Genomic DNA, 113,482 nt, shown 5'->3' with positions numbered 1-113,482 from the left:
ACTGCTGCTGGTTCACGGGCTGGGTTCGAGTACGCTGGACTGGGAAAAACAGGTCCCCGAGCTCTCGACCCGCTACCGGGTGATCATCCCGGATATACGCGGCCACGGTCGCTCCGACAAACCCCGCGAGCGCTACAGCATTGCTGGTTTCAGCGCTGACCTGGTCGCGCTGATCGAGCACCTGAACCTCGGACCGGCACACCTGGTCGGGTTGTCCATGGGCGGGATGATCGGTTTTCAACTGGCGGTGGATCAGCCATCGCTGCTTAAAAGCTTGTGCATCGTCAATAGCGCCCCCGAGGTCAAAGTCCGTACGGCGGATGAGTACTGGCAATGGTTCAAACGCTGGAGCCTGATGCACCTGCTCAGCCCCGGCACCTTCGGCACGGCCCTTGGCAGCAAACTGTTCCCCAAACCTGAACAGGCGCAATTGCGGCAAAAGATGGCCGAGCGCTGGGCAAAAAACGACAAACGTGCTTTTCTCGCCAGCTTCAACGCCATCGTTGGCTGGGGGGTTCAGGAACGACTGTCGAAAGTCACTTGTCCAACCCTGATCGTCAGCGCCGACCGCGACTACACGCCGGTAGCACTGAAAGAAACCTATGTAAAACTGCTGCCCGATGCGCGGCTGGTGGTGATCGATGATTCACGCCACGCCACGCCATTGGACCAGCCGCAACGTTTCAACCAAACCCTGCTTGAATTTCTAACCGCAGTCGACACCACTACCCAGGATCACTGACCCATGCTGAAAAAAATCGCCCTCGTCACAGGCTCCGTTCTGTTCGCCGCCAACCTGATGGCCGCGCAAGCGGACAAGGCTCCGCACGTCTTGCTCGACACCACCAACGGCCAGATCGAAATCGAACTGGACCCGGTCAAGGCACCGATCAGCACCAAGAACTTTCTTGCCTATGTCGACAGCGGCTTTTACAACAACACGATTTTTCACCGTGTCATTCCTGGGTTCATGATCCAGGGCGGTGGTTTTACTCAACAAATGCAGCAAAAAGAAACCAAAGAGCCGATCAAGAACGAATCCAAAAACGGTTTGCATAACGTTCGCGGAACGCTGTCCATGGCCCGTACTTCGGTCCCGGACTCGGCTACCAGCCAGTTCTTCGTCAACGTCAAGGACAACGACTTCCTCGACCAGGGTGACGGCTATGCAGTATTCGGTAAAGTCGTGAAAGGCATGGACGTGGTCGACATCATCGTCAACTCGCGAACCACCACCAAACAAGGCATGTCGGATGTGCCAGTCGACCCGGTGTTCATCAAGTCGGCCAAGCGCATCGACTAAGCTGTACAGGGAGTCTTGAGCTGCGCTTCTTTGCAGAGGCGCGGCTCACATCGCTTAAAGGAGAGCCCGTGCGCGGGCGGAGAACCAATGCTTTATCGTCGTTTCGAAAAACTGATCGATATTTTCCGTGACGCCCCGACGGCGGCTCCGCCGAACCGTGTTCTCCCCTTCTATACCTACTACCTGCGCCAGGTGTGGCCGAGTTTTGTCGCACTGTTGATCGTCGGCCTGTTCGGCGCGTTGATCGAAGTGGCGCTGTTCAGTTACCTGAGCCGCATCATCGACCTGGCCCAGGGCACGCCGAATGCAGACTTCTTCAACGTCCACGGCGTCGAGCTGGCCTGGATGGCGGTGGTCGCGCTGATTCTGCGGCCAGTATTCGTCGGCCTGCATGACCTGCTGGTGCATCAAACCCTGAGCCCCGGCATGACCAGCATGATTCGCTGGCAAAACCACAGTTACGTGCTCAAACAGAGCCTGAATTTTTTCCAGAACGACTTCGCCGGACGCATCGCCCAACGGATCATGCAGACCGGCAACTCCCTGCGCGACTCCGCGGTGCAGGCCGTTGACGCGTTGTGGCATGTGCTGATCTACGCGATCAGCTCGCTGGTGCTGTTCGCCGAAGCCGACTGGCGTCTGATGATTCCGCTATTGACCTGGATCGCCTGCTACATCGGCGCACTGTGCTACTTCGTGCCACGGGTCAAGGAGCGCTCGGTGGTGTCTTCCGATGCACGCTCCAAACTCATGGGCCGGATCGTCGACGGCTACACCAACATCACCACGCTGAAACTCTTCGCCCACACCAACTACGAACAGCAATACGCCCGTGAGGCGATTGAAGAGCAGACCGAAAAATCCCAACTGGCCGGCCGTGTGGTCACCAGCATGGACGTGGTCATCACCAGCATGAACGGCCTACTGATCGTCGGCACCACGGGCCTGGCGCTGTGGCTGTGGACCCAGTCGCTGATCTCGGTAGGCGCCATCGCCCTGGCCACCGGTCTGGTGATCCGAATCGTCAACATGTCGGGCTGGATCATGTGGGTGGTCAACGGCATCTTCGAAAACATCGGCATGGTCCAGGACGGTCTGCAAACCATCGCCCAGCCGATCAGCGTCACCGACCGCGAGCCTGCGCCGCGCCTGCAAGTGGCCCGTGGCGAAGTGTGTTTCGAGCACGTGGCGTTTCACTATGGCAAGAAAAGCGGAATCATCGGCGACCTCAACCTGACCATCAAACCCGGCGAAAAAATCGGCTTGATCGGCCCTTCAGGCGCTGGCAAATCGACTCTGGTCAACCTGTTGCTACGCCTCTACGACCTGCAGGACGGGCAGATTCTGGTGGACGGGCAGAATATCGCCAACGTGGCCCAGGAAAGTCTGCGCGAGCGGATCGGCATGATCACCCAGGACACTTCACTGCTGCACCGTTCGATTCGTGACAATCTGCTTTACGGCAAACCCGACGCCACCGACGAAGAACTCTGGGAGGCGGTCTGCAAGGCCCGCGCCGACGAATTCATCCCGTTGCTCTCGGACGCCGAAGGCCGCACCGGTTTCGATGCGCACGTCGGTGAGCGTGGGGTGAAACTCTCCGGTGGCCAGCGCCAACGGATCGCCATCGCCCGGGTGTTGCTCAAGGACGCGCCAATCCTGATCATGGACGAAGCCACCTCGGCCCTGGACTCGGAAGTCGAAGCGGCGATTCAGGAAAGCCTGGAAACCTTGATGCAGGGCAAGACCGTGATCGCTATCGCTCACCGGCTTTCGACCATCGCGCGGATGGATCGTCTGGTAGTCCTGGAAAAAGGCCGGATCGCCGAGAGCGGCAGCCATGCCGAACTCCTGGCCCATGGCGGGTTGTATGCGCGGTTGTGGCAGCACCAGACCGGTGGGTTTGTCGGGATCGATTGAGGAGTCTTTCTGTGGCGAGGGAGCTTGCTCCCGCTCGGGCGCGAAGCGGCCGCAGATTCCGGCCTGCCACAACGCCGCCGCCTGCATTGGGACAGCTTCGCTGTCCAGCGGGAGCAAGCTCCCTCGCCACGAGTGCCTCCATCAGCTCAAAAAAACCACCAGAGCGCTCTAACCTCAGCCTTGCCGGTAGGGCAAGGCGGTCTTCGCCTCTTCTGCATACCCCATGACACCCACACGTTCGCGCTCAAGAAAATCCTTCACGGCCGCTTTCAATCCTGGATGACGCAAGTAGTGCCAGGAATGGGTGATCACCGGTTCAAAACCGCGAATCAGTTTGTGCTCGCCCTGAGCACCGGCATCAAAGCGCTGCACGCCATGGGCGATGGCGTAATCGATGCCCTGATAGAAACAGGTCTCGAAATGCAGACGATCAAACTCCGCCAGACATCCCCAATAGCGACCATAAAAACTGTCGCCCCCCAGCAGGCTGAACGCCATCGCCACCGGACGTGAGCCTTGCCTGGCCAGCACCACCCGAATCGTTTCGGGCATGCGTTCGGCCAACAGACTGAAAAACTCCCGTGTCAGGTAGGGCGACTGGCGACGCACCGCGTAGGTATTGGCATAGCAGGCGTAGACGAAATCCCACTGGGCCTGATCGAGTTGATGGCCCTCAAGCCACTCGAACTCAATCCCCAGTCCCGCCACTTGCTCACGTTCCTTGCGCATCTGCTTGCGCTTGCGAGAACTGAGTGCGTCGAGGAAGTCCTGAAAATCCCGATAACCACGATTCTGCCAGTGGTACTGGCAGCCGATCCGTTGCAACCAGCCGGGTTGCTCTGCCAATGCGGCATCGGTGAAGGCGTCGGTAAAGTTGATATGGGCGCTGGAGAGCCCTTCAATTTCCAGATAACCCGGCACGCTGTTCAGCAGTTCGAAACCGTCCTGCACGGTGGCTGCCAACAAACGTGGCCCGCTGACCGGGCTGAAGGGCACCGCTGTCAGCAGCTTGGGGTAGTAATCGATCCCGGCACGCTCACAGGCATCGGCCCAGGCATGGTCGAACACGTATTCGCCGTAGGAGTGCCATTTGCGATAGCTCGGCAATGCCGCGAGCAGCCGACCGTCTTCGATGTGCAGCAGATGCTCCGGCTGCCAGCCAGACTGCGACCCCAGGCTGCCACTGTCTTCCAGCGTGCCCAGAAAAGCGTGACGCAGAAACGGCTGAGTCTCGGGCACCAGCGCATCCCACTCTTGAGGTGCAATGGCAGACAGACTGTCCAATACGTGTAACGGCATCCTGTTCCCCGACGGTTGTTGCGCAGCGATTGTTGCCCTGCGACCCGCCGAGTATCCCCCATCCCTCGGCGAGCCGGAATAGCCCCCTGCCGCACGTTACGATCCCAGGTGCAACAGCAGAAAATCGATGAACGCCCGCGACTTGTGCGGCAGGTGCGGGCTGTTGGGGAATACCACATTGACCGACTGCGACGGCAGGGTGTAATCGGGCAGCAGCTGGACCAGCCTGCCGTTGGCAATATCGTCGTCCACTACCCAGACGGGAAGCACCGAGACACCGAGGGACGACAAGGTCATGGCGCGAATGGCGGTGGATGAGTTGGACTCGAAGTGATTCGGTCCCGTGACCTCGACCTCACCCTTGAACCGATGACGCAGGATCCAGTTGGTCGGCCCTTGCAAATTGCTGTTGGCGATCCAGGGCACTGCGTTCAGGTCCTGGGGTTCGAGCACCGGCCAACGCTTGAGAAACGCCTCGGTCGCCACCAGCACGATTTCATAGTCCGCCAGCTTGCGGCTCTTGAACGCCGAGTCCGCCAGATTGCCCAGACGAATAACCAGATCGAGTTTTTCTGCAACCAGATCATTGAGCGAAGAGTTAAAGCTGTAACTCAAGCGTATTTCGGGATAGCGCTCGGTAAACCTGGATATTATCGGAAGAATGTACTTTTCGCCGTACTCGCTAGTTGAGCTGAATCGCAACTTCCCGGAAATACGATTATGCCCCTGCACTACATTTTCAAAGGCGTTATCGATAGTCGCGACAATGCCCTTGAACTCATCGTAAAAGTTCTGCCCTACTTCTGTCAGGGCAATGTTTCGGGTATTACGGATCAGCAGGGTTACTGAAAGAACTTCCTCCAGCGCCTTGACATGAAGGCTGGCCATGGCTTTGCTGATGCACAGGTAGTTGGCAGCCTTGGTGTAGGAGCCGAAGTCGACAACCGCAAGAAATGTCTGGACGCGGTTAAGATGGGTGTGCATGTTATAACTCATTGTTAAATTCCATCAAACAATGTTTCAAGTATAGGCGTATCGACACTTTCGGTCTATCGCTCCTATGATCCCCGCCAAAAGGGAGATCATATGACTTATCGCTACAAAGTGGCTCTTATATTCCTCATCGGGTTCTTTATCGACTGCGTCAATATATTCATGTCGGCGGTGGCATTGCCGAGTATTGCTGATGACATGCACGTCTCGACGTCCTCCGTGGCCTGGGTGGCCAATGCCTATATTCTCGGCCTGACCCTGATCATTCCGATCAGCACCTGGCTGGCCGAACGATTTGGCAGCCGGGAAATTCTCACCGCCTCGATGCTGGTGTTCAGTGTCGCCGTCGGGTTGTGCGGCATGGCAAGCAGCTTCCATGAACTGGTGGGTTGGCGTTTCGTCCAGGGCATCGGAGGCGGCTTGCTGATTCCCGTGGGCCAGGCCTTGACCTTCAACCTGTTCAAGGGAGACCAGCGGGCGAAAATTTCCACGCTGGTGATGGCTGTGGCCCTGATCGCACCGGCCATCTCCCCCACCATCGGCGGTGTCATCGTCGACACCAGTTCCTGGCGCTGGGTGTTCTACTGCAACATCCCGTTCTCGTTGATCGCCGCCGGTCTGTCCTGGCTGTGGATCAAGGAAGAACGCCCTGTCGACCTCGCTAGGCCCGACATCAAGGGGCTGCTGCTGGTGAGCGCGGCGCTGGGCTGCGTGTTGATGGGCATGTCACTGTACGGCGGCGATTACCCGGCCATGGCGGCGCTAATCTGCCTCACGGCGGGCGTCACCTTTATCCTGCTGTACCTGCTGCACTATCGCCGCAGCAAGAACGCCATCGTTGAACTGAGTCTGCTCAAGAGCAAGAAGCTCAGCACCTCGATCTTTATCTATTACGCCATTCCCGGGGTATTCACCGGGGTCAACCTGCTCAATATTTTCTACCTGCAAAACAGCCTGAAGTTCAGCGCGCAACTGACCGGCATGTTCATGATTCTCTACGCCCTCGGCGCCTTCATCGCCATGCTGATTTGCGGCCGGGTCTACAACCGGTTGGGCGCAAGGTATCTGTTCACCCTGGGCATGTTGCTGCACAGCGCCGGCATCGCCACGCTGTACCTGGTGAACAGCCCGTCGGACCTGCCGGTCATCATCATTGCTTACTGCCTGATGGGTATCGGCGGCGGCATTGGCGCCAACACGGCGCAGACCACCTCGCTCCTGGACTTCGAAGGCGACGCCACCCACAAGGGCAGCGTGATCTGGAACATCAACCGGCAGATGTCCTTCAGCATCGGTGCCGCGCTGTTTCTGATGATCTACAACCTGCTGCTCAAGCACCTTGAATCGACCCAGGCCTACCACCTGACCTTCGCCATTGCCGCCTTGATCGGATTGTTTCCCCTGTTGCAGATGAGCAACCTCAACACTCAAAAGGAACGTCATGCACAACAAAATAGTTGAACAGGCACAGCACAGCATCCACGCGATCCACGACCTGATCCACGCCATTTTCACCAATCACCAGGGTGACGGTGCCGCCAGGATCGACGAACTGATGCCCGCCTTCGCCGAGAATTTCAGCATGGTCACGACCTCTGGCGCCATCGTCAATCGCGCTCAGGTCGAGCAGATGTTCCGTGGCGCCGTCGGTGCGCGGGCAGGCCTGGAGATTGGTATCAGCGACATGCTGACCATCTGGCAGGAAGGCCACAGCGCGGCGATCCGCTACAAGGAAACCCACCGGCTGAACCAGCAGGAAACATCGCGTCTCTCGGTGGTGGTGATTCGCATCGACGAGCACTCGGCCCAGTGGCTTTACCTGCACGAAACACCGTTAAGCTAAAGGCGAGCTGCACATGAATTACCAGATTACCCAGTGCCGGATGCTCTCGCAGAACATCAAGGAAATCACTGTCACCGCACACACCGCAGGCCAGGGTACCCCGGCCGCCGGCGCCCATTTCAAGTGGTGGATTCCTGGACTCGATCAATGGCGGCACTACTCCACCGTCCAGTTGAACGAACACAACCTGTCGGCAGACAGCCATGTATTTGCCATTCGCCTCGGCGATGACTCCGCCAGCAGCGGTTACATCCGCGGCCTGGCGGCGGGTGACAGCGTCAGGCTCGACGGGCCGTTCAACGCGTTCACCTATGCCCCAGGCAAGGACGACGGCACTGATATCGCCATTGCCGGCGGCATCGGTATTACACCGCTGACGGGCATTCTCGGGCACCTGAACACCCTGGGGCGCCCCGTTCACTTGCACTACTTTGCCAAGTGCGAAGCGCAAGCCGCCTATGCCGGGGAAATGCGCAACCTGCTCCAGGACCGCGTGACGTTTCACTATTCCGCCCAACCCGAAGGACGCCCCAGCGTGTCTGCGGTGCTTGATCGGTTGCAGCCCCATGACCGGCTCTACGTCTGCGGCCCTCAAGGGATGCTCAACGAGGTCTTCAGCCACGCCGAGACCCTGGGACTGGCGCGTGAACGTATTCACTTCGAAGTGTTTAACACCGAGCGAGACGCCCACGATTCAGGGTTTGACGTCGAGGCGGTCGAGTCCGGCGTGGTGCTGCGGGTGAATGCCGACCAGTCATTGCTCGACGCGCTCGAAGCCGCCGGCCTGGAACCGCTCTACGACTGCCGTCGGGGCGAGTGCGGCGTCTGCGCGCTGGATGTGCTGGAAGGTGAAGTCGAGCACCGCGACTTCATCATGAGTGCGAAGGAAGCCGCTTGCAGCGCCAGGATGTATCCCTGCGTCTCGCGGGCCAAGAGCCCGAGCCTGAAACTCGCCCTCTAAAGAGAGAACCGTGTTGGACAACTACTTCAACGGCAAGGAAGTGCACAAGGCACTCTTCCTCGATCCGTCTATTTTCGAACAAGAACAACTCAAGATATTTGCCGCCAGCTGGTGCTACCTGGGTCACGAAAGCCTGATACCCCAGACCGGCGACTTCTTCACCGGCACCCTCGCCGGACAACCCCTGGCCATGGTGCGGCAGAAAAACGGCGAGATCATCGTCCTGCACAATCGCTGCCCGCACAAGGGCGTGAAAGTCCTGGCCGAACCGCGCGGCAACGTCGGCCGTTTCATCCGCTGCCCGTACCACGCCTGGACCTTCAAGACCGATGGACAGTTGCTCAGCATTCCGGTGAAAAAGGAATACGACGACTGCGACCTCGACAGTTGCACCGCCCACAAGGGCATGCGGCCGGTCGCGGCAACCGAGAACTATCGCGGCTTCGTGTTTGTTCGCCTGACGGAAATCGGTGTCGACTTTACCGAGTTCTTCGGTGAATCCTTGTCGACCCTGGACAACATGGTCATGCGTTCGCCCCAGGGGCAGTTGCGCGCCATCGGTCAACCGCTGCTGCATCGTCATCGCTGCAACTGGAAGATGGTGGTCGACAACCAGACCGACACCTGCCACCCCATGGTCGCCCATGAGTCATCCGCCGGCGAAGCGATCCGTCTCTGGAAAGAAACCGGCAACACCGGAACGCCACCGATGGCGGTCGAGCTGTTCTCGCCGTTCATGGCCTCCTACGACTTCTTCAGTGCCATGGGCATCCGTACCTGGCCCAACGGGCACGGCCACACCGGTGTCAGCAACTCGATCCACAAGGCCTATTCCAGCATCCCCGGCTACTGGGAGCTGATGGTGCAAAGCTACGGTGAGACCCAGGCCGCGGCGATTCTCGATGACACCCGGCACAACACGGTCTATTTCCCCAACCTGATGGTCAAGGGGCCGATCCAGACCTTGCGGGTCATTCGCCCGGTGTCCGCCACCGAGACGGTGGTCGAATCGTGGATTTTCGAGCTGGTGGGTGCGCCTGAACAGTTGCTGGAAAGAACCGTGCAGTACAACAACCTGATCAACTCGCCGTGTTCGATGGTCGCCCACGATGATGTGGAAATGTACGAGCGCGCCACCGAAGGACTGCGCAGCCAGGCCAACGACTGGGTCAACGTTGCCCGCCTCTATGAACCCGGCGAATCCCATGAGCAGACCCGGGTGGTGTCCGGCACCAGCGAGCGGGCCATGCGCAACTTCTACAACACCTGGCAGCACCTGATGCAGGACCACGATGGAATTTCAGCACATGAGTAACCTGGCCATCGAAAACCTGATCTATGAAGAAATCAGACTGCTGGATCGCCAGGACTTCGACGCCTGGCAGCAATTGTTGTGCGAGGACTACACCTACTGGATTCCCCTGACGCGAGAACAGACCTGCCCGCTGCGGGAGTCGTCGCTGCTGTACGAAGACCGTTTCCTGACCACGCTGCGCATCAATCGCCTGGCCAATGCGCGCAATTTTTCACAGCAACCCAAAAGCCGCTGCCAGCACATTGCCCAGCGGCCCTGGGTCGAACTGGACCCGGAACAACTGACAGCGGTCAGCCACACCTCGATGTTGTACTGCGAAGCCCGTGGCGACAGTGAGTGGCACTACCCGGTCACCGTGGAGCATCAACTGCAATGCATCGACGGGCGCTGGAAAATCAAAAGTAAAAAAGTCCTTCTGCTCAATCCGTCCCGCGCGCTTGAAAGCCTGCAGCTCATTATCTGATTTCCGGAACACTCAATTGAACCTCACCCATTCAGGCTTCGATGAAGCCCAAGGCACCCGCTCGTTCCCAAACGTCGACCTGCTCTACGACTACGGACAATTCCTGCGGCGTGCCACCCACGCCATAGGCCATCTGCCACCTGACATCGCCCATAAACGGATCGGTATAGTCGGTGCGGGCCTGAGCGGCCTGGTGGCGGCTTATGAACTGCTGCGGGCCGGTGCCACTCACGTCACCCTGTTCGAAGCCAACAAAGAACGCCTGGGGGGACGCTTCCTGACCCAGTGTTTCAACGAGCAACACCCAGCGTTCATCGCCGAGATGGGCGCCATGCGTTTTCCTCCCAGTGAGGTCGGGCTGTTTCACTACCTCGACCGGTTCGGCATCAAGACCACCGAAGCCTTCCCCGACCCCGGGGTGGTGGACACGGAAATCCATTACCGCGGCGAGACCTACCACTGGGCGGCCGGCGAGCATCCACCCGAGATCTTCAACACGGTACACCGCGGCTGGAATGCCTTTCTCAAGGAAGGCGTGACCCTCGACAACGGGACCTACCTGGCGCCGCCGCTGCTGCTGACCGAGCTGCTGGAAAAGCACAGTTTCGAAGAAGTGCAGCCCGAGTGGCAGCGCTATCTGGATTGCTTCGGCGACCACTCTTTCTACTCGGCCATGGTGGAAATCTTTACCTGCAAGTCACCACCGGGCGGCAAGCCGTGGCGCAAACCCGAAGACTTCCATCTGTTCGGCTCGCTGGGTATCGGTTCGGGCGGTTTTCAGTCGGTGTATCGCGCATCGTTCACGGAAATCCTGCGTCTGGTGATCAACGCCCTTGAGGTCAACCAGCGTCTGGTGCCCCGAGGCATTTCAACGCTGTCAGACCTGATCGCCGAAACGGTATTCGGCGGCATATCGCTGAGCGAGCGCATTTGCCGGACCCGCATCGAATCCATCAACAAAGGCGCCAATGGCGAGATTCTGCTGGAGGGTTGCAACGGTGAAACCTATGCCTGTGACCGGGTCATCACCACCGCGACGACCCGTGCCCTGCAAGTAAACATGCGCCTGACCCAGAATCAGGCGTTCGTGAGTCGCGACGTGGCGCGGGCCATCAACGAAACCCACATGGTGGGTTCGTCCAAGCTGTTCATCCTGACCCGGGACAAATTCTGGCTCAAGCACGGCCTGGCGCAGAACATCCAGACCGATACGCTGGTCAAGGGGGTCTACTGCCTGGACTACGCCCCGCAGGACCCGGAATCCTGGGGTGTGGTGCTGATCAGTTACACCTGGGAAGACGACTCGCACAAGATGGTTTCCATGACCGACAAGGTCCAGCGCTGCAAGCGTCTGGTGGATGAACTGGCGATGAGCGCCCCCGAATTCGCCCGCCATCTGGTGCCGCTGGAAGGTGACTACCAGCGTTACGTCATGGAGTACGACTGGCTGACCGACCCGCAGTCCCTGGGTGCGTTCAAGCTCAATTTCCCTGGCGATGACGTCTACTCGCAACGGTTGTTCTATCAGTTCCAGAGTGCCCTCGACCCGGAGCAGGACACAGGCCTATACCTGGCCGGCTGCGGCGCCTCGTTCACGGGCGGCTGGGCCGAAGGGGCGATCCAGACCGCCCTGAACTGCGCGTGCGCGGTGATCGCCAGCCTGGGCGGCGAATTGCTGGAAGGCAATCCGTTGGTCGACCTGCACTCGCACTACCGTTACTGCTGAAACGGTATATCCACCGATTTGCGATGAGATACCTGTATGCATAACCCGCTTTCAATCGAAGCACTCGTGAATGGATTCCGTCTGGGCACCCTGTGCCCGGACGCCTGGCACCAGACCTTGCTGGATCGCCAGCGCGATGCCCGACACCTGAACAGCTTCATCAGTTTCAATCCGAACACGTTCAGCACCCTCGGCGTCACGGACGCCGAGCGCCAGGCTGCGCTCTACGCGATCCCCGTCGCCTTCAAGGACAACATCAACGCCTACGGCCTGGCGACCACCGCCGGCACGCCCGGACTCGCCAACTACTACCCGGCGCAGGACGCCGGCATCGTCCGACGCTTCAAGGCACTGGGCGCGCATGTGGCCGGCAAGAACAACATGCACGAACTGTCATTCGGCGTGACCTCGGCCAATCAGACCTGGGGCGCGGTGGTCAACCCGGCCAATCTGCTGCACTGCGCCGGAGGCAGCAGCGGCGGATGCGCCGCTGCCGTCGCCGCCGGGCTGGTGCCCTGTGCCGTGGGCACAGACACCGGCGGCTCGGTCCGCATCCCGGCAGCCTTCTGCGGTGTGGTCGGTTTCAGGCCAAGTACCGGTTGCTACCCCACCGACGGCATCGTGCCCGTGTCGCAAACCAAGGACACGCCCGGACTGCTGACCCGCACCCTGGAAGATGCCCGGTTCATCCATCGGCACCTGACCGACAGCACGCCGGTGGCGTTACCGGATCGCCCGTTGCGCATCGGACTTCCGGAGTCGTTTCTGTGGTCCGAGCTCGATGCCCAGGTCCGTCGTGACTGCCTGGCCGCTGTCGATCACCTGGCCGCTCAGGGTGTGGAATTCGTTCCCGTCGACGACCGCGTGCTGGGTGAGATCAATGAGCGCATCCAGTTCCCGTTGCCCATCTATGAGTTCTTCATCGACTTCCCGCGGTTCCTGATGAAGGCCGGTCTGGGGGACAGGTTCCTCGGCATTCTGGCGGACATCAAAGACCCGAGTATCAGGAAGACACTGATGTCGCAGCTTGAGAGTCCGGCTATCTCCTACAAAGACTACATCGAGGCGTTGATGAGCAAACTGCAACTGGAACGCGAATACGCGGGGCTGTTCAGTGCCCAGCAACTGGATCTCATCGCTTACCCGACGGTCAGTTGCACTGCGCCGCTGCTCAGCGACAGCGATGCCGAAAGCCACTTCGAACGTTTCGTGCGCAACACCGATCCGGCCAGCAATCTGGCGACGCCCAGCGTGAGCCTGCCCGTGGCTGCGCCCGGTGCCCTGCCGGTCGGCCTGTCCCTGGACGCCCTGCCGGGGCAGGACAGTTTCCTGTTGGAAACGGCCCAAAAACTGTCGCGGCTGCTCGCCATGCGCTGACCCATCACACCACCGCCATCCCCCGCTTCACGGCGGGATGGCTTCGCTCGCCCTCCCCCAAAAAAACCGCCTCTTATAACAATTCAAGATTCAGGCCTGCCATGCGCGCTACTTCCATGATTTCAACCGCTTCAGCGGCCCACCCAGCCGCCCTCGAAAAATCGCCCTCGGTGCTGGGTGGCGCCATGATCATCGGTGGCACCATCGTCGGCGCCGGCATGTTCTCGCTACCGGTGATGATGTCCGGCCTGTGGTTCTACGGCTCCCTCGTCGTGCTGCTCCTGTCCTGGTTCTGCACCCTGCATTCGGGGCTGATGATCCTTGAGGCCAACCTCAATTACCGACTGGGCGCGAGCTTCTCCACCATCACCCGCGACCTGCTCGGTCAACGCTGGAACTGCGTCAATGGCCTAAGCATCGTGTTCGTGCTTTACATACTGACCTACGCCTACATTTCGGCCAGCGGATCGGTGATTTCACACACCACCCGCCAACTGGGCCTGGAGGTGTCCACACGCAGCGGCGGCCTGATCTTCGCCCTGATCGTGGCGTTTATCGTCTGGCTCAGCACCGCAGCGGTCAGCCGCATCACCACGCTGGTGTTCGGCGCCAAAGTGTTGGCTTTTTTCCTGACCTTCGGCGGGCTGCTGGGCCATGTGCAGCCAGCGGTCTTGAGTAACGCAGGTGCAACAGACAGCCACTATCTGCCGTACCTGTTGATGACCCTGCCGTTCTGCCTGACCTCCTTCGGCTTCCACGGCAACGTGCCAAGCCTGATGAAACACTACGGCAAGGCCCCGCAACGCATCCGCTCCTGCCTGCTGATCGGCACCCTGATTGCCCTGGGGCTGTATGTCATCTGGATGCTCTGCACCATGGGCACATTGCCCCGCGAACAGTTCAAGGACATCGCCCGACAAGGCGGCAGCATCGATGTGCTGATCAACGCCCTGAGCACCCTGCTCAACAGCGCCAGGGTCGACCTGCTGCTCACGCTGTTTTCCAACTTTGCCGTCGCCTGCTCCTTCCTCGGCGTGACGCTGGGCCTGTTCGACTACCTGGCCGATGTGCTGAAGTTCGACGACAGCCCGCTGGGTCGCTTGAAAACCGCTGCCGTCACCTTCGTCCCCCCCATGGCCTGCGGACTGCTCTGGCCGGAAGGTTTTATCCACGCCATCGGCTTTGCCGGCCTGGCCGCGACCCTATGGGCGGTCATCACCCCGGCCCTGCTTGCGCACGCCTCGCGCAAACGCTTCGGCAGCCCGCTGTACCGAGTCTGGGGCGGTACACCGATGATCGTCGTGATCCTGATGTTCGGCCTGCTGAACGCCGTTTCCCATGTGCTGTTCACCCTGGGCCTGCTGCCGGTCTGGCAATAGGTTCGTACCGTTGCTGGCGAAGCACATTTGTGCACAAAAAAAAACCCGCCGAAGCGGGGTCAAAGACGTGAGGAGCCTTAACGGATGAAGAAAAAGCTCTGTAGCGGTTTTGCTGTTGCTTAGAACACGTACTGCAGGCGCGCTACCAGAGCATCACCGCTGTCGTCGCCAACATTGTTGGTGACACGGTCAGTGTTGACCTTGATGTAGTTGGCGGAGATCTTCACCGCTTCGTTGGCATACCAGTTAACACCGATGGTGTTCATGGTGGCCTTGGCGTCGCCGGCTTCACGGGTGGCCGTGTTAACCACGACGTTCTTGTCATCGACCTTGATGTTGTCGTAGCGGTAGAACACTTCCCACGCGCCGTACTGCTTGTTCTCAGGCTTGATGGTGTCGAACTTGGCACCGTCGAGCTTGTAGATGCGGGATTCGCCGGTCAGGGTGTACGCCAGTTGCCCGTAGTAACCGCTGGCTCTGATGTCCTGATAGGCGTTGCTGTCCGCTTTCATTTTGCGGTTCAGGTATTCCGCCTGAGCCGAGAACGGGCCGGTTGCGAAGGCAAATTCACCACCGAACACGGTGTCGGTGTCGTAGGCGCCAACCGCCGTGAGGTTGGCCGAGTTAAGGCCGACACCACCACCAAAGGTCGCACGGTTGCCGTTGGTGCCGGCGTCGTTACCGCCGCTGGTGGAGACGCCACGAACACCCAGACGTGGGCGAATGCGTGAGTCGAACGCGGTGTCGGTCAGGTCGCGGCTGGCGAAGTCCAGACCAAAGTGCAGGACGTTACCGGTTTCGTGCATCGGCGCAAACACGGCACGGGCGTTGAACTGCTTGACGCTGTCGCCGTGGCTGTCATTGATGTTTTTGGCCGCGACGCTGGCGGACAGGTAAGCCATGTCAGCGACAACGGAACTGGCCTGCAGACCCATGCCATTTTCGTGGGAGTTGACCCAATCAGCGAGTTCGTAAGCCGCGTTACGCTCCATCGCGGTAACCCACTTGGAACTGGTGGCTTTTTCCAGACCGAAGTCTTCGTCAAAACGACCGGCGCGAAGGGTCACCGGCTTGAAGCCAACGTAGGAAACCGATGCTTCGTCGAAGTACCCGTCGTTCGAAGTCCCCGAGTTATGGGAGAAGTCGTAGTTGACCTGGTATTTCCAATCCTTGTAGGCGGTACCGCCCAGTTCAAGGTAGGCACGGCGGAAATAGGCGGCGTCGGCGGTATCGCCATCCTTGGTGTAATACCCGTCGAAACGACCGTAATCGGCTTGCAGACGACCGCCCAGCTTGAAGCTGAAGGCCGAGTCGGTGGTGGCAACCTCAAGGCCGCCTTTGGTTTTGACTACGATATCGGCGCCGTCAGTGGTGACGGTGCCAGCGAAAGCCTGGACGGTCACTGCTATTGCCAGTGTGCTGGCAACAAAACCGGCGAAGTGCTTGCGGATCATCGAAGAGCTCCCCTTATTGGTGGTTTGTAGCGTTGGAAACACGCGGGAGTGGCCCGCTTGTGTTGGGGGGGATCTTGGGGAGGGGGTATTTCAGAGGGGTTACGATTTAATAAATTACGCTTACAAGATGTAACTTGTTATTTCGAAAAGGTATAAGCAAAAAAAAAGCAGCCGCGAGCTTCACGCTGAAAGCCTCAAGCTAGAGCGGTTAAAACATTAAGAGGGAGGAAGCAGGAATGTTTGCGGCGCAGCTAGTTGCTGTTCTTCTGCCGTTCAGCGGCCAGGCGTTCGGCGAGCTCGTCGACATCGGGAACCGGCTTTTCGGGCATGACGCGCAAGGTCGCCTGCATCAACCGCATCTGCCGAATGAACCGCCGGCAATTGGGGCAAAACATCAGATGATGACGCACCATCAGCCGCTCACGAAAACTCAACTGACCATCGAGATAATCGCTGGACCGCGCCACTTGTTCCTTACAGGTCAACATTCGCCGGTTTCCTCAAAATGCTCCACGGTCGCAAAAACCTTCAACCGTGCCCGGTGCAGCAGCACCCGAACATTGGAGAGCGAGATCTCCAGAAGATTACAGATCTCTTCCAGCTCCAGGCCTTGACGCTCACGCAACAGCAGCACACTGCTTTGCAGTTCCGACAGGCTGAGCAAGGTATGTTCCAGGCATTCACGCAATTCGCTTTCGGTGAGCAATGCTTCCGGCGTGTCCTGGTGCCAGGCAAACGGCGCCACCAGCCAGTGGCCATCGCCCGCCGAAAAACGATCGTCGTCGATGGTGCCATGCGGGGACGGTAAGTCGTCCATCAGGACTTCCCGACGGTTTTGCTTGTATCGGTTTTTCGCCGCGTTGGCGGTAATGGTCAACAACCAGGTCTTGAGGCTCGAACGGCCTTGAAAACCGGCCAGATTACGCACCACTGACAGCCAGGCATCCTGCACCACTTCATCGGCATTGCGCGAACCGACGATGGCGTAGGCCACCGCCCGCATGGCGCTCTGGTAAGTACCAACCAGTTCCTTGTAAGCCCGCTGCTCGCCCGCCAGCAGGCGTTCGAGCAGTTGCGTATCGTCAGTCATCAACGCTGATTTCCTGTGGCGAGCGAGCTTGCTCGCGCTGGAGCGCGAAGCGGTCCCAAAATCGACAACCGCGTTTCATCAGGTAAAACACTGCGACCATCTTACGACTGCTACGCAGCCGAGCGGGAGCAAGCTCCCTCGCCACAGGGGATTCGCGCTGCAATCAGCGCTTGCGCAGAATCACGCTGCCAATCGAATAGCCGGCACCAAACGAGCTGAGCACCGCCAACGAACCCGCTGGCAAATCGTCCTGGTTCTTGTGAAAGGCAATCACTGAACCTGCGGAACTGGTGTTGGCATAGGTGTCGAGAATCACCGGTGCTTCTTCTTCGGTGGCTTCGCGGCCCAGCAGCTTCTTGACGATCAGGTGGTTCATGCTGAGGTTGGCCTGGTGCAGCCAGAAACGCTTCACGTCGCTGACGTTCAGCTTGTTCTCGTCCAGATGGGTGGCGATCAGTTCCGCGACCATCGGGCAGACATCGCGGAACACCTTGCGGCCTTCCTGGACGAAGAGTTTGTCACGGGCACCGATGCCCTCTTCCGCCGCGCGGTTGAGGAAGCCGAAGTTGTTGCGGATGTTGTTGGAGAACTTGGTCAGCAGTTTGGTGCTGACGATGTCGAACTGGTACTTGGACGTGGCCAGATCGGCACGTTCGATGATCACCGCAGTGGCGGCGTCGCCGAAGATGAAGTGGCTGTCACGGTCACGAAAGTTCAGGTGACCGGTGCAGACTTCCGGGTTGACCATCAGAATCGCCCGGGCCTGGCCCAGCTGTACGCTGTTGGTGGCTGCCTGAATACCAAACGTCGCCGAGGAACAGGCCACGTTCATGTCGAAACCGAAACCTTCGATACCCAGCGCTTCCTGGACTTCAATCGCAATGGCCGGGTAGGCGCGTTGCAGGTTGGAGCAGGCGACGATCACCCCGTCGATATCCGCTGCGGTCTTGCCGGCACGTTGCAGGGCTTGTTCGGCGGCACCAATGGCCATCTGGCACAGCACCGACCATTCATCGTTGGAGCGCTCAGGCAAACGAGGCGCCATGCGCTTTGGATCGAGAATGCCTTCCTTGTCCATGACAAAGCGGCTTTTGATCCCCGAGGCTTTTTCGATAAAGGCGGCGCTGGATTCGGTCAACGCTTCCACTTCGCCACGCTCGATGGCGTCGGCGTTGTCAGCATTGAACTGAGCGACGTAAGCATTGAAAGACTGCACCAGCTCTTCGTTGGAGATGCTGTTGGCCGGGGTGTACAGGCCGGTGCCGCTGATGACGACATTATGCATGGTCGTTTCTCTAATCTGTTCAGGCAGAAAGCGTTGGCACCGACGTACCAACGCATAAAGGGTCTTATCCCGTCAAAGGGCATCAACCTGGCATCGCTTTATTCCGATACGCTCTGGCTGCGAAGGCTCAAATCTGCGGGGCCGGCGTTTATAACGGCGAAGTTTGCCATAAACATTGGCGTTTGGCCCCTGTCGCAAGAACAATGGCAGACCTGTGGGAGCGAGCCTGCTCGCGAAAGCGGTGTGTCAGTCAACATTGATGTTGAATTTTCTGCCCCCTCGCGAGCAAGCTCGCTCCCACAGGGTTTAGGGTTCGACTTGACTCCATTGCTTGCTTAAGCGCTTGTCGGAGATTGGCACTTTGGTTCCCAATTGCTGGGCGAACAGCGAAACCCGGTATTCCTCCAGCCACCAGCGATAGAGTTCAAGCTGCGGATCGCGCTTGCCTTCCTGGGCGTGCTTGTTGGCGCGAGTCTGGTACTGAGTCCAGAGGCCGGACAATTCGCCGCTCCAGACCCGGTCCTTCTGCACCTGAGCGCCCAGTTTCTCGAAGCGCTGCTCGACGGTTTTCAAGTAGCGCGGTAGTTCCTTGAGCCACTGCATCGGGGTTTCACGGACAAAGCCCGGATACACCAGGTGACTCAATTGTTGCTTGATGTCGTTCAGGGCTACCGCTTGCGCCAGGTCGATCTTGCCTTTGAAGCGTTTCTGCAAACCGTGCCAGTGCTTGAGAATCTCCAGCGTCAGTTTCGCCAGACGCTCGGCATGTTCGGTCCACGCACCGCGCTTGCGCTCGGCCAGCGAGGCCAGTCCGGCACCGTCACGCGGCAAACTGGCTTCGCCATCGAGAATGCAGCTGTCCAGGCTTGCCAGCAGAATGTCTTCCACCAGACTGTCGATGCGCCCCAGCTCGCGGTACATCAGCCCCAGCTCGGTGAGCCCCGGCAGCTTGCCGCGCAGGAACTTCGCCGGCTCGGCCAGTTGCTGCATGAGCAAACGCTGCAACGCCCGACGATGCTGGAACTCGGCCTCGGCCGGGGTCGAAAAACGCCCCTCCTTGACCGTGCCGGCCTCTTCCACCAGCGCCGGGTAGACCGTCATCGACAGCCCGGCGATCTTCTGTTGGGTTTTCTCGGCCACCGCCGCGAAAACCTTGGCCTCCACCGGCTGCTGGCTTTTCGCGGTCTGCGGTACCGCCAGAGCAGCCTGACTGGCCTCGGCGAAACGTGCGGTCAGCTCAGCCAGATCACGGCCTTCGCCGAGGAACTCGCCCTGGCCATCGACGATTTCCAGGTTCATTCGCAGATGACTTTCGACCTGCTGCGCGGCTTCCGCCCACGCTTCGTCGCTGACCCGCGCACCGGTCATGCGCAACAGTTCACGACCCAGTGCCTGAGGCAGCGAACCTTCGGCGAAGGAGATGCGCTGCAAGGCGGCTTTGACGAAGTCCGGCACCGGCACGAAATTCTTGCGCAGGGCTTTGGGCAGGTTGCGCACCAGGGCGATGCACTTGGCTTCGATCACGCCGGGCACCAGCCATTCCAACCGCTCCGGCGGCAACGCCGGTAACAGCGGTGCCGGTACACGCAAGGTCACGCCATCGCGGGGATGGTTGGGCTCGAAGTGGTAACTCAGCGGCAGGGTCAAATCGCCCAGGCGCAGGGTATCGGGGTAATGCGCGGCGGTGACTTCGCTGGCTTCGCGGGCCAGCACGTCTTCTTCGCGCATGATCAGCAGTTGCGGGTCTTTCTGACTGTTGACCCGGTACCAGCTGTCGAAGGTCGCGGTCTGATGGATCTCTGCCGGCAGGCGCGCATCGTAGAAGGCAAACAGGGTCTCTTCGTCCGCCAGAATGTCACGACGACGGGCCTTGGCCTCCAGTTCGTCGAGCTGTTCCAACAATTGCGCATTGGCAGACAGACACTTGGCTTTGGACTGAATCTCGCCACGCACCAGCGCTTCGCGGATAAACAGTTCACGCGAGGTGACAGGATCGATCGGCCCGTAATGCACCGCCCGGCGCCCGACCACGATCAATCCGAACAAGGTGATCTGCTCGTAGGCCACGACCTGTCCGCGCTTCTTCTCCCAATGGGGTTCGAAGTGGTTTTTCTTGATCAGGTGCCCGGCCAGCGGCTCGATCCAGTCGGGTTCGATCTTCGCCACCATGCGCGCATAGAGCTTGGTGGTTTCCACCAGCTCGGCGGTCATCAGCCATTGCGGGCGTTTCTTGCCCAGCCCCGATGACGGGTGAATCCAGAAACGCCGCTGACGCGCGCCCAGGTAGTCGCCGTCTTCGGTTTTCTGGCCGATCTGGCTGAGCAAACCGGACAGCACGGCTTTGTGCAGTTTCGGGTAGTCCGCTGGCTCTTTGTTCAGGCTCAACTGCATGTCGCGGCAGATCAGGCTCAACTGACGATGAGAGTCGCGCCACTCGCGCAGGCGCAGGTAATTCAGGAAATTCTTGCGGCACCAGTTGCGCAGCGGGCTGGCGGTCAGGGCCTGGCGTTGTTCTTCAAAGCCACGCCACAGATTGACCAAACCGGCGAAGTCCGAGTCCACGTCCTTCCATTGCGCGTGGGCCTGGTCGGCCGCTTGCTGACGCTCCGGCGGACGCTCGCGTGGGTCCTGGATCGACATCGCACTGGCGACGATCAGCACTTCCTGCAAGCTGCCGAGTTTCGCCGCTTCGAGCAACATCCGGCCCATGCGCGGGTCCACCGGCAACCGCGCCAATTGCCGGCCCAGCGGCGTCAGTTGACTGTTGCGGTCGACCGCCGAGAGTTCTTGCAGCAGGTTGAAACCGTCGCTGATGGCTTTGCCATCCGGCGGCTCGATAAACGGGAAATCGGTGATTTCGCCAAGGCGCAGATGCAGCATCTGCAAAATAACCGCCGCGAGGTTGGTACGCAGGATTTCCGGATCGGTAAATTCCGGGCGCCCGATGAAGTCTTCTTCGCTGTACAGACGGATGCAAATACCCGGTTCGACCCGCCCGCAGCGACCTTTACGCTGGTTGGCACTGGCCTGGGAAATCGCCTCGATCGGCAGGCGCTGAACCTTGGCCCGGTAGCTGTAGCGGCTGATGCGCGCGGTACCGCTGTCGATCACGTAGCGAATGCCCGGCACGGTCAGCGAGGTTTCCGCGACGTTGGTCGCCAGCACCACGCGACGCCCTGGATGGGACTGGAAAATCCGTTGCTGCTCGGCCGGCGACAGCCGTGCGTACAGTGGCAGAATTTCGGTGTGCTTGAGCTGGGCCTTGCGCAGCATGTCCGCCGCGTCACGAATCTCGCGCTCGCCGGGCAGGAACACCAGCACGTCACCGGGACTGCGTCGTTCGCTGCGTTCGAAGGCAGCAATTTCATCAAGAGTGGCGAGGATCGCCTGGTCCACGGTCAAGTCGTCCTCGACCCGATTACCCTCTTCGTCCTGCTCCAGCGTCAACGGCCGGTACCAGGTGTCCACCGGGAAGGTGCGGCCCGAGACTTCGACAATCGGTGCATCGTCGAAATGCTTGGAGAAACGCTCCAGATCGATAGTTGCCGAGGTGATGATGACTTTCAGGTCCGGACGGCGTGGCAGTAGGGTTTTCAGGTAGCCGAGCAGAAAGTCGATATTCAGGCTGCGTTCGTGGGCTTCGTCGACGATGATCGTGTCGTAGCGTTCGAGGTAGCGGTCGTTCTGGGTTTCCGCCAGCAGGATGCCGTCGGTCATCAGTTTGATCAGGGTATTGGAATCGCTCTGATCCTCGAACCGCACCTGATAACCGACCAAGGCACCCAGCGGCGTTGCCAGTTCTTCGGCAACCCGGCTCGCGACGCTGCGCGCAGCAATTCGGCGCGGCTGGGTGTGGCCGATCAGACCGTGCTGGCCGCGACCGATTTCCAGGCAGATCTTCGGCAGCTGGGTGGTTTTACCCGAACCGGTTTCGCCGGCGATGATCAGCACCTGATGCTTGAGCAGCGCTTCCTTGATTTCGTCACGCTTGGCGGCAATCGGCAGGCTGTCGTCGTAACGAATCACCGGCAAGCTGGCGCGCCGCGCCAACACCTGATCGCAGGACGCTTGCATGCGCGTCACCCACAGGGCCAGCTTGGCTTCGTCAGGTTTCTTGCGCAGCTCGAGCAACTGCCGCCGCAGCCGGTGACGGTCAGCGAGCATGGCGTGGTCGAGGTTTTTCAGCAGTTTGTCGATGGAAGGCGATTCGTCAGTCATCAGGTACGCAAAGGTCGTCTAGTGGTGCAGGGGGCGGATTGTCGCAGATTTAGCGAGCAAACGAGATCCTTGTAGCAGCTGGCGTAGCCTGCGTTCGAGGACGCAGTCCTCGCAAAACCCAACGCTGCGGTACATCAGGATGATTCGGGAAGCCGGTTTTACGACTGCTTCGCAGCCGAACGCAGGCTTCGCCAGCTGCTACGAACGGCGCGTTGTCTGGTTATTCGTTGTCGAGTCCTTTACGCCGATACGGGAACACGTCGATCACCTTGCCGGCACGAATGGCCTCTTGCAGGCCTTTCCAGTAATCGGCGTTGTACAGCTCGCCGTGCAGTTGGTCGAACAACCGTCGCTGCGCGGAATCGGCGAACAGGAACGGCGGGAATTCCTCAGGAAACACGTCCAGCGGTCCAATCGAGTACCAGGGCTCGGAAGCCATCTCATCTTCCGGCGTACGCGGTTGCGGGATGTGACGGAAGTTGGCTTCGGTCAGAAAACAAATCTCGTCGTAGTCATAAAACACCACCCGCCCATGTCGGGTGACGCCAAAGTTTTTCAGCAGCATGTCGCCGGGAAAGATGTTCGCCGCCGCCAGTTGCTTGATCGCCAGACCATAGTCTTCAAGCGCTTCACGCACCTGAGCGTCGTTGGCGTTTTCCAGGTACAGGTTCAACGGCGTCATGCGCCGCTCGGTCCAGCAGTGGCGGATCAGCACCGTGTCGCCTTCCACCTGGACTGTCGACGCGGCGACTTCCAGCAACTCGGCCAGACACGCCGGATCAAACTTGCTCAGCGGAAAACGGAAGTCGGCGAACTCCTGGGTATCGGCCATGCGCCCGACCCGGTCGACGCTTTTTACCAAGCGGTACTTCTCGATCACCGTGGCACGGTCGACGTTTTTCGACGGCGAGAAACGGTCCTTGATGATTTTGAATACGGTGTTGAACCCCGGCAGGGTAAACACGCTCATGACCATGCCGCGCACGCCCGGGGCCATGATGAACTGGTCGTCGGTGCTGGCCAGATGGTTAATCAGCGACCGGTAGAACTCCGACTTACCGTGTTTGTAGAAACCGATCGAGGTGTACAGCTCGGCGATATTCTTGCCCGGCAGAATGCGCTTGAGGAAACCGATGAACTCCGCTGGCACCGGCACATCGACCATGAAGTACGAGCGGGTGAACGAGAAGATGATCGATACTTCGGACTCATCGGTGATCAACGCATCGATCTGAATCCCCCGACCTTCGCGGTGCAGAAACGGAATCACCAGCGGCCATTGCTCGTCCGTGGTGTAGATGCGTCCCACCAGGTAGGCGCCCTTGTTGCGGTAGAGCACCGAGGAAAACAACTCGACGCTCAACTCCGGATCCTTGCAGACCCAATCGGGCAAATTCTCGCGCAGTTGCGCTTCGAGTCGGCGCAGGTCGCGGGCGAGGTCAGCGTAGTCTTCGCTGAAACGGTAATCGGAAAAAATGCTCGCGAGCATGCCGGACAACTGGCCTTGAGGCTTATAGGACCGGGTCTGCGCGGCCCGGGCCCGGTGCAAGCTGGGCCGGGTGGTGTGGATGAACATGCAACCGTCGCTGATCAGATCGTGGCTGAACAGCCCGCAGAAGGTCGAGTTGTACCAGGTCTCGGACAGTTCATCGTCGAAACGCAGATCGATCAGACTGATGTAGGCGCTTTTGACCAGCGGCCAGCAGCTGACATCCATCAGCACATCCGCTTCGAAGGCAGCCTGCAGGCGCCCCACCACCTCACTGACCTTTGCTTCGTAAAGGTTGATCCGTGCCGCCGACGCAACCTGCGTTTCCTGCCACCGCGCCTGTTCGAAGCGCGCCCGGGCGCCGTCAGTGATCTGGCGGAAATGCTCGCGGTAATCGTCGAAGCCGTCGAGAATCATCTGGGCGATATCGGCGGCGGGCCATGGCTGCGGCATATGAAGACCTCTACGGGATGATTCTTATCGTTGGGGGCTGAGCTTAGAGGTCAATTGTTACGCAACGCAACCATTGCCATGGACGGCTCCGACAGTGACACTTGCGCCCTGTTTAAGGAAGGAACGAGCCGTGAACCCCGTCGATATTCTGCGTATGTTGTCACTCGCTGCCATTTGGGGGGCGAGCTTTCTGTTCATGCGCATCATCGCCCCAGTGATTGGCACAATCCCCACTGCTTTTTTCCGCGTTTCGATCGCCGCCACCGGGTTGCTGGTGATTTTGGCGCTGATGCGGGTCAGTTGGGACTTCCGTGGCAAGTTCAAAACCGTGCTGCTACTCGGGATGATCAACTCCGGTCTTCCAGCGACCCTGTACTCGGTGGCGGCTCAAGTGTTGCCGGCTGGTTACTCGGCGATTTTCAACGCCACCACGCCGCTGATGGGCGTGTTGATCGGCGGGCTGTTCTTCAGCGAAAGACTCACCCTCTCGAAGATTGCCGGGGTTGCCCTCGGCTTGTTTGGCGTCGCCGTCCTGACCCGCGCCGGTCCCGTGGCGTTTGACATGGAATTGCTGATCGGCGCGCTGGCCTGCCTGCTCGCAACCACTTGCTACGGCTTCGCCGGGTTCCTGGCGCGGCGCTGGCTCGACCATCAAGGTGGCCTCGACAGCCGTCTCTCGGCACTGGGCAGCATGCTCGGTGCAACGTTGTTTGTGTTACCGCTGTTCGGCTACAGCGTCATCACTCAGCCGCCCGTTAGCTGGGGTGGCTGGAGTGTCTGGTTGTCGTTGCTGGGGTTGGGCCTGGGCTGCACGGCGTTTGCCTACATCCTGTATTTTCGCTTGCTCAGCTCGATCGGCCCGGTCAAATCGATGACCGTGACCTTCATGATCCCGCCGTTCGGCGTGTTGTGGGGCGCGTTGTTTCTCGATGAACCGCTGTCGATGGCGCATCTGTATGGCGGGCTGTTGATTGCGGGGGCGTTGTGGCTGGTGTTGAAGCCTGCGGCGCTGCCGAAGGCTTCAACGGTCAGCGATTAAGCGCTTTTACGAAACACAAACACCAACCCGACAATGATCAACAGCATGCCGAGCATGCTCAACATCGCCAGTTTGTTTCCGAAAATCAGGTAGTCCATCACCGCCGTCACCGCCGGCACCAAGTAGAACAAACTGGTGACATTCACCAGATTGCCTCGGGCGATCAGGCGATACAGCAGCAAGGTCGCCAGCAGTGACACCACCAATCCCATCCACAACACCGGCACCACAAACCCGGCGCTGTGCTCGAAGTGGAACGGCTGGAACGGCACGAAAACCCCGCACAACAACAGCCCCGCCAGGTACTGCACCGGCAGCGTGCCAAGGGGATTTTCGGTGATGCGCTTCTGCATGATCGAGCCCACGGTCATGCTGACCAGCGCCAGCAAACCAAAAAGCATCCCGGCCAGCGACATCCCGGCCAGTCCGATGCCCTGATAGACCACCATGATCAACCCCGTCAGCCCCAGCATCAGGCCAAACATCCGGCTCCAGGAGCGCTGACGTTCAATCAGCACCACGGTCAGGATCGGTTGAACGCCCATGATCGTGGCCATGACCCCGGGCGTAACCTTCAGGTCCAGCGCCAGCAGATAGAAAATCTGGTAGGCCCCCAGCAACACCAGACCGGTAGACGCGGCATAGAGCATCGGCTTGCCGCGCCGGGGCAGTTTGAGTTTGAGGATAGGAATCAGGATCACCAGCCCCACCAGAGCAATGGCAAAGCGGATCAACAAAAAGGCGAAGGGTGAGGCGTGAGCCAATCCCCACTTGGAGAAAATCGCCCCGCTACTCCAGAGCAGAACGAACAGGCTCGTGGAAGCCGCCGCAAGCGCGGATTTTTTTGAAATGAGCAACATGAAAACCACCTGTCATCAGGCAAGAAGCCAACTCAGCCGAAGCTGAAATTCAGTCGTTGTGTTCAGGCGGGCGCAGGGAACAGCAGCAAACGCTGATCAGCCCGAGAAGCCAACACCTGGCGGTGAAACCACCGCGCACACCGGCGTGCGACTGACAGGAGGGGGATAGTGACTGATCTGCGCAGGCTGCAAACTCCCGCACGGCACGACGCCAGCGTTGACCGCTGAATCGACTACCGCGTTGATGAGGGATGCAGGCATGGGCTGATCTTTTTTGAGGGAGAAATCGCTGGGTTGGAAACGCAACGAGCGCTGACTATAACCAGCGCTCGACACAGATTGCAATGACTTGGTCAAAGCGCCAGCAGAGACACACCATAAAGCCCCGCCTAGTCTTGAGATCAATAGAAACGCCCGCGACCGGGGGACCTGGAATTCAAGAGATCACATGCCAAGGGAACGGACTCATCTTCGGTATCAACTGTACAGATCAAAAGCTAGAAAGCTCGCTAACACCATTACCACTCAATTGCACGCTCAGGGGCTGATTGACGGCACAGAAGCTGATTTGTCCCGTATACGTTTCGAAGCAGTCGATGTTAAAGCACTGACGGCTTATAGCTTTTGGGGGGATGACTCACACTTTTCATGGGACGAGGTTATCAATTGGAAAACAAGGGAACCCATGTCTTTCGACCTTTCCATCTGGTCCGACCTCGAGTTGTGCGGGCTATGCTTTGCCAATCCAAACCAGAGCCGGCTTCGAGTCAAAATTGTTCGGCCGGAGGGAAAACCTGGCAAAACCCACCCTCTGAAAAACCGTATTGCCCCGCTGGCGTTGATCGCTATCGAACATTACGCCCGGATCATTGGCAGTAGATTTATCGAGATTCAGGAACCGACCTGGGGAGCGATCCCCATCTATAAACAGCTCGGTTTCGAATTCGATGCTAAAGGCCGACTTGTGATGGCCGTAGAGAGCGACTAGCATCGTGGAATCTGTTCAATTACTGATCAACACAGGAGGTTCCATGAGAGCTCTCGTTGAAAAGAGAACCGCCGGGCACGGATCGTCCAAGGCAAAAAAAAAGCGCTCTACTGAACTTTCTGCCAATCAGTTGCGCTTTATCAAAGCAGCCTTGGCCGGAACCCAGACAGAAGAACCAAGCCTCCTCGCTGGGCGCCCATAACATTCGCCGGATTAAAAAAAACCGCTCACAAGGAGCGGTTTTTTGTTGAAAGAGACTTCAGCCAAACAACCAGTAACCCAGAGCCGTCAGCACCACAACCGCCAACACCGGACGCAAGGCGCGGTACAGCTTCGGATTACGGCGCTTCCACTGTTTGAAGGCAGCACTGAACTTGTCACTGGAGTTTTTGCTCCAGGCATAAGCCTTGTTGATCCCGCCGACGCGCTCGTCATCGAGGTTTTGCGGCGCCGTGGCACGGCCCAGCAAACCACTGACACAACGGTTGATACGCGTCATCAAGCGATTGCTCAGCGGACGTTCGATGTCACAGAACAGAATCACCCGGGTCGTTTCGGTTTCGTTCTTGACCCAGTGCACGTAGGTTTCATCGAACATCACGTCTTCGCCGTCGCGCCAGGCATAGACCTGACCGTCGACAAAAATGCGGCAGTCGTCGGAGTTCGGTGTCGACAAGCCCAAGTGATAACGCAGGGAACCGGCAAACGGGTCACGGTGCGGGTTGAGGTGACTACCGCCCGGCAGCAGGGCAAACATTGCGCCTTTTACGTTGGGGATGCGGCTGACCAGTTCGACGGTTTTGGGGCACAACAATTCGGCCGACGGCAGTGGTTTGTCGTACCACTTGAGGTAGAAACGCTTCCAACCCTTCTTGAAGAACGAACCAAAACCGGCGTCGTTGTTCTTCTCGGCGGCGCGAATATAGCCTTCGTCGAACAGATGCATGGCCTCGTCACGAATGACTTCCCAGTTTTCCTTGAGCACATCCAGTTCCGGGAACTTGCTGCGGTCCAGATACGGTTTGGACGGCACTCCCGAGAACAGGTACATCAAGGCGTTGTAAGGAGCGAACAGCGCCGAGTGGTTGACGAACTGACGCAAGACCGGCAAACGCGCTTTTCCGCGCAGATGCACGTAAAGGGTGCTGCCCACAAACAGCAGCAACAGCGAGGCCTTGGCGGCAAAGGAAAAGGTCATGCAACAACTCCTTGAGAATAAACAACGCTGCGCACCACCCTTTACCCGGCGCGGCAGTCGGCCATGATAAACACTACCGACCTTCGGAAAAACCCGCATAACTGAACAATCAGTATTAAGGATTGCGCAATAAAGCATTTATTAACATAAGAGACCTGAACCCTGGCTGATCTGGATCAAGCCAAGCCCCCGTGTGGCGAGGGAGCTTGCTCCCGCCGGCTGACGCGATCGGCCAGAGGAAACACCTTCGCAGGTTTAGGAGTGCTTCGCACTCCAACGGGAGCAAGCTCCCTCGCCACAAGGTCAAAACAGCGTTACTGCTGCAGTTCCTGCTCGGTGAACAAATCGCTGAACAACATGCTCGACAGATAACGCTCGCCGGAGTCCGGCAAGATCACCACGATGGTCTTGCCCTGCATTTCCGGGGTTTCGGCCAGACGCACGGCAACCGCCATGGCCGCACCACAGGAGATCCCGGAGAGAATCCCCTCTTCCTGCATCAGACGCAGGGCCATGGCCTTGGATTCTTCATCGCTGACCAATTCAACCCGATCAACCATCGACAGATCGAGGTTTTTCGGCACAAAACCAGCACCGATGCCCTGGATCTTGTGCGGGCTTGGTTTGATTTCCTCACCGGCCATGGCCTGGGTGATCACTGGCGAGACCACCGGCTCCACCGCCACCGACAGAATCGGCTTGCCCTTGGTGTTCTTGATGTAACGCGAAACGCCGGTGATGGTTCCCCCAGTGCCAACACCCGCGACCAGCACGTCGATCGCGCCGTCGGTGTCGTTCCAGATTTCCGGGCCGGTGGTTTTTTCGTGGATCGCCGGGTTGGACGGATTTTCAAACTGTTGCGGCATGTAGTACTGGGCCGGATCACTGGCCAGAATCTCGGCAGCCTTTTCGATGGCACCTTTCATGCCTTTGGCAGGCTCGGTCAGTACCAGTTCGGCGCCCAGGGCCTTGAGAACCTTGCGCCGCTCGATGCTCATGGACGCCGGCATGGTCAGCACCAGCCTGTACCCACGAGCAGCGGCGACGAACGCCAGACCGATGCCGGTGTTGCCCGAGGTCGGCTCGATAATGGTCATGCCCGGCTTGAGTTTGCCGCTGCTTTCAGCGTCCCAGATCATGCTCGCGCCGATCCGGCACTTGACTGAGTAGCCCGGATTACGCCCTTCGATCTTGGCCAGGATGGTCACACCACGCGGCGCAATGCGGTTGATCTGAACCAGCGGCGTGTTGCCGATGGAATGCGCGTTGTCAGCAAAAATGCGGCTCATAGCTGGGTCCTTATGCAGCGTTGGGGAAGCCTTCAAGCGTATGCCTCACACCCTTGGGCGTCCAGTCGCAACGAGCGGCGGCACACACCTTGTATCCATTTCCTGAGCTGACCGAGTCACCCCGTGACGCCCCATTCAGAGACTGAATACTCCGTCTGCGTTCACAGTCGACCGGGCGTCGCGTTATAGTCGGGCATACTTTTATTTCGCCCGCCCTGCCCGGCGCAGATCGGCGTTACCGTTCGAGGAATTACCGATGAAGTTCGAAGGCACCCGCGCATACGTCGCCACCGATGACCTGAAGCTGGCGGTCAACGCCGCCATCACCCTGGAGCGGCCATTGCTGGTCAAGGGCGAACCTGGCACCGGCAAGACCATGCTGGCCGAGCAACTGGCCGAATCCTTCGGTGCGCGCCTGATCACCTGGCACATCAAGTCCACCACCAAGGCGCATCAGGGCCTGTATGAGTACGACGCGGTCAGCCGCCTGCGTGACTCGCAGCTGGGCGTGGACAAGGTCCATGACATCCGCAACTACCTGAAAAAGGGCAAGCTGTGGGAAGCCTTCGAGTCCGAAGAGCGGGTGATCCTGCTGATCGACGAAATCGACAAGGCCGACATCGAGTTCCCGAACGACCTGTTGCAAGAACTCGACAAGATGGAGTTCTACGTTTACGAGATCGACGAGACCATCAAGGCCAAGCAGCGCCCGATCATCATCATTACCTCCAACAACGAAAAAGAGCTGCCGGACGCCTTCCTGCGCCGCTGCTTCTTCCACTACATCGCCTTCCCGGACCGCGTCACCCTGCAAAAGATCGTTGACGTGCACTACCCGGACATCAAGAAAGACCTGGTCAGCGAAGCGCTGGATGTATTCTTCGACGTGCGCAAAGTCCCGGGTCTGAAGAAAAAGCCCTCGACCTCCGAACTGGTGGACTGGCTCAAGCTGCTGATGGCCGACAACATCGGCGAAGCGGTGCTGCGCGAACGCGATCCGACCAAGGCCATCCCGCCGCTGGCCGGCGCCCTGGTGAAGAACGAGCAGGACGTGCAATTGCTTGAGCGTCTGGCCTTCATGAGCCGTCGCGGCACCCGCTGATACTCTTCTGACAAGATCAAGGGCGAAAGCCATGCTGCTCAACCTGTTCAATGAAATGCGTGCAGCCAAGGTGCCGGTCTCGGTGCGTGAGCTGCTGGACCTGATCAACGCGCTGAAACAGCGCGTGACCTTCGCCGACATGGACGAGTTTTATTACTTGTCGCGGGCGATTCTGGTGAAGGACGAACGGCATTTCGACAAGTTCGACCGGGCGTTCGGGGCCTACTTCAATGGCCTGGAAAAACTCGACGATCACCTTCAGGCGCTGATTCCCGAAGACTGGTTGCGCAAGGAGTTCGAGCGCTCGCTGACCGATGAGGAACGGGCGCAGATCCAGTCCCTGGGTGGTCTCGACAAGTTGATCGAAGAATTCAAGAAACGCCTGGAAGAACAGAAGGAACGCCATGCCGGCGGCAACAAGTGGATCGGCACCGGTGGCACCAGCCCGTTCGGCTCTGGCGGTTTCAACCCGGAAGGCATCCGCGTCGGTGATGCCGGCAAACGCCAGGGCAAAGCGGTCAAGGTCTGGGACCAGCGCGAGTACAAGAACCTCGACGATCAGGTCGAATTGGGCACGCGCAACATCAAGGTCGCCCTGCGGCGTCTGCGCAAGTTCGCCCGCCAAGGCGCGGCGGATGAGCTGGATATCGACGGCACCATCGACCACACCGCCCGTGACGCGGGGCTGCTGAACATTCAGATGCGCCCGGAGCGCCGTAACAACATCAAGTTGTTGCTGCTGTTCGACATCGGCGGCTCGATGGACGCCCACGTGAAGATCTGCGAAGAGCTGTTCTCGGCCTGCAAGACCGAGTTCAAGCACCTGGAGTACTTCTACTTTCACAACTTCATTTATGAATCGGTGTGGAAGAACAACATGCGCCGTGGCTCGGAACGCACGGCAACCATGGACCTGCTGAACAAGTACGGTGCCGACTACAAAGTGATCTTCGTTGGCGATGCCGCCATGGCACCTTACGAAATCACCCAGGCCGGCGGCAGCGTCGAGCACTGGAACGAAGAAGCCGGTTACGTGTGGATGCAGCGCTTCATGGAGAAGTACAAGAAGCTCATCTGGATCAACCCGTACCCGAAAGACACCTGGGGCTACACCTCCTCGACCAACATCGTGCGCGATCTGATCGAAGACCAGATGTTCCCGCTGACCTTGCGCGGGCTGGAGGAAGGGATGCGGTTTCTTTCCAAATAATCTGCGCAGCCTGTTAGGGCCCTATCGCGAGCAGGCTCGCTCCCACAGGGGTAAGTGTCGGTCACAAAACCTGTGAGCAACACCGATCCACTGTGGGAGCGAGCCTGCTCGCGATGCTTTTAGCGGCTAATGAACCGCTGCAAATACTCGATCTGTTGCCGATGCGCCGTCTCCTGCACCACCGGCGCCAAGCGTACCTGCTGCCCCGGCAAACACTGCGCCAGCCGCGCCAGCGCCAACGGCGTCAACGCCCCTAACCGTGGATAGCCGCCAATGGTCTGCCGATCATTGAGCAACACAATCGGCTGCCCGTCCGGCGGCACCTGAACCGCGCCCAGCGGGATGCCTTCGGAGATCATCGGCTTGCCTTGATACTGCAACGCCGGCCCGAGCAAGCGGATGCCCATGCGGTCGGCGCGGCTGTCGAGGGTCCAGACCCGGTTGAAGGCATCGAATAGGCTTTGCCCGCTGAACTCGCCGTGTTGCGCACCGAGCACCAGATCCAGCGGCGGGTTCTGCTTGAAGTCCGGTCGATGCTCACACGGTACCTCTCCAAGAGCCTGCGCCTGCCCCGAATAACTCAACTCGGTACCTCGCGCCAGGGCCCGGCCAAAGCCGTCCAGACCACCGAGCTCTTCGCGGACCACCGTCGCACAACTGCCCAATACCTTGGGCGCGTTGAAACCACCGGGTGCCGCCAGATAGGCGCGGGCGCCGAGCAAGGGTTGGGTGAATTGCAAACGCTGGCCTTTCTTGAGGTTAAAGCTGCGCCACGGCGCCAGCGGCTGGCCGTCCAGCAATGCCCCCAGGTCCGCCCCCGCCAACGCCAGACAGCAATCGTCCCGCGCTTCCAGGGTCAATCCGCCGAGGGTGACTTCAATCACCGCCGCCTCCAATGAGTTGCCCAGCAGCCAGTTGGCCCAGGACATCGACAGCCAGTCCGCCGCGCCGCCCTGGGTCACGCCCAGATGCCGTACGCCGAACCGGCCGGCATCCTGCAACAGGCACAGCGGCGTACTGGCTTCGATCGTCAAACGGCTCATGCCAGCACCTCCAGCGGTGTATCGTCGCCGCCCAGATTGACGAACTCGGCATGACTGACTGCCGCAAAACGCACTGTATCGCCCGGTTGCATCAGGCTGTAGCCCTCACGCTCGCGATCGAACAGTTTGGCGGGGGTGCGGCCGATCAGGTTCCAGCCACCCGGCGACACCACCGGATAAGCGGCTGTCTGCCGCTCGGCAATCCCCACGCTACCAGCCGCCACGCGCTTACGCGGGGTATTCAAACGGGGCGCGGCCAGCACTTCTTCGACCAGTCCCATAAAGGCGAACCCCGGTGCAAAACCCAGCGCGAATACCTGATATTCGCGCTCACTGTGGCGGCGAATCACCTCCTCTACCGCCAACCCGCTACGCTGCGAAAGCAGGCTCAGTTCAGGCCCGACACTCACGTCATACCAGACCGGCAACACATGGCATTGACCACGGGCCTGGGCGTTAGGGGTCAGATCGCTCAAGGCCTCGGCAATCAGTTCTCGCGCCTGAGCCGGGCTCAAGGCAAGCAGATCGTAATGCACCATCAAGGTCGTGTAGGACGGCACCAGATCGATCAAATGCCCGGCGAAACCTGCGCGCAGTCGCTCGCTGGCGGCGAGCATCCACGGCATGTTGGTTTCAGCAATCTCATCGAACAGCCGCACCATCAGGCAATCGATTGCCACCACTTCAACCCGTGGTTTCATGGCGCGCTCTGCTGATTCAAAGCCTCACGGATCCGCTGCACAGCTGCCACCGAACTGGCGTTGTCTCCGTGTACGCACAGAGTGTTGGCCGTTAAATGCAAGGCGCTGCCGTCACTGGCAACCAGGTTGTCGCCGCGAGCGATGGTCAGCGCCTGTTCAATTATTTTCTCTGGATCGTGATGCACCGCACCCGGCAATTGCCGCGAAACCAGATGCCCGGCACTGTCATAGGCACGATCGGCGAACGCTTCGAACCACAGCGTCACACCGTACTCATCGCCCATCAGTTGAGCCGCGCTGTTGTCGCGGGTTGCCATCAACATCAACGGCAGTTGCCGGTCATACGCCGAGACAGCCTCAATCACCGCCCGCAACTGCGCGGGGTTGGCCATCATGTCGTTGTACATCGCACCGTGGGGTTTGACGTAACTCACGCGAGTCCCCTGCGCCCGGCAAATGCCGTCCAGCGCGCCGATCTGGTAGTGCAGAAGATCTTGAAGTTCTTGCGCGGTGTAAGCCATGGAACGGCGGCCGAATCCCACCAGATCCTGATACGCTGGATGGGCGCCAATCTGCACGCCATGACTCAGCGCCAGGCTGACCGTCTTGCGCATGATGCTCGGGTCACCGGCATGGAAACCACAGGCAATGTTGGCGCAATCAATGTACGGCATCACTTCGGCATCCAGCCCCATGGTCCAGTGGCCAAAGCTTTCGCCGATATCGCAGTTCAATAGCAGGCGGCTCACGGTGAGTACTCCTGAAGGTTTTTATCGATATTGACACATCGGACACCCGCGACAAAAACCGATGATTCGGTCTGGCTCCAACACTTCAGCCTGAACCCGACGGCCGTAAAACAAGGAAGACTCCTACGACACAAGTAGGAATAACTATCATTTTCAATAGTGTAGTAAGCCGGTACGCTCTGCGCGCTTTCAGCTAAACACCTGTCCAGAAGGAATCGGACGTGATGCGCGCTCACACGCAAAGACAGCCGCTATTGCCTGCTGACAGTCGCGCCTTGCGACTGCTGATCGTCATCCAGTTGCTCTCCATGGGCGCGATGGAAATGAGCGGCCCGTTCTGGCCCTTGCAGATCCAGCAACTGCTCGGGCCAGAGGGTGCTGGCTACACCGCGTTGTTATCGGCGCTGGTCTATGCCGGCCCGATGCTCGCGGCCATGCTCCTGACTCCCGTGTGGGGCCGGCTGGGTGATCGCGCCGGACACAAGCCGATGATCGTTCGTGCATTGCTCGCGCTGGCGCTGTGCCAAGGGTTGGCGGCCATCACCCTCGACCCGTGGTTGCTGGTGGGCATTCGCGTGATGCAAGGCGCATTGGCCGGATTTCTTGCCGCCGCGCAAGCTTATGCCCTGGCCTGCTGCAACAGTTCCAGGCGTGGTCACACCCTGGCACGCCTGCAATCGGCAACCGCTGTCGGCTCGTTGATCGGCCCGGTACTGGGCGGCTGGCTGATGGACGTCTCGGGGTTTGCCCTGCTCTGTTATGGCGCGACGGCGATTTGCCTGCTGTGCGCACTGGGGAGTTTTTTCCTGCCGGCCGACAAAGCTCGGGTCGCGAAGAAAAAAGCCGTTGCGCCGGTGGCTCTGCCCAAACGCTGGGTCGGTGGAATCCTGCTGGTGATCGTGCTGATTCAAGCCGCGAAGATGATGCCGCAGCCGTTCTACGCCCTGTACGTCGCGAACATTCTGCATGCGCCGAGCTGGCTGATCGGCGCCACCTACGCAGCGAGCGCCGCGACCCTGGCCATTTCCGCACCGCTGTGGGGACGTCTGTTCGACCGCTGGCAGCCGGCTTACACCTTGCGCGTCATCGAAGGTGTGGCCTGGCTGTGTGCCCTGACACTAGCGGCCACGGCACTGGCCAACGAATGGCAAGGGTTTCTCGTCAGTCGACTCGTCTGGGGTATTTGGCAAGGCGCCCTGCTGCCCGTCGCGTACGCATTGATCGCCAACACCGTTTCTTCAAGCCAGCAGGGTTTCGCCCTCGGTCTCGGCAACAGCGCGGCCAAGGCCGGCGCTCTGCTCGGTGCAGTCCTCGGCGGAATCGGCATGGGGCTGGTGGGGCTGGCTCACAGTTTCTGGCTGGTGGCGCTGACCTACGCACTGGCCGCCATCGGGATCCGCTGGGTGCGGTCATTCACCTCCACCCCGGCGCCTCCTGGTGAGGACACGTTTTAACTGGTCAGCCACACCACATCGCTGCAATCACCGGCAATTTCGACGGTGTTACAAGCCGCGCAAATCGCGTTCTTCGATCGGCCGGCTCTGGCGCAGGCGCTTGCCGCCCAACACCACCCAGTCGATCAGACGGAACAGGCATTCCAGGCCGAACGACAGCAACATCGCCCCGCTCAGCCCCCAGCCCATGGCTTCAGGCGTCAGCAACAGCTGGTAGCTGTAGCCATTCCAGGTTTCCTTGCGAATATCCGGATCGGCGGCCAATGCCACCTGCAAGACGCGGATGTACCACGGTCCTTGCATGGCCTGGAATTGCTTATCCAGTGCCAACTGGCGAGTGAGCAACGTGCTCAGGCTATCGGCATCGCTGCGAAACACCGGGTCGTCGCTGGCGCGGTAATGGGCGACCAGCGCTTGCAGATCACCCTTGAAAAACTGCTCGGCAGTGCCCTGGAATCCCCGCAGGCCGGTCTGCGCTTCGATCAGATGCGCCTCGACCCGCTTGGCGTAGTCGTTGATGAAACCCGGCACCTGCACACCCACCAACAGGCCGATCGCAAACAACACCAGCCGCAAATAACTGAGCAACATAGAGAGGTGTTCCTTATTCGGTCTTGCCCTGGCTGACGCATTCACCGCGTCGCCACAGGCTCCATTGGCCCGGTTCGTAACGGGTCCAGGTTTCGTTTTCGGTCAGGGGTTCAGTGGCAATGATCGTCACCACATCGTCAGGCGTGGTTTCGGCCTGGAAGTCAACGATCACGTCCACGTCCTTCAAGCGTGCAGGACCAAACGGTGCGCGACGGGTGATCTGCGCCAGTTTGGTCGAGCAGTAGCAGAACAGCCAGTCACCGTCGCTCAACAGGCAGTTGAACACACCTTTGCTACGGTATTGCGCGCAAGCGGCCACCAAACCCGGTATCAATTGCTCGACTTCAACCGGCTCCGGGAAGGCTTCACGCACCCGGTTGAGCAAATCACAGAAGGCCGCTTCGCTGTCGGTGTCGCCAACCGGTCGGTAAAAGCTCGCTGTCGGCTGGAAGTCGGCGAGTTGTCCGTTATGGGCGAAACACCAGTTACGCCCCCACAACTCGCGCACGAACGGGTGAGTATTGGACAGACCGACCTTGCCGACGTTGGCCTGGCGGATGTGCCCAATCACCACTTCGCTTTTGATCGGATAGCGCTGCACCAGCAGTGCGACTTCGGAATCGCAACTCGCCGCCGGGTCCTGGAACAGACGCAAGCCACGACCTTCATAGAATGCGATGCCCCAGCCGTCCCGGTGCGGACCGGTTCGACCGCCACGCTGCATCAGCCCGGTAAAGCTGAACACGATATCGGTCGGTACATTGGCGCTCATGCCCAATAACTCACACATGCCGGGACTCTCGCTTCAATGCCGGGGCAACGTCAAAGACGGGGTTCGACTCGCGAACGCTGGGGGTTATTGGGAACCGGCGGGCGACCATATCGATCATCGCCAGCACCGCCAAAAGGTTGATCATCATCCGGATCGGCCGCCTTGGCAGCGGCTTTCGCAGCGGCCTCCCGCTCCTTGCGAGCATTGGAAGCGCGTTCGACAGGAAAGCGGATCAACACGAAGATCAGGTAAATGCCGAAGATGATCATGCCGTACATGAACAGGTCGGAGATCGCGCGCCAGGCGTTGTTACCCACCTTGAACAGCAGGTCCAGGGCAGTAATGGCGATGGCCGGGGCGAATTTTTCCTTCACCGGGTCGATGATGGTCGGGCTGAACAACAGCACGGCCACGAGCAGACGCAGTGGCTCGCGCAACCAGCGCCACATCCAGCGGGTCAGGCGCATCCACACCAACAGGCAGCCCAAAGCGGCAAAGGTGTATAGGCCCCAAGCGATCAGATAGTCGTTCTCGGTCATGGTGTCCATGGCAAGGCAGGCAAAGAGACGCTTATGATAACGGCTTTTCACCGATCAGGCTGCCCCGCTGTCTGTGAAGCCCTTTTTGTATAACGCCCGAGAGCCCTTCATGCCCCTATCCGCCCACGTTTGCAGCGCCCCGATTGCCCACAAGGCCGAGGGTGATGACCCGTACGCCTGGCTGCAGGAGCGCGACAGCGCACAGGTGCTCGACTACCTCAAGGCTGAAAACAGCTATCAGGAAGCGCAATTGGCCGACCAGGCCGAGCTGCGAGAAAACCTGTTCAACGAAATCAAAGGGCGGATTCTCGAAACCGACCTGTCGCTGCCCTCCCCGTGGGGGCCGTACCTTTATTACACCCGCACCACCGCCGGTGACGAATATGCCCGGCATTACCGCTGCCCACGCCCGGCCGACGACAGCCTGCTGGTCGACGAAAGTCAGGAGCATCTGCTGCTCGACCCCAACGTGCTGGCCAATGGCGGCTTTTTCTCGCTGGGCGCCTTCAGCATCAGCCCGGACCACCAGCGCCTGGCCTACAGCCTCGATACCAGCGGTGAAGAAATTTACACGCTGTTCGTCAAGGAACTGTCCAACGGCAAAGTCAGCGAACTTGCGTTCGAGAACTGCGACGGCAGCATGACCTGGGCCAACGACAGCCTGACGCTGTTCTTCGGCGAGCTGGACGACACCCATCGTCCGCACAAGCTGTTTCGTTATCGTCTCGACGGCACCGCCGCCGAAGAAGTCTTCCATGAGCCGGACGGACGGTTCTTCCTGCACTGCTACCGCTCAAGCTCCGAACGCCAGTTACTGCTGTCGTTGGGCAGCAAAACCACCAGCGAAGTCTGGGCGCTCGATGCGTCGCTGCCACAACAGGCATTCACCTGCCTGGCGCCACGGGTTGAAGATCACGAGTACGACGTCGACCACGGCAAGCTCGACGACCAATGGACCTGGCTGATTCGCAGTAACCGCGACGGCATCAACTTCGCGCTGTATCAGGCCGCCGACACTGGCGTCGTACCGACCGATACCGACTGGCAAAACCTGATCCCTCACAGCGACACGGTGATGCTGGACGGCATGAGCCTGAATGCCTCGGCCATGACTCTGAGCCTGCGTGAAGGTGGTTTGCCAATCATCGAAGTTCACCCGCAGGGCCTGCCCGCTTACCGCGTGCAACTTCCGGATGCGGCCTACAGCCTGCATGTGCAAAACAGCCTGGAATTTGCGAGCGACAAGATCCGTCTGCGCTACGAGGCGTTGAATCGCCCGGCGCAGATTCGTCAGCTCGACCTCGCCAGCGGCGAACAGAAAGTCCTCAAGGAAACCCCGGTGCTCGGCCCCTTCGACGCCGATGCCTACGTCAGTCAGCGCCTGTGGGCGACCGCGAACGACGGCACTCAGGTGCCGATCAGCCTGGTGGTCAAACGCGAGAGGCTTGGCCAACCGACACCGCTTTACCTATACGGCTACGGCGCCTACGGCGAAAGCCTCGACCCGTGGTTCTCCCACGCGCGCCTGAGCCTGCTCGATCGCGGCGTTGCCTTCGCCATCGCCCATGTACGCGGCGGCGGTGAACTGGGCGAAGCCTGGTATCGCGCCGGCAAGCAGGAGCACAAGCAGAACACCTTCAACGACTTCATCGCCTGCGCCGAACACCTGATCGCCAACGGCTTCACGACCTCAAAACAACTGGCCATCAGCGGCGGCAGTGCCGGCGGCTTGCTGATCGGTACGGTACTCAACCAACGGCCGGAACTGTTCGCAGCAGCGATTGCCGAGGTGCCGTTCGTCGACGTACTCAACACCATGCTCGACCCGGACCTGCCACTGACCGTCACCGAATACGACGAGTGGGGTAACCCTGAAGAGCCAGAGGTTTATGATCGGATCAAGGCTTACGCCCCATACGAGAACGTCAGTGCTCAAGCCTATCCGGCGACCCTGGTGATCGCCGGCTACAACGACAGCCGCGTGCAGTACTGGGAAGCGGCCAAGTGGGTGGCCAGGTTGCGGGCGACAAAAACCGACAACCATCTGCTGCTGCTCAAGACCGAACTGGGTGCCGGCCATGGCGGGATGAGCGGGCGTTATCAGGGATTACGTGACGTAGCCCTCGAATACGCATTTGTTTTCAAGGTATTGGGCATCGCCTGAGGAACTCCGTAAGGCGTACGGGTCTTAACTGTGGGAGCGAGCCTGCTCGCGATGGCGGCATTACATTTAACATCGGTGTTGGCTGATCCACCGCTATCGCGAGCAGGCTCGCTCCCACAGGAAATAAATGGTTATCCCCTCGCAACAGACACAAGCAAAAGACCGTGACGATATGCCTGAACCGACCCTGTTGAACAAAGAAATTCGCGACTGGCTGATGGACTGTGGCCTGTTCGATCAGCTGCAACTGGCCGATTTCACGGCGGCTGCCGGCTACTTCAGCCTCAGCACCATCGCCCAGGGCCAAGAGATCTTCCACGAAGGTGATGCCGGCAGCTTCATGTGCATCATTCACTCGGGCCAGGTGGCGGTGCAGAAAACCAACAGCGAAGGTCAGCGGGTGACAATCGCCACATTGCGCAGCGGCCGGGCGTTCGGCGAAATGGCCGTACTCGACGGCGAACGGCGCTCGGCCAGTTGTGTCGCGGCGAGCGATTGCCAATTGCTCAACCTGGGCAAGGACTCGCTGGAAAAGATGCTCAACGACGCACCGAAAATCGCCGCCAAGATCATCCGCGCCATCGCCGTGTCGTTGTCCAAACGCCTGCGCATGGCTGACGGCCAATTACTCTCGCAACAGATTTAACCGCCTGGGGATTTGGCCTTTTGCTGGTTCTGCTCAAGTGCCGGCAAGGTCTGGTCCTTGGGCGGATTGGGCATTTCGATCGGTGGCAACAGGGGGGCACCGCCGTTGCCGGCCTTGGGCACACTGATCGGGGTAATCTGCGGGTACGGCGTGGGGGTTGCGGTGCCAGGTGAGCCGGGTGCCGCTGAAGGTGTGGTGGGGACTGATTGCAACTCTTGCGCTTGCGCTGCACTTATCGAGAGCGCGGCCAACACAATGACCGTTAGAATGGTGCGCTTCATCAATGGCTCCGTTGCCCTTGTTCGTTGCCTTAAGGCTACTCCCAACCGCGCAAGATTGCCCTTCTCAATGCCGGTTACCCCTCCCTGATGCCAGTTTCCCTCCTTAAAGAGAGCCCCATGAAACGTTTCGTTCTGCTCGACACCACCCCGATCCCCGAAAACGGCGGTGCCCTGTGCCTGTTCGAGTACGGCGAAGATTTCGTCATCAAGATCCAGGGCGGTGACGGCGGACAACTGATGAACACCCGTATGCACGGCTCCGAAGACGCCCTGGCCGAGATCCCCTGCCGCAAGGTCGCCGGCCGGCCGAATTCGCGAGTGTTGATCGGCGGCCTGGGCATGGGTTTCACCCTCGCCTCGGCGCTCAAGCATCTGGGCAAGACCGCTGAAGTACTGGTCGCCGAACTGGTGCCGGGGGTGGTCGAGTGGAACCGCGGGCCACTGGGGGAAAAAGCCGGACGCCCATTGCTCGATCCGCGCACGGTCATCCGCATGGAAGACGTGGCCAAAGTCCTGCAAGCCGAGCCACAGGGTTTCGACGCGATCATGCTCGATGTCGACAACGGCCCCGAAGGCCTGACCCAGAAAGCCAACAGCTGGCTGTACTCGGCCGGCGGCCTGAGTGCCTGCGCCAAGGCGCTGCGCCCCAAAGGCGTGCTGGCAGTGTGGTCGGCCAGCGCTGATCGGCAGTTTTCCGACAAGTTGAAAAAGGCCGGCTTCAAGGCCGAAGAAGTGCAAGTCTTCGCCCACGGCAACAAAGGCACCCGACACACGATCTGGATTGCCGAGAAGCTCAAGGCCTGAGCTAAACTCACTGCATAACCGTCATTAGTCTTTCTACAAAGGTGAACCCATGAGTTCGTCAACGCCTCCCTCCAACACGGCCAAACTGGACCGCATCCTCGCCGACGCCCAGCGCGACCGTGAAATGGGTTACCGCGACAAGGCCCTGAAGATGTACCCGCACGTCTGCGGACGCTGTGCCCGTGAGTTCTCCGGCAAACGCCTGAGCGAGCTGACCGTGCACCACCGCGATCACAACCACGACAACAACCCGCAGGACGGCTCCAACTGGGAGCTGCTGTGCCTGTACTGCCACGACAACGAACACTCGCGCTACACCGACCAGCAATACTTCGGCGACGGCTCGCTGAGCACCCCGAAAATCGCCAAGGCAACGCATAACCCGTTTGCCGCGCTGGCGGGGTTGATGAAAAAGGAAGACTGAAGACCTTCAGCGCCTGAACTGGCCTCATCGCGAGCAGGCTCGCTCCCACATTGGTCTTGGGTGATCACAAATAGTGTGTTCACAGAAAATCCCTTGTGGGAGCGAGCCTGCTCGCGATAGCAATCGCCCTGGCACCATCAATCTACAAACTGACCGCCCTCTCGCAATCCTCGTATAATCGCGCTTTTTTCCCGAAGGCACCCCGCTCGTGGCAGACAAACGGTACAGCTGCATTGGTTTGTATAACCCCAAATCACCCGAGAACGTCGGTTCCGTGATGCGCGCCGCTGGCTGCTATGGCGTGGCGTCGGTGTTCTACACTGGCAAACGCTATGAGCGCGCCGCCGACTTCGTCACCGACACCAAAAGAGTTCACTACGACATTCCGCTGATCGGTATCGACGACCTGAAGAAAATCCTCCCGCTGGGCTGCGTCCCCGTGGCGGTGGAGCTGGTCGATGGCGCTCGTTCGCTGCCTGAATACACCCACCCGGACCGTGCGTTGTACATCTTCGGCCCGGAAGACGGCTCGCTGGATAAAGAAATTCGCGAGTGGTGCGAAGACGTGGTCTACATCCCGACCACCGGTTGCATGAACCTGGCCGCCACCGTCAACGTGGTGCTTTACGACCGCATGGCCAAGGGCAACAACACCCGCTCCGGTCCGAAATTTCGCTGATACGCTGAACGCTGGATGGAACGAGCCGGTGAAGAACTGAAGTCGCCCAAGACCGGGGTTTGAGCAACACCGCAAAACCCGTGGCGAGGGAGCTTGCTCCCGCTGGAGCGCGAAGCGGTCCTGAATGCGGCAGACACGGTTTACGACTGCTTCGCCCGAGCGCGGACCGGCCGGCGGGAGCAAGCTCCCTCGCCACAATTGCGCTTGACTCAAGTTATCTGAGTAACTCGGTATCCAGCACTTTCGACGGCTCGCCAATGATGCTCTCGGCCAGCGCCACAAACGCTTTGGTGCTCACCCGTTCCAGGTGCATGGCGCCGCGTAGCATGTCATCCAGCGACCGCTTGTTGCGGGTTTTCAAACGAATCTCACGGTCCAGCTCCTGCAACACCAACACCGCTTTGGCAATGGCCGCCGGGCTGAGCTGATCCCCGCGCAGGGTGCTTACGTTATGGCTGACCTTGGCCATTTTGTCTTCCAGCGTCTGATAACGCTCATCGCTCATGCCGCCGGCACGGCGCAGCAGTTCAATGGCGTAGTACTCGGCAAAGCCTTCGCTGATCCAGGCACTGCGCTCACTGCCTTTGACCCGTCCGAATACTTGAGCCAACTCACGAATCAACGGGCTGCTGCCGCTTTCGCTGACCAACGGTGAACGGCTGTGCAGATAGATCGACTCATGCCCGGCGAGACTGCCGCGCCACATCGGGTCAGCAGCACCCACAATCAACAGCTTGCCGGGATGACGGGGATACAGCGCCTGCACCTGCGGCCAGACGAAGGTCAGCAGCGTCAACACGTCCATCCGACGCATGCCCTGCCCTTGCGGCGAGGCGACCGTGACTTCGGTCTCGCCCAGGCGCGTGCGCCGGCTACCCAGATTACCGGCGAGCATCCAGCCTGTGGGACGGTCGAACCGCCGAGAAACGTTGTCGATGCGGAAGCGGTTCTTGCCAATCCGCGGCCAGGCGGTCTCGACGCTTTTCCAGTCCTCCGGTAATTCGAATTCCAGCCGTGACACCAGTTCGATGCCGTCCTGCTGATCGAGGCGCGCCGGCGGGACCAGATCGTCGCCCCGCATCAGCGCCCAATTCGGCGTCATACGCGTATCGAAACTGGCGTTTTTCAGGGAATGGCTGATGCGTACGCGGTAGGTCAGGCTGGCCTTGTCGGCAGCCGGGCGCCAGACGCCGCGCACCGCATTGCCCGGTGTGAGCTGCCACTGACCATCGGCCTTGAAGTCGCTGTACTGGCTGCCGTCGCCCAGATCAAAATCCAGGCTGCGCACCGCCGACCCCTGCGCCAGGGTCAAGCGCACTTCGGCCTGATCGCTTTGCGGCAACAATTGCACGTGGTAATCCAGATCGACTTTCTTTGCCGCCCACAACGGTGAGCTCAGCAAGAGCAGTGACAAAGCCAACGGCAGCCTCAATCCCACAGCCATACACACTCCTTCGTGATTTCTTTCTGGAACGCCGAGCGTCAGCCCGCGCGAAAAATCAGATGATCTTCCCAATCATCCTCAGCCACGCTGCCTTCGGCGAGCATGCGCCCGGACTGGGAAATCCGCTCATGGTGCACCGCGTCACGATCGCCACAGACCAAGTGATGCCAGAGCGGTAAATCCTTGCCCTCGCTGACCAACCGGTAACCGCAGGTTGGCGGCAGCCACTTGAACTGATCGGCCTTGCCCGGCGTGAGCTGGATACAGTCCGGCACCGAGTCGCGACGGTTCGGGTAGTCGGTGCACTGACAGGTTTTCAGGTCCAGCAGTTTGCAGGCGATGCGCGTGTAGTAGACGCTGTTGTCTTCTTCATCCTCAAGCTTTTGCAGGCAGCACAGGCCACACCCGTCGCACAACGACTCCCACTCTTCTTGATCGAGTTGTTCGAGGGTTTTGCGTATCCAGAAAGGTTCTACTTTGGCGGCCATGGCTCAAGCATCAACATCAGGTGGTGAAAAGGCCGCCAGTCTAGTGCGCAAGACTGCGCGGGCCAAGCGCTGGCGACTGTCGGTACACCAGGACTTGTCAGTTATCACGCCGCGCAGTAGCTTGGCGGGTCATAAACGTAGCCAGGAAACTTTTTCATGAGCGCTAATCCCCGCGTGGCCGAATATGCTATTCACCCACAGTTCACTGACCGCTGGTCGCCGCGCGCCTTCACCGGTGAAAGTATTCCTGAAGAAACCCTGCTGAGCTTCTTCGAGGCCGCTCGCTGGGCGCCGTCGGCCTACAACTCGCAGCCATGGCGCTTTCTCTACGCGCGCCGCGACACGCCGAACTGGGAGCGTTACCTGGGTCTGTTGAACGAGTTCAACCGCGGCTGGGCGCAACACGCCTCGGCACTGGTGATCGTCATCTCGAAAACCACCTTCACCGCGCCTGGCGCCACTGAAGAAACCCCAGCCCTGTGGCACACCTTCGACACCGGTTCCGCCTGGGGTCATCTGGCGCTGCAGGCCTCTATCAGCGGCTGGCACACCCACGGCATGGCCGGTTTTGATCCGGAGCTGACCCGCAAGGAGCTGAACATTCCTGAAGGCTACGCGCTGCACGCGGCCGTCGCGGTCGGCAAACTGGGTGACAAGGCGACCCTGGCGGATTACCTGCAAGCTCGCGAAGAACCAAGCCCGCGTCGCCCGTTGAGCGAGCTGGCGGCTGAGGGTGATTTCAGCCTGTAAGCCACAATGAAGATCTAATGTGGGAGCGGGCTTGCTCGCGAAGACGGTTTCACATTCAACCTTGATGTTGAATGTGCGGGCCTCATCGCGAGCGGGCTCGCTCCCACAGTTGATCGGGGTTGATCAGTAACCCCGCGTGAAATCCACTTCGCCGCGCAACGCTTCGCCCGCCTGATACGCCCGCAGATTCTCGAGAAACAACTGCACCATCATCGACGGTGAGGTCGGCGCCGAGCTGTGGCCGGTCAGCAGCAAGCCCCAGGCGGTCCAGAACGGATGACGCTGCGGCAACGGCTCCTGTCGGCAAACGTCGATCACCGCGCCTGCCAGATGCCCTTCCTTCAAGGCCTCCACCAGGTCCGCATCGACCACGGCCACGCCACGTCCGACGTTGATGAACAAACCGGTCGACTTGAACTGCTTGAACAGCGCGGTGTTGTACAGATCGTGAGTGTTCGGCGTGTTCGGCAACAGGTTGACCACGTAATCGACTTCACCGACCAAGCGGCCCAAGTCTTCCAGACCCGCGACTTCAATAAACGGCGCCTGCTCACGCGGTTCGCTGGCGATGCCGTACAGCTTGACGCCGAAAGGCACCAGGAACTGCGCCACACTCTGGCCGATGTCGCCGGCACCGACGATCAGCACCTTGCGCCCCGCCAGGCTCTGGCCCAGGCGGTTGTCCCACTTGCGCTCGACCTGGCTGACCAGCCGCGCCAGCACTTCGCGCTCATGGCCCAGCATGTAGGTCAGCACGTATTCAGCCATGGCCTGACCGAAAATCCCGACAGCACGGGTCAGCCGGTAGTCGCGTGGCAAACCGTCGGCGAGCAACGGCGTAATGCCGGCCCAGGTCGATTGCAGCCATTGAGGCTCATGACCTTGACGCAGCAGCGTCGCCAACAGGTCCGGTTGACCGAGCCAGACTGGACAGTCGGCGGCCAGGCTGGCCAGTTCAGCGGAGTCGCCGCTGGTCAGTACTTGCAGCTCAGGCGCGGCCTGACGCAACAATTGGGTATACACAGCGTGGTCGTGTTCAGCAATCAGAACGCGCATGGTTCAAACCTTCAAAAACAGTGCACAAGACCGCCGAAGGAGTGTTTCTCCCCCGCTCGCGGCCCTCGCCAAAATAATCAATTCCATTGTTTCCAGAGGCTCTGGACAGAACCCCTACAGATATCCGTCAAATCGGATCATTGCGTCGCAGCAGCTCTTCGGGCAAGTGCTCGATGTACTCGTCTTCGGCCGGCGGCATTTGCAGGTGGTAGCCCTGCTTTTCGAGGTTTTCCAGCACCAGCGTGATGTCTTCACGCGAGAGCTTGCGCTCGGGAGTCAACACCAGGTCGAAGGCGTGATGCGGTTTGCCAAAGGCCAGCAGCAGGTTTTCCGGAACACGCTCCAGTGCATCGCTTTTGAGCACGTAGAGGTACATCTCGTTTTTCTTCAGGCTTCGGTAGATAGAGCAAATACGTTTCAAGGCTGTTCTCCGGCAGTGGCCAGGCTGTCGAGCAGCGCCTGGCCCATCAACTCGCGGCGCCAGCCACGCAGCGAATCAGGCAATTGGTAAGGCCCCTGGGGGAAACCGCTCTTGAGCAAGGCTTCCAGGGTTTTCTTGCGCAGCATCAGTTCCGGGGCCATGTCCAAACGTTCGGCTTCGGCCTGACCGAGCGCCCGCAGACGCTTGACCAATGCTGCGGCTTCTATCGGTAATGGCTCCGGTACTGCTGGCGGCCACTGGTCCGGCGAAACACTGCCCGCCTGCTTGATCAATTCCAGCAGAAATTCACCGTCCTGACGCACGGTGCGCGGGTGCATGTCTTCGATTTTCGCCAATGCCGCGAGATTGTCCGGCTGGGTTCGTGCCAGCGGCCACAACGAATGCTCACGCACGATGCGGTTGCGCGGCAGATCGCGGGCGCGGGCTTCGCGCTCGCGCCAGGCGCAAAGTTCACGCAGCACAGCAAGTTGGGCGCGGGACAGTTTCCAGGCCAGCTTGGCCTCGCGATACACCTCGTAAGGGTCGACTTCGCGGCGCAGGTTGGCCACCAGTTCGGCGCCATCCTCCAGGACCCAGGCGTACTTGTCGTCGGACAGCTTTGGCCGCAGACGGACGAAGACCTCCGCCAGATGCAGGGCATCTTCGGCGGCGTAGCTGATCTGGGTGTCCGAAAGCGGACGCTGCAGCCAGTCGGAACGGGTCTCGCCCTTGGGCAGCTCGATGCCAAGCACCTCCGACACCAGACGCGAGTAACCCATGGAGAAACCCAGGTTCAGGTAGGCAGCGGCCAGTTGTGTATCGAACAACGGCGCTGGCAGGCTGCCGGTCAAGCGCATCAGGACTTCGAGGTCTTCGCTGCAGGCGTGCACCACTTTGACCACTGCCGGGTTTTCCAGCAATTGGGCCAGGGGCTGCCAGTTGTCGATCGTCAAAGGATCAATCAGGTAAGCGCGCACGCCATCGCCAATTTGCAACAGGCCGGCGATCGGATAAAAGGTGTCGACCCGCATGAATTCGGTGTCGAGGGCGACGAACGGCAACTGCTGCCATTGGGCGCAAAACTGACCGAGGCTATCGTTGTCGCGAATCCAGTGAATATCGATGGCCACACGGCTCTCCCTTGAAGAATGGCGCGCAGTATATATCGCCCTCGGCGATTTCCGCGCACTCACTGAGCAAGAGCTTGAGCGAAAACACCCGCCATTAGTCCGACGCCCTGCGGTTAGTCGGCTTTATGCAGCACATAGACCCGTGGCAGGTCGCTGCCGGGCAGGGTGTCCAGGTATTTGAGAATCTTGAAACCCGCCTGCCGGAACTCGGCCTCAAGCTCAGCCCTGGTGGCCAGTTGACGCGGCTGCGCACCCTCGCCAAACCGTGCTCGTAGCGCGAAAAAACCGTCGAGCTGTGCCGAGACGATCAGCGTGTCGCGACTGACACGATGGAACTCACGCAGTATCGCCAAACGGTGTTCACTGTTTTCGATGTGCTGAAACAACCGCATGCAAAATATGCAGTCCACGGCATTTTCCGGCAAACCGATGGTGAATGCCGAGCTCTGAAAGGTTTTGACGCGTTTGAGCAGCTCAGCCGGATGGTGAGTCTGGGCGTGGTTGAGCATTTCCTGGGACGGATCGGTGGCGAGAATCACCCGGTTGGTGTGCTCGGCCAGTACCGGCCAGTTGCCCCCTGCCCCGCAGGCCACATCGAGAATCAGCCCTGGCTCGCCAGCTACCTTGAGTGCGCGCCGCACCAATCGCTTGCCACGCCACTGCAAAAACCGCTGCACCAGCCCACGGGGATGCGGCTGGAGGCAGACTCGAGCGTGCTCCTGATCGTAGCGTCGAGCAAATTCGTGCTCGACTGAGGAGGGTGGTTGCGCAGACATGACCGGCGACTCTTGGTAAAGGGAACTACTGAGCACGAACTGTAAGCAGCTCACCATCAATTTTTCGTGAAAAAGTCGCCAGGAACAATTGCGCACCGTGTGCGGTAGGCTCTGGACCGCTCTTTCAGCATTACGCCTGGTGTAAATACCAGCGCCAGTCCTGCTCCCCGACCTCCCCCATGAACTGACGGTATTCGGCGCGTTTCACGGCCAGGTATACCCCAAGAAATTCCCCGCCGAACGCATCGCGCGCCCAGGCCGAGCCTTCCAGTGCGCGCAAGGTGGTCAGCCAGTCGGTCGGCAGCAACTCGCTGGCCTGGGCGTAACCATTGCCTTCAACCGGTGCGCCGGGGTCGCACTGCTCGCGAATGCCGCGATGAATACCGGCCAGCATCGCTGCAGCCGCCAGGTAAGGGTTGGCGTCAGCGCCACAAATGCGGTGTTCGATGTGCCGGGAAAACGCCGGTCCACCCGGAACTCGCAGGCTCACGGTGCGGTTGTCCACACCCCAGGTCGCCGCCAGCGGCGCGTAGCTGTTGGTCTGAAAACGCCGATAGGAGTTGGCATTGGGACAGAACATCAGCAATGAATCGAGCAAGGTGCCGAGCATGCCGCCGACCGCGTGTTTGAGCAGTGGCGTGCCATCCGGTGCTTCGCTGGCAAACAGGTTGTTGCCGTCCTTGTCCGCCAGGCTGACGTGCATGTGCATGCCGGTGCCCGCCAGGTCATCAAAGGGTTTGGCCATAAAACACGCGGTCATCCCGTGCTTGTGCGCCACGCCCTTGACCAACCGTTTGTAGCGCACCGCTTCGTCCATCGCCTGCAACGCGTCGCTGCGATGTTCGAGGGTGATCTCCACCTGCCCCGGGGCGTACTCGGAAATCGCTGTGCGTGCCGGGATGCCCTGCAGCTTGCACGCCGCGTAGAGGTCGGCGAGGAACGGTTCGATCTGTTCCAGCTCACGCAAGCCGTAGACCTGGGTCGTCCGTGGCCGCCCACCGTCGACATCCCGTGCCGGTTGCGGGCGACCATTGCTGTCGCGTTGCTGATCGAGCAGGTAAAACTCCAGCTCCGCCGCCATCACCGGGTAATAACCGTCAGCCTTCAGCCCGTCGATCACCTTGGCCAGCAAATGCCGCGGATCAGCCACGGTCGCCGGCAGGCCCTCCTGCGGGTGCATGCTGACTTGCACCGCTGCCGTCGGAATCTGCCGCCACGGCATGCGCTGCAAACTGCCTTTGAGCGGATAGGCGCGACAATCGATGTCGCCGACCTCCCAGACCAGCCCGGAGTTTTCCACATCCTCTCCATTAATCGTCAGCCCGAGAATGGTGCTCGGCAGTGGCCGACCGCTTTCATAGACCGCCAGCAACTCATCACGGTGCAGCAGTTTGCCCCGTGGCACGCCGTTGTTGTCGAGGATGAACAACTCAAACATCTCGATATCCGGGTTGAGCTCAAGAAAGGTCAGGGCTTCTTGCTTCGAGGCAAAAGGGATCGTGGCAAAACTCATGGGAACTCTCGTATTTCCGCGTCAGGTAAACGCGCAGGCGCTGCCGATTGAATCCAGCGCCAACGGCGTGGATTCGTATGAAAACTCAACGGGAAATGCAGGCATCCGGTGGGCGTGCGTGGCGACAATGCCACAGCGCCCAAAAGGCTAACTCGGATGGAAGTGCGGACAGGTTCAAAGCGCTGGCCGGTGTCAATCGACGCCGATGCTGACGACAGGACGCATAAGCGCCAGGCGAAGCCTCGGGGTGAGTGTCGACTGAGTAACCGTCCATAGAAAAAACCGCAGAACACAGAGGCTGAGCAGCGTCACACGCCGCGATAAGCCGTTAAATCCAGACTTGAAGAACCTTGGGTGCAGATCGGCTAAACATTTGCTGGGTGTTTGTTGATCGACGCAGCAGCGAGGTTGTTATTACCAGGAGCCATAAGGAATCCCGAATTTTTCTATGTAGGCTTTGGACTCAGGCGATAGAGGCATCGGCCTGGATGCCATGCCCCTTGAGTACCTGGGCGATGATTTGCGGCACCGTCAGGTGCTGGAAAATCCGTTGATCATGGCTGAACTGCAAGTAGTACAGCGCCGGCACCAACGTCAGGTGATAGTGGGTCAGACGCCTGCCGGGGTCACCGGCGACGACGCTTTCAATACGCCCATGAATGCCTTCGCCGTGATGACCGAACTGGAGAAAGGCCGGCTGGCTGAGCAGGCTCTCCAAATCGACATCCGGGTACTCGCTGACCAGTTCGACATGGATGCCATACAAGGTGCTGATGGCTTCAGTGCCGTCGAAGGCCAGCACCTTGAAATCGTTGCGAACACCGGGAATTTGCAGTGAAAAGTGTGCCGTATTGGACGGTTGGAACATCCGCTTATCCTTTAGCTGGATGGAAATAACGCGCGATATCCAAACCGTCCCTGGTCGTGATCGCGAGAACTTCCCGGCACGCTAACAAGGTGGCAAACGAAATAATGTCGGAAGAGTCCCTAACGTCAGTCAGAGCGCTCCCTGTTTCAAAGTATTGCGTCAGCACCCGACTCGATGGGCCCCACGCTTGCGCCATCACACTTGGCCACAAATACTGACGCCGCCCCTTCCATCTTTCGGCAACACTCAAGGACGTCCCGATGAAAGCTTCGTTACTGCTCTGCTCCTTGCTCACGTTCAGTGTCCAGGCCCATGCCCAGAACGCGGCCTCGCATCTGGACCAAGTGATTGCACGCGGTCACCTGAAAGTCTGTACCACTGGTGATTACAAGCCTTACACCTACCTGCGCGCAGACGGCGGATACGAAGGGATCGATATCGCCATGGCCCAATCCCTGGCGAAAAGTCTGAACATTGACGTGCACTGGGTCCCCACCACCTGGAAGAACCTGATGACGGACTTTCTGGCAGACCGTTGCGATATCGGCATGGGCGGCATTTCGGTTTCACTGGAGCGGCAGAAAAAGGCCTTTTTCAGCGACACGCTGGGCGTCGACGGAAAAATCCCACTGGTGCGTTGCGAAGATACACAACGCTATCAAACCGTCGAACAGATCAACCAGTCTTCCGTGCGGCTGATCGAGCCAGCAGGCGGCACCAACGAAGTGTTTGCCCGTACTCACCTGCCCAACGCCACGCTGACCCTCTTCCCGGACAACGTAACGATTTTCGAGCAACTACTGGAGAACAAGGCAGACGTGATGATCACCGACGCCTCTGAAGCGCGGTATCAGCAGAAGCTCAAACCCGGTTTGTGTGCGGTCAATCCTGAGCAGTACTTGCAGTACAGCGAGAAAGCCTATTTGCTCCCTCGCGACGATGTGGCCTGGAAGGGTTATGTGGATCAGTGGCTGCACCTGAGCAAAGCCACGGGCGCCTATGATGCGGTGCTCGCGCAGTGGCTGGCCGTCCCCGGTCACTGAGCACTGGCCAGCGCCCTGAATGCTTCACTCGCCGCACTGCGATAAGCGCCCTTGCGACTGAGCAATGCCACCGTACGTTGTGGCAACGCCGGTTGCAGTGCCAACGGTCGCAACCCCGGCAACTCGCGGGCGATGGCCTCGGGGAGAATCGTCGCCAATGACCCGCGACGAACAATCTCGACAATCGCACTGATGGAGTTGGCTTCGATGGCAATGCGCGGTGCCACGCCCTGCTGGCGGCAATACAGGTCAATGTGCTGACGGGTTGCGAAATCGCCGCTGAGCAACACCAGCGACTGCTGGCCCAACGCCTGGGCGTCGAGTGATTGCTGCCGGACAAACCCTGGATGCGCCTCGCTGACCACCAGGCTCAAGGTTTCGGCAAACAACGCCTGGCTGTCGATGTCCGCCAGGTGACTGCCGGTGAACGCGATGCCGATGTCCAGTCGGTCTTCGGCGAGCGCAGCCTCGATATGGTCCTGGGTCATTTCCTCGACGCTCAGATTGATTCCCGGATACAGACTGTTGAAGCGCGCCAATAGCGGGCCGATCAGGTAAGCGGTGAACGTGGGCGTCATGGCCAACCGTAACGAGCCGCGCGTCAGATCCTGAACGTCGTGCATCGCCCGTTTGGCCGCCTCCAGGTCCTGCAAGGCCAGCCGCGCATAACGCACATACACCTCACCGGCATCGGTCAATCGCACCGTGCGCCCGGAGCGATCGAACAGCGGCGCGCCGAGCGAGTCCTCCAGTTGCTTGATCTGCTGCGACAGCGTTGGCTGCGAGACATGCAACGCCTCGGCTGCCCGAGTGAAGTTGCGGTGTTCGGCGACCGCGAGCAGGTAGCGAATATGGCGTAACAGCATGGCATCTCAACTATAGGCATGACTTATTGAAACCATAATAATCCGGTCTTGGACGCTATAGCTGAAAACTTTCATCCTTGCCCCATCAACGACGCAAGGAGAACACGCCATGCAAGACATCATCGACGGCTTCCTGAAGTTTCAACGCGATGCATTCCCGGAACGCAGCGAACTGTTCAAGCAACTCGCCACCACCCAAAGCCCAGGCACATTGTTTGTCACCTGTTCCGACAGCCGCGTAGTCCCGGAACTGCTGACCCAGCAAGAACCCGGTGACATGTTCGTCATCCGCAACGCCGGCAATATCGTGCCGTCCTACGGCCCGGAGCCAGGCGGTGTGTCAGCCACGGTTGAATATGCGGTCGCCGTGCTCGGCGTCAGCGACATCGTGATCTGCGGTCACTCCGACTGCGGTGCGATGACCGCCATCTCGACCTGCAAATGTCTGGATCACCTGCCAGCCGTTGCCAACTGGTTGCGTCATGCCGAGTCGGCCAAGGTGGTCAATGCCGCCCGCATTCACGCCTCGGCGCAAGCGCGCCTGGATTCGCTGGTTCGGGAAAACGTGGTCGCCCAACTGGCCAACCTCAAGACCCACCCTTCAGTTGCACTGGCCCTGGAGCAGGGTCGCCTGAACCTGCACGGCTGGGTCTACGACATCGAAAGCGGTTCGATCGCCGCTCTGGATGAGGCGACCCAACGCTTCGTCTCGCTCGCCGAGCACCCGACTACCTGTGCACTGACCCGCAAACAGCCACACGCCGCCTGACCCACATTTCTTACGTAACGAAAGAGGAAATCACCATGCTGCACTCTCAATTCGCTCAAGCCCCACGCCTGGCCCTCGCCGACACCATCATCGACGCCAAGGCACGTAAAAACCTCTCATGGCAGGACCTCACCGACGGCACCGGCCTGAGCCTGGCGTTCGTCACCGCCGCCCTCCTCGGCCAGCACCCGCTGCCGGCTGAAGCAGCCGAAGTGGTCTGCGCCAAACTCGACCTGGACCAGGATGCCAGCCGCTTGCTGCAAAGCGTGCCCCTGCGCGGCAGCATTCAGGGCGGCATCCCGACCGACCCGACTGTCTACCGCTTCTATGAAATGCTGCAGGTGTACGGTTCGACCTTGAAGGCCTTGGTTCATGAGCAGTTTGGCGACGGCATCATCAGCGCCATCAACTTCAAGCTGGACATCAAGAAAGTCGAAGATCCGGATGGCGGCTCCCGTGCGGTGATCACCCTGGACGGCAAATACCTGCCAACCAAACCGTTCTGATAGAAACCACGATCGCAGCCCCAGCAGGGGCTGCGATGTTGTGTGTCACCCGAGCGGTATTTAATTTTTAAATACCGCACATGACTTTCTGATTTGCCGACTCTCGCCCCGCGCCGCCTAATCCACACCTTGTCCCTCAAGGTATGGTTATGGAAAACGTTCGCGCCACCTCCCGCCCCGCTGTCTGGCTGATGATCGCCGTGATCCTCGTCGCCCTGAACCTGCGTCCGTCGATGGCCGCCGTCGGCCCGCTGTTGTCGGCCATTCGCGGCGATATCCCGTTGAGTTTCAGCCTGGCGTCGCTGCTGACCATGCTGCCGGTGATGGCCATGGGCCTGGCGATGTTCTTCGGCATGAGCGTCAGTCGGCGTCTTGGAGAACACCGGACGGTGGTGCTATCACTGCTGATCATTGGTCTTGCCACCGTGTCGCGGCTATTCCTCGACTCGGCCGCCGAACTCATCCTCAGTGCCGTGCTCGCAGGTGTCGGCATTGCGCTGATCCAGGCATTGATGCCGGCGCTGATCAAGTCCCGCTTCAGCGACAACGTCTCGTTGTTCATGGGGCTTTACGTCACCTCGATCATGGGCGGCGCGGCTATCACGGCGTCATTCGCGCCCTTGGTGATGACTCGTACCGGCAACTGGCGTATAGGGCTGGCGATCTGGGCGGTGTTGGCGCTGCTGGCCCTGCTGCTCTGGTACGGCCAACGCCACGCCGTCCCCGCACAACCGGCCACCGCGCACCGCAACGAAACGTTCTTCAGCAACTCCCGCGCCTGGCTGCTGGCGATTTTCTTCGGCTTGGGCACGGCGTCCTACACCTGCGTGCTGGCCTGGCTGGCGCCGTACTACGTCGAAAAAGGCTGGAGCGAACAGAACGCCGGCCTGCTGTTAGGCTTTTTGACGGCCATGGAAGTGCTCTCCGGTTTGCTGACCCCGGCCATCGCCAACCGCAGGCGTGACAAACGACGGGTTCTGGTGGTGTTGCTGGGATTGATCATGGCCGGCTTCTGCGGACTGATCCTCAGCCCGCAACACCTGAGCCTGCTTTGGCCGTGTTTGTTGGGCCTTGGCATCGGCGGCTTGTTTCCCATGAGCCTGATCGTTTCCCTGGATCATCTGGACAACCCTCAACGCGCCGGTGGGCTCACGGCGTTCGTGCAAGGGATTGGTTATCTGATCGCCGGGGTGTCGCCGCTGATCGCCGGGATGATTCGCGATCAACTGGGCAGTTTCGAATGGGCCTGGTGGTCATTGACGGCCGTGATGCTGCTGATGGTCCTGATGGTGTTGCGCTTTGACCCACGGCACTACGCCAAACACATTGGTTGATCAGGAGCACATTAATGAATCACTCCCGCTGAAGGTGTTCAGCCACTCAGGGCTTCTGTGGGACAGACGTCGTGTTCATTACTGTTTCTGTCCCACACTTGTCCGTGAATAATCCTACGGGCCATTCTCCTGGGACCATCGTTCCGTTAGCATCACTCGCACACGTTTGCGCACAACTTGCGCAACGAGCGGAGTGAGACAGTACGGATGCTGAACAGTAACTTGCTTAGAAAGCTCGACATGCAGGACCTCATGGTGTTCATCGCCGTGTATGAGCAAAGCAGCGTCACCGGTGTGTCTGAAGCGCTGTGTGTCAGCCAGTCCACGGTGAGTTACTGCCTGAAGAAGCTGCGCACCAGTTTCGAGGACGAGTTGTTCATCAATACCCGCACGGGTATGCGTCCGACCTACAAAGCCAGCACCATGTACGCACATGTGCTGAAGATTCTCGAAAGCATCAACCTGTGCCATGCCGGCGTTCAGGCGTTCGACCCGACGCGGCAAGCGGTGACCTTCAACATCTGTGCACCGGAATATTTCGAACACCTGATCCTGCCGCGGCTCTTGAAGAACTTCGATTTCGCCGACCTGCCGGTGATCGTCAATGTGCACAAACTCGAAACCGACATCCCGGCCGACGAGCTGCGCGATGGCAGCCTCGACCTGGTGATTTGCTTCGGCCCGAACTTTCATCGCAGCCACAATGACATCAGATCCCAGGTGTTGCTTGAGGACGATCTGGTGTGCGTTTTCGACAAGCGGGCGACGCCGCTGGAACCGCGCATCAGTCTCAAAGCCTACGTCGAACGCCGACACGTCTTCCCTACGCCATGGACCTCCACCACCAACATGGTCGACGGCTGGCTCGCCCAACAAGCGCACAAACGCCAGATCGTTGCGCGCTCCAACAGCTATAGCGCTGCGCTCAAGTTGATCACGGGGACTGATTTTATCCTGACCCTGCCCCGACGCATCCAGCACCTGCTGGCCAAAGACTCGGTCTTCAGCCACTGCGAAGCACCGAACGGCGTGCCGGGGTTCACCCTCGACATGCAGTGGAGCCAAACCAGCGATCTGGACAGCGCCAACACCTGGCTACGCGAACAAGTGGTCAAGGCTTGCGCGGAACAGGGTTTTCTCTGACGGGCAGCGCGCAGAAAATCAGTGGCTGATGGCAGTCTTGGTGTAGGAATCGCGGTCAATATCCAGAATTTCAACGCACAGTTGCACATCAACACTGGCGGGCCATTCGCACAGATCCTGCAACACCGCCAGCAGGCTCTCGGACAATTGCTTCTTGATCGCTGGCGAGCGCCCGCTCAGCACAGCCAGCTTCACATGCACAAAACCACGCTCACCCACCCCGGTACCGACCCGGAATGCGCCGACCTGCACCGCACGGCTCTTGATATCGAACTCCGCGGAAAACTGCCCGGACGCCACCAATGCATTGTTCAAGCGCAACAGCGCCACGTCGGCATTGAGGTCCGGCAGGTTGGCGGTGTATTCCATGTGCAGGTGAGGCATTGCGATGCTTCCTAAGGATTGAATGAAGGGTCGTACCTATACCACAGAACAATCCTGCTCTTGCCCACGAAAATACCGCGTCGATCAATGCTCCTGCGCCGGGAGCGACTCGCGCAGTGCCAGCGTTTCCCAAGCCGCCACCAGAATCATCACTGCGGTCGTCAGCCCGCCCAGCAGCAACGCTGAAAACAGCTGATTCAGCGCCACAGGCAATAGCGCGAGCAGTAATGCCAGGCCCACCAGATGAGACAACGGCGGCAGAATCCGATCGGCCATTACCCACTTGAACAGCGCGCAACCGAGCAAAAACAGCCAGGGCCCCGCGACGATCACGATGATCCCGGCGTCGCTCGCGTGCTCCGGGTGCACCAGCACCAGCTCATCGGCCACCGCGCTGACGATGATCCCGGCAGCGATCAAGACATGCAGGTAGGTGTAGGCGATCCGCGCCTGGCGACCAGGGTCGCTGGAGTGTGCAATACGGTGGTGAGCGCGCTCGGCGCCGCTGTCAAAATACACCCACCACATGGCCACGCTGCCCAGCACGGCAATCAGAAACCCCGTCAGTGCCTGTCCGTTCAGCAGCAGATCGGCGAAGGTTGCACCGGTCACCAGCAACGACTCGCCCAACGCAATGATCACGAACAAACCACAGCGCTCAGCCATGTGATTGCCTTCGACGTTCCAGTCGGCCAGCGTCGAGCAGCCAAGGCCCGGCACCCAGAAGTACAGCGATGGCGAGATCAGTTCGATCAGTAATGCCAGAGCCCAGCAGGCCAGACGCCGATCGCCGTCAAGCAGCGCGCCGCTGATCCAGAACACCCCGGACAGCACCATCCACGCCAGAATCCGCTGGAAGTTGCGGGTCATGTTCAGGGGCTCGCCGCGCACCGCCCAGATCGCGAACAGCGTGCGGCCGACCTGCATGAAGACAAAAGCTGCGGCGAACATCAATCCACGGTCGGTAAAGGCCTTGGGAATCGACGACGACAGCAACAGGCCAGCGACCATCAAGCCGAACAGACCGAGGCGGATCGGCAGCTTTTCCGGGTCGAGCCAGTTGGTCACCCAGGAGGTGAAGATCCACACCCACCACACCGCCACCATCATCAATGCGACCTGCACCGCGCCGCCTATCGTCAGGTGCGCCAGCAAAGAGTGGGAAAGCTGGGTGACGGCGAACACGAACACCAGATCGAAAAACAGTTCGACCATGCCAACCTTGCCACTGTCATGGCTGCCGCGCCCACGCAACAGAGAACGGGAACTGCTCATGGGATGGGTCTCCGGTCAGTCATCGGGAATACGCATGGAGCAAAGCAGTACAACACCGAGCAGGCAAGGTGTCGGTACTGGCCGTCAGAGCAGTTTGACGCCCTGCGTCTCGGACAAACCGCGCTCGCTCATAAAGGCTTCGAGCCGGGCGCGCAGCCAGCGTTCGGCGGGGTCGGTATCCACGTGACTCAGCCAGACCATGGACAGGTCCAGGGTCGGCGTTTTGAACGGGAACGGCTCCTTGAACAACTGGCCCGAGGCAGCCATCGCCGCCGCCGCGTAGTCCGGCAGGCTGGCAATCAGGTCAGTCCCCGCCAGCAGGACCGGCAAGGCACTGTATTGTGGCACCGAGAGCACCACTTGGCGTTTGCGACCGATCTCGGCCAGCCACTCATCGGCAAAACCGCTGACATTGGCCGTGTGCGAGACCAGCACATGGGGCCGCGAACAGTACTCGTCGAGGGTCAGTGGTGTATCGGCGGCATCGGCGCGCAGTATGCAGGGCTGAATGTGTCGCAACAGTTTGCGCTTGGCATTGGCCGGCAGGCCGCGGGTCTGGCTGATGCCGACCGTGATGTCACCGGACGCCAGCAAGTCCGGGATTCGCCAGTAATCGACATGCTGAACCACAAACACCACTTGCGGCGCTTCCTGACGCAAGGCGCGCAACAGGGGCGGCAGCAAGCCGAATTCGACGTCATCGGACAAACCGATGCGAAAGGTCATGGTGCTGCTGGCAGGATCGAAGTCGCGGGTCAGGCTCAATGCAGAGGACAACGCATCCAGGGCCGGCGAGAGGTACTGAATCAGCTCCTCGGCTCGCGCCGTCGGTTCCATGCGGTGGCCGACCCGGATAAACAACGGGTCGTTGAACATCGCGCGTAAACGGTTGAGTGCCGAACTGATGGTCGGTTGCCCGAGGAACAGCTTCTCCGCCACCCGCGTCACGTTGCGTTCAAGCATCAGCGTCTCGAACACCACCATCAAATTGATGTCGGCCTTACGCAGTTCATTGCGATTCATCAGCGGCTCCCGGTCCCCAAGACTGGGAGCAGTGTAGAAAGGCCTGGGGGCCGGCGTCTACGCACCCGCGCAACTGAGCGACATTGTCGACCGAGCGCAGTGCAGAGCCGGCAGCCCGGTTCACTGCACGGTCAACGCCTGTAACCCGATTGCCAGCTTGCGCGAATCCTCGCTCATGCCGAGCTCTCTCGGACTGATTGCATTGGCCAAGTGAAACTGGATCCGTAGCACACCCTGCTGTGCGATGAGCTTTTTCACCTCGGCTGGCAGGGCGATTTCAATCATGTTCGCCTCTGGCTTGATCAGGCTGGTGGCAAGGACCCGAACCTCATTGACGCGAACTTCCAACGACTGACGCAGGTGTGTCGGGGCCAGTAAGGCAGTGGTTTCGAGCAGCAGCGAATGCACGTCAGCCGTGGGCCGCAGGATGATTTCCGCATCGGAACCTTCTGACCAGGTCCCCCACGGTTCGTTGGCAGACCAGCCTTTTGCCAGATAGGCCGTCGCCGGGCTCCCTGTCTGGAACGGCATCCTTTCACTCTGCTTGAGCAATGGAATCAAATCCAGCGGATTGACCGCATTGACTGCGGGACAATCGGCACATTGTTTCCAGCCTGGAGCCAGTACGTTCAAACCGTCGATTCTGGCCAGAACATCGGTGTTGCTGTCGAGGGAGACTGCCGCCTGGAGCAGCGCCCTCTCGTCCAGTACATACAGGGAGTCGGTGTCATACTTTCTGGAGTCGAAAGTCAGGTCCGCCTTGCGTTGTGCCGCCTCTACGGCCACGGTACTCACCCTGCCCAGATAGACCGCATCCGTCCCCAGACGGTGAGTGCCCGCGTAATCTGCCAGCGTCAACCACTGGGCCGAAAGGTTTTGCGGACGAACCCAGCGCACCTTCTGATAGTGCGACGCCGCACTCTGCCAAAACGAGTCAACCAGCGGGGTGTTCCATTTCGGTGCCGGCGAAACCATCAAGATTTTCCGCGCCCCCGCCCAGCCCGCCCGGGTATCAGCCACCTGGATCACCAGAGCAATGGCTAACAGCACCAACGCCGTGCGCGGCGTGTGCCCGCGGACAACCACATAGATGATGGCGAAGGTCGCCACATACATGACTGGCCAGATCATCCGCCCCGATGCCCGAAAAATACCCGCGGTGGAAACGACGAACTCAGGCAACGGATAGTCGAACTCGAATGCACCAATGCCGACTTTATTGGAGACAGCGAACAGGGCAAGCCCCAAGAGAGCGATCAGTAACACCGGTCGTCTGCGCACTGCTGCGACAACGTTGCTGTTACCTTGCAGCATCAACAGTAAAGCGCAAATGCCCAGGAAAATGCCCCCCAGCCCAGGGAACGCGAAACCTTCACTATCGCCCGGAGCGCCAGGTATAGCGTTGAGTACGTAAGACCAACTGCCGGCATCGAAGAACGTCAGCACATTCGCGCGAAACAACCCATAACCGAGCGTGCCTACGCCACTGCCTCCAACACTGAAATAGCCGGCCTGCCAGCAGCACAAGCTGACCAGAAGAAACAAGCCAACCAGCTCGATCAACGCCTTGGGCAGCGTCAGGTGACGTTGTAAGGTTTTAGCCACGAGATCGGCAATCCAGATCAGCGCGACCATTGCCAACAGGTAGGCATGCACCAGTGCCGTTGTAGCCAACAGCGCGCCCCAGGCCAGGCGGCGCTTGTCGGTATAGGGGCGCAAGGCCAGGTACACGGCGGCCAGAATCAGAAAATGGCCCGCCAGGGACAGGTGTATACCCAATCGAGCAATCATCGCAGGGGTGAAGAGAAACAACCCCGCGCCCAGCAGGCGCAATGTCACATTGGCGGTGACCAGCCCCATCAGCTTCCAGGCAAACCAGCTCTGGAGAATGAAACACGTCAGAAACCAGAGACCGAAATACTGGAAAGGCTCGGGAAGCAGCGCAGCAAAGGGTTTGAAGATCAACGCAAACAGCGGATTTGAATCCGAGAATATGACGGCGTTACCCAGCTCCAACCCATAGGACGGATTGAGCCCCAGCGGAAACGACCAGGGTGCATTCCTGAAAAAAACCCAACCAAGGTAATGGGTCGCCGGGTCCCCACCATCCAGCCAGGCGATGTTCATCGGGTTCAATGCCCGAGGGCCGACAACGATTAAAAACGCCAGAATCCCCATGAGAACAGGCAACATCGAGATTGCCAGGCGCTTTCCAGAAAACTTCATCGATACGTCCAGAAATTATGCAAAACAAAGGTGAATGCCGGAATGGTCAGCGCTACGGCGACGATCCCCAGCAAATAATGAAGCCCGGCCATTTGCGCGGCCCAGGCCACCAGCATCGCCAGCAAAAAACCGGCGCCCGAAACCATCATGAAGCGCATCAGCGTCCGGCCGTGTAATCGACTGGAAAAGCTCCAGGTCGTGTTGACCACGTAAGAAACCACGGTCGCCACAGCAAATGCCACGCCGTTGGCAATGGGTGGCAGCGCCAGTACGTAGTTGATGAACAGCACGGCCACCACTGCATGAAGGGCCGTGACGAACAACCCGGTCACGGCAAAACGCAGGCCACGCTTGATCAGGGCTGACTTTTCGGCTGACGTCACGGCTTCTGGGCCAGGACAAACACCGTCAGACCGGCCAGGCGGTTCGCGCCCATGAACGGAAGTTCGATACTGCACAAGGTCTTCAGCAGCGTATTGACCAGCGGATGATGCTGCTTGAGTTGCGAGCGCGGCGGTGAACGTTGTGTGCCTTTGGGCAACAGCCGCAGCATCGCCGCAATCGGGAACACCGCACCGAAATAGTAAGCCCCTTGCTTCACCGTCAACCCGGCGTCACTGGCCACCGTTTCCAGTTGCGCCAGGGTGTAGCGGCGTTTGTGTTCAAGAAAGTCATCGTGCCCGCTCCAGAGAAACTGGAACGCCGGCACCGTCATCAGGAAACGGCTACCGGACGGGACTTTATCGACGTAGGCCTTGAGCAACCCGACGTCGTCATCGACATGCTCCAGCACGTCCATCAGCAGCACTAGATCGGCGTCCACCGAATCGATCGAACGCCGGTAGTGCACCGGTTTACCGGCGGTTGTGGCTTCCGAGTCCGCGTCGTAACTGATGTCCACGCACCAGGCCTCGGTGGCAGCTGTCCGGGCCAGTAAATGATGGGAAAAGAACCCTGAACCGGCACCTACATCGAGAATCTTTTTAACTGGGGTATTGCCCAGCAGACGCGTCGTCGCCGCCGCTTTTGACAAGTAATACCAGTGCTGGTCAATGCTTGAACCGAGGATGTCGGTTTCCTTGAGATCCATGGTTCAGTCCTTGGCGTTATAGACACGCCGCACCAGATAAACCGGGCGGCGCTTTGATTCGATGTAGGTTCGGCCCAAGTACTCACCCAGCACCCCGATGCCAATCAGTTGCAGGCCCCCCAGAAAGGTGACGGCCACCATCAGCGAGGCGTAGCCCGGGACATCGACCCCGGTAAATAGCGTGCGCAACACAATGAACGTGGCGAACGAGAAAGAAACCACGGACACGAACAACCCCAGATAGGTCCAGACCTTGAGCGGGTCGGTACTGAAACTGGTGATGCCTTCCAGCGCGAAATTCCACAAGCGCCAGCCGTTAAACTTGGATTCCCCCGCCACCCGCTCCGGCCGCTCGTAATCGACATGGGTGGTCCGAAACCCGACCCAGGCGAACAAACCTTTCATGAAACGCCGGGACTCCGGCAAGGTCTGCAAGGCATCGATCACGCAGCGGTCCATGAGCCGGAAATCACCGACATCCTTGGGCAGAGGTTGATCAGAAATTTTGTTGTGCAGGCGGTAAAACCAACTGGCCGAAGTTTGCTTGGCCCAGGAATCGTTGTTGCGACTCACACGATGACCCAGCACCACTTCATAGCCTTCACGCCAACGGGCAATCATCTGAAGGATGACTTGCGGAGGATCCTGCAGATCGACGTCGATAGGCACTACCACCTGGCCGGTGGCAGTCTGCAGGCCGGCGGTCAATGCCGCTTCCTTGCCGAAGTTGCGACTCAGATCGACGATGCGAACACGCGGATCAGTCCTCTGGCGCTCCAGAAGCAGATCCAGCGTGGTGTCGGTACTGCCGTCATTGACGAACACCATCTCCAGACCGACCAGCGCCTCATCCTTGAAGACGTCAGTAATCCGCGCGATGAACAAATCGATAGTGGCCGCTTCGTTGAACACCGGGATGACGAGCGACAGCTCCACATGCTCGGCCAGTTGCGTTCCATGCTGATGAGTCAATTGATTGCTCTTTTTTATAGTGATTTTTCTACAATCTTCGGTCGCCGACTGATTTTCAGCGCCATGAGCCGAGTCGTATTAAGCAGGAGCCCGGAAGGTGATGCAAGGGCGAAACTGCGGCGGTTTTGGCCATTCACTCGAGGCTCGGATGCGCTGTAGGAAACACCTTCAAACTATTAGAAACAAATGCCCGATAGCCAAAAAACCCAGCTCCGCTAGGCTTGCTTCAATGCGCCACACAGGATGTCGCAATAACTAATCGCATGGAGCGAGCTGAATGTATTTTGAGATTTATAGGCAATCGAAGGGCACCCCGAGCACCGGCAAAGGGCAGTGGCGCTGGCGGTTGAGGGCGGGTAATCACGAGACGGTTGCCAGTGGGGAATCGTATGTGAACAAGGCGGATTGTTTGCATGTGATTGAGTTGATCAAGGGGGTTGAGGGGGGGACGCCGGTTAAGGAGATTTAAGCTCCAGGAAGCAGCTGCTCATACGTAGTGAGCAGCTTTGACACTTCCAAGGAGCCGACGATGCAAGCAAATGCAAACACCAGACCCGTTGAGCGCTGACTGGAAGGTCTGTTAACTCGACGACACCCCGGCGTGAAAAACATCACGTTGGATCAAGGAATCAGTAATTTCCTCTTGTGCTCTCCCTCGGCCAATCAGCCAGCGTTGAAATGCCCGACATTGCGTTTTCTGCAAAGTATTAGGGTGCCAACTCAGGTAATACGGCGAAGGAAGAGGCATGGCTCGCTGCCAAGGAATGATCAAGCGCCCTTCATCGATGTCACGGGCAATCATCGAAAACTGCGCCAGTACTATGCCTTGGTGATCGATAGCGGCTTGAATAGCCATGCTGGACGAAGAAAAACTGCGACGTATGGCAATTGCCTGCTCGACGGCGACACCCTCTAGCTCAAACCATTCGGCCCAAGAGGGGGGTGAATCAAATTTCGGCCGCGAATCGATACGGATAAGCGGGTGTTGAAGCAGGTCACCGGCATGCTCCACATGGCCTGGATGACCTAAAAGCGTCGGTGAACATGCCGGCACCACACAATCGCGGAACAGTACAACGCTATGCCCGGCATAGTGGACAGGCTCGCCATAACCGATACGAAAATCTGCGTTTTCCTCCTCCAAAGTGTCCGCCAGCGTGCCATCCAGATAGATGTCGAGATCACCATCCTCATGCTGCCATTCGTAGGTGAGAGGCGCCAGCCACTTGGTCATGAGAGAAGGCAGGCCACTGACATACAAATTGTTGGGGTTTTTCGACCTCTCTACTTCGGAAACGGCGGCTCTCAACTCTTCAAATGCTATAGAACACCGCGCATGAAAACGCTGGCCAATGGCGTTCAGCCGCAAGCGCTGTCCCTCCTTGATCGTCAAGCTCATGCCCAGCGCCTCATCAAGCAACTTCATCTGCTGACTCACCGCGCCCACAGAGATGTTCAGTCGCTTTGCGGCTTGGGATATACCGCCGCAGTGACCGACGGTTTCAAATATTTGGAGGGCTCGTAAGGGCGGTAAGCGACTCATGGCGATGTGAAGGTCTCGAAAGCATTTAAGTTTAGAAATTCTAGTAAATTTGACAGAAATTGCCATATTTTCTTCATTTTAAAATCGCTTTAGTCTTCTCGCACGCTCAATCGGGCGATGGCTCGGTCGGCCCAGCACCCCAATCATTTCGTTTCTCGGGAGTTCGCAATGAAAGCTCATCCTCAGCAGATCACTCAGGTCGTCCTCGGCGATAGAGAACCTTCCATCGAAGAGTTCGTAGCTGTATCCCGTTATTCAGCCAGGGTGTCGTTTTCCGAGACTTACAAGAACCGCGTGAAAAAGTCCCGTGGTTTGGTCGAGCGTTTCCTCGATGAGAATCGCTTGGTCTATGGTGTGACCACGGGGTTCGGCGATAACGTTCGGCATGTGATTTCGCCGCAGAATGCCAAGGAGCTTCAGATCAACATCGTGCGCTCCCACGCCGTCGCAGTGGGTGAGCCGCTCAAGCGTGAACAGGTTCGTGCTATCCAGTTGATGATTCTGGTCAGCCTTGGCAAAGGCTTTTCGGGGGTGCGCCTGGAGTTGTTGGAGCTGATTGCCGGCCTGCTCAACAACGAAGTAGTGCCGTTTGCGCCAGGCGAAGGTTCGGTGGGGTATTTGGCAGTCGAGGGGCACCTGGCATTGGTACTGCTAGGCGAAGGCCAAGCCAGGGTCAATGGCGGTGAATGGGTGGATGGCGCCACCGCGCTTAAACAGGTCGGCCTGCAACCAACAGACCTGCAGTGCAAAGAAGGCCTGGCCATGCTCAATGGCACCATGTCGGTGACCGCCATCGCCATTCTGGCACTTTACAACGCCATGCAGACCGCCTCGCTGGCCGACGTCGCCGCGGCTCTTTCGCTTGAAGTGTTAAAGGGCACGATTCGCGCATTCGACCCTCGTTATCACTCGGTCAAAGCACACAAAGAGCAGGCGCAAACCGCCAGGGATATAAGGGCGATGCTGCACGACAGTCAGCTGATCGCCGAAAACATCGACTACCGGCTTCAGGACGCCTATAGCCTGCGCGCCATTCCTCAGGTGCATGGTGCTTCGAAAAGATTCATCGATCACGCCCGGGAAAATATCGAGAACGAAATTCACTCCTCGGGTGACAACCCGATCATCTACCCGCTTGACGACGGTGACGGCATTGCCATCTCCGGCGCCAACTTCGACGGCAGCTACATCGGCATGTCAGCGGATTCGTTATGCGTGGCACTGGCCAACCTGGCGAAGATTTCCGAGCGCCGTATCGACCGTATGGTCAATTCGCACTTCAGTGAAATGCCGGCGTTCCTGGTGCGCAACCCGGGCCTTAACAGCGGGTACATGATCCTTCAATACACGGCGGCTGGCCTGTACGCGGAAATGAAGACGCTATCGTTCCCCTCCTCTGTCGACAGCTTCTCGACCTGCGGTAACCAGGAGGATCTGGTCAGCCTCGCTTACAACGCCGCCATCAAGGCTTACAAGGTTTCCGAAAAACTGGAGTCAGTGCTGGCGATTGAACTGCTGGTGGGATGTCAGGCGTTGGACTTCCATGATGTACACAAGGCCTCCAGCGTCACCAAGGCGGTATATGATCTGGTACGTAGCCGAGTCCCGGTAGCCGACAACGATCGTGCATTCTATTCGGACATGATGAGTGTCACCGAACAGGTACGTAGCGGTGAGGTACTTGCCACCGTACTGAAAAACCTGAAGTAAATGTGTTGGACTCCAGGGCTGTCCTTTGGCCGTCAAGGGAATGCGTTTCGCTGCATCTCGACGACTGAAGGGTTGCCTTGGGGCCGAGCCTGGATTCATACCGGGTGGACAGGCAGCCGTTTCCTAAGCACACCCAATTGTTACCGAACGTCCCGGCGTGACGTAATTCCACGCTCAAGTAACTGCCGTCACGCCTTCGAAAAATTTCTCGAAGAAATTGCCTCCCGCCAAACCCTTGTCCCAAAAGTGCTCCCACCAAATCCCAAGGCTTATTGAACAGTGATCCAACAAGTTGGCCGCTTGATTGCATACTCTTGTATGTACAAGTAAATATGTGTGCGCAAGAGTCACAGCGAGGGGTCAAGCCCCCTGGTCACAGGTGTAACTCGACAACAACCATTGTGTGAGGCTTCACATGTCACAGGCTAAAAAAATTGTTATCGCCGATGCGCCGTTGCGTTGGCAGGATGTGGTCGCAGTTGCCCGGCACGGTGCTGTGCTTGAATTATCGGCTCAAACCTGGGCGCGGATCGACAATGCCCAGGCCATCGTCCAGCGCATCGTCGTCAGCGGCGAGCGCGCTTATGGCGTCAATACCGGCTTGGGTGCACTCTGCAATGTCTCGCTGCAAGGCGAACAACTGAGCCAGCTGTCGCGCAATACATTGCTGAGTCACGCTTGTGGCGTCGGCGCACCGCTGACCGACGAGCAGACACGGTCGATCATGTGTGCGGCGATCATAAACTACAGCCACGGTAAATCCGGTCTGCATCGGCAAGTGGTCGAAGCGCTGCTGGACTTGCTCAATCGCGGGATTACCCCACAGGTACCGTCCCAGGGTTCGGTCGGTTACCTGACTCACATGGCGCATATCGGCATCAGTCTGCTGGGGGTCGGCCAGGTCAGTTATCGCGGGCAGATCGTCTCTGCGCAACAAGCTTTGGCTGAAGAAGGCTTGAAGCCGGTTCAGTTGGGCGCGAAAGACGGGCTGTGCCTGGTCAACGGTACGCCGTGCATGACCGGCCTGAGCTGCCTCGCCCTCGCCGATGCAACCCGCTTGCTCCAGTGGGCCGACGTGATCGGTGCCATGAGCTTTGAAGCCCAGCGCGGTCAGATCGACGCATTCGACGCTGAAATCATCGCCCTCAAGCCGCATCCGGGGATGCAGCAGGTCGGCATCAACCTGCGCGGCCTGCTCGATGGCAGTGAAGTGATTGCCAGCAGTAAAGGCATTCGCACTCAGGATGCACTGAGCATCCGTTCGATCCCGCAAGTGCATGGTGCGGCCCGTGATCAACTTGACCACGCGACCCGACAGATCGAAACCGAACTCAACTCCACCACCGATAACCCGCTGGTTCTGGGTACACCGGATAACTACCGGGTGATGTCCCAGGCCAACCCGCACGGCCAGTCGGTGGCCTTGGCTGCCGACTTGCTGGCGATCGCCATAGCGGAGATCGGCTCGATTGCCGAGCGTCGCCTGGACCGTTTGATCAACCCGCACGTCAGTGGCTTGCCGGCATTTCTGGTGAGCAACCCTGGGGTTAACTCTGGAATGATGATCGTCCAGTACGTTGCCGCTTCCCTGTGTGCGGAAAATCGTCAGTTGGCGCAACCGGCGGTGCTCGACAACTACGTCACATCGGGCCTGCAGGAAGACCACCTGAGCATGGGCACCAACGCTGCGCTGAAACTGCATCGGGCGCTGGAAAACTGCACACAGATTCTCGCTATCGAATATCTGCTGGCCGCCCAAGCCTTCGAATTTCTCAAGGCCGACTTTCTCAAAGGGCCATGCTTCGGTGCAGGCACGGATGTCGCTTGGCGACTGCTGCGCGAGCGCGTTCCGGCCTATGACCATGACCGCTGGCTGGCGCCAGATATCGCCAGTGCAGCAAGCGTTTTGAAAGACCCGCAATTGCTGCAAACCGCTCTACCGGGCCTGCACTAAAATCGATTCCCGAGCAGCGTGCCAAGCCGCAGCCATTCATAAGAGGCTGCGGCGGATAACGATTGATGCTTGATTCAATTCCTTCCATTTTCCGCTTAAGTTTGACGCTGCCAGTCCCCTCGCCACAAAAGCACTCACCCAATCGTTCCCCATCACGCACCAACATCTCTCAATTTGTTACCGAGCGCCCCGGCATGGCGCAATTCCACGCTCAAGTAACAGTCGTCACACCTTCGCAAAATCTCTCCAGAAAGAATCACCTCCCGCCAAAACCTCGTCCCAGGGGCTTTTCAGCCAGATTCAACACTTTATTGAATACCCACCCAGCAAGTTGGCCGCTTGATTGCATACTCTTGTATGTACAAGTAAGTATGTGTGCGTAAGAGTCACGAGAACTTCTTCGCACCTTCCACTATTTCGCTTGTAGCGCAATGCCGCGCACAGGCTTGCTCGCCCACTGCCTGGGCTGGTTTGGATTAATTGCTGAGGAGTTTTTTTCGTGACCGAAAATAAGCCTACCCCGCCACTTTTACCAAGCACCGTGACGTCGAAATCCGCGCTCGAGCAGGGCCTGAACCTGCCGATGATCACCGGTTGATCTGTAGGTCAGGAGCACATGGAGATGGGCCAGCTGTCCAGGCTGAGACCATTATGGGTGCGAATTAACCGGCTGAACTGGCAGGTTGGCTTTTATGGTTTTGTCTTGTCTGCACAAGAACCGTTGTGCAGACAGGCATTGGAGATTCGGCCTGAGCCGGATCAGTTCGCAACACTCCATTGATTAGGCAGGAAGTATCAAGATGTCGAAGAAATCAAGCTGGTTGGGTTCTGTAGCGCTCAGTGCAATGGTTCTGGCCTGTGCTCCGGCACTGCAGGCCAAAGAATGGACTACGGTGAATATTGCAACCGAGGGCGCCTATGAACCCTGGAACCTGACGCTGCCAGGTGGAAAAATCGGCGGCTTCGAACCGGAGCTGATGGATATCATCTGTCCGCGTATGAAGCTCAAGTGCAACATTGTCGTACAGAACTGGGATGGGATGATCGCCAGCCTCAATGCCGGTAAATTTGACATGCTGATGGACGCCATTGTCATCAACGATGAGCGCCAAAAGGTAATGGCCTTCTCGATTCCTTACGCCCAGACACCTGCAAGTTTCGTCGCGCTGAAAGCCGATCTGTTGCCTGGCAAAACCGGTAGCGAAGCAGCCATCACCCTGGGTAAAGATGCCAAAGAAGTACGCGCCGGAGTTGAAGAGCTGCGCAAGGCACTCAAAGGTAAAACCATCGGTATCGCCTCCGGCACAATTTACACGCCATTCATTGATGAGAACTTCAAGGACGTTGCGACCATTCGTGAGTACGGCAGCTCAGCCGAAGTCATTCTCGATCTGCTGGCCGGCCGCATCGACGTCGCTTTCGATGACGTGACATTTTTCAATTCGGTGATGGACAAGCCTGAGAACAAACCGCTGACCTATACCGGCCCAGTGATCAAAGGCCCTATCTGGGGTGAAGGGGAAGCTCTGGGCTTCCGCCAGAAAGACCCTGAGCTGAAAGCCAAGTTCGACGCAGCGCTCAAGGAAGCCATGGCTGACGGCACGATCAAGACACTTAGCGAGAAGTGGTTCAAAGTAGACCTCACACCTAAGTCTTGACCCTGAATTGCCCGGCACCGTGAAGGTTGCCGGGCGGCTTAAACCTTCTAATAAGACGGGACCCTCTATGAACCTCTTGCAGCTACTCAGTTTCGGTGACTCAGGCTGGGGAATGGCGCTGCTCAAGGCAGCGGGCATGACCGTGGTATTGACCCTGGCAGCCCTGCTGGTGGGTGCGGTATTTGGCAGTCTGGTCGCTGCCGCCAAGCTATCCCGTCAGCGCAGTTTGCGCTGGCTGGGGGATCTGTATTCGATACTGTTCAGGGGGATCCCCGAGTTGCTGGTGATCTACCTGTTCTACTTTGGCGGTGCCAGTGTGGTGACGGCGGTTGGTCACTGGTTCGGCGGTGAAGGCTATATCGACGTGCCACCTTTTCTGGTTGGCGCGTTGGCGGTCGGGCTGATTTCCGGCTCCTATCAGGCCGAAGTCTACCGTGGCGCTTTTCTCGCGGTATCGCGGGGCGAACTGGAAGCCGGACTGGCCATAGGCATGACCCGCGCTATGCGCTTCAAACGGATTCTGGTCCCCCAGGTGCTGCGATTCGCGTTGCCCGGGCTGGGTAATGTCTGGCAAATGAGCCTGAAAGACTCCGCGCTGATTTCAGTCATCGGTCTGGTGGAATTGATGCGTGCCAGTCAGGTCGCTGCCGGGTCGACTCGTCAATATTTCACGTTCTACATCATCGGGGGCATCGTGTACCTCATTCTCACTGGCCTGTCCGGTCGGCTTTTCCATATGGCTGAGGCTCGCGTGCGTCGCACGCGGCAGCGCAGTCCAGTCTAGTTCGAGTCGGGAGCGCTACTTATGATCGATTTTCCGTTCCTCGCTGACACCATGCTCAAGCTTTTGGCAGCGTTGCCCACAACGCTGACGCTATTTTTCAGCTCATTGGTGATCGGCCTTACCTTGTCTGTAGGCATTGTCAGCCTGCGGGTCAGCCGCTGGTGGTTTTTCAGCTATCCGGCGCGGTTCTACATCATGTTGTTTCGCGGTACGCCGCTGCTGATTCAAATGTTCCTGATTTACTACGGGCTGGGCCAGTTCCCGGCCATTCGCGATAGCTTCGCCTGGGTACTGCTCAAGTCGCCTTATGGCTGCGCGGTGGTTTCACTGGCCTTGTGCACCGCCGGTTACACAGCCGAAATTATTCGCGGCGGGTTGCTTAGCGTGCCACAGGGGCAGATCGAGGCGGGCAAGGCCGTCGGCATGTCGCCCTGGGAACTGTTACGCCGGATCATTGCGCCAGTCACCCTGCGCCAAGCCCTGCCGGCCTACTCCACCGAAGCCATTTTGCTGGTCAAGTCCACGGCTCTGGCCAGCCTGGTGACTGTTTGGGACGTCACTGGCGTCGCGCAACAGATCATCCAGCGTACCTATCGCACGATGGAAGTGTTCATTTGCGCAGCCCTGATCTACCTGGTGCTGAATTTCCTGGTCGTCCGTATTGTCGCCTGGCTCGAGTATCGCCTCTCGCCGCACTTGCGTGAGCGGCCAGTTGACGCCATCAAAAAAGCCAGCCCCTCGCTGCCTTCCCATTCCTGATTTGATACGGAGCATGCCATGAGCACTCAGCCCGCTTCAGCCTTGTCGGTAACTAACATTCAGAAGTCCTTCGGCAACGCACATGTCCTCAGGGGCATTTCCCTGGACGCCCACAAGGGCGACGTGATCTCAATCCTCGGTGCCAGTGGATCAGGTAAAAGTACCTTCCTGCGTTGCATCAACCTTCTGGAAACGCCCGATCAAGGCATCATCAGCGTCAATGGTGAAGTGATCGAAATGAAGCAGCATAGCGACGGCCGCCAGACACCGAGCAACAGCCGCCAGGTCGAGCGCATGCGCAGTTGCCTGGGTATGGTGTTCCAGAGCTTCAACCTCTGGTCGCACATGACGGTGCTGCAAAACGTCATTGAAGGCCCGATGCGGGTGCTCAAACGTTCCCGTGCCGAATGCGTTGAGGAAGCAGAAGCCCTGCTGCACAAGGTTGGCCTGTACGATCGCCGCGACTACTACCCAGCGCACCTGTCCGGTGGCCAGCAGCAACGCGTAGCGATAGCCCGCGCACTGGCGATGAATCCACAAGTCATGCTGTTCGACGAACCAACCTCGGCACTCGACCCTGAACTCGTTGGAGAGGTTTTGCGCGTAATGCGCTCTCTGGCCGAAGAAGGCCGCACCATGCTGGTGGTCACACACGAAATGGGCTTTGCCCGTCACGTGTCAAATCGGGTGGTGTTCATGCATGGCGGCCTGATCGATGTGCAGGGTACACCGACGGAACTATTCGAAGGCTTGCCCACCGAACGCTTTCGGCAATTCGTCTCCAGTCATCATGAGAGAAGTACCGAATAAGCATGGCCCAGCCCCTGCGCTAGCCGCCTGAGCCTGATGCGAGAAGTGCCGCCTGCCCGGCCAGCAGTTGCCCGAGCTTGCGGCCACTGAACCGGATCTGCGACAGGCTCAGGGCGGTGAACCCGATCATCACCGCCGCCGGCCGTCGCACCTCCTGACAGAATTCGCTGACCGGTTGCAAGGCCAGCCCGATGGCGCTGGCACGGCGACAGAAGTCGGATTCGTCGCTGCCCGCAGGCAACTCCAGGACGAAGTGCAGACCGGCATGTTGCCCGGAAACCGAATAACCTCCCGGTGCCTGTTCCGCCAGGCAGGCCAGCAGCGCGTCACGGCGCTCCTGATAGGCCTGGCGCGCCGAGCGCAGGTAACGCACGAACGCCCCGCTCCTCATGTATTCCGCCAGCGCCGCCTGCTCGGTGACCCCAACGGAGCGGCCGGTGGTCTGCAGGGTAGCCAGCAAGCGATTGCGCAATGCCCTGGGAACCAGCATGAAACCGATGCGCAGCCCGGCGAACAGGGTCTTGTTGAAGCTGCCGCAGTAGATCACCCGGTCATTGCGGTCCAGGGCCTTGAGGGCCGCCAGTGGCGCGCTGTTGTAGTTGAATTCGCTGTCGTAGTCGTCCTCCACCACCCAGGCATCGGTCCGGCTGGCCCAGTCCAGCAGGGCCAGGCGCCGCGACACCGAGAGGGTCACCCCCAGCGGCGACTGGTGCGCGGGCGTGACATAGATCAGCCGGGCATCGTCGTGCCGGCGCAGCGCCTCATCGTCGATGCCGTCTTCGAGGACCGGGATATACACCAGCCGCGCTCCGGCCATGGAGAAGATCCTTTTCGCCGACAGGTAGCCCGGATCTTCGACACACACCTTGTCGCCCTGCGTCACCAGGCTGCGGGCCACCAGATCCAGGGAGTGGCGAATGCCCGTGGTCACGATCAGGTCGTCCGGCTTGCAGCGGATGCCACGGTACTTGGCCAGGTAATCGGCAATCTGTTCGCGCAGGGCCAGCATGCCGCCCGGGTCCGGCGAACAGAGCAACTGCGCCGAGGCTTCGGCCATGGCCTTGGCCACCGCCCGCGACCATACACGAATGGGGAACAGCGCCGGGTCCGCCAGGCGCGCCACGAAGGGCAGCCCAACCCTGACCGCGGTCTCCAGCGGCGGTGCCGCTGGTGTCTGCTGCTCCCGCGCCTCTAGGGCCGCCCGGGCCTGCGGCGCGCGGATAAAGAGATCGGGGACCACCGCACCGACCCGGGTCCCCGAACCCGACACCCGGGTCACATAACCTTCGCTGCGCAAGCGGTCGAAGACCGTTTCCACCGTCCCCCGGGACAGCGACCAGCGCTGCGCCAGGGTCCGCGTAGAGGGCAGCTGGCTACCGGCGGGCAGGAGTTTTTCCAGGATCGCGCCGCGCAATGCCTCATAGGCGCTTTCCTGTTTGGTCAACACCCGACTGCCATCGCTCAGGCTGCAGGGCTGGGGAAGATCAAGGGGAACGGAAACCTTTCCTCGGCTCATAGTGGTCCAGTCGAAATACTCATAAACGGCTCTCAGAATTAAACCACAAAGCGCCTAACGTCGCGGCCCTGAAATGGATACCCGAGAGCGACATGGCTTCTACAACACAACACCCCGAATTCACCCTCGCGGTCATTGGAGGCGGTGGCGCCTGCGTGGCGTTCCTGCATCATTTCGTCGCGTCGATCAGCGCCGAACAGGCCCAGGGGATGCGCATACAGGTCTTCGAACCACGCAACAGCATCGGCCCGGGTCTGGCTTACCATCCGGATGTCGACTCGCTGCTGCTCAACCGCGTGGCGGAAACCATGTCAGTGTGCGCCCGGGATTTTTCCACCTTCAGCGCCTGGTTGCGCTGGAAGGCCCACCACGCCGAAGAACTCAAGACCGTTTCCAATACCGACCTGGCGGAAACCTTCGTGCCGCGCGCAATATTCGGGCGTTTTCTCAGCGACTTCTTCGCCGAGACCTGCGCCATGGCCCGTCGCAAGCACCTGCAGATCGAAGTGGTGCAGGCTCATGTCACGGCGATCGGTAAGGACAGACGCTACCGCCTGAGCGCCGCCGGCTCGACCCATGTCGCCGACCGAGTGGTGCTCGCCGTGGGAAATACCGGTCCACGGGATCATTACGGACTGGACGATCATTACCGCTTTATCCGCAGCCCCTACCCCATCAGCGAACAGATCGCCCCAACCCTGATCGGCCAGCGCATCTGCGTGATCGGTAGCGGCCTGACTGCGGTGGACGTGGTGCTCAGCCTCCAGGCACTGGGGTTCACCGGCCAGATCGACATGATCTCGCGCAGCGGTCGGCTGCCCTTCGTCCGCGGCCTGCCCGGGCCGCGCCACTCGCTGCGGTTCCTCACCCTCGCGGCCCTGGAGCAACTGACTCAAGGCGGTGCCCGACAGCTAGCGCTGCGCAGCCTGTTACGTCTGCTGCGGGCCGAGTTGCGGGCGATGCACTGCGACTGGCGAACACTTTTGCGCTCCGACAGCGACCCGTTGCAACACTTGCACGAGGAAGTCGAGGCCGCGACCCAGCGCCGGGACTGGCAGTTGGTCCTCGCCGCCACCAACGAAGTGATCGAGTACGCCTGGAACGCCTTGGACAGCGCCGACCAGCAGACCATCACCCAGCATTTCGCCAAGGACTGGCTGGCCCGTCGCGCACCCATGCCGCTGGCCAACGCCCTGAAGCTCAAGGCCCTGATCGAAACCGGCAGCCTGCGCCTGCTGGCAGGCGATGTGCGATTCGAGGGGCAGCATGAAGACCTGATCAAGGCCCGTTACGCGGCGACCGCCGAAACCTGCGAATACGACTACGTGGTGAATGCCACCGGCGCGGCCAAGTGGGTGGAGTGCGAGCAGGACTGCGGCGTGCTCTGGCAACTGCAACAGGACGGCCATGCGCTGCGCGACGAACGAGGCGGTCTGCAAGTGGAGTTTGCCAGTGGCGCACTGCTCGACCGGCACCGACAGCCCGATCCGCACCTGCGCCTGCTGGGCCATATGACCAGCGGCACCTATTTCTTCGTTTCCTCGCTGGAAATGATCGCCAAGCGTGCCCGGCACATGGCCGAAGACCTGATCCGCGGCCTGCCCCCGTACCTCTCGACGCCTGCCGCTCCCCTCGCCTCGCCATTGCTCGCCCCTACGGAGTAACCCATGCCTGTAAAATCTCACCTGGCACCCTGGATCTGGTCGGTGCTGTTGTTGGCGGTCGTCTGCCTGCCACGTGTCACCATCGACATCTACCTGCCCTCGTTGCCGGCGATGGCCGATGCCCTGCATGCCAGCGATGCCCAACTGCAGCTGACCCTCACCCTGTACATGGTCGGGTACGCCTTTTCGATGCTGATCGGCGGCCCGCTCTGCGATCGTTTTGGCCGGCGGCCGGTGCTGATCGGCGGCACGGCGCTGTACCTGGTGGCAACCCTGGTGTGCGTGCTCGCCCGCGATGTCGAGGTGCTGATCGTCGCCCGGATGCTCCAGGCCCTCGGTGGCTGCTGCGGCACGGTGATTGGCAGGGTCATGGTCCGCGACCGTTTCGACCGCCATGAACAGACCCGCCTGCTTAGCCGGATCTCCATGGGCATGGCCATTTCGCCGATGGTGGCCCCGATTATCGGCAGCCTTATAGAAACCGCCTTCGGCTGGCGTGGGGTGTTTGTGGTCCTGACCGTGATTGCCGCGCTGACACTGATCCTGATCAGCCTGCTGTTACCGGAAACCCGTCCGCCCGCCCAGCCCGATACGCGCCAGCAAGGCACCCTGCGCATTTACGCGCGGCTGCTGCGCGACCGCTATTTCCTGCGCTACTCCCTGGCCATAGGCTGCGTGTATTGCACGTACTTTCCATTTATCGCCGAGTCCTCCGCCCTGCTGCAACGCACCCTGCGCCTGTCCTCAATGGAATATGCCCAAGTGTTCGCCGTCACTGTGGCCGGTTATGTGCTGGGGTCCAATCTGTTCCGCCGCCTGTCCGTCAGACACGACGCCGATACCCTGATCGGTTACGCCATCGCCCTGAACCTGGTGGGCTCGTCGCTACTGATCATGGCCACCCGGCTCTGGCCCGAGGCGGTGCTGTCGATCGTCTGCCCGATGCTGCTGATCATGCTCTCGGTGGGTATTGCCATCCCGGCCTGCCAACTGGCGGTACTGCAACCCTTCTCGGCCATTGCCGGTACCGCTTCCGGGCTGTTCTTCTTTATCCAGATGGCCATGACCGCGGTGTGCGGCTTCGTCACCGGCAAACTCTCGGATGGCAGCGTCTACCCGATGATGATCATGACTTCGATATGCAGCATCAGCTTCTGCCTGGTCTGGCTACTGTTCAAATCAGAGGCTGCCCCGCTGGACGAGGCGCTGGGCGAACGCTGAAGCGGCGCACCAGGAACGGCTTTTCGCGGCACGCCCGCAGCCTGAACCCGCGCCGCCGGCGATCTGTTATTGCCCCCCGCCGCTGGCCAGGGTGAAGGGATTGCAGGCGGTGCCTTGAGCTTACGCAAGTATCAGCCGGCCATCTTGGACGACTTCAGCTCCTCAGTGAAGCGCTGCGAACGGACACCTTTGATGTCGTAATACTCTTCAACTGACTTTACAAAGCGCTTTTCGGCTGGCACATACCAGAACGCTTTGTACGTGCGGCCACTGATAGTGCGTGGCGCTATACGTTGAGCATTTGAGACCGTTGTTACCCTACCCGGTGTCGCCACGGCCTGTGTACCGCCTATCGCAATGGGCGCCAGCACCGCCGACCACTGACCTTCGGATTCGATCTTCAGCGCCGTGAACTTGCCCGCTGGCACCTGGACATCTTCCCAACCCGTTACAACGAAGTCGTTATGAAAGGTTTCACTGGAATGCGGGCGGTTAGGGTTTAGTTCGGTGTATTCGACCGTCCATTTCTTGCCTTGGCTCAAGGGAAACTCGAACGGGCGATTGACCACTTGCTGCTTACCGTTGATATCACGGGAGCGACTCCAGTCCAGGCCCGTCATACTTTCAACCGGTGCCTGGTTAGACCCGTCCTGCTTGGCACTGATCAGCACGTTGTGGCTGTCAACGCGTTCGACCGTAATCAGTGTGTTCTTGCTTGAGAAACCTTGTGGCCCTGTTTCCACTGTTTCGGCATAGACCCAACTATCCCCGGCCTTTAAGCGCGGCGCTTCGACCGATTGGGCATACGCCGAACAGCACATTAAACCAAGCACAGCGGCAGATAGTTTTTTAAGCATCACATTTTCCCTGAATGTCTGACTTGGCAAGTCCGATTGAATAACTGCTAACCCCACATGCCGTGTACGGCTTGGGGTTTATAAGCTCACTTCAACCTGCGCAACTGAGCCCATGAACCGCCATTCGAGACAAAACATGCAAGCATTCGAAGGCTCATGTCATTGTGCCATTCGAAAATGGGCTCAAGTGAGCTCATGATTTCGTCGACGTCATAATGTGAAGACCGTTCAGCAAAGCGACAGCATCTGAGCCGGCCGGTTATCGACTCCGGGCCGTTACGCAGATTCTGGAAAACCTCGCGATGCGCAGCGACAGCAATCGCGACAAATAAAACGCCAGGAACGAAAAAGCCCCCGTAACTTTTCAGCTACGGGGGCTTTTTCTATGTAATGGCGGAGAGATAGGGATTCGAACCCTAGGTACCGGTGAAGGTACAACGGATTTCGAATCCGTCCCATTCGGCCACTCTGGCATCTCTCCAACGGCGCGCATCATAACAGCACATTCACCGGAAGCGAACCCCCCAAGTGAATTTTTTTCCGTGCTATCAGATGCTTGCGTCGATTACAGCGGTACGCCGAGGCGCTTGGCGACTTCTTCGTAGGCTTCGATGACGTCACCGAGGCCCTGACGGAAGCGGTCCTTGTCCATTTTCTTACCGGTGGCCTTGTCCCACAGACGGCAGCCGTCCGGGCTGAACTCGTCACCCAAGACGATGGTGCCGTCGTGGAACACGCCGAATTCAAGTTTGAAGTCGACCAGCAGCAGACCAGCGTCGTCGAACAGTTTGCTCAGCACTTCGTTGACCTTGAGCGACAGTTCTTTCATCCGAACCAGTTGCTCGGCGGTGCCCCAACCGAATGCCACGACGTGGGATTCGTTGATGAACGGGTCGCCCTTGGCGTCGTCCTTCAGGAACAGTTCGAATGTGTAAGGGTTGAGCTTCATGCCCTCTTCAACACCCAGACGCTTGACCAGGCTGCCGGCGGCGTAGTTACGCACGACGCATTCGACCGGGATCATGTCGAGCTTCTTCACCAGGCACTCGTTGTCGCCCAGCAATTTGTCGAATTGGGTCGGCACGCCGGCTTCTTCGAGTTTCTGCATGATGAAGGCGTTGAACTTGTTGTTCACCATGCCTTTGCGGTCGAGCTGCTCGATGCGCTTGCCGTCGAACGCCGAAGTGTCGTTGCGAAACAGCAGGATCAAGCGGTCAGCGTCGTCGGTCTTGTAAACCGATTTGGCTTTGCCGCGGTAGAGTTCTTCACGTTTTTCCATGATGGGCTCCGCTTGCTAAGTAGATGGGCTAGGCGATATGTCGCCAGTCGAGCCCTGAATCTTGATCGGCCAATTGCAGCCAGTCCGGGTCGCACCCGAGGGTGTCGACAAAACATTGCCGGGCCAGCTGCGGCAGGTTGTTCTTGCTGCTCAGGTGGGCCAGTACCAGGTGTTGCAGGTCTTGCCAGCCCAACTCGGCCACCAGGCTTGCGGCCTGATGGTTGTTCAAATGTCCCAGCTCACCGCCTACCCGCTGCTTGAGAAAGTACGGGTAGTGACCACGAGCCAGCAGGTCGCGGCAGTGGTTGGACTCGATCATCAATGCATCGAGATCCCGATAACCGTCAAGCACCGTGGCGCAGTACGAACCGAGATCGGTCAGCAGGCCGAAACGCCGCGAACCGTCACTGAAGATGTACTGCGTCGGCTCCTGCGCATCGTGGGCCACGGCAATGACGCCGATACTCAGCCCACCGATCTGCAACTGATCGCCACCGGCCACAAAGCCTGCCGGTTCAACCGGTTTGCGCATCCCGCGCAGGGTGCCACGACTCAGGTAGACAGGAAGATTGTAGCGCCGAGACAGCAAACCCACGCCATGCACGTGGTCGGCATGTTCGTGGGTCACCAGTATCGCGCTCAGCTGCGTCGGGCTTACACCCAGGCGCAGCAGGCGTTTTTCGGTTTCGCGCAAGGAGAAACCACAATCGACCAGGACGTACGTGTCATCACTGGCTATCAGCGTGCCATTCCCTTGGCTACCACTGCCGAGAACGGCGAAACGCATCTGATCAGCCCAGGTTGTCCTGAATCACGCCCAACACTTTGCGCGCCACTTCAGCCGGCGCAACGGTGTTGATGTTTTTCTCGACGGTCACTTGTACGTTCTCGCCCACCTTGCTCAGGCGAACCTGATAACGCTCGGCGCGGGCTTCAACTTCTTCCTTGCTCGGCGCGCTGCCAAACAGGCCGCTGAAGAAACCTGGCTTCTCGTCCTTCTTCTCGGCTTTTTCGGAGAGGTTGATGTAGTACAGGCCCAGACTGCGGTTGATGTCTTCAACGCGCCACTCGCCCTTCTCCAACGCACGTCCAACGCTCGACCAGGCACGATCAAGGTCGGTACCGACGTTGAGCACCGGGTTACCGCTGCCGTCTTCCGTCAGGCTGACACGGTTTGGTGTATCGAAATCACGCGAAGCGAGCATCGAGACCGAACCGCCCTTCTCCGAGGTGCGGCTCATGCTGGCGAGCATGTCGTCGATCAGTGCAGCGTCCAGGCCGGTGTTGACCGAACGGTTGGTGAATGCGACATCAGAGGTGCTACCGGCAGCACGCTCGGCGCTGACCACGTAGATTTCACTGGTGTTGCGCTGCACGCCCGGTTCGATGCGTACCCGCACACGGGTTTCGCTGTCGGCCGCAATGCCGGCACTGGTCATGCGTTTGGCCATCGTCGCCGAAAGCTGGTCAGGACGCTGCCAGCCCGTGGTGAACTCGCCGGTTTGCGGGCGCTGCTCATCCAGACGGAAACCGTTGTCCTGGAAGAACTGCACAGCCACTGGCCAGACTTCAGCCGGTGGATGCTGGGCCATGACCCAGCGCGAGTCGCCGCTTTTTTGCAGGCTGTAATCGCTGGCATCGGCAATCGCCGACAACGGCTGCGGACGAGGAACGATGTATTCGCCCTTGAACGTGTCATTGGCAACGTTGCCCGGAATCGGCAGCAGCGGGTCCAGACGCTTGGAAGTATGGACATCCGGCGGCAGTTGCATCGGTGCAGTCTGTTGCGCTTCCAGGTAATCGCTACCACGGTCACGGAAGTAACCTTCCGGGCCCCAGATCCATCCGCAGCCACTGGTGCTGGAGATAATCAAGGCAAGTGCGGAAAGTCCGGCCATTCGCTTCATGCGTTGTACTTCCTCAATTAAACCAATACGCCGGACTGGCGCATGGCCTGCCGCAGCGGTTCGTGACAGGCTTCGCTGAGCCAGGTGAGCGGCAGACGGATACCGTCCGGCATCAAGCCCATCTCATGCAGCGCCCATTTCACGGGGATAGGGTTGGATTCGATAAACAGGGTTTTATTGAGCGGCATCAGCTTTTCGTGGATCGCCCGGGCTTTCACGGCATCACCGTTCAGGGCGGCGATGCACAGGTCGGCCATGTCACGCGGAGCAACGTTGGCGGTGACCGAGATGTTGCCTTTACCGCCGAGCAGGATCAGCTCGACCGCGGTGGCGTCGTCACCGGAAATCACCAGGAAGTCCTTGCTCACGCCGTCCAGGATGGCCTTGGCGCGCGAAAGATCGCCCGTGGCTTCCTTGATACCGATGATGTTCTTCACGGTCGACAGGCGAATGACCGTTTCGGCCTGCATGTCGCAAGCGGTACGACCCGGCACGTTGTAAAGGATCTGCGGGATGTCGACAGCTTCGGCGATGGCCTTGAAGTGCAGGTACAGGCCTTCTTGCGTCGGCTTGTTGTAGTACGGCGTTACCAGCAGGCACGCGTCGGCGCCGGCGGTCTTCGCATTGGTGGTCAGCTCGATCGCTTCGCGCGTCGAATTGGCGCCTGTACCGGCGATCACCGGAATACGACCGTTGACCTGCTTGACCACGCGACGAATCACTTCGATGTGCTCGTTCACGTCAAGGGTGGCCGACTCACCTGTGGTGCCGACCGCCACAATGGCGTGGGTGCCGTTTTGCAGGTGAAAGTCCACCAGTTTGCTCAGGCTGTCCCAATCGAGACGACCCTGTGCATCCATGGGAGTGACCAGTGCCACCATACTGCCCGCAATCATGCAACCGCTCCTGCCGGAAAAAGAGAGCGGTAATGGTACTGGCGCCAAGATGCTTGTACAAGCGAAGTACTGCGCTCGCGCCATTCCCCTAGGCGCCGGTTTTCGCTACCCTTCAGACTTTGATCAGTACCGACAGGCTCGTCCACCGGGTTCCAGCCTCCATTTTCGGCCTCACAAGCCCTGATCCTGCGTTGCCGCCTATCCGATCTCGCCGCACTGGAGCTCGTCGCAACCATCTGGCTCGGGCTTTTTGATTTCGCATCCGGACGCCCACCCCGACGAATCGGCCCATAGACGTACCGACCGCTCATCGCTTTAGGAATGCTGCATGTCCACCCCCACAGTTCGCGAACAATTCCTTGTCATCAGTGCCCTCGGCGCCAACCCCATGGAGCTGACTAACGTCCTGTGCCGCGCCAGCCATGAAAATCGCTGCGCCGTGGTCACCTCCCGCCTGACTCGCCACGGCGAATGCAGTGCGCTGGTTCTGCAGATCTCCGGTACCTGGGACGCCTTGGCGCGCCTGGAAGCCGGCTTGCCGACCCTGGCCAAGAGGCACGCCTTTACGGTCAACGTGGTACGCAGTGCCGCGCTGGAAAACCGTCCGCAAGCCTTGCCGTATGTGGCCTACGTCAGCTCGGCCTACCGCTCGGACATCGTCAATGAGCTGTGCCAGTTCTTCATCGACCACAACGTCGAGCTGGAAAACCTGACTTGCGACACCTATCAGGCCCCACAGACCGGCGGCACCATGCTCAACGCCACCTTTACCGTGACGTTGCCTGCCGGCGTGCAAATCAGCTGGTTGCGCGATCAGTTCCTGGATTTCGCCGACGCGCTGAACCTGGACGCGCTGATCGAACCGTGGCGCCCACAGAACCCAATGTAAGGAAGCTCCCATGGCCGTTGCTATCGACCAACCTGTCGCCGACTTCGAAGCGCCTGCTACCAGCGGGCAGACCGTCAGCCTCGCAGCCCTCAAGGGCAAGCAAGTGGTGATTTACTTCTACCCCAAGGACAGCACGCCGGGTTGCACTACCGAAGGCCAGGGTTTTCGCGACCAATATGCGCAATTCACGGCGGCCAACACCGAAGTATTCGGCGTGTCGCGCGACAGCCTGAAGTCCCACGAGAACTTCAAGTGTAAACAAGAGTTCCCGTTCGAGCTGATCAGCGACAAGGATGAAGCCATCTGCCAGCTGTTTGACGTGATCAAGCTGAAAAAGCTTTATGGCAAGGAATACTTGGGCGTCGATCGCAGCACCTTCCTGATCGACAAAAACGGTGTGCTGCGTCAGGAATGGCGCGGTGTGAAGGTGCCAGGCCACGTTGATGCGGTATTGACCGCTGTTCAGGCGCTGAACAAGGCCTGATTATTTCGGCGCCTGTTCGGACGCCTTCGCGAGCAAGCCCGCTCCCACAGGATTTGCGCAAACCCTTGTGGGAGCAGCCGGTCGACGCTCGATTGCTCGCGATGAAGCCCTCTGCCCCACTGAAGAATCGGCTGACAGTTAAAGCAGCGGCGCGACAATCGGCTCCTTACGCGGCCAGGCATCCAGCACCGCCTTGAACAGGGTGGCCAGCGGGATCGCGAAAAACACGCCCCAGAATCCCCATAACCCGCCGAACAACAGCACTGCGCAGATGATCGCCACCGGGTGCAGATTGACCGCCTCCGAAAACAGCAGTGGCACCAGCACGTTGCCGTCCAGCACCTGAATGATTCCGTAGACCGCCATCAAGTAGATGAACTGGTCGCTCCAACCCCACTGGAACAAGGCAATCAGCAACACCGGCACCGTCACCACCACCGCACCGACATACGGCACCACCACCGAAACGCCGACCAGCAGCGCCAGCAGTGCGGCGTAGTTGAGCCCCAGGGCAACGAAACCGATGTAGGTCGCCCCACCGCAAATGACCATTTCCATGACCTTGCCACGAATGTAATTGGCGATCTGCCGGTTCATTTCTTCGGTAACTCGAGTAATCAGCGCACGCTCACGCGGGAGATACCCGCGGACCCACTGCCCGATCATCGCCCGGTCCTTGAGGAAGAAAAACACCAGAATCGGCACCAGCACCAGATAGATCATGATGTTCACCAGCAGCGGCAGACTGGACAGCGAGAACGTCAACGCCCATTGACCAAACTTGCCGAGCTCTGCGCGAGCCACCTCAATGGCCTGCAGCACCTGCTCATCAGACACCAGATGCGGATAGCGCTCCGGCAGCAACAACAGCAACGACTGCCATTTGGCAAGCATGCCCGGCAGTTCGTTGAACAAGGTAACCAGTTGATGCCAAAGCAACGGCACCACTACGATCATAAACACCAGCAACACGCCCATGAACAACGCGAATACCAGTCCGACCGCCGCACCGCCCGGCAAGCGCAGACGTTCCAGAGCGCTGACCAGGCCTTGCATCAGATACGCCAGCACCATCCCCGCCAGCACCGGTGCGAGCATTCTGCCCAACGTCAGGACTGCAGTGAAAGCCAGGAACAGCAGAACGGCCAGAACCACAGCCTCCTCATCGGAGAAGTAACGCTGTATCCAGTCGCGTAACACTTTGAACATCAATATTCCTTAACAATGGACGCCGAAAAATTCAGGCTTTTTTTAGCCAGTAGCGATAAACGCCGGCCTCGTCTTCTTCACGAAGCAGCGTATGACCGGCCAAACGGGCAAAGGTGCGAAAATCGCGCTGCGAACCCGCATCGGTGGCGATGACCTTGAGTACTGCACCGCTGGCCAGGCGATTGAGTTCCAGCTTGGCCTTGAGCAGCGGCAATGGACAGTTCAACCCGCTGGCGTCCAGTTCGGCGTCATGCTCTACAGCGTCGGTCATTGCTTCACTCCGGATAGGTGATCGAGTGGTCTAGAATATCTGGTCGCAACGCATGTGTCCGGCTACAGTAAGGTCTTTGTCGACTAAGGCTTCGTGCATGACTTTTCTGCGCCCCACCCTGCTGACGCTTGCTTGCCTGCTTGCCTCACCGGGCTTCGCCGACGACCTGCCGTCCCTGGGCGATGCCAGTTCTGCCATCGTATCGCCACAGCAGGAATACCAGTTGGGCCGCGCATGGCTGGCGATGCTGCGCAGCCAGGTGTCACAGCTCAACGACCCACAACTCAAGGATTACGTCGAAACCAGTGTCTACAAACTGGTGGAAACCAGCCAGGTCAACGACCGGCGCCTGGAGTTCATTCTGATCAACAGCCCGCAACTCAACGCCTTCGCCGCACCCGGCGGGATTATCGGGGTCAACGGCGGTCTGTTTCTGAATGCCCAGACCGAAGGCGAATATTCTGCGGTACTCGCCCACGAACTGGCTCACGTGTCGCAACGCCACTTTGCTCGCGGCGTCGAAGCTTCACAACGCATGCAAGTCCCGATGATGGCCGCTCTGCTCGGCGGGATCATCGCGGCAGCGGCTGGTGCCGGAGACGCCGGTTTCGCCGCCATCGCCAGCACCCAGGCAGCGGCCATTCAGGAGCAACTACGCTTCTCCCGACAGAAGGAGCAGGAGGCCGACCGTATCGGCATGCTCAACCTCGAGAAAGCCGGTTACGACCCGCGCTCGATGCCAACCATGTTCGAACGCCTGATGCGCCAGTACCGCTTCGATTCCAAACCGCCCGAATTCCTGCTGACTCACCCCGTCACCGAATCGCGGATAGCCGACACCCGCAACCGTGCCGAGCAGTTCAAGCCGGGCGGCAAGGAAGACAGCCTGACGTACCAATTGATTCGCGCGCGCGTCCAGTTGTTCTATGAAGACTCTCCAGGTCTTGCCGCCAAACGCTTTCGCATCCAACTCGATGAAAACCCGAAAAACGACATAGCTCGTTATGGTCTGGCAATCGCCCAGATCAAGGGCAGCCTGTTCAACGACGCCCGCGAGAACCTCAAGCAGTTGCTGGCCAAGTCGCCTGACGAAATCATCTACAACCTGGCGCAAGTCGACCTGGACATCGCCAACAATCGCCTGCCGGATGCACAGACGCGGGTTGACCGGATGCTCGCACAGTACCCGGGCAACTATCCGCTGAATCAAGTGCGGGTCGACTTGCTGCTCAAGCAGAACCGCCCGGCTGATGCCGAGAAAGCTCTTGAAGCCCTGCTCAAGACCCGCTCGAACGATCCGGACGTCTGGTACATGGTGGCCGAGACTCGTGGCCTGTCCGGCAACATCATTGGGCTGCATCAGGCCCGCGCCGAGTACTTCGCCCTGATCGGCGACTACCGTCAGGCGATCCAGCAGTTGGACTTCGCCAAACGCCGCGCCGGCACCAACTTCCCACTGTCGTCACGCATCGATGCGCGTCAACGGGAGCTGATGGAGCAAGAGCGCTTGATCAAGGACATGATGGGCTGACGTTTCTTTGGCCCATAAAAAAACGCCTCTTTCGAGGCGTTTTTTTATTCAGCGACTAACCGGTTTACTCGGCCAGTTTGAAGGTAATGAAGCTGGCACGGCCTTGACGCAGGACCCGCATCGACACCGAGCGGTTTTTCGGCAGTGCCTTGGCGATTTCCGTGAACTCCTTGGTCGAACCAATCGCCTGATTGTTCAGGTGAGTAATCACATCGCCTGGCTGCAGGCCGATCAGGGCAGCAGGACCGTCCTGCACTTCCTTGATCACCACGCCGCCCTTGAGGTCGAAGGCTTTCTTCTGCTCATCGCTCAGCTCGACCACAGCTACACCCAGTCGATTGCTGCTGCGCTCGACACCGGACTTGGCCAAGGTATCGAGCTCTTTGCCTTCTTCCGGAATCGCGCCAACGGTCAGCTCGACGTTTTTATGCTTGCCGTCACGAATCACTTCAAGATTGGCTTTCTCACCTGCCTTGAGCGCACCCACCAGATGCGGCAAATCCGCTGACATGACGATCGGCTGACCGTTCATGCTCAGGATCACGTCACCGACCTGCAAACCACCTTTGGCGGCCGGGCCACCGTCCTGGATCTGAGCCACCAGCGCACCGGCCGGTTTCTCCAGACCGAAGGATTCGGCGAGGTCCTTGTTCACTTCCTGAATGACCACACCCAACCAGCCACGACTTACTTTGCCGCCGTTTTTCAGTTGATTGGAAACATCCATGGCGACATCGATCGGGATCGCGAACGACACGCCCATGAACCCACCGGAACGGGTGTAGATCTGCGAGTTGATCCCCACCACTTCGCCCGCCAGGTTGAACAGCGGACCACCGGAGTTACCCGGGTTGATCGGCACGTCGGTCTGGATGAACGGCACATAGTTTTCGTTCGGCAGGCTACGACCAATGGCACTGACGATGCCCTGGGTCACAGTGTGGTCAAAACCAAACGGCGAACCGATGGCGACCACCCATTGCCCGGCTTTCAGGTCCTGGGATTTACCCAGCTTCAGTACCGGAAGGTCCTTGCCATCGATCTTCAGCAGGGCCACGTCAGAGCGCGGGTCTGTGCCGATCAGTTTGGCCTTGAGTTCACTGCGGTCAGCCAGACGCACGAGGATCTCATCGGCGTCAGCGATTACATGATTGTTGGTCAGAATGTAGCCATCCGACGAGATGATGAACCCCGAACCCAGGGATTGCGCTTCACGCTGGCGACCACGAGGCGAACGCTGCTGTGGCGGCATGCCACGCTCGAGAAACTCACGCAGCGCCGGCGGCAAGCCTTCCAGGTCCGGTATGTCCTGATTGGAGACCTTGCGGTCCGGCAGCTTCTGCGTGGTACTGATGTTCACCACTGCAGGCGAGGCTTGCTCGACCAGTTGCGTGAAATCAGGCAGTTCAGCCGCCTGAGCACTGACCGCCTGACCGAGCACTAATACAGCGGCAAAAATGGAGAGGTAGGATTTCAAACGTGGTATCGACATACGGCTCCCGTTACGACGAGCATGGTTAAGCGATATGGAGCAAGGAATACCGGGAAACATACACCGGTACTTTTGTTCCGGGAACAACAAACAAGGCCAGAGCCGTGGGACTCTGACCTATAAGAAATTTCTGGGGATTTTGCAAATTGAAATGCTCACCAAACATTTCGACATCTCAATTGTGGAATGGACAATTGCTGACCTGTTTCACAACCAACTCGCCGTTCGATGAGCATCACTGGATCAACTCACTGCTTGGCCGCAGTGGCATCGGCGCGCATGGAGAGTGCAATCCGCTCAGCGGTGCCGATCGGAATCTCGCCGACTACAGTGACCATCATCTCGCCATCCGGCGTGGTCAAACGCCGTGAGACCGCGACGGTCGGACCTAACTGAGTACGCGTATCGGTAACTACCGCGCCATTGAGCGGCTCCAGGAATACCGAAAAACGCGCCAGACCATCGTCATACATCAGGCTGCTGACCTGGACCTTGGTCTCTGGATCCTTGCGTGCGGTACTGCTGCTGAGTTCGAAGCCTGGTGGCAACCAGTCGGAATGCCATACCTGAGCGGCTTTCACCGCTGATGCCTTGTCGCTGTCGAGCGCCACAGCCTTGCACTCGGAACTCGCTTGCAGATCACGCTCAGCCGGTGCGTCAGTATCCAATCGGGTAAACTGGAAACGCTCCAGCAACTGCCCCTTGTCATTCAATAATAATGACTTCAACGGCAGGCCGGTTTCGCGGTCCAGGTGCAATTCAAAACCATAACGATGCTGATCACGCGGCGTCAGTGAAACAATCACTGCCGGACGCCCAGCCACGCGCGACTTGCCGATGACGGCAAGGTCGTACCAATTCTTGAGCTTTTGTGGATCAAGTGCACGAGCAGAAGAGTCGGGAGTATCCCCCAGCCCCGCCACCAGGTTGCCGCTGACGCATTGAGTATGCCCATCAATACGCACAACTTCCTGAGCAGAACCGTCGAGCTGAAGCAAACGCTCGCGGACTTTGCCATCCTGGACGCGATGCCAGATGTTGTGGGTAGAAAAACTACCGTTACGCTCGTAGACAAAAGTACCTTGGAAGCTTTGCTGTTGTTCGGCCTGACTCAGACGGCTCAACCAGTCCTGAGCCTCATCGGCATAGGCTGGAACAACGAACCAGCCAGTGAGCAACAGCGTAAGTAGAGGTATGGCGCGCATGATCCTCCTTAACGGTTTTCCAGGCTTGCCGCACGGGCATAAGGCAGAGCGCTCTCAGTGCCTTTGAGTGCAGCTTGTTGAGCATGTTGGCGCAAGTAGCCCGGCAGACGCTGATCGTGCCAGCCCGGCTGACCTTGCAATACGCCGTTGGCCATAGGACCAGTAGCTTCCGAACTCTCATTGTAGCCTGCCAAAACGGCTGGACCTTTTATTTGAGGAACGGCCAGGCCTGGCTGAGTGGATTGCTGAGCCAATTCGACGCCGGCGATCTCATCATGGTTGTACAGACGCACGCCAGCCAGAACAGCAAGAGTCACCGATGCGGCCACCGCCAGACGTCCCACGCTACGCCATGGACCACGACTGGTTTTTACCGGTACGGCTTCGTCAGCCAATGCTTGCGAAACGGCCGAAGCGATATCCAGACGCGGGATCAGCAGGTCTTTGTGCATAACTGCCCGAGCGATCTGGTAACGGGCCCAGGTCTCGCGGGTTTCAACATCGTCAAAGGCATTTAATACCCGACGCAATTCCAGTTCGTCCGCTTCGTTATCCATCACTGCGGACAGCGATTCCTGCAGGGCTTCACGACTCATGGCGGTTCCTCTCTTGGCTGTCGCCGCTGTCTCAGCTTTCCTGCAACAACGGCTGCAGGGCTTTATCGATGGCTTCCCGAGCGCGGAAAATCCGGGAGCGCACGGTACCCACCGGACACTGCATGACGCTCGCAATGTCCTCGTAACTCAGACCATCGAATTCACGTAAAGTTAAAGCCGTACGCAAATCTTCTGGCAGTTGCTGGATGGTTCGATGGACGGTGCTTTCGATCTCATCGCGCAGCAATGCACGCTCCGGCGACTCGAGATCCTTGAGGCCATGATCGCCATCGTAGAACTCAGCATCTTCAGTACTCACATCGCTATCCGGTGGCCGACGGCCGCGTGAAACCAGATAGTTTTTCGCCGTATTAATGGCGATGCGGTAAAGCCACGTATAAAACGCGCTATCGCCGCGAAAATTTCCAAGTGCACGGTAGGCCTTGATAAAGGCCTCTTGTGCGACATCCTGGGCTTCATGGGTGTCGTGCACAAAACGCACGATCAACCCGAGAATTTTGTGCTGGTATTTCAGCACTAGCAGATCGAAAGCGCGCTTGTCGCCGCGTTGAACGCGCTCGACCAGCTGCTGATCCTCTTCCTGGGTTAGCATGAACACTCCTCGATGAACTCGGAGGAGGCTTGCATGACTAATCGATCAGGCTTGCAAACATAGACTCGGGCTTTTCGCAAAAGTTCTCCCCCTCCAAGCAAGTTTCCTGCGTGCTCTGATTTGGCACACACGAAAAACGCAGCACGGGCTGGGCCGGCTGCGCGAATAATCTTGTCGTCGAATCCACCTGCAAGACCAAAGCACAAATCCTGCGTGAGGCCGACGCTGTTCCTTGTTTCAGGCAACCTTCTATTGAGCTTGGGCGCTTGGCAAAGTTCCCAATCTTTATAGCCGTGCGAAACGAATAATGTATGACCACGTGGCGAAAAAGAGCGCTTCATCGGTGATCAGGCTGCCTTATCGTCGGTCCAACGGGTAAATTGTCCGACACAACACCCTGCCTTTTCCGTCACAGTAGTTTCACATTGCCACGTAGGCCCGACTATTGTGCCGATCCACCCCTCTATATACTAGTGTGCTGTGTGGCTGTCTCGACTCGCCGATTCAGGTGTCTTGCGCCAACCCCGACCCGGGTCGCTTTGAGCGGAATCCTGAAATGAGCCAACAGTTTCAACACGATGTTCTGGTGATAGGCAGCGGCGCTGCCGGTTTGAGTCTGGCACTGACCTTGCCCGATCATTTGCGCATTGCCGTACTGAGCAAAGGCAATCTCGCCAACGGTTCGACCTACTGGGCCCAGGGCGGTGTCGCTGCCGTGCTGGATGACACCGATACCGTTGAATCCCATGTCGATGACACCCTCAACGCTGGCGGTGGCCTGTGCCACGAAGACGCCGTGCGCTTTACCGTCGAGCACAGCCGCGAAGCCATTCAATGGCTGATCGATCAGGGCGTGCCGTTCACCCGCGACGAACAGGCAGGCACTGAAGACGGCGGATTCGAATTCCACCTGACCCGCGAAGGCGGCCACAGTCATCGACGTATCATTCATGCCGCCGATGCCACGGGCGCTGCAATTTTCAATACTTTGCTTGATCAAGCACGGCAACGGCCGAACATCGAGTTGCTGGAACAACGGGTTGCCGTTGATCTGATTACCGAAAAGCGCCTGGGCCTCAAAGGTGATCGTTGCCTGGGCGCCTACGTGCTCAATCGCGGCACTGGCGAAGTCGATACCTACGGCGCACGCTTCGTGATCCTCGCCTCCGGCGGTGCAGCGAAAGTTTACCTCTACACCAGCAACCCCGACGGCGCTTGCGGCGATGGCATTGCCATGGCCTGGCGTTCGGGCTGCAGGGTGGCGAATCTGGAGTTCAACCAGTTTCACCCCACCTGCCTCTACCACCCGCAGGCCAAAAGCTTCCTGATTACCGAAGCCCTGCGCGGCGAAGGCGCGCATTTGAAGCTGCCGAACGGCGAACGCTTCATGCAGCGCTTTGACCCGCGTGCCGAGCTGGCACCGCGGGACATCGTGGCCCGGGCCATCGACCATGAAATGAAGCGCCTGGGTATCGACTGCGTGTACCTGGACATCAGCCATAAGCCTGCAGCCTTCATCAAGACGCACTTCCCGACGATGTACGAGCGTTGCCTGAAATTTTCCATCGACATCACCCAGCAGCCGATCCCGGTGGTTCCGGCCGCGCACTACACCTGTGGCGGAGTGATGGTGGACCAACACGGTCGCACCGACGTGCCTGGCCTGTATGCGATTGGCGAAACCAGCTTCACCGGCCTGCATGGTGCCAACCGCATGGCCAGCAACTCGCTGCTGGAGTGCTTCGTCTACGCCCGCTCGGCGGCGGCAGACATTCTTGAACAACTGCCGCAGGTCGCGATACCGAGCGCTCTGCCCGCCTGGGACGCCAGCCAGGTCACCGATTCCGATGAAGACGTGATCATTGCGCACAACTGGGATGAGCTTCGGCGATTCATGTGGGACTACGTGGGCATCGTACGCACCAACAAGCGCCTGCAACGCGCCCAGCATCGCGTGCGCCTGCTGCTGGATGAGATCGACGAGTTCTACAGCAACTATAAAGTCAGCCGGGATCTGATCGAGCTGCGCAACCTGGCTCAGGTGGCCGAGCTGATGATTCGCTCAGCCATGGAGCGCAAGGAAAGTCGCGGCCTGCATTACACCCTCGATTACCCGAACATGCTGCCAGAGGCGCTGGATACTATTCTGGTGCCGCCCACCTACGCCGACTGAACTTGAGCCTGACCCGCAGGCGTCGGTGAACATCCGCCGCCTGCGCATCACGCGGCACACAAATCGCGCGTACCCGTCGCTCACCGCGCAGACGAAAACGCAACACGACGACCAACGGTAGCGCCAGGCTGTCTGGACGTAATTGCACCGCTTGCCAACCCGACACCTGATTCCACAAGTGCCAACCGTCGGCATCGCGGCGCAAACCGCGGAATGCCTGCGGGTGCGTCAGAAGAATCTTTCGCGGCAGCATCCAAAAACCGTGAGCCACACACAGCACAATGCCGAGCAAACTGGCCCATACCGGTACAGAGAGAAGAAACAGCGAACCCAGCGCGAACAGCTGGGCGAGAAGATAGGCCGCCAGCAACTGCCGTGAGGCATGCCAGCGGCATTCGAACGAGTTACTTGGGTTGGACACGATCCAGAATCATCCGAACCATGCGCTGCAGCTCAGGATCTTCCGATTCGGCGCGTTCCATGAACCAGCCGAACATGTCCTGATCTTCGCATTCGAGCAGTTTGCGGTAGCAGTCGCGATCTACATCGTTGAGGTGCGGATAGACCTCTTTGACAAACGGCACGAGCAATACGTCAAGCTCGAGCATGCCGCGGCGGCTGTGCCAGTAGAGGCGGTTCAGTTCAACATCTTCGACCATGGAGCGCTCCTCAAATAGAGCGCAAGTATACAGCCCCAATTCATGACGAACAGTCGGCTTTGGTCGGGCATCTTCGGTCCTTTGTGAACTACCCATTTCAAGGGCGCCCCCTTATGATGTCCTCCAGACTCTTTACCCTGCGATGACCCATGGCTGATTCTGCTTTTTTCTGCACCTTGTCCCATGAAGGCGTGCTTGCCGTCCGCGGCTCCGATGCCAGCAAGTTTCTACAGGGACAATTGACCTGCAACCTCAATTACCTGAGCGATACCCAGGCCAGCCTCGGTGCACGCTGCACCCAGAAAGGCCGCATGCAGTCGAGCTTTCGCATCCTGCTTGAAGGTGACGGGGTGCTGTTGGCGATGGCCGGCGAGTTGCTGGAACCACAACTGGCGGACCTGAAAAAGTACGCGGTGTTCTCCAAATCCAAATTGACCGATGAAAGCGCCGCCTGGATTCGCTTTGGCCTGCAGCACTCAGAAGCCGTCCTGTCCAGCCTGGGCCTGGCGCTTCCCCGGGAAGACGGCGCAGTTGCCCGCATGGGCGGTCTGATTGCCATTCGTGTTTCATCTGATCGCGTCGAACTCTGGGCGGCGGCCGTTCAGGCCGGCACCTTGCGCAACACGCTGGCCGCACTGCTGCCTGAAGGTGATCTGAACCAGTGGCTGCTCGGGCAGATCCGCGCCGGCATCGGCCAAGTCATGCCGCAGACCCGCGAGCTGTTCATTCCGCAGATGCTCAACCTGCAAGCAGTGGGCGGCGTGAGCTTCAAGAAAGGTTGCTACACCGGCCAGGAAATCGTCGCGCGCATGCAGTACCTGGGCAAACTCAAACGCCGACTGTATCGCCTGCAACTGGACGCCACCGAACTGCCTGAACCAGGCACCGCACTGTTTTCCCCAACCCACGGCAGTTCCATCGGTGAAGTCGTGATCGCCGCTCACGCCGAACAGAACATCGAGCTGTTGGCGGTGCTGCAAGCCGAAGCCGCGGAAAGTGGCGACCTGCACCTTGGCGCCCTCGAAGGCGCGGCCCTGCACCTGCTCGACCTGCCTTACCAACTGGATCGTGATCGCGAGATCCAGCGTTAATTGCAGCACTTTTTTGCAATACCCTAGAGAAATGAAATGAGCGAGCTGGCGGAAAAGGTCCAACAGGATTTGGTTGAGGCCATCGATAACGATGACCTGGTTCTGCCAACGTTACCGGAAGTGGCCCTGCAGATTCGCAAGGCCGCCGAAGACCCGGAAATCAGCGTCGCCACCCTGAGCAAAGTCATCGGCCGCGACACCGCGCTGTCGGCGAGATTGATCAAGGTGGTCAACAGTCCGTTGCTGCGCGCCACACAAGAAGTGACTGACCTGCACACGGCAATCACCCGACTGGGCATCAATTACAGCAGCAACCTGGCCATCGGTCTGGTCATGGAACAGATCTTCCATGCCCGCTCCGAAGTGGTGGAACAGAAGATGCGCGAAGTCTGGCGCAAGAGCCTGGAAATCGCCGGCATCAGCTATGCACTGTGCCGCAGCCATACCCAGTTGAAACCGGATCAGGCAGCCCTTGGCGGACTGGTGCATCAGATCGGCGTGCTGCCGATTCTGACTTACGCCGAAGACCACTATGAGCTGCTGTCAGACCCGGTCAGCCTTAACCACGTGATCGAGCAGATTCATCCGTTGCTTGGTGACAAGCTGCTTCAGGTCTGGGAGTTTCCGGAGATGCTGGTGAAACTGCCAGGGCAGTATCTGAATTTCAAGCGCCACTCCGTGCAGGTCGACTATGTTGACCTGGTGCAGGTCGCCAGCCTGTATTGCCACAAGGACACCGATCATCCCCTGGCCAGAATCGATGCCCTCAGCATCCCGGCATTCAAAAAACTGGGTATTGATCCAGAGAACAAGGCGATGTGCAGCGACCTGGAAGAATCGCGATCGATGTTTTATTAAGTCACACCCACCCTTATCCCGCGATAAAACTGACCCGAACCTTCAGCCCGCGCAGCGCACCATCGTGCAGGCTGATGTGCGCCAGATGGGCACGGCAGATTTCACCGACAATCGCCAGCCCCAGACCTGAACCCGCCACCTGCTGATTACGCCGGTAGAAGCGCTCGAACACCCGGTCGCGCTCCTCAAGAGGAATTCCCGGCCCATCATCCTCGACCTCCAGCACGGCTGGCGCACAGACGCGCAAGATCACGTTGCCGCCGGGCGGTGTATGGGCCAAGGCGTTATCCACCAGGTTGCTCAACAGTTCATTCAACAGCGTTGGCTCGCCACGCAGCCACACAGGCTCATCAGCCTCCAACGCCAAAGCAACACCACGCGCGTGGGCCAACGGCGCCATGGCCATGCCCAATTCGCGAGCCAATTGACTCAGATCGAGCAACTGCGCCCCACCCTCGGCAATCGCCCGAGCACCGTTCTCGACGCGCGCAAGCGACAGTAATTGATTAGCCAAATGAGTCAGCCGATCTGTGCCTTGAGCAGCACTCTCTAACGTGTTTCGCCAGGTGTCTGGCTCGCTCGCCCGCAACCCCAACTCCAGCCTTGCCTTGAGTGCCGCCAACGGTGTTCGCAACTCATGGGCCGCGTCGGCGATGAACTGCGCCTGACGCTCGAACTGTCCACGCAAGCGCTCGGTGAAATGATTAAGGGCGCGCACCAACGGCCACAATTCGCGCTGCACTTCCACCAACGGCAGGGGTCGAAGGTCATCCGATTGCCGCTCTTCCACCACCGTGCGCAAACGCTCCAGCGGGCGCAATGCCGCGCTCACCGCAAACCACACCAACAGCAACGCCCCCACCGCCAGCATGCCCAGACGCAGCAAGGTATCGGTCATCAGGCTGCGGGCCATGCGCTCGCGCGCCTCATCGGTTTCCGCCACGCGGATTTCCGCCATGCCGTTCATGTTCGGCTCGATCACCGGCTTGAGCAGGCTCACCACCCTCACGGCCTGCCCTTGATAGGTGGCGTTATAGAACCGTGCCAGCGCTGGATAGTCATCGGTTCGCGGTGTACCTGGCGGTGGCCCAGGCAGGTTTTCATAACCGGAAATCAGCTTTTGGTGGATGTCGTTGACCTGGTAGTAAATCCGCCCGGCGCTGTCATTGACGAATGTGTCCAGCGCCACATAAGGCACATCAGCGCTGAGGCTGCCGTCTCGCTGGGAAAGGCCGGCGGCGATGGTTCGCGCCGAGGCCAGCAAGGTTCGGTCATACGCCGTATCGGCCGCTTCGCGACCGTTCCAGTAGGCACTCAACCCGCTGGCGATCATCAGCACCACCAGCAGCAACGCAAGGTTCCACAGTAACCGCCAACGCAGACTGCTGGGCTTATGCATCACGGGCTTCCAGCAGGTAACCGAGCCCCCTGAACGTCACAATTGCCACCGCGTGGCCGTCGAGCTTTTTGCGCAAGCGGTGGATGTAGATTTCGATGGCATCCGGGCTGGCCTCTTCGTCCAGACCGAACACTTGCGAGGCCAGTTGCTCCTTGCTCATCACTCGCCCAGGGCGTGCGATCAATGCTTCAAGCACCGCTTGCTCCCGAGAGGTCAGGGTCAGCAAATCATCGCCAAGGGTGAAGCGCCGGGTGTCCAGGTCATACACCAACACACCACAGCGTTGCTGGCGTTCGCCACCTAATACGCTGCGGCGCAACAATGCCTTGACCCGTGCTTCCAGCTCGGTCAGCTCAAAGGGTTTGGCCAGATAATCGTCGGCACCTAGGTTGAGTCCGTGAACCCGATCCTTGACGTCGCTACGGGCGGTCAGCATCAGCACCGGCAAGTTCTTTCCCCGGCTACGCAAACGCGCCAGCACCTCGAAACCGTCCATGCGCGGCAGGCCGACATCAAGGATCGCCACCGCGTATTCCTCGCTGTTCAAGGCCAGATCAGCGGCCACCCCATCGTGCAACACATCGACGGTCAGGCCGGTGCTCTTGAGCGCCTGGGCGACACTTTCGGCCAACTGCAGATGGTCTTCGACGAGAAGAACACGCATGGATCTTTACCTCATTCGGGGATGGTCGACGCCACTCTTTGGCGCGGAGTTTACAGTCGCCTGCGCCGCTGTGAAGCCCGAAAACCGTGAAAGCCTGCTGAAAGGTTCGTGAAAGGTTGGATCGCTAAAGTCCCGTCACGGGCAGTTTCGACTGCCGTACACAGGCAGTAGATACCCGAAAAACGCCTCGAAGCGTTTTCGCCAATAAGAACAATAACGGAGACTCACATGAACCCATCACTGCGTAAATTCGCCCTGGCGGCCAGCTGCATGCTGTTTGCCGGCCCACTGCTGGCCGACGTCGCCAGCGAACCCAAACGTCCCGAATGCATCGCCCCAGCCTCACCAGGTGGTGGTTTCGACCTGACCTGCAAACTGGCGCAAAGCGCACTGGTGAACGAAAAACTGCTGACCAAACCAATGCGTGTGACCTACATGCCCGGCGGTGTCGGCGCGGTGGCCTACAACGCGGTCGTTGCCCAGCGCCCAGCCGATGCCGGCACTCTTGTGGCCTGGTCCAGCGGTTCACTGCTGAACCTGGCCCAGGGCAAGTTCGGTCGCTTCGATGAAGGCGCCGTGCGCTGGCTGGCGGCGGTTGGCACCAGCTACGGAGCCATCGCGGTGAAAAGCGATTCGCCCTACAAAAACCTCGACGACCTGGTTCAGGCATTGAAGAAAGACCCGAGCAAAGTGGTGATCGGGTCCGGCGGCACGGTCGGCAGTCAGGACTGGATGCAAACTGCATTGATCGCCAAGGCCGCCGGGATCAACCCGCGTGACCTGCGTTACGTCGCCCTCGAAGGTGGCGGCGAAATCGCCACGGCGCTGCTCGGTGGTCACATCCAGGTTGGCAGCACCGACATCTCCGACTCCATGCCGCACATCCAGAGCGGTGACATGCGCCTGCTGGCCGTATTCGCCAACGAGCGTCTGGACGAGCCGGAAATGAAGGAGATTCCGACCGCCAAAGAGCAAGGCTACGACATCGTCTGGCCAGTGGTTCGTGGTTTCTACCTCGGGCCAAAAGTCAGCGATGCCGAATACGCCTGGTGGAAAAACGCCTTCGACAAACTGCTGGCCTCGGAAGACTTCGCCAAGCTGCGCAATCAACGTGCGCTGTTCCCGTTCGCCATGACCGGGCCGGAGCTGGACACCTACGTGAAGAAGCAGGTAGCGGACTACAAGCTGCTGGCCAAAGAGTTCGGCCTGATTCAGTAATCGCCTCTGTCTCGCGGCCAGCCCCTTGCGCATCAAGGGGTTGGCCCAGGAGTTTTTCATGCTCTTACAACGTATTTTTGCCTCGGTGCTATCGCTGGCCTGTCTAGGCCTGGCACTGATGGCCTGGCCGTATCAGGCGGCTTTTTCCTATGAACCCGTCGGCCCTAGAGCCTTTCCGTTGTTGATGCTCGGTTTGATGGGCGCAGCGCTGCTGTACATGGTGTTTCGCCCTGCACCGATCAAACACAGTGAAGACGAGCCACCACTGGACCGCGAAACCCTGACCAAGATCGGTCTCTGTGTCGCACTGTTGCTGGTATTCGCCGGGACCTTCGAACCCCTGGGTTTCATAGTTTCCAGCATCCTCATCGGTGTACCGATGGCCCGCCTGTATGGCGGTCGCTGGCTGCCCAGCGTGGTGATCATCAGCGTGATGAGCATCGGCCTGTACGTGCTGTTCGACCGACTGATGGACGTGCCACTGCCGTTGGGTCTGCTCGACGTTCTGGAGAACTGATATGGATACCCTTAACTACCTCGGCCAGGGTTTCGGTGTCGCACTGACCCCATACAACCTGGTCACCGCGTTGTGCGGCACCCTGATCGGCACCGTGGTCGGCCTATTGCCGGGCTTGGGGCCGATCAACGGCGTGGCGTTGTTGATCCCGATCGCTTTCGCCCTCGGCCTGCCACCGGAGTCCGCGTTGATTCTGTTGGCGGCGGTGTATCTGGGGTGCGAGTACGGCGGGCGTATCAGCTCGATTCTGCTGAACATACCGGGCGAAGCGTCCACCGTCATGACCACCCTCGACGGCTACCCGATGGCTCGCCAGGGCATGGCCGGGGTAGCGCTGTCGTTGTCGGCCTGGAGCTCGTTCATCGGCGCCTTCATCGCCACCTGCGGCATGGTGTTGTTTGCCCCGCTGCTGGCGAAATGGGCCATTGCCTTCGGCCCTGCGGAGTACTTCGTACTGATGGTCTTCGCCATTGTCTGCCTGGGCGGCATGGCCGGTGATCGACCGCTGAAAACCTTTATCGCCGCACTGATCGGGCTGTTTCTGTCCTGTGTCGGCATCGATGCCAACAGCGGTGTCTATCGCTTTACCGCAGACAACATCCACCTCACTGACGGTATTCAGTTCGTGGTGTTGGTCCTGGGGCTGTTCTCCATCAGCGAAATCCTGTTGCTGCTGGAAAAAACCCATCATGGTCAGGAAGCCGTGAAAGCGACCGGGCGGATGATGTTCAACTTCAAGGAAGCCGCCTCGGTGTTCGTGGTGAACATTCGTTGCGGCGTGCTGGGGTTCATCATGGGCGTGTTGCCAGGTGCCGGCGCAACGCTGGCCAGTGCCGTTGCCTACATGACCGAGAAACGTATTGCCGGCGCCAGTGGCACTTTCGGCCAGGGCGACAAACGTGGCCTCGCGGCACCGGAAACGGCCATCGGTGGTGCCGCCTGCGGCGCATTGGTACCGATGCTGACCCTCGGCGTACCGGGTTCGGGCACCACCGCGGTGATGATCGGCGCCCTGTCGCTGTACAACATCACCCCAGGTCCGCTGCTGTTCCAACAGCAACCGGACATCGTCTGGGGCCTGATTGCTTCGTTGTTCATCGCCAACATCATGCTGGTGATCCTCAACATCCCGATGATCCGCATCTTCACCCGCATCCTTGCCGTGCCGAACTGGGCACTGGTGCCCGTGATCGCGATCATTACCGGGATTGGCGTTTACGCCGTGCACGCGACCACCTTCGACCTGTTCCTGATGATCGGCATCGGCATCTTCGGCTACATCCTGCGCAAGCTCGACTTCCCGTTGTCGCCGGTCCTGCTGGGTTTCATCCTTGGCGGGTTGATGGAGCAGAACCTGCGTCGCGCACTGTCGATTTCCAATGGCGCACTGGAGATCCTCTGGTCGAGCCCCATCACGTTAGGTGTCTGGGTGCTGACGGCAATCATGCTACTGATGCCATTGCTGCGTATCTGGCGCAAACGTTCGATGGCCCGGCGCGCTATTGCCTGAGGGACCGAGTCGAACCTATCGCGGGCGCCTGGCTCTTGCCCGCGATTGAGTTTTCAAATCGGCGGCAGCCGCCACTCGATCGGCGTCTCGCCATTCTGCTCCAGAAACTTGTTGGCACGGCTGAAGTGCCCGCAACCGAGGAATCCGCGATAAGCGGACAGTGGCGACGGGTGCACGGAAGTCAGCACCAGGTGCTTGGTGGCATCAATCAGTTTCTGTTTGCTCTGCGCATGAGCGCCCCACAGCAAAAACACCAGATGGGGCTGATGTTCGCTGACCACCTCGATAATCCGATCGGTAAAGTACTGCCAGCCCTTGCCCGCATGGGCGTTGGCGCTGGCCCGCTCCACGGTCATGGTGGTGTTGAGCATCAGCACGCCCTGGTCGGCCCAGCTTTGCAGGTAACCGTGGTTCGGGATGTCGATGTTCAGGTCACGCTTCAACTCTTTATAGATGTTCACCAGCGACGGTGGCGCCGGTACACCCGGTTGCACCGAGAAGCACAAGCCATGGGCCTGGCCCGGGCCGTGGTACGGATCCTGGCCGAGGATCACCACTTTGACCTTGTCCAGCGGTGTGGAATTGAGCGCATTGAAGATCATCGGCCCCGGTGGATAGATTTCCTTGCCCGCGGCGTTTTCCTGCCGCAGAAACTCGCGTAACTCCGCCATGTAAGGCTGGTCGAATTCGGCACGCAGTGCTTCCTTCCAGCTCGGTTCGAGTTTGATACGGTCTTCAGCAGTCATGGTTACACCCGAATGTTCAATGGGGCGAACCCTAGGAAAGCCCACCGCGCTTGTCAATTGATCTGACACAGATCCAGCACTTTCTCATACAGCGATCATACTGAACGTTCAATTCAGTCATCGAGGTCAAAATGAATCTGCACTTCGAAGAACTCACCGGCACGGACGGCGCACGCATCGGCATCGCCAGCCTGGATGCCGAAAAATCCCTGAACGCCCTCTCGCTGCCGATGATCAGGGCCTTGAGCGATCAACTGGAAGCCTGGGCCAAAGAGCCGCAGATTGTCTGCGTGCTGTTGCGCGGTAACGGCGCCAAGGCGTTTTGCGCCGGTGGTGAAGTGCGCAGCCTGGTGGAAGCCTGTCGCGCCCATCCCGGTGAAGTGCCGCCCTTGGCCGCGCAATTTTTTGCGGCGGAATATCGCCTGGATTTTCGCCTGCATACCTACCCCAAACCACTGATCTGCTGGGGCCACGGTTACGTGCTCGGCGGCGGCATGGGGTTGTTGCAAGGCGCGAGCATCCGCATCGTCACCCCAAGCAGCCGCCTGGCCATGCCGGAAATCGGCATCGGCCTGTACCCGGATGTCGGCGCCAGTTGGTTTCTGTCGCGGTTGCCCGGCAAGCTCGGCCTGTTTCTTGGCTTGAGTGGTGCGCAGATGAACGGACGCGACGCCATTGATCTGGACTTGGCCGACCGTTTCCTGCTCGATGAACAGCAGGAAAAGCTCATCGAAGGTCTGCTGCAACTGAACTGGCAGGAACAGACGCCGATGCAGCTCAACAGCCTGCTCAAGGCTTTGCAGCAAGAGGCCGTCGGGCAAATGCCCGAGGCGCAATGGTTGCCGCGACGCCAGCAGATTGATGAGTTGCTGGATGTCAGCGACGTACGCTGTGCCTGGCGCGCCATCAGTCTGTTGCGCGATCACCGTGACTTGTTGCTGGCGCGCGCGGCGAAAACCTTGCACGAAGGCTGTCCGCTGACCGCGCATCTGGTCTGGGAGCAGATCCAGCGCGCTCGGCACCTGTCATTGGCCGAGGTCTTTGAGATGGAATACACCATGAGCCTGAACTGCTGCCGTCACCCGGAGTTCAGCGAGGGCGTTCGCGCCCGTTTGATCGACAAGGACCAGAAGCCGCGCTGGCATTGGCCGGACATCAATTCGATCCCTGAGGCGGTCATCCAGGCGCATTTTCATAAGGTCTGGGAAGGTCGACATCCGCTGGCGGATTTGTCGGGTTACTGATATTTCAGGCATCAAAAAAGCGGCGCTGAATGCGCCGCTTGTTCGTTGCAAGGCTTAATGGTTACGGTCGCCTCTGTCATGACCATCGCGGTCGCCATGCCTGTCGTGCTCACGCCCATGACCGCGCTCGTCATCCCAGCCCCGGCGGCCACGACCACCCTCGTCGTGATGACCCCAGCCTTGGCGGCCGTGGTCATCCCAGCCACGGTTCTGGTAAGCGCGGTACTCGACGCGCGGTGGCGCTTGGTAATAACGCGGAGCTGGCTGGTAATAGCGCGGTGCCGAGTAGTAACGCGCGGGCGGTGAGTAGTAAGACCCGCCTCCGTAGTAATAAGCCGGTGCCGGCGAGGTGTAGACCTCAGAGCCGTAATAGCTGGGTCCTTCATCGTAATAGGGCGCACACGCAGAAAGAGTCAAACCCAATGACGCAATGAGAAGAAGTCGGCGATACATGGCGGCCTCCTGGACCGCGAAAGAGCCACACCAGCGACGCTGGTCGGCGGCAGCCAATTGATCTGGCTGACGAAATATCTGACAGTAAAATCGGAATCTGGTGCGACTCGCTAACACATTGAAATGAGTAAGAGATAACGCTTCTTGATCGCTGGTCAGTCAGCACAAAAAACGGCGCATCCTTCACCAGAAAGCGCCGCGCAGTGTAGAAGCTAACAACACGATCAAGCCGGCTAGACTCGCCACGTTTCAGTGATGCCCGTGATAGCCGCCACCACCGTGATAGCGCCCCCCATAACCACCGTAGTGATAACCGCGGTAACCACCGTAGTAATAGCGGGGGCCATAGTAGAAACCACAACAGTAGTAAGGCGCATAATAACCGCCGTAGTAACCTCCGTAGTAATACGGCGCCGGAGTTGCATACACCGCAGGACCGTAATAGCCGGGATCGACATAGTAATAACAGGCTGAAAGACTCAAACCCAGCAACGCACCAAGCAAGACTCGACGATACATGGCGGCCTCCTGGACCGCAGGCAGCACAGACCAGCAACACTGGTCGGCGTCAGTCGCAACACTGAGTGGCTGACACCTATTAAGACTCTGAAACAACCGCCAAGTGCCTCGCCGCGCAAACCTTCAGATCGGCGGCCAGCCCGCCTACCCTGCACAGCCTGTTGTCATGCGCCGACCAGACAATGTACCGTGCCGGACCAATCGGCCGTAACCGAACCCGCACAGAAATGCCCCACTCCAGCCATGAATAAACCTGACCTCTGCCCGGCCTGCGGCACCCGCAACGATTGCAGCCTGGCCGACCCGCGAACCGCCGACCAGGCCTGCTGGTGCTACGGCGTGAGTATCGACCCGGCGGTGCTGCTGGCATTGCCCGCCGAACTGCGTGACCAGTCATGTCTGTGCCCGCGCTGTGCTCAGGTCGAGTCGCAGCTGCAAGCAGCCCGCTAGCATGCGCCCCCTTTCCCGATCCACCGACCGTCATGCGCGTTGACCGTTTCCTCAGCAACCTGCCCCGCTTCAACCGTAAACAGGTGCGTCTGCTGTTGGTGGAGCGACGGATAAAGGTCGATGGGCAGATCGTCAGCGACCCGCATTTCGACGTGCGCGAGTTCAGCCGTGTCGAATGCGACGATGAAGTGCTGCAAGCCGGCAAACCACCGCGCTATTTCATGCTGCACAAACCACCGGGCTGCGTCAGTGCCACTCGCGACCCGGAGCACCCGACCGTCCTCGACCTGATCTTTGAACCCGACAAGGACGATCTGCACATCGCTGGCCGACTGGACTTCAACACCACCGGGCTAATGCTGATCACCAATGACGGCAGCTGGTCCCGACGCCTGACCCAACCGCAAACCAAACTGCCGAAGGTCTACTACGTCGAAACCGAACAACCCATCACCGACGAGTACGCACAGACCTTCGCCCAAGGCCTGTACTTCGCTTTTGAAGACCTCACCACCCAGCCCGCTGAGCTGGTGGTACTCGGGCCGAAAAGTGCGCGGCTGAGCATCGTCGAAGGCCGGTATCACCAGGTGAAGCGGATGTTCGGCCACTTCGATAACAAGGTCTTGCGTCTGCACCGAGAGCGAATGGGATCACTGGAACTCGATGACGCATTGAAACCGGGCGAATATCGCCCACTGAGTGACAAAGAGATCCAGCTGATCTGAGGCAAGCGACCACTGAGCAGAAGTTGTCGAACAATTTACTAACGGCACTTGCGCGATGGCCCCTCCCCTGCTTGAATCAGGACGTCGGCCAAAATGTGACCGACGAGTCACAGCATACTTCTAAGAAACTTTTTTGCCGGTAGTGAGCCTCAGGCTCCGCCTTCTCCCGGCAGATTGCCCGCCTATAACAATACCCGTCGACCAGCCGTCACCGGATCGACATGGGCCTTAAAAATTCCAGGCGTATGCCTACCTGTCACAAAGCTCGTGCAATCTCATTGCGCGCATACCCGCTTGCCAGGAGTCTTATGACATGAGGCCAGAAATCGCTGTGCTGGATATACAAGGTCAGTACCGGGTTTACACGGAGTTCTATCGCGCAGACGCCGCAGAGAAGACCATTATTCTGGTCAACGGCTCGATGGCCACCACTGCATCGTTTGCACAAACCGTGAAAAACCTGCACCCGCAATTCAACGTAGTGTTGTACGACCAGCCCTACGCGGGCAGGTCAAAAGCCCATAATCGGCACGAGAAAATGCTCACCAAGGAAGTCGAAGGACAGATCCTCCTTGAGCTGATCGACCATTTCGCCGCGGAACACGTGATGTCGTTCTCGTGGGGTGGTGCAGCCACTATGATCGCTCTCGCGCAGCGTCCGCGTCGGATCGAGAAAGCTGTGATCAGCTCGTTCTCGCCGGTGGTCAACGAGCATATGCGCGATTATCTGGAGCGTGGTGTCGACTACCTCGGCAACCTCGACCGCGACCGTGTCGGCCACCTGGTCAACAACACCATCGGCAAGCACCTGCCGTCGCTGTTCAAACGCTTCAACTATCGCCACGTCAGCACCCTGGCCGAACACGAATACGGGCAGATGCACTTCCACATCAGCCACGTGCTCAACAGCGATCGCCTGTGCTACCTCAAGGCCGCCAAGCAAATCGACGTGCCGGTACTGTTCATGAACGGTGAATGGGACGAATACACCGCCGCCGGTGATGCCCGACTGTTCGCCGACCATGTGCAACACAGCACGTTCAGCACCATCCAGGCCACTGGGCACTTTCTCGACATGGAACACAAAGCCGCCTGCCGAGACAGCCGCCACGCACTGATGAGCTTCCTGAAACCGGCCCACCATGAAGGCCGAACGCGTTCCCACTTCACCCAGGACCACCATGCATTGGCCATTTGAAACAGCGTCCTCGCGAGTAACCTCGTCTGCCTGACTACACGCACTACCTGTAGAAACGAGGCTTGCCCGCGACAGACCGCAACACGGTTTCAAACCCTGTGTACCGCCGCCATCGCCAGCGCTGAACCCAGCTGCCGACGAGGCATGCCCCTGCCCATCCGAACCTGCAAAAAAACACGTAAACACAGATCCGCCAAAGAAAAACTTCAAATCCCCGGCCACATCTGGTACAAAGTCAGCCGCTCTGAGCGGGTGTCGTATAATGGCATTACTCCAGCTTCCCAAGCTGATAACGAGGGTTCGATTCCCTTCACCCGCTCCACTGTTTTCAAGGCCTCCAGCCTTCCCCGCATCAACTAGGTGTCTGTTAAGGTGTCTGTTTCTGTTTTTCGCAGACTCCGAATGAACTGAACAGACACCAGCACCTAGACCCTCAGCCTTTCCTGAATCATCCCCGCGTCCTGCCGGCCGATCACCACATCATTAGCTGCACGCCACCCCAATTCCGTACCACGGCGACTCGTTCAGGTTCATCGTGACGCACTATCATCGTCTTGCGCTCCGTGCTTTGCTGTACAAATAAACAGTGCTCGAGAGGTTGTGCAATGGCGGGGAAAATTATCGACCTGCAGCAGATCAGAGCGCTGAAGGAAGCGGGAATCGAATGGGGACCCGGCCCTTCAATAGATGACTTACCGTTGTCCTTCTCGACAACCCACTGCGCCGCTGCCCGCGCCATGCTGAGTTGGTCAGTAGAGGCACTCTCATTCCGGTCTGGGGTTTCAGCTAAGGCGATTAGAGACCTTGAAGAAGGACGGAGGATATTGCGACAGGTCACGATGCAATCCTTGTCGTTCGCCTTAGAAGCGGAAGGCCTAGTATTTCTTCCAGGACTAAAGCCCATGCGCGGCCAAAACTGCCGAGGTGGAACTACGGACCCCAGGAAACGTGACGATTTCGATATGATCGAGTAGTTGGCTTTGCGCCATACCCTGTAGGTTAGGGTTTGTTCTGCGATTTATACGGCATTGAACGATAGGGATTCGAACCCGAGCGGGATGCATGGCATACCGCTACAGGCCGCCATTTCTGGAGGTTTGACCTATCTCCAGCGGCCTCCGTAGGTCTATAGCGGCCCCGGATTTGCCCTAGTTTTGCCCTAAAGTGCTCGCGCATATCAGGTGCACTATCCAATAAATGTTCCCGCCCCTAGCCCTTGCAACCCACCTTTCCGACCATAAATTGACACTCCGTACGGCAACATTTGTAGATCACACACAATACTGTATAGACATACAGCAAAAATCATTGTTTACTAAAAACCTTGTCGTATGCTAAAAGGCGCCCCGCATATGACGCTATGCTTCGATCGTTCAACGTGAGATCGTCACATGCACCATGGATGCGTCATCGACTGTAACGCTGGAGGATCCTAACGTGTTCAGCCCAAAAGCCATCGCCAACTTTTTCCTAGACCTCGCTGCTGCGAGTGGGCAGTCCATCAGCCCAATGAAGCTGCAGAAGCTTGTCTACTATGCGCACGGCTGGTATTCGGGTTATACGCAGCAACCTTTGATCAATGAACCTGTCGAAGCTTGGCAGTATGGGCCCGTCATCCCTTCTCTCTATCATGAGTTCAAGCGCTTCGGATCTGGAACAATTAAAGGCAAAGCGACTGACTTCGACTCCCAGGGATTCGGAGAAGTGCCACCGCCAGCCGATCCCAATGTTCGAGCCTTTCTCGAAAATGTCTGGAAAAGCTATGGCCGCTATACAGGAATTGCGCTTTCTGAAATGACACACTCCGCAGACAGCCCATGGCATGAAACATGGACCAAATGCGCAGGGATGAAAGGTGTTGATATTCCTTTTTCTTCAATTGCAGCGCATTTCAAAACAGCTGTTGAAAAGACTCAAGCCCAAGGACAGGTCACTACTGCATGAGCGCAAAAGCATCTGGAGTTCTACCCAACATTGGGTCCGCAGTAATTGACCCCGGAGCAGAGTCTGAAGGCTCTGCTCCGGCAGGACTGACCGGAAAACAAGAGTCTGACTTCTTCGATCAGAGCGGCAAACACTACGAGTACATGCATACCCAGCTTAATCTAGGGTGGTTAGGAAAGTTTTGGGGGGCCAGCGCAGCGCCGAGCAATATTGCCGGCCTGATCGCAATCTGCACCATCACTATGATTTTCGTAACACTTTGCATGGGACCAAGCCCCGAGATCTCTGATACCCGCAAGCTCCTTTTCGGCCTTCTTGGCTCAGCGTTAAGCTTTTTGTTTGGTGCTGCCACAAAAAAATAAATTCCGCGATGTAACTGCACACCCCGATTGTGTTGGGGTATTAACGCAAAAAAGCCCTACAGCCCCGTTAGATAAGGGCTGTAGGGCTTTTTTTGACAAGTCGGCTCAATTGAGCGTTTGGCATTAAATGGCATTGGTTGGCGTACGGTTTGCCCCATGCGATCTAACGACGGTTTGTGTCCCCCGAGAGCTTGCGCCCCTCATTGCGACTAGAAGTAGCATCGGTTATTTGCCCGGTGCTCAGGTTACGATGCGCGCGGGGACTCTCGGTCTACGGATAATTCAGTCCTGCAACCTATTGCGGAACCGGGATTCTGGAATTAGCATCAATGTCCTTCCAAGGTGCAAGTCCGACAAACCTCATAAGGGCGAGTAAGGGCAGATCTTCATCTTCTCCAGAACGATCTCTGGGTAGCTTTGAATCAACCGGGAACTCAACTTCAAAATCTGATTTGGGTACCGGCCAATGTTAAAGCACCTCGCAGTTTGTTTAAGGATTTTAGCTACATCCCCTCAGCTTCGACTTCTCTTGCTTCCTTTATCACTATCCATCCCGGTCTTATCTGTTGCCTTGCTGATCTGGGTATGCCAAACCTCATAGCAATGCGCAGATAGCTGCTTTTTTCCCATTACGACAGCTGTATTGGGTTAGAGGCAGTCATTTGGTTAGTCACATCGGGGGGGGGGATTCGAACCCATTCTGTGTTCACCTTAGTCCGCTTCCGGCCATGAAATACAGGCAATTCCTCGTCAACCATTGGCATATCCCGGCCTATGGCGGCCCTCGATTTGCCCTAAATTTTCCCTAAGCCGGCTTGTTCGGTCATGACAGAACTCCTCCTCTCGGACTTGCCCCATCGGCCAAAAGCATTCGTTCGGAATGCTTATCTCAAGTGGGCAGAGTTTGGGCCAGCTAATAATCCATGTTGGCTTCTCGCTCATAGATGTGACCCCAATACTCTATGAACGCCTCAATGCTATCGTCCCCCCCGGAAATGGTCGTAAGGTACAGCGATAATGATTTGCGGTCATAGCAAGGATCGACGCCCGCTTCTAGAATGCGGTGGGGACCGGCTAAATGGTCTGAGGATAAAAGTTTATCCACCTCGTCAAAAGTGTTGCAGCATTCCGCATGGTCTTGATCCTCAACAGGAAAAAGCGAGAAGCGGGCGCTCTCGCCGTACTTTGTGAAATTAGCTGGGAGCATACCTACGGTGGGTATGAAAACTTGGAGTGCCCCCTTGTCGTTCTCAAAGCCCCCGTGGGCAAAGGGATTGCGAATGCGTTCCTTAATCCTACGCAAATCGCGGATCGTTTCGCGGATCTTATTAGACTGTTTTTGGCCCAGAATCTCGGCGAGCTTCTTATCCCAGCTCATGGATATGAACTCTCGGAAACCACCCTCCGACATCGGCTCTCCCGTAAAGGCTCTAAGGAGAGCTAGGCGATGCTCAATTGCGCTGAAGTAGCAATCAACCATGGCGACTGAGTAAAAGAATCCCTCTTGTTTTTGCTTCATTCCATGATTGAGAACGGCACAAAGCATGCTGCCCAGACCTTCAATCCCATTCGCCTCTGGCCGGTTTTTTGGCTGTCTTCGCTTCCGCTTCGCCTGGCGAAATGCAACATCCGCCTTTTCACGGAAAAAGAGATACCGGGAAGAAAATTCTCCAAAACGATTGGCGATCACCAGCTCCCCATGCTGAATCTGGTGTTCCGTTAGAGGCTTCAAAAACTTTTCAGTAATCTGGATCGCGCCCCTCAATTGGCCAATCACACGTTGGTCATCGAAGGCATGCTCTCCAGCAGGCCTTAACATCCTAAGGCCGAACTTCTGCAGCTCGAATGCAATTGGCTCTCCGCCAACCTGGCCAATCACCGTCCATCTGACTTTCTCGCCATGGCCCATCCACCTCCAGCCCAATCCGTTCCTCAGTGCGAATAGAAGAAGTTCAGGAACGGGAAAATCCTTCCGAGCGAGCCGCGTACGCTGCATAAGGTCGTTGTCGCGAGAGTCTGACCACTCGCTGGAGAAGCCTTCAAGGCACCTTTGAAGTTGTTCCTTAAATGCAGGAATATCGTCGGCGCTGTGAGGGATATCATTGGCCATCCATGAGTCCTTGGCGAAGGGTCTTAAACAAAGCGATAGCATAGCTCGGTGATATGCCGATTCCCTAAAAATGCTTGCTTAACGGTTCATGGCCGACGACGGTCCTCACGAACGGCAGCTGTTGGCGGAAGCAGCCCTCTAGCAGCTTCCCAAGCTGATAACGAGGGTTCGATTCCCTTCACCCGCTCCAATCAGATTTCAGTCTCATGTCATTTTTAGACGGGGGATGCAGGTAAAGAAAAAACCGGCCTTGATGGCCGGTTTTTTTGTGTCCGGGGTTTGGTGGAATCGGGCTCTGAGGCATCCCCCACTTTCGTCCGTTGTCCGCTTATCGATGAGTAAGTGCTCTCGGGGCGTTAGCGACTACCCTGAAGTCTGTTAGCGTTTTTTTCTAAAAGCACAGATTTATTATCAAATTTCATCAAGCGTTAACATTTTCATACCTAGGAAAATTAGCGTTTTCGCATATGATCGATGTTCTGTTAGCGTTTTTATTGCCCCAGTAAAGGATTTCGTCAATGCAAGTCGGTTTCAAGACCCTCGCAAACCGTTACGACATCGCACTGGCACAGCCCCTACGAGTCGACTCGATGATCGGCACTGTACGTGTCAGTCGCGAAAGTGACGGAAATGTGGAGAACCGGTATCCGGCAAGCTATCGGCCCGCAGACGATTTCGCAGGACATTTCGAATTCGGCCTCAAGTACGAAGAGATCCATCTCGAGTTCTTCGCCCGCCTGTTTGCGGCCATAGGTCCGCAGCCTATCGAAGACTGGTGTCGACGGGAGCCATTCGGCCAGTATGCCCGCCGCACGGGATTTCTCTACGAATGGCTGACAGGGCAACGTCTGGATGTGCCAGACGTGACCAATGGCGGTTATGTCGATGTACTTTCGCCACAAGATTACCTGACTCGTCACAAGGCACTGCGAACACGGCGTTGGCGAGTCAATAACAATCTGCCGGGGACGGCTGAGTTCTGCCCCTTGGTTCGTCGTACGGCACCAGTGCAAGACGCTCTGCAATTCGATCTACGCAAGGCATTGGATGAGTTGGATCAGGCCTTTGGTGCCGACATACTGATGCGTACGGCCAGTTGGCTGACGTTCAAGGAATCACGCGCGAGCTTTCTCATCGAAAAGGAAGCCGACCAGGCCGATCGCATCCGGCGGTTTGCCCATGTCATTGGCCAGTACTGCGGTCATATCGAAGACCCGTTAAGCAACGACAGCCTGCAGTCCCTGCAAGCTGGCATTCTGGGGCGGGATGCTATCGGACTGGGCTTGCGGCGCTCTCCTGTGTTTGTGGGACAAGCCACGATGCACGAGGACATCGTGCATTACATTGCCCCACATTTCGCGGATCTCGCTCAGCTATTGGCAGGACTCAACGAGTTTGAGGTCGCAACTCGAGGTGCGGAGTCAGTGGCACGTGCCGCTGTATTGGCATTTGGCTTTGTGTACATCCATCCCATGCGCGATGGCAATGGCCGGATTCATCGCTTCCTGATCAACGACACCCTTATTCGGGATAAGGCAGTGCCCGACGGCGTGATACTGCCGGTGTCAGCCACTATCACAAGCTCGATCGACTTCAGGGCCGGCTACGACCGTACGCTCGAAGTGTTCTCGCGACCGTTCATGCGACGTTACGCAGCGGCCTATCGGTTCGGCGAACTCGTGACCTATGAGGACGGGACTCGCAGCAACTTCATCTTCGATGAATACGAGGACGCGTGCTTTGCCTGGCGCTATCTCGATCTGACCGAACACGTCCTGTACACCGCACGTGTCGTCGAGCACACGATTCGAAAGGAAATGGCGGATGAAGCCAGAGTACTGGTGATCTTTCAGCGAGCTCAGGACCGGTTGAAAGAAGTACTGGAGATGCCAGACCAGGATGCGAACCGCATCATCCGCTCCATCAAGGAGAACGGCTGGGTGGTGTCCGGCAAGCTAAAGAAAGGGTACCCGCAGCTTGAAGATGAGCGCATGGCAGAACGCATTGTCGAGGCCGTGCGTTCTGCGTTTGAGGATCGTGAGATGGGGGGCGGTGAAGAGTGACTCTTCGGCGGATCCGGAAACTCTGATTCCCCCCTGAACAGCCAGTCAACACCTGCCAAATTAAGACGCGGATTGCCCATTCTCTGGGGGGCCGAGCGAAGCCGACTTTCAGAATGGCAATGTCCTACTCTACTCTGGGAATTGTCCGTACACTTGCTCATTGCTGTGCTTTTGCCATAAAGCCTATAGTCGAATCGGCGCCAAAATGGCGTGTCGGGTTTGGCGACTCGGCGACATGGTACAGAAGCTTTCGAGTAGGTTCGGAGCGCTTTTGAACGCACTTGGCTACCTGTTTTTTGGTAGCTGTGCGTGGGAGATCCTAGGATCTGCCGGTTTTACCATGTCCGGTTCGCCAACCCGCGTACAGCTGCCACCCTTTGTTTGGCGACAATTGAGTGGTGGGGTCTTCCAACTACATGGTGATCACTCATGAATGAATACATGGCCTTAACCAGCAACGCCGACGACCTACCCTCCCTGTTCGTCAACACCACTCAACCGCTGCATTCACTGCTCAACACGGCCAGCTACAGAATCCGAGCCGTGACGCAGA

Annotated in this window: 108 protein-coding genes, 2 tRNA genes and 1 pseudogene (2 of these 111 only partly in view); 54 read left to right on the top strand and 57 right to left on the bottom strand. The window is 58.9% G+C overall.

The annotated features are described in order from the left end of the window. The 3 genes from NTD87_RS14670 to NTD87_RS14660 all read left to right on the top strand — a co-directional run. Nucleotides 1–742, top strand: the 3' portion of a protein-coding gene (locus tag NTD87_RS14670; RefSeq protein WP_262114671.1) for an alpha/beta fold hydrolase. It extends 62 nt beyond the left edge of the window; only the last 742 of its 804 coding nucleotides appear in the window; its start codon lies beyond the left edge, outside the window; its stop codon occupies nt 740–742. A 3-nt stretch (nt 743–745) separates the two neighbouring features. Next, entirely contained in the window at nt 746–1,303 is a 558-nt protein-coding gene (locus tag NTD87_RS14665; protein ID WP_262114669.1) for a peptidylprolyl isomerase, read from the top strand. 87 nt (nt 1,304–1,390) lie between these two features. Continuing rightward, nucleotides 1,391–3,223, top strand: coding sequence for an ABC transporter ATP-binding protein (locus tag NTD87_RS14660; protein WP_262114668.1), 1,833 nt, complete (start codon nt 1,391–1,393; stop codon nt 3,221–3,223). Nucleotides 3,224–3,397: 174 nt separating this feature from the next. Here NTD87_RS14660 and NTD87_RS14655 read toward each other — a convergent pair whose 3' ends face one another. Further along, complete coding sequence (locus tag NTD87_RS14655; protein ID WP_262114667.1) at nt 3,398–4,522, bottom strand: GNAT family N-acetyltransferase; 1,125 nt, start codon at nt 4,520–4,522, stop codon at nt 3,398–3,400. A 96-nt stretch (nt 4,523–4,618) separates the two neighbouring features. Then, a complete protein-coding gene (locus tag NTD87_RS14650) occupies nt 4,619–5,506 on the bottom strand; it encodes a LysR family transcriptional regulator (protein ID WP_262114666.1) in 888 nt (295 codons plus the stop codon). A 102-nt stretch (nt 5,507–5,608) separates the two neighbouring features. Between NTD87_RS14650 and NTD87_RS14645 the strand changes: the two genes are divergently transcribed. The 8 genes from NTD87_RS14645 to mtr all read left to right on the top strand — a co-directional run bounded on the left by NTD87_RS14645 (nt 5,609) and on the right by mtr (nt 14,579). Further along, the gene (locus NTD87_RS14645) at nt 5,609–6,976 is read left to right on the top strand and encodes an MFS transporter (RefSeq protein WP_262114665.1); all 1,368 of its coding nucleotides are present in this window, start codon (nt 5,609–5,611) and stop codon (nt 6,974–6,976) included. Next, nucleotides 6,957–7,358, top strand: coding sequence for a DUF4440 domain-containing protein (locus tag NTD87_RS14640; RefSeq protein WP_262114664.1), 402 nt, complete (start codon nt 6,957–6,959; stop codon nt 7,356–7,358). The genes NTD87_RS14645 and NTD87_RS14640 overlap by 20 nt, the downstream gene beginning before the upstream one ends. Before the next feature lie 13 nt (nt 7,359–7,371). Continuing rightward, the gene (locus tag NTD87_RS14635; protein ID WP_262114662.1) at nt 7,372–8,319 is read left to right on the top strand and encodes a flavin reductase family protein; all 948 of its coding nucleotides are present in this window, start codon (nt 7,372–7,374) and stop codon (nt 8,317–8,319) included. Between the two features lie 10 nt (nt 8,320–8,329). Next, a complete protein-coding gene (locus NTD87_RS14630) occupies nt 8,330–9,634 on the top strand; it encodes an aromatic ring-hydroxylating dioxygenase subunit alpha (RefSeq protein ID WP_262114661.1) in 1,305 nt (434 codons plus the stop codon). Then, entirely contained in the window at nt 9,627–10,097 is a 471-nt protein-coding gene (locus NTD87_RS14625) for an aromatic-ring-hydroxylating dioxygenase subunit beta (protein WP_262114660.1), read from the top strand. Before NTD87_RS14630 ends, NTD87_RS14625 begins: the two co-directional genes overlap by 8 nt. Before the next feature lie 16 nt (nt 10,098–10,113). Continuing rightward, nucleotides 10,114–11,823 (top strand): NAD(P)/FAD-dependent oxidoreductase, encoded by a 1,710-nt coding sequence (locus tag NTD87_RS14620; protein WP_262114659.1) that lies wholly within the window; start codon nt 10,114–10,116, stop codon nt 11,821–11,823. Nucleotides 11,824–11,889: 66 nt separating this feature from the next. After that, nucleotides 11,890–13,200: an amidase family protein gene (locus NTD87_RS14615; RefSeq protein ID WP_262114658.1), complete on the top strand. Its 1,311-nt coding sequence runs from the start codon at nt 11,890–11,892 to the stop codon at nt 13,198–13,200. Between the two features lie 101 nt (nt 13,201–13,301). After that, complete coding sequence (mtr, locus tag NTD87_RS14610; protein WP_262114657.1) at nt 13,302–14,579, top strand: tryptophan permease; 1,278 nt, start codon at nt 13,302–13,304, stop codon at nt 14,577–14,579. Between the two features lie 119 nt (nt 14,580–14,698). Here the strand turns inward: mtr and NTD87_RS14605 are convergent, their stop codons facing one another. From NTD87_RS14605 to aceK, 6 genes are all read right to left on the bottom strand, one after another. Beyond that, nucleotides 14,699–16,033 (bottom strand): OprO/OprP family phosphate-selective porin, encoded by a 1,335-nt coding sequence (locus NTD87_RS14605; protein ID WP_262114656.1) that lies wholly within the window; start codon nt 16,031–16,033, stop codon nt 14,699–14,701. 251 nt (nt 16,034–16,284) lie between these two features. Further along, on the bottom strand, nt 16,285–16,521 hold the full coding sequence (locus NTD87_RS14600) for an anti-sigma factor family protein (protein WP_262114655.1): 237 nt from the start codon (nt 16,519–16,521) through the stop codon (nt 16,285–16,287). Next, nucleotides 16,515–17,123, bottom strand: a complete 609-nt coding sequence (locus NTD87_RS14595; protein WP_262114654.1) for an RNA polymerase sigma factor — start codon at nt 17,121–17,123, stop codon at nt 16,515–16,517. Before NTD87_RS14595 ends, NTD87_RS14600 begins: the two co-directional genes overlap by 7 nt. Nucleotides 17,124–17,286: 163 nt before the next feature. Next, on the bottom strand, nt 17,287–18,408 hold the full coding sequence (locus tag NTD87_RS14590) for a beta-ketoacyl-ACP synthase III (RefSeq protein WP_262114653.1): 1,122 nt from the start codon (nt 18,406–18,408) through the stop codon (nt 17,287–17,289). A 306-nt stretch (nt 18,409–18,714) separates the two neighbouring features. Then, on the bottom strand, nt 18,715–22,626 hold the full coding sequence (gene hrpA / locus NTD87_RS14585) for an ATP-dependent RNA helicase HrpA (RefSeq protein ID WP_262114652.1): 3,912 nt from the start codon (nt 22,624–22,626) through the stop codon (nt 18,715–18,717). A gap of 220 nt (nt 22,627–22,846) precedes the next feature. Beyond that, complete coding sequence (gene aceK / locus NTD87_RS14580) at nt 22,847–24,568, bottom strand: bifunctional isocitrate dehydrogenase kinase/phosphatase (protein ID WP_262114651.1); 1,722 nt, start codon at nt 24,566–24,568, stop codon at nt 22,847–22,849. Between the two features lie 130 nt (nt 24,569–24,698). Between aceK and NTD87_RS14575 the strand changes: the two genes are divergently transcribed. After that, a complete protein-coding gene (locus tag NTD87_RS14575; protein ID WP_262114650.1) occupies nt 24,699–25,607 on the top strand; it encodes a DMT family transporter in 909 nt (302 codons plus the stop codon). Here NTD87_RS14575 and NTD87_RS14570 read toward each other — a convergent pair. Together NTD87_RS14570 and NTD87_RS14565 are read right to left on the bottom strand one after the other, a co-directional pair. After that, nucleotides 25,604–26,467 carry a DMT family transporter gene (locus tag NTD87_RS14570; protein ID WP_262114649.1) on the bottom strand — a complete coding sequence of 288 codons (864 nt, stop codon included), beginning with the start codon at nt 26,465–26,467 and terminating at the stop codon, nt 25,604–25,606. The genes NTD87_RS14575 and NTD87_RS14570 overlap by 4 nt on opposite strands. A gap of 96 nt (nt 26,468–26,563) precedes the next feature. Beyond that, complete coding sequence (locus tag NTD87_RS14565) at nt 26,564–26,728, bottom strand: hypothetical protein (RefSeq protein ID WP_262114648.1); 165 nt, start codon at nt 26,726–26,728, stop codon at nt 26,564–26,566. A 187-nt stretch (nt 26,729–26,915) separates the two neighbouring features. On the opposite strand from NTD87_RS14565, the gene NTD87_RS14560 reads away from it, so the two are divergent. Beyond that, on the top strand, nt 26,916–27,455 hold the full coding sequence (locus NTD87_RS14560) for a hypothetical protein (protein ID WP_262114647.1): 540 nt from the start codon (nt 26,916–26,918) through the stop codon (nt 27,453–27,455). Nucleotides 27,456–27,714: 259 nt separating this feature from the next. On the opposite strand, the gene NTD87_RS14555 is transcribed toward NTD87_RS14560, so the two are convergent. Together NTD87_RS14555 and cysK are read right to left on the bottom strand one after the other, a co-directional pair. Then, nucleotides 27,715–28,653 (bottom strand): aspartyl/asparaginyl beta-hydroxylase domain-containing protein, encoded by a 939-nt coding sequence (locus NTD87_RS14555; RefSeq protein ID WP_262114646.1) that lies wholly within the window; start codon nt 28,651–28,653, stop codon nt 27,715–27,717. A 314-nt stretch (nt 28,654–28,967) separates the two neighbouring features. After that, nucleotides 28,968–29,942: a cysteine synthase A gene (cysK, locus tag NTD87_RS14550; RefSeq protein WP_262114645.1), complete on the bottom strand. Its 975-nt coding sequence runs from the start codon at nt 29,940–29,942 to the stop codon at nt 28,968–28,970. Between the two features lie 256 nt (nt 29,943–30,198). On the opposite strand from cysK, the gene NTD87_RS14545 reads away from it, so the two are divergent. Next, the gene (locus NTD87_RS14545) at nt 30,199–31,044 is read left to right on the top strand and encodes an AAA family ATPase (RefSeq protein ID WP_103316235.1); all 846 of its coding nucleotides are present in this window, start codon (nt 30,199–30,201) and stop codon (nt 31,042–31,044) included. A 31-nt stretch (nt 31,045–31,075) separates the two neighbouring features. Beyond that, nucleotides 31,076–32,254 (top strand): vWA domain-containing protein, encoded by a 1,179-nt coding sequence (locus NTD87_RS14540; RefSeq protein WP_262114644.1) that lies wholly within the window; start codon nt 31,076–31,078, stop codon nt 32,252–32,254. Between the two features lie 119 nt (nt 32,255–32,373). Here the strand turns inward: NTD87_RS14540 and NTD87_RS14535 are convergent, their stop codons facing one another. The 3 genes from NTD87_RS14535 to NTD87_RS14525 are packed head-to-tail and all read right to left on the bottom strand — an operon-like array spanning nt 32,374 to nt 34,747. Further along, nucleotides 32,374–33,297, bottom strand: a complete 924-nt coding sequence (locus tag NTD87_RS14535; RefSeq protein ID WP_262114643.1) for a biotin-dependent carboxyltransferase family protein — start codon at nt 33,295–33,297, stop codon at nt 32,374–32,376. Then, nucleotides 33,294–33,998 carry a 5-oxoprolinase subunit PxpB gene (gene pxpB / locus NTD87_RS14530; RefSeq protein WP_262114642.1) on the bottom strand — a complete coding sequence of 235 codons (705 nt, stop codon included), beginning with the start codon at nt 33,996–33,998 and terminating at the stop codon, nt 33,294–33,296. The genes NTD87_RS14535 and pxpB overlap by 4 nt, the downstream gene beginning before the upstream one ends. Next, the gene (locus NTD87_RS14525; RefSeq protein ID WP_262114640.1) at nt 33,995–34,747 is read right to left on the bottom strand and encodes a 5-oxoprolinase subunit PxpA; all 753 of its coding nucleotides are present in this window, start codon (nt 34,745–34,747) and stop codon (nt 33,995–33,997) included. The genes pxpB and NTD87_RS14525 overlap by 4 nt, the downstream gene beginning before the upstream one ends. Nucleotides 34,748–35,001: 254 nt before the next feature. Between NTD87_RS14525 and NTD87_RS14520 the strand changes: the two genes are divergently transcribed. Next, complete coding sequence (locus NTD87_RS14520) at nt 35,002–36,201, top strand: MFS transporter (RefSeq protein ID WP_262114693.1); 1,200 nt, start codon at nt 35,002–35,004, stop codon at nt 36,199–36,201. A gap of 48 nt (nt 36,202–36,249) precedes the next feature. Here NTD87_RS14520 and NTD87_RS14515 read toward each other — a convergent pair whose 3' ends face one another. From NTD87_RS14515 to NTD87_RS14505, 3 genes are read right to left on the bottom strand one after another with little or no spacing between them, the layout of a single operon-like run. Further along, nucleotides 36,250–36,792 (bottom strand): DUF2937 family protein, encoded by a 543-nt coding sequence (locus tag NTD87_RS14515; RefSeq protein WP_262114639.1) that lies wholly within the window; start codon nt 36,790–36,792, stop codon nt 36,250–36,252. A 13-nt stretch (nt 36,793–36,805) separates the two neighbouring features. Continuing rightward, nucleotides 36,806–37,582, bottom strand: coding sequence for a class II glutamine amidotransferase (locus NTD87_RS14510; RefSeq protein ID WP_262114638.1), 777 nt, complete (start codon nt 37,580–37,582; stop codon nt 36,806–36,808). A 32-nt stretch (nt 37,583–37,614) separates the two neighbouring features. Beyond that, complete coding sequence (locus tag NTD87_RS14505; protein ID WP_262114692.1) at nt 37,615–38,112, bottom strand: MFS transporter; 498 nt, start codon at nt 38,110–38,112, stop codon at nt 37,615–37,617. A 100-nt stretch (nt 38,113–38,212) separates the two neighbouring features. Here NTD87_RS14505 and NTD87_RS14500 point away from each other — a divergent pair, with 100 nt between their 5' ends. Together NTD87_RS14500 and NTD87_RS14495 are read left to right on the top strand one after the other, a co-directional pair. Next, nucleotides 38,213–40,267: a S9 family peptidase gene (locus tag NTD87_RS14500; protein WP_262114637.1), complete on the top strand. Its 2,055-nt coding sequence runs from the start codon at nt 38,213–38,215 to the stop codon at nt 40,265–40,267. 172 nt (nt 40,268–40,439) lie between these two features. After that, nucleotides 40,440–40,913, top strand: a complete 474-nt coding sequence (locus tag NTD87_RS14495; protein ID WP_262114636.1) for a cyclic nucleotide-binding domain-containing protein — start codon at nt 40,440–40,442, stop codon at nt 40,911–40,913. Here the strand turns inward: NTD87_RS14495 and NTD87_RS14490 are convergent. Then, entirely contained in the window at nt 40,910–41,194 is a 285-nt protein-coding gene (locus NTD87_RS14490) for a hypothetical protein (protein WP_262114635.1), read from the bottom strand. The two genes, NTD87_RS14495 and NTD87_RS14490, sit on opposite strands and share 4 nt — an antisense overlap. A 117-nt stretch (nt 41,195–41,311) precedes the next feature. On the opposite strand from NTD87_RS14490, the gene NTD87_RS14485 reads away from it, so the two are divergent. The 3 genes from NTD87_RS14485 (at nt 41,312) to NTD87_RS14475 (ending at nt 43,101) form a co-directional block, all read left to right on the top strand. Continuing rightward, entirely contained in the window at nt 41,312–41,998 is a 687-nt protein-coding gene (locus NTD87_RS14485) for a spermidine synthase (protein WP_262114634.1), read from the top strand. Between the two features lie 49 nt (nt 41,999–42,047). Then, on the top strand, nt 42,048–42,422 hold the full coding sequence (locus NTD87_RS14480; RefSeq protein ID WP_123427983.1) for a YajD family HNH nuclease: 375 nt from the start codon (nt 42,048–42,050) through the stop codon (nt 42,420–42,422). A 208-nt stretch (nt 42,423–42,630) separates the two neighbouring features. Continuing rightward, a complete protein-coding gene (locus tag NTD87_RS14475) occupies nt 42,631–43,101 on the top strand; it encodes an RNA methyltransferase (protein ID WP_007898701.1) in 471 nt (156 codons plus the stop codon). Between the two features lie 214 nt (nt 43,102–43,315). Here NTD87_RS14475 and NTD87_RS14470 read toward each other — a convergent pair whose 3' ends face one another. Both NTD87_RS14470 and NTD87_RS14465 read right to left on the bottom strand, forming a co-directional pair. Further along, nucleotides 43,316–44,545, bottom strand: coding sequence for a hypothetical protein (locus NTD87_RS14470; RefSeq protein WP_262114632.1), 1,230 nt, complete (start codon nt 44,543–44,545; stop codon nt 43,316–43,318). A gap of 38 nt (nt 44,546–44,583) precedes the next feature. Continuing rightward, nucleotides 44,584–45,033 carry a YcgN family cysteine cluster protein gene (locus NTD87_RS14465; RefSeq protein ID WP_071551400.1) on the bottom strand — a complete coding sequence of 150 codons (450 nt, stop codon included), beginning with the start codon at nt 45,031–45,033 and terminating at the stop codon, nt 44,584–44,586. Nucleotides 45,034–45,189: 156 nt separating this feature from the next. Between NTD87_RS14465 and NTD87_RS14460 the strand changes: the two genes are divergently transcribed. Continuing rightward, nucleotides 45,190–45,783, top strand: coding sequence for a nitroreductase family protein (locus NTD87_RS14460; RefSeq protein ID WP_262114631.1), 594 nt, complete (start codon nt 45,190–45,192; stop codon nt 45,781–45,783). A gap of 123 nt (nt 45,784–45,906) precedes the next feature. Here NTD87_RS14460 and NTD87_RS14455 read toward each other — a convergent pair whose 3' ends face one another. From NTD87_RS14455 to NTD87_RS14430, 6 genes and pseudogenes are all read right to left on the bottom strand, one after another. Then, the gene (locus NTD87_RS14455) at nt 45,907–46,839 is read right to left on the bottom strand and encodes a D-2-hydroxyacid dehydrogenase (protein WP_262114630.1); all 933 of its coding nucleotides are present in this window, start codon (nt 46,837–46,839) and stop codon (nt 45,907–45,909) included. Nucleotides 46,840–46,966: 127 nt separating this feature from the next. Next, nucleotides 46,967–47,260, bottom strand: coding sequence for a YcgL domain-containing protein (locus tag NTD87_RS14450; RefSeq protein ID WP_262114629.1), 294 nt, complete (start codon nt 47,258–47,260; stop codon nt 46,967–46,969). Next, on the bottom strand, nt 47,257–48,390 hold the full coding sequence (gene rnd / locus NTD87_RS14445) for a ribonuclease D (protein ID WP_262114627.1): 1,134 nt from the start codon (nt 48,388–48,390) through the stop codon (nt 47,257–47,259). The genes NTD87_RS14450 and rnd overlap by 4 nt, the downstream gene beginning before the upstream one ends. 113 nt (nt 48,391–48,503) lie before the next feature. Then, the gene (locus NTD87_RS14440) at nt 48,504–49,166 is read right to left on the bottom strand and encodes a class I SAM-dependent methyltransferase (protein ID WP_262114626.1); all 663 of its coding nucleotides are present in this window, start codon (nt 49,164–49,166) and stop codon (nt 48,504–48,506) included. 130 nt (nt 49,167–49,296) lie between these two features. Further along, nucleotides 49,297–50,664 (bottom strand): glutamine synthetase family protein, encoded by a 1,368-nt coding sequence (locus NTD87_RS14435; protein ID WP_262114691.1) that lies wholly within the window; start codon nt 50,662–50,664, stop codon nt 49,297–49,299. Between the two features lie 490 nt (nt 50,665–51,154). Beyond that, nucleotides 51,155–51,547: pseudogene (locus NTD87_RS14430) on the bottom strand (contractile injection system protein, VgrG/Pvc8 family); the annotation flags it as partial. Nucleotides 51,548–51,807: 260 nt separating this feature from the next. On the opposite strand from NTD87_RS14430, the gene NTD87_RS14425 reads away from it, so the two are divergent. Beyond that, nucleotides 51,808–52,590 (top strand): transporter substrate-binding domain-containing protein, encoded by a 783-nt coding sequence (locus tag NTD87_RS14425; protein WP_262114625.1) that lies wholly within the window; start codon nt 51,808–51,810, stop codon nt 52,588–52,590. On the opposite strand, the gene cynR is transcribed toward NTD87_RS14425, so the two are convergent. Further along, nucleotides 52,584–53,456, bottom strand: a complete 873-nt coding sequence (gene cynR, locus NTD87_RS14420; RefSeq protein ID WP_262114624.1) for a transcriptional regulator CynR — start codon at nt 53,454–53,456, stop codon at nt 52,584–52,586. The two genes, NTD87_RS14425 and cynR, sit on opposite strands and share 7 nt — an antisense overlap. A gap of 109 nt (nt 53,457–53,565) precedes the next feature. On the opposite strand from cynR, the gene NTD87_RS14415 reads away from it, so the two are divergent. From NTD87_RS14415 to NTD87_RS14400, 4 genes are all read left to right on the top strand, one after another. Then, nucleotides 53,566–54,225, top strand: a complete 660-nt coding sequence (locus NTD87_RS14415; RefSeq protein WP_262114623.1) for a carbonic anhydrase — start codon at nt 53,566–53,568, stop codon at nt 54,223–54,225. Nucleotides 54,226–54,260: 35 nt separating this feature from the next. After that, the gene (gene cynS, locus NTD87_RS14410; RefSeq protein ID WP_262114622.1) at nt 54,261–54,731 is read left to right on the top strand and encodes a cyanase; all 471 of its coding nucleotides are present in this window, start codon (nt 54,261–54,263) and stop codon (nt 54,729–54,731) included. Nucleotides 54,732–54,880: 149 nt separating this feature from the next. Then, nucleotides 54,881–56,065, top strand: coding sequence for a cyanate transporter (locus NTD87_RS14405; protein ID WP_262114620.1), 1,185 nt, complete (start codon nt 54,881–54,883; stop codon nt 56,063–56,065). A gap of 207 nt (nt 56,066–56,272) precedes the next feature. Next, nucleotides 56,273–57,208, top strand: a complete 936-nt coding sequence (locus NTD87_RS14400; RefSeq protein WP_262114618.1) for a LysR family transcriptional regulator — start codon at nt 56,273–56,275, stop codon at nt 57,206–57,208. An 18-nt stretch (nt 57,209–57,226) separates the two neighbouring features. On the opposite strand, the gene NTD87_RS14395 is transcribed toward NTD87_RS14400, so the two are convergent. From NTD87_RS14395 to NTD87_RS14365, 7 genes are all read right to left on the bottom strand, one after another. Continuing rightward, nucleotides 57,227–57,592 (bottom strand): 5-carboxymethyl-2-hydroxymuconate Delta-isomerase, encoded by a 366-nt coding sequence (locus NTD87_RS14395; protein WP_262114617.1) that lies wholly within the window; start codon nt 57,590–57,592, stop codon nt 57,227–57,229. Nucleotides 57,593–57,676: 84 nt separating this feature from the next. Beyond that, complete coding sequence (locus NTD87_RS14390) at nt 57,677–58,867, bottom strand: low temperature requirement protein A (RefSeq protein ID WP_262114616.1); 1,191 nt, start codon at nt 58,865–58,867, stop codon at nt 57,677–57,679. Between the two features lie 84 nt (nt 58,868–58,951). Next, entirely contained in the window at nt 58,952–59,890 is a 939-nt protein-coding gene (locus NTD87_RS14385) for a LysR substrate-binding domain-containing protein (RefSeq protein WP_262114615.1), read from the bottom strand. Between the two features lie 120 nt (nt 59,891–60,010). Beyond that, entirely contained in the window at nt 60,011–62,116 is a 2,106-nt protein-coding gene (locus tag NTD87_RS14380) for a DUF6311 domain-containing protein (RefSeq protein ID WP_262114614.1), read from the bottom strand. Next, nucleotides 62,113–62,499 carry a GtrA family protein gene (locus tag NTD87_RS14375; RefSeq protein ID WP_262114613.1) on the bottom strand — a complete coding sequence of 129 codons (387 nt, stop codon included), beginning with the start codon at nt 62,497–62,499 and terminating at the stop codon, nt 62,113–62,115. The genes NTD87_RS14380 and NTD87_RS14375 overlap by 4 nt, the downstream gene beginning before the upstream one ends. Continuing rightward, the gene (locus tag NTD87_RS14370; protein WP_262114612.1) at nt 62,496–63,206 is read right to left on the bottom strand and encodes a class I SAM-dependent methyltransferase; all 711 of its coding nucleotides are present in this window, start codon (nt 63,204–63,206) and stop codon (nt 62,496–62,498) included. Before NTD87_RS14370 ends, NTD87_RS14375 begins: the two co-directional genes overlap by 4 nt. A 3-nt stretch (nt 63,207–63,209) precedes the next feature. Continuing rightward, a complete protein-coding gene (locus NTD87_RS14365) occupies nt 63,210–64,178 on the bottom strand; it encodes a glycosyltransferase family 2 protein (protein ID WP_262114611.1) in 969 nt (322 codons plus the stop codon). 277 nt (nt 64,179–64,455) lie between these two features. On the opposite strand from NTD87_RS14365, the gene NTD87_RS14360 reads away from it, so the two are divergent. After that, entirely contained in the window at nt 64,456–64,647 is a 192-nt protein-coding gene (locus NTD87_RS14360) for a YegP family protein (protein WP_262114610.1), read from the top strand. A 111-nt stretch (nt 64,648–64,758) separates the two neighbouring features. Here NTD87_RS14360 and NTD87_RS14355 read toward each other — a convergent pair whose 3' ends face one another. Beyond that, nucleotides 64,759–65,787 (bottom strand): LysR substrate-binding domain-containing protein, encoded by a 1,029-nt coding sequence (locus NTD87_RS14355; RefSeq protein ID WP_262114609.1) that lies wholly within the window; start codon nt 65,785–65,787, stop codon nt 64,759–64,761. Nucleotides 65,788–65,889: 102 nt separating this feature from the next. Here NTD87_RS14355 and hutH (NTD87_RS14350) point away from each other — a divergent pair, with 102 nt between their 5' ends. The 6 genes from hutH (NTD87_RS14350) (at nt 65,890) to NTD87_RS14325 (ending at nt 73,396) form a co-directional block, all read left to right on the top strand. After that, the gene (hutH, locus tag NTD87_RS14350) at nt 65,890–67,431 is read left to right on the top strand and encodes a histidine ammonia-lyase (RefSeq protein WP_262114608.1); all 1,542 of its coding nucleotides are present in this window, start codon (nt 65,890–65,892) and stop codon (nt 67,429–67,431) included. Nucleotides 67,432–67,846: 415 nt separating this feature from the next. Next, on the top strand, nt 67,847–69,385 hold the full coding sequence (gene hutH, locus NTD87_RS14345; protein ID WP_262114607.1) for a histidine ammonia-lyase: 1,539 nt from the start codon (nt 67,847–67,849) through the stop codon (nt 69,383–69,385). 893 nt (nt 69,386–70,278) lie between these two features. Continuing rightward, nucleotides 70,279–71,043 carry a transporter substrate-binding domain-containing protein gene (locus NTD87_RS14340; protein ID WP_410017492.1) on the top strand — a complete coding sequence of 255 codons (765 nt, stop codon included), beginning with the start codon at nt 70,279–70,281 and terminating at the stop codon, nt 71,041–71,043. Between the two features lie 67 nt (nt 71,044–71,110). Further along, entirely contained in the window at nt 71,111–71,827 is a 717-nt protein-coding gene (locus NTD87_RS14335) for an ABC transporter permease (protein ID WP_262114605.1), read from the top strand. Nucleotides 71,828–71,848: 21 nt separating this feature from the next. Next, nucleotides 71,849–72,586: an ABC transporter permease gene (locus tag NTD87_RS14330; protein ID WP_262114604.1), complete on the top strand. Its 738-nt coding sequence runs from the start codon at nt 71,849–71,851 to the stop codon at nt 72,584–72,586. 18 nt (nt 72,587–72,604) lie between these two features. Next, a complete protein-coding gene (locus NTD87_RS14325; RefSeq protein WP_262114603.1) occupies nt 72,605–73,396 on the top strand; it encodes an ABC transporter ATP-binding protein in 792 nt (263 codons plus the stop codon). 19 nt (nt 73,397–73,415) lie between these two features. Here NTD87_RS14325 and NTD87_RS14320 read toward each other — a convergent pair whose 3' ends face one another. Further along, nucleotides 73,416–74,912: a PLP-dependent aminotransferase family protein gene (locus NTD87_RS14320; protein WP_262114601.1), complete on the bottom strand. Its 1,497-nt coding sequence runs from the start codon at nt 74,910–74,912 to the stop codon at nt 73,416–73,418. A gap of 92 nt (nt 74,913–75,004) precedes the next feature. On the opposite strand from NTD87_RS14320, the gene NTD87_RS14315 reads away from it, so the two are divergent. Together NTD87_RS14315 and NTD87_RS14310 are read left to right on the top strand one after the other, a co-directional pair. Then, nucleotides 75,005–76,576: an FAD/NAD(P)-binding protein gene (locus NTD87_RS14315; RefSeq protein ID WP_262114600.1), complete on the top strand. Its 1,572-nt coding sequence runs from the start codon at nt 75,005–75,007 to the stop codon at nt 76,574–76,576. A 3-nt stretch (nt 76,577–76,579) separates the two neighbouring features. Then, nucleotides 76,580–77,797, top strand: coding sequence for a multidrug effflux MFS transporter (locus NTD87_RS14310; RefSeq protein WP_262114599.1), 1,218 nt, complete (start codon nt 76,580–76,582; stop codon nt 77,795–77,797). A 131-nt stretch (nt 77,798–77,928) separates the two neighbouring features. Here the strand turns inward: NTD87_RS14310 and NTD87_RS14305 are convergent, their stop codons facing one another. The 6 genes from NTD87_RS14305 to dapA all read right to left on the bottom strand — a co-directional run bounded on the left by NTD87_RS14305 (nt 77,929) and on the right by dapA (nt 82,736). Then, nucleotides 77,929–78,654: a hypothetical protein gene (locus NTD87_RS14305; RefSeq protein WP_262114598.1), complete on the bottom strand. Its 726-nt coding sequence runs from the start codon at nt 78,652–78,654 to the stop codon at nt 77,929–77,931. 391 nt (nt 78,655–79,045) lie between these two features. Then, nucleotides 79,046–79,135 (bottom strand) — tRNA-Ser (locus tag NTD87_RS14300). An 84-nt stretch (nt 79,136–79,219) separates the two neighbouring features. Continuing rightward, on the bottom strand, nt 79,220–79,933 hold the full coding sequence (purC, locus tag NTD87_RS14295) for a phosphoribosylaminoimidazolesuccinocarboxamide synthase (RefSeq protein WP_262114597.1): 714 nt from the start codon (nt 79,931–79,933) through the stop codon (nt 79,220–79,222). Nucleotides 79,934–79,961: 28 nt separating this feature from the next. Further along, nucleotides 79,962–80,720: an MBL fold metallo-hydrolase gene (locus NTD87_RS14290; RefSeq protein WP_262114595.1), complete on the bottom strand. Its 759-nt coding sequence runs from the start codon at nt 80,718–80,720 to the stop codon at nt 79,962–79,964. Between the two features lie 4 nt (nt 80,721–80,724). Next, nucleotides 80,725–81,840 carry an outer membrane protein assembly factor BamC gene (gene bamC / locus NTD87_RS14285; RefSeq protein WP_262114594.1) on the bottom strand — a complete coding sequence of 372 codons (1,116 nt, stop codon included), beginning with the start codon at nt 81,838–81,840 and terminating at the stop codon, nt 80,725–80,727. Between the two features lie 17 nt (nt 81,841–81,857). After that, complete coding sequence (gene dapA / locus NTD87_RS14280; RefSeq protein ID WP_262114593.1) at nt 81,858–82,736, bottom strand: 4-hydroxy-tetrahydrodipicolinate synthase; 879 nt, start codon at nt 82,734–82,736, stop codon at nt 81,858–81,860. Nucleotides 82,737–83,064: 328 nt separating this feature from the next. On the opposite strand from dapA, the gene NTD87_RS14275 reads away from it, so the two are divergent. Both NTD87_RS14275 and NTD87_RS14270 read left to right on the top strand, forming a co-directional pair. After that, the gene (locus NTD87_RS14275; protein WP_262114591.1) at nt 83,065–83,625 is read left to right on the top strand and encodes a glycine cleavage system protein R; all 561 of its coding nucleotides are present in this window, start codon (nt 83,065–83,067) and stop codon (nt 83,623–83,625) included. A 10-nt stretch (nt 83,626–83,635) separates the two neighbouring features. Beyond that, the gene (locus NTD87_RS14270) at nt 83,636–84,109 is read left to right on the top strand and encodes a peroxiredoxin (protein WP_262114590.1); all 474 of its coding nucleotides are present in this window, start codon (nt 83,636–83,638) and stop codon (nt 84,107–84,109) included. A 138-nt stretch (nt 84,110–84,247) separates the two neighbouring features. Here NTD87_RS14270 and NTD87_RS14265 read toward each other — a convergent pair whose 3' ends face one another. Further along, a complete protein-coding gene (locus NTD87_RS14265) occupies nt 84,248–85,318 on the bottom strand; it encodes an AI-2E family transporter (protein ID WP_262114589.1) in 1,071 nt (356 codons plus the stop codon). A 31-nt stretch (nt 85,319–85,349) separates the two neighbouring features. Continuing rightward, complete coding sequence (locus NTD87_RS14260) at nt 85,350–85,589, bottom strand: sulfurtransferase TusA family protein (RefSeq protein WP_071551439.1); 240 nt, start codon at nt 85,587–85,589, stop codon at nt 85,350–85,352. 97 nt (nt 85,590–85,686) lie between these two features. Between NTD87_RS14260 and NTD87_RS14255 the strand changes: the two genes are divergently transcribed. Further along, nucleotides 85,687–87,120 carry a M48 family metalloprotease gene (locus NTD87_RS14255; RefSeq protein ID WP_262114588.1) on the top strand — a complete coding sequence of 478 codons (1,434 nt, stop codon included), beginning with the start codon at nt 85,687–85,689 and terminating at the stop codon, nt 87,118–87,120. 64 nt (nt 87,121–87,184) lie between these two features. Here NTD87_RS14255 and NTD87_RS14250 read toward each other — a convergent pair whose 3' ends face one another. The 4 genes from NTD87_RS14250 to rpoE all read right to left on the bottom strand — a co-directional run bounded on the left by NTD87_RS14250 (nt 87,185) and on the right by rpoE (nt 91,026). Then, nucleotides 87,185–88,612, bottom strand: coding sequence for a DegQ family serine endoprotease (locus tag NTD87_RS14250; protein WP_262114587.1), 1,428 nt, complete (start codon nt 88,610–88,612; stop codon nt 87,185–87,187). 248 nt (nt 88,613–88,860) lie between these two features. Then, nucleotides 88,861–89,817, bottom strand: a complete 957-nt coding sequence (locus NTD87_RS14245) for a MucB/RseB C-terminal domain-containing protein (RefSeq protein WP_262114586.1) — start codon at nt 89,815–89,817, stop codon at nt 88,861–88,863. Nucleotides 89,818–89,825: 8 nt separating this feature from the next. Continuing rightward, nucleotides 89,826–90,413: a sigma-E factor negative regulatory protein gene (locus tag NTD87_RS14240; RefSeq protein ID WP_262114584.1), complete on the bottom strand. Its 588-nt coding sequence runs from the start codon at nt 90,411–90,413 to the stop codon at nt 89,826–89,828. 31 nt (nt 90,414–90,444) lie between these two features. Further along, nucleotides 90,445–91,026, bottom strand: coding sequence for an RNA polymerase sigma factor RpoE (gene rpoE, locus NTD87_RS14235; protein ID WP_262114583.1), 582 nt, complete (start codon nt 91,024–91,026; stop codon nt 90,445–90,447). Between the two features lie 556 nt (nt 91,027–91,582). Here rpoE and nadB point away from each other — a divergent pair. Then, complete coding sequence (gene nadB / locus NTD87_RS14230) at nt 91,583–93,199, top strand: L-aspartate oxidase (RefSeq protein ID WP_262114582.1); 1,617 nt, start codon at nt 91,583–91,585, stop codon at nt 93,197–93,199. Here nadB and NTD87_RS14225 read toward each other — a convergent pair. Together NTD87_RS14225 and NTD87_RS14220 are read right to left on the bottom strand one after the other, a co-directional pair. After that, nucleotides 93,168–93,620 (bottom strand): protein YgfX, encoded by a 453-nt coding sequence (locus tag NTD87_RS14225; protein ID WP_262114581.1) that lies wholly within the window; start codon nt 93,618–93,620, stop codon nt 93,168–93,170. The two genes, nadB and NTD87_RS14225, sit on opposite strands and share 32 nt — an antisense overlap. Beyond that, on the bottom strand, nt 93,604–93,858 hold the full coding sequence (locus NTD87_RS14220) for a succinate dehydrogenase assembly factor 2 (RefSeq protein ID WP_007944081.1): 255 nt from the start codon (nt 93,856–93,858) through the stop codon (nt 93,604–93,606). The genes NTD87_RS14225 and NTD87_RS14220 overlap by 17 nt, the downstream gene beginning before the upstream one ends. Before the next feature lie 149 nt (nt 93,859–94,007). On the opposite strand from NTD87_RS14220, the gene NTD87_RS14215 reads away from it, so the two are divergent. Continuing rightward, complete coding sequence (locus NTD87_RS14215) at nt 94,008–94,949, top strand: YgfZ/GcvT domain-containing protein (protein ID WP_262114580.1); 942 nt, start codon at nt 94,008–94,010, stop codon at nt 94,947–94,949. A gap of 36 nt (nt 94,950–94,985) precedes the next feature. Beyond that, complete coding sequence (locus NTD87_RS14210) at nt 94,986–95,807, top strand: HDOD domain-containing protein (RefSeq protein WP_262114579.1); 822 nt, start codon at nt 94,986–94,988, stop codon at nt 95,805–95,807. A 13-nt stretch (nt 95,808–95,820) separates the two neighbouring features. Here NTD87_RS14210 and NTD87_RS14205 read toward each other — a convergent pair whose 3' ends face one another. After that, nucleotides 95,821–97,206, bottom strand: a complete 1,386-nt coding sequence (locus NTD87_RS14205; RefSeq protein ID WP_262114578.1) for a sensor histidine kinase — start codon at nt 97,204–97,206, stop codon at nt 95,821–95,823. Then, entirely contained in the window at nt 97,199–97,870 is a 672-nt protein-coding gene (locus NTD87_RS14200) for a response regulator (protein ID WP_262114577.1), read from the bottom strand. The genes NTD87_RS14205 and NTD87_RS14200 overlap by 8 nt, the downstream gene beginning before the upstream one ends. Nucleotides 97,871–98,098: 228 nt before the next feature. Here NTD87_RS14200 and NTD87_RS14195 point away from each other — a divergent pair, with 228 nt between their 5' ends. Genes NTD87_RS14195 through NTD87_RS14185 form a run of 3 tightly spaced genes read left to right on the top strand, consistent with a single transcriptional unit; the run spans nt 98,099 to nt 101,115 of the window. Beyond that, entirely contained in the window at nt 98,099–99,088 is a 990-nt protein-coding gene (locus tag NTD87_RS14195; RefSeq protein WP_262114576.1) for a Bug family tripartite tricarboxylate transporter substrate binding protein, read from the top strand. Nucleotides 99,089–99,146: 58 nt separating this feature from the next. After that, entirely contained in the window at nt 99,147–99,605 is a 459-nt protein-coding gene (locus tag NTD87_RS14190) for a tripartite tricarboxylate transporter TctB family protein (protein ID WP_262114575.1), read from the top strand. Nucleotide 99,606: 1 nt separating this feature from the next. Beyond that, on the top strand, nt 99,607–101,115 hold the full coding sequence (locus NTD87_RS14185) for a tripartite tricarboxylate transporter permease (protein ID WP_262114574.1): 1,509 nt from the start codon (nt 99,607–99,609) through the stop codon (nt 101,113–101,115). 53 nt (nt 101,116–101,168) lie between these two features. On the opposite strand, the gene ung is transcribed toward NTD87_RS14185, so the two are convergent. Next, nucleotides 101,169–101,861 carry a uracil-DNA glycosylase gene (ung, locus tag NTD87_RS14180; RefSeq protein ID WP_262114573.1) on the bottom strand — a complete coding sequence of 231 codons (693 nt, stop codon included), beginning with the start codon at nt 101,859–101,861 and terminating at the stop codon, nt 101,169–101,171. Between the two features lie 131 nt (nt 101,862–101,992). Between ung and NTD87_RS14175 the strand changes: the two genes are divergently transcribed. Further along, the gene (locus tag NTD87_RS14175; RefSeq protein ID WP_262114572.1) at nt 101,993–103,105 is read left to right on the top strand and encodes an enoyl-CoA hydratase/isomerase family protein; all 1,113 of its coding nucleotides are present in this window, start codon (nt 101,993–101,995) and stop codon (nt 103,103–103,105) included. A gap of 54 nt (nt 103,106–103,159) precedes the next feature. On the opposite strand, the gene NTD87_RS14170 is transcribed toward NTD87_RS14175, so the two are convergent. Both NTD87_RS14170 and NTD87_RS14165 read right to left on the bottom strand, forming a co-directional pair. Beyond that, nucleotides 103,160–103,558: a hypothetical protein gene (locus NTD87_RS14170; protein WP_262114571.1), complete on the bottom strand. Its 399-nt coding sequence runs from the start codon at nt 103,556–103,558 to the stop codon at nt 103,160–103,162. Between the two features lie 249 nt (nt 103,559–103,807). Further along, nucleotides 103,808–104,077, bottom strand: coding sequence for a hypothetical protein (locus tag NTD87_RS14165; protein ID WP_262114570.1), 270 nt, complete (start codon nt 104,075–104,077; stop codon nt 103,808–103,810). A gap of 243 nt (nt 104,078–104,320) precedes the next feature. On the opposite strand from NTD87_RS14165, the gene NTD87_RS14160 reads away from it, so the two are divergent. The 6 genes from NTD87_RS14160 to NTD87_RS14135 all read left to right on the top strand — a co-directional run bounded on the left by NTD87_RS14160 (nt 104,321) and on the right by NTD87_RS14135 (nt 108,756). Next, the gene (locus NTD87_RS14160) at nt 104,321–104,527 is read left to right on the top strand and encodes a cysteine-rich CWC family protein (RefSeq protein WP_262114569.1); all 207 of its coding nucleotides are present in this window, start codon (nt 104,321–104,323) and stop codon (nt 104,525–104,527) included. Nucleotides 104,528–104,559: 32 nt separating this feature from the next. After that, nucleotides 104,560–105,252, top strand: coding sequence for a pseudouridine synthase (locus NTD87_RS14155; protein WP_262114567.1), 693 nt, complete (start codon nt 104,560–104,562; stop codon nt 105,250–105,252). Between the two features lie 313 nt (nt 105,253–105,565). Further along, nucleotides 105,566–106,450 carry an alpha/beta fold hydrolase gene (locus NTD87_RS14150; protein WP_262114566.1) on the top strand — a complete coding sequence of 295 codons (885 nt, stop codon included), beginning with the start codon at nt 105,566–105,568 and terminating at the stop codon, nt 106,448–106,450. A 248-nt stretch (nt 106,451–106,698) separates the two neighbouring features. Further along, nucleotides 106,699–106,772 (top strand) — tRNA-Gly (locus NTD87_RS14145). A 1,115-nt stretch (nt 106,773–107,887) separates the two neighbouring features. Next, nucleotides 107,888–108,394, top strand: a complete 507-nt coding sequence (locus NTD87_RS14140) for a Panacea domain-containing protein (protein ID WP_262114565.1) — start codon at nt 107,888–107,890, stop codon at nt 108,392–108,394. Next, on the top strand, nt 108,391–108,756 hold the full coding sequence (locus NTD87_RS14135) for a hypothetical protein (RefSeq protein ID WP_262114564.1): 366 nt from the start codon (nt 108,391–108,393) through the stop codon (nt 108,754–108,756). The genes NTD87_RS14140 and NTD87_RS14135 overlap by 4 nt, the downstream gene beginning before the upstream one ends. Before the next feature lie 913 nt (nt 108,757–109,669). On the opposite strand, the gene NTD87_RS14130 is transcribed toward NTD87_RS14135, so the two are convergent. Then, a complete protein-coding gene (locus NTD87_RS14130; RefSeq protein WP_262114563.1) occupies nt 109,670–110,866 on the bottom strand; it encodes a hypothetical protein in 1,197 nt (398 codons plus the stop codon). A gap of 518 nt (nt 110,867–111,384) precedes the next feature. Between NTD87_RS14130 and NTD87_RS14125 the strand changes: the two genes are divergently transcribed. Continuing rightward, nucleotides 111,385–112,929: a Fic family protein gene (locus NTD87_RS14125; protein ID WP_262114562.1), complete on the top strand. Its 1,545-nt coding sequence runs from the start codon at nt 111,385–111,387 to the stop codon at nt 112,927–112,929. A gap of 429 nt (nt 112,930–113,358) precedes the next feature. Continuing rightward, a protein-coding gene (locus NTD87_RS14120) for a short-chain dehydrogenase (protein WP_262114560.1) crosses the window boundary here: on the top strand, nt 113,359–113,482 show its beginning. Its footprint extends 146 nt past the window's final position; the window shows 124 of its 270 coding nt (coding positions 1–124); its start codon is at nt 113,359–113,361; its stop codon lies beyond the right edge, outside the window.

Origin of the sequence: Pseudomonas sp. 6D_7.1_Bac1, assembly GCF_025465945.1 — a bacterium.
Taxonomy (GTDB): Bacteria; Pseudomonadota; Gammaproteobacteria; order Pseudomonadales; family Pseudomonadaceae; genus Aquipseudomonas.
Note: the sequence above shows the minus strand (reverse complement) of the source record. Positions and strands in the feature narration are given on the sequence as shown.

What these genes read in the sequence shown, in the direction of transcription:
- NTD87_RS14400 (WP_262114618.1), top strand. Translation starts at nt 56,273, where the DNA reads ATGCTGAACAGTAACTTGCTTAGAAAGCTCGACATGCAGGACCTCATG.
- NTD87_RS14200 (WP_262114577.1), bottom strand. Translation starts at nt 97,870, where the DNA reads ATGCGTGTTCTTCTCGTCGAAGACCATCTGCAGTTGGCCGAAAGTGTC.
- NTD87_RS14440 (WP_262114626.1), bottom strand. Translation starts at nt 49,166, where the DNA reads ATGTCTGCGCAACCACCCTCCTCAGTCGAGCACGAATTTGCTCGACGC.
- NTD87_RS14425 (WP_262114625.1), top strand. Translation starts at nt 51,808, where the DNA reads ATGAAAGCTTCGTTACTGCTCTGCTCCTTGCTCACGTTCAGTGTCCAG.
- NTD87_RS14565 (WP_262114648.1), bottom strand. Translation starts at nt 26,728, where the DNA reads ATGCCTGCATCCCTCATCAACGCGGTAGTCGATTCAGCGGTCAACGCT.
- NTD87_RS14240 (WP_262114584.1), bottom strand. Translation starts at nt 90,413, where the DNA reads ATGAGTCGTGAAGCCCTGCAGGAATCGCTGTCCGCAGTGATGGATAAC.
- NTD87_RS14645 (WP_262114665.1), top strand. Translation starts at nt 5,609, where the DNA reads ATGACTTATCGCTACAAAGTGGCTCTTATATTCCTCATCGGGTTCTTT.
- nadB (WP_262114582.1), top strand. Translation starts at nt 91,583, where the DNA reads ATGAGCCAACAGTTTCAACACGATGTTCTGGTGATAGGCAGCGGCGCT.
- NTD87_RS14460 (WP_262114631.1), top strand. Translation starts at nt 45,190, where the DNA reads ATGAGCGCTAATCCCCGCGTGGCCGAATATGCTATTCACCCACAGTTC.
- NTD87_RS14595 (WP_262114654.1), bottom strand. Translation starts at nt 17,123, where the DNA reads ATGACTGACGATACGCAACTGCTCGAACGCCTGCTGGCGGGCGAGCAG.
- hutH (WP_262114608.1), top strand. Translation starts at nt 65,890, where the DNA reads ATGAAAGCTCATCCTCAGCAGATCACTCAGGTCGTCCTCGGCGATAGA.
- NTD87_RS14655 (WP_262114667.1), bottom strand. Translation starts at nt 4,522, where the DNA reads ATGCCGTTACACGTATTGGACAGTCTGTCTGCCATTGCACCTCAAGAG.
- NTD87_RS14195 (WP_262114576.1), top strand. Translation starts at nt 98,099, where the DNA reads ATGAACCCATCACTGCGTAAATTCGCCCTGGCGGCCAGCTGCATGCTG.
- NTD87_RS14255 (WP_262114588.1), top strand. Translation starts at nt 85,687, where the DNA reads ATGACTTTTCTGCGCCCCACCCTGCTGACGCTTGCTTGCCTGCTTGCC.
- NTD87_RS14405 (WP_262114620.1), top strand. Translation starts at nt 54,881, where the DNA reads ATGGAAAACGTTCGCGCCACCTCCCGCCCCGCTGTCTGGCTGATGATC.
- cynS (WP_262114622.1), top strand. Translation starts at nt 54,261, where the DNA reads ATGCTGCACTCTCAATTCGCTCAAGCCCCACGCCTGGCCCTCGCCGAC.
- hutH (WP_262114607.1), top strand. Translation starts at nt 67,847, where the DNA reads ATGTCACAGGCTAAAAAAATTGTTATCGCCGATGCGCCGTTGCGTTGG.
- NTD87_RS14660 (WP_262114668.1), top strand. Translation starts at nt 1,391, where the DNA reads ATGCTTTATCGTCGTTTCGAAAAACTGATCGATATTTTCCGTGACGCC.
- NTD87_RS14370 (WP_262114612.1), bottom strand. Translation starts at nt 63,206, where the DNA reads ATGGATCTCAAGGAAACCGACATCCTCGGTTCAAGCATTGACCAGCAC.
- NTD87_RS14290 (WP_262114595.1), bottom strand. Translation starts at nt 80,720, where the DNA reads ATGCGTTTCGCCGTTCTCGGCAGTGGTAGCCAAGGGAATGGCACGCTG.
- NTD87_RS14480 (WP_123427983.1), top strand. Translation starts at nt 42,048, where the DNA reads ATGAGTTCGTCAACGCCTCCCTCCAACACGGCCAAACTGGACCGCATC.
- NTD87_RS14150 (WP_262114566.1), top strand. Translation starts at nt 105,566, where the DNA reads ATGAGGCCAGAAATCGCTGTGCTGGATATACAAGGTCAGTACCGGGTT.
- NTD87_RS14335 (WP_262114605.1), top strand. Translation starts at nt 71,111, where the DNA reads ATGAACCTCTTGCAGCTACTCAGTTTCGGTGACTCAGGCTGGGGAATG.
- NTD87_RS14465 (WP_071551400.1), bottom strand. Translation starts at nt 45,033, where the DNA reads ATGGCCGCCAAAGTAGAACCTTTCTGGATACGCAAAACCCTCGAACAA.
- NTD87_RS14175 (WP_262114572.1), top strand. Translation starts at nt 101,993, where the DNA reads ATGAATCTGCACTTCGAAGAACTCACCGGCACGGACGGCGCACGCATC.
- NTD87_RS14385 (WP_262114615.1), bottom strand. Translation starts at nt 59,890, where the DNA reads ATGAATCGCAATGAACTGCGTAAGGCCGACATCAATTTGATGGTGGTG.
- cynR (WP_262114624.1), bottom strand. Translation starts at nt 53,456, where the DNA reads ATGCTGTTACGCCATATTCGCTACCTGCTCGCGGTCGCCGAACACCGC.
- NTD87_RS14490 (WP_262114635.1), bottom strand. Translation starts at nt 41,194, where the DNA reads ATGAAGCGCACCATTCTAACGGTCATTGTGTTGGCCGCGCTCTCGATA.
- NTD87_RS14650 (WP_262114666.1), bottom strand. Translation starts at nt 5,506, where the DNA reads ATGCACACCCATCTTAACCGCGTCCAGACATTTCTTGCGGTTGTCGAC.
- NTD87_RS14625 (WP_262114660.1), top strand. Translation starts at nt 9,627, where the DNA reads ATGAGTAACCTGGCCATCGAAAACCTGATCTATGAAGAAATCAGACTG.
- NTD87_RS14640 (WP_262114664.1), top strand. Translation starts at nt 6,957, where the DNA reads ATGCACAACAAAATAGTTGAACAGGCACAGCACAGCATCCACGCGATC.
- NTD87_RS14170 (WP_262114571.1), bottom strand. Translation starts at nt 103,558, where the DNA reads ATGTATCGCCGACTTCTTCTCATTGCGTCATTGGGTTTGACTCTTTCT.
- NTD87_RS14125 (WP_262114562.1), top strand. Translation starts at nt 111,385, where the DNA reads ATGCAAGTCGGTTTCAAGACCCTCGCAAACCGTTACGACATCGCACTG.
- NTD87_RS14265 (WP_262114589.1), bottom strand. Translation starts at nt 85,318, where the DNA reads ATGTTCAAAGTGTTACGCGACTGGATACAGCGTTACTTCTCCGATGAG.
- cysK (WP_262114645.1), bottom strand. Translation starts at nt 29,942, where the DNA reads ATGAGCCGCATTTTTGCTGACAACGCGCATTCCATCGGCAACACGCCG.
- NTD87_RS14220 (WP_007944081.1), bottom strand. Translation starts at nt 93,858, where the DNA reads ATGGTCGAAGATGTTGAACTGAACCGCCTCTACTGGCACAGCCGCCGC.
- NTD87_RS14325 (WP_262114603.1), top strand. Translation starts at nt 72,605, where the DNA reads ATGAGCACTCAGCCCGCTTCAGCCTTGTCGGTAACTAACATTCAGAAG.
- NTD87_RS14270 (WP_262114590.1), top strand. Translation starts at nt 83,636, where the DNA reads ATGGCCGTTGCTATCGACCAACCTGTCGCCGACTTCGAAGCGCCTGCT.
- NTD87_RS14495 (WP_262114636.1), top strand. Translation starts at nt 40,440, where the DNA reads ATGCCTGAACCGACCCTGTTGAACAAAGAAATTCGCGACTGGCTGATG.
- NTD87_RS14155 (WP_262114567.1), top strand. Translation starts at nt 104,560, where the DNA reads ATGCGCGTTGACCGTTTCCTCAGCAACCTGCCCCGCTTCAACCGTAAA.
- NTD87_RS14215 (WP_262114580.1), top strand. Translation starts at nt 94,008, where the DNA reads ATGGCTGATTCTGCTTTTTTCTGCACCTTGTCCCATGAAGGCGTGCTT.
- NTD87_RS14165 (WP_262114570.1), bottom strand. Translation starts at nt 104,077, where the DNA reads ATGTATCGTCGAGTCTTGCTTGGTGCGTTGCTGGGTTTGAGTCTTTCA.
- NTD87_RS14570 (WP_262114649.1), bottom strand. Translation starts at nt 26,467, where the DNA reads ATGTTGCTCATTTCAAAAAAATCCGCGCTTGCGGCGGCTTCCACGAGC.
- NTD87_RS14160 (WP_262114569.1), top strand. Translation starts at nt 104,321, where the DNA reads ATGAATAAACCTGACCTCTGCCCGGCCTGCGGCACCCGCAACGATTGC.
- NTD87_RS14305 (WP_262114598.1), bottom strand. Translation starts at nt 78,654, where the DNA reads ATGCTTAAAAAACTATCTGCCGCTGTGCTTGGTTTAATGTGCTGTTCG.
- NTD87_RS14515 (WP_262114639.1), bottom strand. Translation starts at nt 36,792, where the DNA reads ATGTTGCTCAGTTATTTGCGGCTGGTGTTGTTTGCGATCGGCCTGTTG.
- NTD87_RS14510 (WP_262114638.1), bottom strand. Translation starts at nt 37,582, where the DNA reads ATGTGTGAGTTATTGGGCATGAGCGCCAATGTACCGACCGATATCGTG.
- NTD87_RS14130 (WP_262114563.1), bottom strand. Translation starts at nt 110,866, where the DNA reads ATGGCCAATGATATCCCTCACAGCGCCGACGATATTCCTGCATTTAAG.
- NTD87_RS14250 (WP_262114587.1), bottom strand. Translation starts at nt 88,612, where the DNA reads ATGTCGATACCACGTTTGAAATCCTACCTCTCCATTTTTGCCGCTGTA.
- NTD87_RS14560 (WP_262114647.1), top strand. Translation starts at nt 26,916, where the DNA reads ATGCCAAGGGAACGGACTCATCTTCGGTATCAACTGTACAGATCAAAA.
- hrpA (WP_262114652.1), bottom strand. Translation starts at nt 22,626, where the DNA reads ATGACTGACGAATCGCCTTCCATCGACAAACTGCTGAAAAACCTCGAC.
- NTD87_RS14555 (WP_262114646.1), bottom strand. Translation starts at nt 28,653, where the DNA reads ATGACCTTTTCCTTTGCCGCCAAGGCCTCGCTGTTGCTGCTGTTTGTG.
- NTD87_RS14455 (WP_262114630.1), bottom strand. Translation starts at nt 46,839, where the DNA reads ATGCGCGTTCTGATTGCTGAACACGACCACGCTGTGTATACCCAATTG.
- NTD87_RS14635 (WP_262114662.1), top strand. Translation starts at nt 7,372, where the DNA reads ATGAATTACCAGATTACCCAGTGCCGGATGCTCTCGCAGAACATCAAG.
- NTD87_RS14275 (WP_262114591.1), top strand. Translation starts at nt 83,065, where the DNA reads ATGTCCACCCCCACAGTTCGCGAACAATTCCTTGTCATCAGTGCCCTC.
- NTD87_RS14320 (WP_262114601.1), bottom strand. Translation starts at nt 74,912, where the DNA reads ATGAGCCGAGGAAAGGTTTCCGTTCCCCTTGATCTTCCCCAGCCCTGC.
- ung (WP_262114573.1), bottom strand. Translation starts at nt 101,861, where the DNA reads ATGACTGCTGAAGACCGTATCAAACTCGAACCGAGCTGGAAGGAAGCA.
- mtr (WP_262114657.1), top strand. Translation starts at nt 13,302, where the DNA reads ATGCGCGCTACTTCCATGATTTCAACCGCTTCAGCGGCCCACCCAGCC.
- dapA (WP_262114593.1), bottom strand. Translation starts at nt 82,736, where the DNA reads ATGATTGCGGGCAGTATGGTGGCACTGGTCACTCCCATGGATGCACAG.
- NTD87_RS14600 (WP_262114655.1), bottom strand. Translation starts at nt 16,521, where the DNA reads ATGTTGACCTGTAAGGAACAAGTGGCGCGGTCCAGCGATTATCTCGAT.
- NTD87_RS14540 (WP_262114644.1), top strand. Translation starts at nt 31,076, where the DNA reads ATGCTGCTCAACCTGTTCAATGAAATGCGTGCAGCCAAGGTGCCGGTC.
- NTD87_RS14210 (WP_262114579.1), top strand. Translation starts at nt 94,986, where the DNA reads ATGAGCGAGCTGGCGGAAAAGGTCCAACAGGATTTGGTTGAGGCCATC.
- NTD87_RS14135 (WP_262114564.1), top strand. Translation starts at nt 108,391, where the DNA reads ATGAGCGCAAAAGCATCTGGAGTTCTACCCAACATTGGGTCCGCAGTA.
- NTD87_RS14185 (WP_262114574.1), top strand. Translation starts at nt 99,607, where the DNA reads ATGGATACCCTTAACTACCTCGGCCAGGGTTTCGGTGTCGCACTGACC.
- aceK (WP_262114651.1), bottom strand. Translation starts at nt 24,568, where the DNA reads ATGCCGCAGCCATGGCCCGCCGCCGATATCGCCCAGATGATTCTCGAC.
- NTD87_RS14505 (WP_262114692.1), bottom strand. Translation starts at nt 38,112, where the DNA reads ATGGACACCATGACCGAGAACGACTATCTGATCGCTTGGGGCCTATAC.
- NTD87_RS14415 (WP_262114623.1), top strand. Translation starts at nt 53,566, where the DNA reads ATGCAAGACATCATCGACGGCTTCCTGAAGTTTCAACGCGATGCATTC.
- NTD87_RS14360 (WP_262114610.1), top strand. Translation starts at nt 64,456, where the DNA reads ATGTATTTTGAGATTTATAGGCAATCGAAGGGCACCCCGAGCACCGGC.
- NTD87_RS14590 (WP_262114653.1), bottom strand. Translation starts at nt 18,408, where the DNA reads ATGCATAATGTCGTCATCAGCGGCACCGGCCTGTACACCCCGGCCAAC.
- NTD87_RS14315 (WP_262114600.1), top strand. Translation starts at nt 75,005, where the DNA reads ATGGCTTCTACAACACAACACCCCGAATTCACCCTCGCGGTCATTGGA.
- NTD87_RS14190 (WP_262114575.1), top strand. Translation starts at nt 99,147, where the DNA reads ATGCTCTTACAACGTATTTTTGCCTCGGTGCTATCGCTGGCCTGTCTA.
- purC (WP_262114597.1), bottom strand. Translation starts at nt 79,933, where the DNA reads ATGGAAAAACGTGAAGAACTCTACCGCGGCAAAGCCAAATCGGTTTAC.
- NTD87_RS14260 (WP_071551439.1), bottom strand. Translation starts at nt 85,589, where the DNA reads ATGACCGACGCTGTAGAGCATGACGCCGAACTGGACGCCAGCGGGTTG.
- NTD87_RS14355 (WP_262114609.1), bottom strand. Translation starts at nt 65,787, where the DNA reads ATGGCAATTTCTGTCAAATTTACTAGAATTTCTAAACTTAAATGCTTT.
- bamC (WP_262114594.1), bottom strand. Translation starts at nt 81,840, where the DNA reads ATGAAGCGAATGGCCGGACTTTCCGCACTTGCCTTGATTATCTCCAGC.
- NTD87_RS14380 (WP_262114614.1), bottom strand. Translation starts at nt 62,116, where the DNA reads ATGAAGTTTTCTGGAAAGCGCCTGGCAATCTCGATGTTGCCTGTTCTC.
- NTD87_RS14310 (WP_262114599.1), top strand. Translation starts at nt 76,580, where the DNA reads ATGCCTGTAAAATCTCACCTGGCACCCTGGATCTGGTCGGTGCTGTTG.
- NTD87_RS14500 (WP_262114637.1), top strand. Translation starts at nt 38,213, where the DNA reads ATGCCCCTATCCGCCCACGTTTGCAGCGCCCCGATTGCCCACAAGGCC.
- NTD87_RS14545 (WP_103316235.1), top strand. Translation starts at nt 30,199, where the DNA reads ATGAAGTTCGAAGGCACCCGCGCATACGTCGCCACCGATGACCTGAAG.
- NTD87_RS14395 (WP_262114617.1), bottom strand. Translation starts at nt 57,592, where the DNA reads ATGCCTCACCTGCACATGGAATACACCGCCAACCTGCCGGACCTCAAT.
- rpoE (WP_262114583.1), bottom strand. Translation starts at nt 91,026, where the DNA reads ATGCTAACCCAGGAAGAGGATCAGCAGCTGGTCGAGCGCGTTCAACGC.
- NTD87_RS14470 (WP_262114632.1), bottom strand. Translation starts at nt 44,545, where the DNA reads ATGGCTGTGGGATTGAGGCTGCCGTTGGCTTTGTCACTGCTCTTGCTG.
- NTD87_RS14390 (WP_262114616.1), bottom strand. Translation starts at nt 58,867, where the DNA reads ATGAGCAGTTCCCGTTCTCTGTTGCGTGGGCGCGGCAGCCATGACAGT.
- NTD87_RS14485 (WP_262114634.1), top strand. Translation starts at nt 41,312, where the DNA reads ATGAAACGTTTCGTTCTGCTCGACACCACCCCGATCCCCGAAAACGGC.
- NTD87_RS14330 (WP_262114604.1), top strand. Translation starts at nt 71,849, where the DNA reads ATGATCGATTTTCCGTTCCTCGCTGACACCATGCTCAAGCTTTTGGCA.
- NTD87_RS14205 (WP_262114578.1), bottom strand. Translation starts at nt 97,206, where the DNA reads ATGCATAAGCCCAGCAGTCTGCGTTGGCGGTTACTGTGGAACCTTGCG.
- NTD87_RS14245 (WP_262114586.1), bottom strand. Translation starts at nt 89,817, where the DNA reads ATGCGCGCCATACCTCTACTTACGCTGTTGCTCACTGGCTGGTTCGTT.
- NTD87_RS14605 (WP_262114656.1), bottom strand. Translation starts at nt 16,033, where the DNA reads ATGATCCGCAAGCACTTCGCCGGTTTTGTTGCCAGCACACTGGCAATA.
- NTD87_RS14535 (WP_262114643.1), bottom strand. Translation starts at nt 33,297, where the DNA reads ATGAGCCGTTTGACGATCGAAGCCAGTACGCCGCTGTGCCTGTTGCAG.
- pxpB (WP_262114642.1), bottom strand. Translation starts at nt 33,998, where the DNA reads ATGAAACCACGGGTTGAAGTGGTGGCAATCGATTGCCTGATGGTGCGG.
- NTD87_RS14665 (WP_262114669.1), top strand. Translation starts at nt 746, where the DNA reads ATGCTGAAAAAAATCGCCCTCGTCACAGGCTCCGTTCTGTTCGCCGCC.